A 113594-nucleotide genomic window follows, 5' to 3' on the forward strand; every position below is an offset into this window, starting at 1 on the left:
CAGCAGCGCGAGAGCGATCGCGACAAGTCCACTGGCAATGCGGATCCAGAGCATGGTGGTGAGGGGCGGTGATAAGGGGTTACATTGAGCCGCGCGTTGAGTATTTGCGTAGCGCGTCCAAAGAACGATCGCCGCTACAATAAAAAGTTTAATCTAAATTCACCAACGTTAAGGAAACATTAACAGACTCGCAGCCAAAACAGGATGCATGGCAATGTCCTTGGCAAGCTATAACGGATCAGGGAACATCATGGGGGCAAGGGCGTCATGAAAAGCGATTGGTCTGAGGTCGATTGTATCCATGACATCCAGTCTTCCCCTTGCTTGGACGCGTGTTGAGGAGACCAGTGCTCGGGTGACGCTGCCGCTGACAAAACTTACACCCCAAGAGTTGGTTGTCCGCTGTCAAGCCGGCAGAACCCCAGATCGTGCTGCCTTTACTGAATTGTTGCGGCGATACCAATCCCATGTGGAGCGAATTATCTATCACCTCGCGCCCGACTGGGACGATCGCGCCGACCTTGTGCAAGAAGTCTGGATTCGGGTCTATCGCAACATTCACAAACTCCAAGACGCCAGCAAATTTCGGGGTTGGCTCAGCCGCATTGCCACCAACTTGTTTTACGATGAGTTGCGCAAACGCAAACGCCATCAACCGCCCCTGTCGCTGGATGCACCCCTGAAAACCCAAGAGGGTGAAATGAGCTGGGAACTTGCCGCCAGTGATGCCAGTCCCGATGACCGGTTGCGTACGGATGAATTTTATGATCAATTACGGCGGGCGATCGCCAACCTACCGGCAACCTTTCGGACAACGATTGTTCTGCGGGAAATTGAAGGCCTCTCCTACGAAGAAATTGCCCAAATCACTGGGGTTTCCCTCGGAACCGTGAAATCGCGAATCGCCCGTGCCCGACAGCGACTCCAACTAGAACTCCAACCCCACCTCGATCTCCCTTCAACCTGATGCGAATCACCCCTACCCTTTTCCTGCAAGGACAGACCCCTATGATGGACGAACTGGATCACTGCAAACGCGATACCTTTGAACTCCTGAGCGCCTACCTCGATGGTGAAGTGACGGCTGCAGAACGGCAACAGGTGGAAGCATGGCTGGCCACTGACCCCGAAGGCCAACGCCTCTATCAGCGACTCCTGACCCTCAAGCAACAGATGCAAGAACTGCCCGTACCCTTGACCCCCTGTCCAGCGGATCGTTTGGCCGCTGAAGTGATTGCTAAGGCCCATCGCCCCCGTCGTATTTGGGTCTTAGGGAGTGCAGGAGCAACCCTAGCGGCATCCTTCGTGGCAATGCTGACGGGTCTAATTCCCAATCCCTTCTCCAGTCTGCCTGTGGCTATCACCAGTCCTGCCGGCATTGAGCCAGCGGTATCTCCTCTATCGATTGAGCCAACGGCAGTTGGTTTGATGCTCAGTCTTGACCGTCCCCCTGTGGCCATTCCCGTCAGTGAAACGGCTCCTGCGGCGCTGCCGGCACCCAGGGCAAGTTCACAGCCAAGGACTGAAGCTACTGACCAAGAATAATCTCCGGCTTGAAGGGACGTTCCAAAAGACAGTTGAGAGCCGCTTGGGGAGTGAGGTCGCCCCTCAGAACGGCATTCACCATCGCCGTAATCGGCATCTCTAACTGGTGCTGCTGGGCATAGGTGCAGAGCACGCGAGCAGTGTTCACCCCTTCAGCCGTCCCCTTGGTCAGCGCTAGGGCTTGGGAGAGGGATTGACCCTGGGCAAGATGCCACCCCACTTGATAGTTGCGACTCAGGGCGCTGGTACAGGTGGCGAGGAGATCCCCTAACCCTGAAAGGCCGTAGAAAGTTTCCACTTGTCCGCCCCAGTGGGTACCCACCCGCACCATTTCCACCAGTCCTCGGGTAATCAGGGCAGAGCGGGCATTGACGCCAAGACCCAGACCATCATTGACGCCACAGGCGATCGCAATCACATTTTTGAAGATGCCCCCCATTTCCACACCCCGCCGATCCTCATTGCTATAGAGGCGAAAGGTGGTACTGCCCAAACAGTCTTGCACTGGCTTGGTGGCTGCTGGCTTTCCCCCCACCACTGCCGCTGCCGGTAGTCCCTGTTGAATTTCACCGGCCAAGTTGGGGCCAGAAAGAACGACGAGATCGTGATGCGGGCAGTAGGTTTGCCAAATATCCGCTGCTGTGGCAAAGGTTTCTGCTTCTAAACCCTTGGTGGCACTGACAAGGATGGTGTCTAGGGGGGGCTTGAGGGCGGCCACTTGGGCAGCGACTTCCCGCACAGCTTTGATGGGGAGAGCCGAAACCAATAAGTGAATCTCTTGGAAAAGAGCAGCCGAGAGTGCCCCCTGCGATCGCCCCCAGCAGGAGACCCTGCAGCCCTGTTGCTCAAATAGGTATGCCAGTGTTTGTCCCCAATGACCTAAGCCCAAAATCAATACCCTTGGGGACATACCATCCCCGTCCTAGGGCGTAACCGTTAGATTTTGAAATTGTTGCTGCTGTCGTTTGCGAAAGGCCTCTGCTTGAGCATTGAGATTTTCCATTTGATCCGCCACTACTTCGTTGGGATCGCGACCATCCATCAAACGCAGGCGATTCATCAGTCCGGGCACGGAAAAGTTGCCATTCTGGGGATTAAGAATGCTTCCCAAATCATTGGTATTGCCGTTTTGTTGCCAGCCTTCCATTGGGTTATTCGTGTTTGCAGTCTGGGCAAGCGCCATACCCCCGAGATTGAGAGTGAGTGCAGCAAGGGCAAGACTGGTGAGATAGCGAGGTGTCATGGGTCACTCCTCAAAACATGCGCTAGGAATGCAGACGATAGGATGGCTTAATCGGTGCCGAGGGCTGTACAAGGGATTATACCAAGTCTTTGTCCTTGCCTAGGGGTTGCAGAAGTAGCATTGACTGGGATCGGCAACGGCTTCAGGAACTGGCACTGTGAGTTGGTGCAAACAGCGTTGACAGCGGTAACGGCTGGCTTTGATGGCGCTGGTGGGTGCGCCACACCGTTCACAGGGTAGCCCCGGCAGTTTCTCACGAGCCACAAACCCCGGCCAACCACACTGAGGACAGCCCTGAGCCATTGCTTGAACGAGGTCAGCAGCCGCTTGAGCAATCACCTGCATGCGCGTCGGGTTCATGTGGGCCCGCATATCGGTTTCAAGGTGAATGGTGGGGCGATCGGTTTCCAAGGTGGCGATCGCCCTTTGCAACTGTTCCTCGCTTTGAATCCCTTTGAAAATTGGCGTATTGGGTAGAGGATCCGCCTGCGCCATTGCAATCAAACCATGGGATGGAAAGCCCACCCGTGCGCCAAAGGCCAAGGCCTCTTCAAGATGACTCACGGTGGCATGGTTAAAGTTGGTTTCTAGGGAGAGCACCTCCCCCCGCAAGACAAGGTCATGGCGGCGATCCACAAGCAGGATGAGTTCGCGATCGCTCGGAAGCATCGGAAATTGCGGATGAGGGCCAAAGCTCCCCTCACTGGCAACCACTAAGTCTGCCTCCGTTTGTGTCAGCACCGCTTCTGCCTTGGCGAGAGCTGCCTCCTCTTGGGTGCCACAGCGGGGAATTTCACGGCTAAACGTCCCAAAGCGATCGCTATCAAAATCCGAGGCCACAACCACCGTTACCCCTAGACGCGCCAGCACCGGGGCGATCGCCTGCTCTTTGCCATGCTTGGTGGCAAGAATGGCTGTTCGTCCTTGGAAATAGGAATCCGTCGCCTTAAACATCACCGCCGAGGTATGCCTCAATCACCTTGGGATCATTTTTAACCGTCAGGGGATCCCCTAAAGCAATGAGTTGACCAAAGTCCAATACTGCCAAGCGATCGCACAAACTCATCACCAAGGGCACATGGTGCTCAATGAGAATCACCGTCAGGTCAAAGGTCTCCTTGAGGCGGCGAATTAACTCACAGAGGTCTTGCTTTTCCTTGGGGTTCATACCCGCAGCCGGTTCATCTAACAAGAGCAGGCGGGGTTGCAGTGCCAAGGCACGCGCCAGTTCAAGGCGGCGTTGTTCACCATAGGGTAAGTTGCCTGCCCGCTCGTGGCGCCGCTCATAGAGATTCACCCAGTAGAGGAGTTCCTTGGCGCGGTTTTCCAAGCGCTCCTGAACATACCGTACGGGCGCTGCTCCCCAGAGGTTTGCCCAAAAACCGGCAGAGGCATGGAGATGCTGTCCCATGCGCACATTCTCCCAAACACTCATCTCTGGAAAGAGGCGAATATTTTGAAAGGTGCGAGCAATGCCCAACCCAGCAATCTGGTGGGGCTTAAGCAGGTGCAGGGGCTGCTGCTGAAACTGAATTTCTCCTGAGGTGAGAGGAATTAACCCCGTCAGCAGGTTAAAAAGGGTGGTTTTACCAGCGCCATTGGGGCCAATAATGCCAAAAATCTCCCCCGTTGCCACGCTAAAGGACACGCAATCAACCGCCTTGAGGCCGCCAAAGTAGCGGCACACATTCTCTAAGGTCAGGAGTGGCTGCGACATCTAGGGCTGAGAAGGGGGAAGTTTCTCGAAGGCTTGGTAGGCCATGCGCGAGACTTGGCGAATGAGTTCACTACCTCGGGGATCATTGTAGGGGCGTTTCACCATCATTGCTGCCACATAGCGTTGGCCATTGGGCATATCCACCATGCCCGCATCTCCCACCAAAATACCAATATCGCCAGTTTTGTGGGCAATCGTAGCCCCTTTGCCAAGGCCAGCGGGCAAGAGGGTATTAGTGACCGTGCGCCGCATAATGTCCAGCAGGCGATCGCGACTACGGGGGGAGACAATTTCCCCCTGACCAATTTTCAGCATCAGCGTTGCCAAGTCGCGGGGGCTAGTGGTGTTGGTGCCCTTCATATCCGGTAGCAGATTGTTGATCACTGTATTTTCTAAGCCCCATTCCTGAAACTGTTGGTTGAGCACGGCTGCGCCCCCAAGGCGATCAATAATCATATTCGTTGCCGTGTTGTCGCTAATGGTAATCATTAAATCGGCCACCTCAAGGGCAGGATACTGGGAATTGGGCTTTTGATACTGCAGCGTACCGGCCTCAGGGGCAATCAGATCCGGACGCATGGTGAGGCGTTCATGGAGCGTGACTCGTCCCTCATCCACCGCCTTGAAAAAGGCAACAAGGATGGGAAATTTAATCGTAGAGGCCGCTGGAAAGACCGCATCGCCGCCTACATTCAGAGATGCCCCGGAGTCGAGGTTAAAAAAGTACAGCCCCGCCGTCAGATTGGGTTGACGGCTCACCAGTTGTTGAATTTGCTGTTGCAGAGTGGGGAGGGGACGTTCTGGGGGCAAGTTGGGGGTTGGTGTTTCAGGAGCGATCGCCTGACTGGCCGTGGTCTCTAGGGACAGTTTTTCAGGCTGCAACACCGACAGCAGTGTGCCGACTATGGTGGCAAGGGCAACCACACTGACGCCAAAGCGAAAAGTCATTAAGAACAAATTGGGACGGGGAGGCGTTGGGCTAGGAAGCGGTGACGGATGAGACAGTGAGGAAAGCGTAGAGGACGAAACCATTGAACGCGACTGAGCAACCATGCCATTTACTGTAGAGGGAAGGTGTCCGAAGCAATCGTGGCTGCGTGCTGAATCGCCCACTCCACCTGACGAACCATGCCCCGCAACAGCGCCACTTCGGCATCCGTGGGGTAGGCACGCCCGAGGAGCGATCGCACCTTGGCCATACGACTAGCAGCGGTATGGGGATACAAAAAACCAATCTGGAGCAGCACCTGCTCTAAATGGTCATAAAACCCCTGCAACCGCTCAAAGGGGACGGCAGACCCTTGGGGAAAAGTTCCCGCACTGTCGCAGGCCGTCAACCACAACTCATAGCAGCATACGGCAACAGCTTGCGCCAGATTCAAAGATGGATAAGCATTAGCCGTAGGAATCTGCACCAAACCATGGGCACACTCCAATTCTGCATTCGTGAGTCCCCGATCCTCGCGACCAAAGACCAGTGCTGCCTGCGGGACAGCCAACAGTTGCGGTGCCGCCTGACGCGGTGTCCACAGAGGTAACGCCAAATCCGCCACCTCTCGCCCCACCGTGGCAAAGACCCGCTGACAATCCGCCAGTGCCGTTGCGAGGGAGTCCGTCATTCTGGCTTGCTGGAGCACATCCTCTGCGTGAACCGCCCAGCGACGGGCTAGCTCTCCCTTGGGAGCACAACGGGGACTGACAATCCACAACTGCTGTAACCCCATATTTTTCATCACACGGGCAATGCTGCCGACATTGATCTCCCCTTGGGGTTCCACGAGCACAATGCGTACCGGAGGCAGGGTATCCACGCTTGCTGGCTGAGCCAAAATAAAAAAATAATTAACCTTTTCTAGATGATTTTAGAAGACTTCTTTAATCTTTCTCAAGTCCTTACAAATTCAGGACTTTGCTGCATATTTCATAAAATTTAATAACTGTAACACGCTGAGTACGGTTCTTAGCGCAATCAGTAAAATTGGAAATAACTTTTTAGGTGTGACCCCTACTCGCAAACCGCGTTCCCTTGCTTAGGAAGTTCTCCAGAGATTTCCTAGGTACAGTCCTGTTCTAAAACATGGGGGACACAAAGGGGGCTTCTCTCCTATAGAGACTTTCACCGTTTTAACTGTGTTCCATCCCTGTGAAGAGGGCTGGGTTTTGGGCTGGCAGCAGGGGTCTTGACTTATGTGGTGTGGTTCTGTCAATGAGGAGTTAACTCATGTGGCGTTTTATGAGCTTGCATTGGCCAAAACTCAGTGCCGTCGGCATCCTGTACTGTAGTCTAGCCGCTGGCTTAGGTTATCTTACGAACCTACAACTGGATGCAATGCACAATCAAGCAAAAAATCAGGTAATCACCGTGCAATTGTCCCATAGCCTGAATGACCTCAATCCCTGAGTCAAGAGGCTTTAGCTTCGAGGGGGAGATCCTCCGTCAGACCAATTTCCCGTTTCAGCAGCTCAACCGACTGTGGATCAATGTAGCTTTCGCAGCAAATGAGACGGGGGATGCGAATCAACTCATGACGGGCCGCCGCAATGGCTGCCTTGACCCGTTCCCCACTGGCGCGATCGCTAATGATCGTGTGGGCACGGTGCACCAAGGCATTGAGCTTATAGCTATCGTTGGCTTGAGCCGTCACCAAGAGTAGCTCATCCCCTCGCAAACTGTGGATCATCACCTCGGCCACACCGAGGGTACCGGAACTCAGGCTCACCAACCCCAAGCAGGAGCCTTTTGGCAATTGTCGCACCACTTCCAGTTCCCGCTGGTAGTTGTAGATGTCGATGAAAAATACTCGCACGTCCTTATCGCGGGTAATCGCTTCCGTCATGCTGGCAAAATAGCGCACGGTAACGACAGTTGCAGAGGTATCGCCATCAAGGACGGTTTCTAAGTCTTCAAGAAAAATCAGCTCGACGGGAATTGGCAGCAGTTGTTGCAGTTCCTGAACAATCAGTTCGCCAGCCCCTTGATCGTGGCGGGGCACCGTCACCAAAACCCTCACTCCAGCTTTCTGGCGGGCATCAATCTCGGCAAGGAATAACTCGCGAATTTGACTCAGGGAATAGCCCATTTCGAGGAGGGTATCGACACTTTCTTGAACAATGCGGTGTACAGGCACAACAGCGGGTCGGCGTTGGCGAGGACGGGTTTCCTCTTGGCCGAGGGCACGCACATAGATGCCCGACCCCACTTGGGGCACGACTAAACCAGCAGCTTCAAGGCGTTCGTAAACTTTGCTGATCGTGTTGCGGTGCAATCCAGTTTGCATGGCGAGCTGCCGCGTACTGGGCAAGCGATACCCCGGCGGAAATTGCCGTGCAGCGATCGCAAAACTAATTTGGTTAAAGAGCTGAGTTGAAGCAGGAATTTCGCTATCTGGTTGGATGTGGAATTGAACCATACGTGTCCTTTCGCCCATCAGGTACTGTCCTAGAGGGATACGCCCTCCTTGGTGTGACTATGCCAGATGCAAAACCTACCCCCAATCGCTGCATAAACCGTCACAGTTAGTGAGTAATTTTACCGCACTTGCTACCGATCGTTCTTTTTGGGGCGATAAAGCACGGTTACAGGGTCACCACCAAGTTGTCGCGGTGGACAATCGTATCGGCAGCGGCATAGCCGAGGATCTTGGCTAGTTCGCTGGACTGTTGCCCCTGCACACGCCGGATTTCTTCACTGTTGTAGTTGACAAGGCCACGGGCAATTTCAGTGCCTGCGGGGTCACAGAGCTTAACAGCATCTTGGGCTTGAAACTCCCCTGCAACACGGGTGATGCCTGCTGCTAAGAGGGACTTGCCACCCACAGTAATGGCCTTAACGGCACCCTCATCGAGCCACAACTCGCCTTTGGGAATGAGGGCACGGGCAATCCAGCGTTTGCGGGCATTGATGGTTTTGGGACGGGGTTCAAAGTGGGTGCCCAAGGGCTCACCCGCAAGAATTTTTAGCAGGTTGGTGGGCGATCGCCCATCGGTAATGACAGTGCGTACGCCGGCTTCGGTGGCAATCTCGGCAGCCTGAATTTTGGTGGCCATGCCCCCGGTGCCCCAAGGGGAGCCAGCAGCACCAATTTGAATCGTTTGGGCTAACTCGGCTAAGGAGACCACCCGCTCAATGGGAACGGCTGTTTTATCAATGCGCGGGTCTGCTGAGTAGAGGCGATCGACATCCGTGAGCAAAAATAACCAATCCGCTTCCACAAGGCTCGCCACAAGGGCTGAGAGGGTATCATTGTCGCCAAACTTGAGTTCATCCACCGCCACCGTATCGTTTTCATTGACAATGGGGATGACGCCCAGTTCAAACAGCGCTTGGAACGTGTTGTAGATATTCAGGTAGCTCTGGCGATCGACAAAATTTTGCCGCGTCACGAGGATTTGGGCAATCGGCTGGCGCAGGACTGAAAAAAGATCATCGTACATGCGCATTAGGTGTCCCTGCCCCACTGCTGCCACTGCTTGTTTTTGGGCTAATTGTTGGGGACGCTCTGTTAAGCCCAAGCGCACAGCACCCACGCCCACCGCCCCAGAGGAGACGAGTACCACGCGATCGCCCCGCCGTTGACAGTGACACAAGACCTCCACCAGTTGGGCAATGGTGGCCAAGGCCAGATTTCCTTCTTTACCCCCCGTTAAGCTCGATGTGCCAATTTTGACGACCAGTGTTTGTGCCATGGGGAGTCGGGACGGATATTGACCAGTGGGTATAGGATCAGACGTGCTCATTGTATCGCGGTGGGAGACAGCCAATGAACTCAGGGTTTTGGTCTGAGGTGCTGCAAACCTGTCAACAGATTCAACAGGTGGTTGCCCCCCGTTTGCTGGAGTGGGCAGGGCAATCCCCCAGCGATCGCAAAGCCGATGGCAGCCTTGTTACCCGTGCTGACCTTTGGGCCGATCAAAAAATCACCGCGATGCTGCAAGAGCGCTTTCCCCACCATGGCTGCCTGAGTGAAGAGGGCAACCATACCTACGGTGGTGAACAGTGGTGTTGGATCATTGATCCCATTGATGGCACGACTAACTATAGTCATGGTCTGCCCATTTGGTGTATTGCCCTCAGTCTGCTCTACCAAGGCACACCCGTATTTGGCTATGTGCACGTTCCCGGCTTGCAGCAGACGTTTTATGGCTTCTATCAAGCCCCTGACCATGCCAACGGTGCCTATTTGAATGAGAAACCCATTCGCGTCAAGGTCAGTGAGCCAACGTTGCAGACGTTTTTTAGTCTTTGTGCCCGCAGTACTGATGTGCTCAAGCGCTCCTTCCCCTGCAAAATTCGCATGTTGGGATCCGCCAGTTACAACTTGCTGACCGTTGCTGCGGGTTATACGCTTGGTGCTGTGGAGCGCACACCTCGCATTTGGGATGTTGCCCCCGCTTGGCCAATTGTCCATGCCGCTGGTGCCCACTGGCAATGGTTAGACCCGCCAGAACCGTGGCAGAGAATGTTTCCCATTCAGCCGGGGCAGGAAGCCGGGAGTCGTATCTTTCATACACTGGTGAGTGCCAGTCCTAGCTTGGGGCAATTTTTTGCAGCGTACATTATCTAAAATGCAGCTTGAGGGGATCTGCTCATCAAAAATCATGCAAAGCAATCTTTATGAAAGCGACTTTTATGCTTGGACCCTAGAGCAGGCGAAGCTACTCAAGACAGGCGACTTTAGCCATCTTGATATTGCCCACCTAGTAGAGGAAATCGAAGCCTTGGCACGGCAGCAGCGGCAAGAACTAAAAAACTGCCTCGGTGTTTTGATTGGGCATTTGCTGAAGTGGGAGTACCAGCCAGAAAGACGCAGTAAAAGTTGGCGAGTCACGATTCAGATGCAACGACGCGAGATTAAGGATTTATTGGAGGAAAATCCTAGCCTTCAGTCTTATCTAACGAAGGCGATCGCCAAAGCCTATTTGGCAGGACTAGACTTAGTGTGCTTGGAAACGCCCCTAGACTATCCAGATTTACCCCCAACCTGTCCCTATACCCTAGAACAATTGCTCGACCCAGACTTCCCGCGAGATTTGTATCCCACGGAATAGTTCACCATCAAAGGCCATGACCTCTCCTCTGTATGACACGGACTTTTATGCTTGGACCCTAGAGCAGGCGAAGTTGCTCAAGGCAGGCGACTTTGGCCACCTTGATATTGCCCACCTAGTAGAGGAAATCGAAGCCTTGGGACGGCAGGAGCGTCGGGAGCTAGAAAATCGCCTCGGAATTCTTATTGGACATCTCCTGAAGTGGGACTATCAGCCGCAAAAACGCAGTAAAAGCTGGCGAGCAACCATTCGCGAACAACGGCGAGCTGTGGAGAAGCTGATCAGTCAAAACCCCAGCCTGCAACCCTACTTACCCCAGGCGATCGCTGAGGCCTATGAATCTGGCAAAGATTTAGTGGTGCGTGAAACCCCCTTGGATTACTCAGATCTCCCTGAAACCTGTCCCTACACCTTGGAGAAAGTCTTAGGTAACCAATTGCTTGGCCAATAGAGACAAACGTCAGCTTTACAAAGCATGAGGCTATACTGGCAGTGACTGGCAGTGACGACGTGGAGTCGCAGTATGGATACAGCCCAAATTAAAGCTTTAGTGGAAAAAGCCCTAGAAGATAAAATTCTGACCCTGGAGGAACATGGCCAAATTATTGACGCAGTGCTTGCCGATGGCGAAATTTCCGAAGAAGAGGAAAAAATTTTACAGGAACTCCTCGAACGGGTCGCCTCTGGGGAAATTGATTCCCAGTATTAGGGTGTTTTCATCTGCACTCGCCCTTGGCGCAGGACGTGCCATTCCCCCGATTGCCATTGCACGACGGTTGAAGGTTCTGGGGGAGTAGGGGGTAACTGCCACGGGTGGAGCGTCAGCACTTGGGGAAACTCACGGGCGATCGCCCCCCATTCAATGAGTGGCGGCTGACCTGAACGGTTAATACTAGTGGTGGCCAATGGTCCTGTTTGCTCGAGGAGGGCTTGGGCAGGCGGCCAATCGGGAACCCGTAAGCCAATTGTGCCTGTACCTAGGGGGTTCAAACCTGCAGGAAGTTCAGCAGCGGGCAACACCAAGGTCACGGCCCCCGGCCAATAACGCGCCGCCATGGCAGACCACTGCTCCCATTCAGCAGCACTACCGCGCACAAAGGGCCAGAGTTGCTCAGGATGGGCACCCATGAGGATCAAGGGTTTAGCCGGTTGGCGCTCCTTGGCAGCATAGATCAATTCCCCGCGATCGCACCGACTGGCCAAGGCGGGCACCGTATCGGTGGGAAAACTAATCAACCAATTGCCCGCTCGCACTGCGGCGACTAAGGCGGCCATACTCACCTGTGCCATATTTCTCCTCTACCAACCCATGGCAGCACCTTCCCCCCGCGGATCGGCTGCCCCTTCCAATTGTCCCTGATCCAAAACGCGAATTAAGCTGGCATTTCCCCAAGGGCGGCTTTGTTCTACCCGATAGCCCCACTGTTGCCACGCTTGAATCCAAGAACTTGGAATCGTTGGCTCGACAAAGAGGGTATCCGGTGCCCACTGCTGATGAATGCGGGGACGGGCAACGGCGGTGGCGGCATCCTGCCCTAAATCAACGACGTTCAGAAACAGTTGCAGCACAGTGGTAATAATGCGACTGCCGCCGGGGGAGCCTAAAACCATATTGGGGCGATTATCCTTGAGGACAATTGTTGGACTCATGCTCGAAAGGGGACGCTTGGCGGGTTCGATGCCATTGGCAAGGGGGGCATTTTCTGATTGAATACCAACCACACCAAAGAGGTTGGGTTGATTGGGGGCAATGGCAAAATCATCCATTTCATTGTTGAGGAGAATCCCCGTTTGCGGCACCACCACACCCGCCCCAAAGGGACCATTAATCGTAAAGGTTAGGCTAACGGCATTTCTTTGGGCATCGACAACATTCAGGTGACTGGTGTTGTCTGACTCTGCAAGTTGAATTGGGGTTGCGGCACTCACAGCACGTTGGGGACGGGCACGACGGGGAAGAATTTCAGTGACCCGCTGTTGGGCATAGCGAGGATGGGTGAGGGCCGTGACCGGCACCGGCACAAAGTCACTATCCCCGAGGTAACGGGCGCGATCGGCGTAGGCAATTTGCATGATGCTGGCTAGGTAGTGACCGCGATCGCTGGGGGTAGAAGCAGGGGGCAACAGTTGCCAGAGGTTGAGCATTTGCACAAGGGCCACACCACCAGCAGAGGGGGGTGGCATCGAACAGACCTGAAACGCACGATAGGTGCCACAAATTGGCTCTCGCCAAACGGGGGTATAGGTTCGTAAATCCTCTAGGGTGATCTTGCCCCCTTGCTGCGCCATAAACTCGGCAATCGCTCTGGCAATCCAACCCTCATAAAAGCTGCGGGGATCACGGGCGATCGCCCCCAAGGTTTTTGCTAGCTCCGGCTGTTGAATCACCGTGCCCAAGGGGGGGACTTGGCCATCCCTGAGGAAAATGCGCGCGGCGGTAGCATCGTGCTGCAGAACGGCTTGGCGCATCGTTGCCCACTGCTGATAACGTGGGGTAACCGCAAACCCCTGTTGGGCAGCCTGAATGGCGGGTGCCACCACCTGCGACCAAGGCAGTTGACCATAGTGCTGGTGCAAAGCGGCTAAGCCAGCAACGGTGCCGGGGGTGCCTGCGGCCAAGACCCCATCCAAACTGGCGCGGGGAATCACCTCTCCCTTCGCGTTGAGATACATCGTTGGTGTCGCTTGCAGGGGGGCACGCTCCCGAAAATCAAGGGCACGCAGGGTTTGAGATTGGGCGTGATACACAAGGACAAAGCCACCGCCACCAATCCCAGCGGCATAGGGTTCAACGACGGCGATCATGAATGCGGTTGCCACGGCTGCATCCACGGCATTGCCCCCTGCCTTGAGGATATCTCTTCCTACGTTTGCTGCTGCGAGTTGAGCTGCTGTCACCATTCCCCGCTGGCTAATCGTTTGAGCTGGGGCGGGTGGGGCGGCAAAAAATGTTACCGCTAGGACAATAGCGAGGAAGGGCGATCGCCCCCATTGCTCAACCTTCCCTAGAGTGAATCCTTGCCCCATGATTGATTTGGCTCAAAACTGCTGCGGAACCCCAGCCTGTAAAATACACGAAGAGAGCAGTATTGCAAACGTCCTCAACCGCCAAGGTTCATTTTTGCCATGCCAAATTCACTGTTAGAAACCAGTTGGTGGGTACCCTGTTATGGCTTAGTGGGTGCAGCCCTGACGTTGCCTTGGGCCACCGGTGTTGTGCGGCGCACCGGGCCTCGACCCGCAGCCTATTTCAATCTGCTGATGACGATTGTTGCTTTTGTGCATGGCTTTTTCCTATTGCAACAAACTCGCAGTGGCGCCACCGCAACGATTGTTTGGCATTGGCTACAGGCACCGGGACTCGATCTCTCGTTTTCATTGCTCATCAACAGTGTCACCACGGGGGCTATGGAGTTGGTGACGGGTCTGAGTATCCTCGCCCAGATTTTTGCCCTAGGTTATCTCGAAAAGGACTGGGGCATGGCCCGCTTCTTTGCCTTGATGGGCTTTTTTGAGGCGGCCCTCAGTGGCATTGCGATCAGTAACTCGTTGCTCCTCAGCTATGGTCTGTTGGAGATGCTGACCCTCTCGACCTATTTGCTGATTGGCTTCTGGTATGCTCAGCCCCTTGTGGTCAAAGCAGCACGGGATGCCTTTCTCACCAAACGGGTGGGGGATATCTTACTCCTCATGGGGGTAGTCGCTGTCGGCAGCCTTGCGGGGAGTTATGATTTTCCCGATCTCTACCAATGGGCAGAAGACGCGAATTTACCAGACGGTTGGGGCTTTTTACTGGGCTTAGCCTTGATTGCAGGTCCCACGGGTAAATGTGCTCAAGTGCCTTTGCACCTGTGGCTCGATGAAGCGATGGAAGGGCCCAACCCCGCTTCGATTATGCGCAACTCAGTGGTGGTGGCGGCGGGTGCCTATATTCTCATTAAGCTACAGCCGATTCTGGTGGCCTGCCCGGGGGCAAACATTGCGCTGATCCTGATTGGGGCGGTGACTGCCATCAGTGAATCCCTTGTTTCCATTGCCCAGATTGACATTAAACGGGCACTGTCCCACTCGACGAGCGCCTATCTGGGGTTGGTGTTTATTGGGGTCGGCACCAACTGGACAGATTTTGCCCTGTTTGTCTTGCTCACCCACGCGATCGCCAAGGCACTGCTGTTTATGAGTATTGGCAGTGTGATTATGACCACTAACTGTCAGGATTTGACGGAATTGGGGGGCTTAGGCGGACGGATGCCAGCCACAAGTTCAGCCTTTGTGATCGGCGGTCTATCCCTAATTGGCTGTCTGCCCTTGGGTGCCTTTTGGTCGTTTTATCGCGGCATTGACTATTACTGGCAAACCCAGCTTGGCTTGGTGGGGCTGATTTTGCTGGTTAATACCCTAACGGCTGTCAACCTCACCCGTGTCTTTCGCTTGGTCTTCTTGGGGTCTGCCCAACCCAAAACCCGCCGCGCCCCCGAAGTGCCTTGGCCGCTAGCAGTGCCAATGGTCACCCTGAGTATTTTGAACTTGCTGGTGCCCTTCATTTTGCAGCGAGTGCAGTTGTTACCGACAACGATTGATTGGTGGATTGTGGTTCTGCTTGTGGTGTCGGGATTCACTGGAATTCTCCTTGGCGGCTTTGTCACCCTCAAACGCCAGTGGACACGTCCGATCAAGGTGCCCTTGCGCTTTGTGCAGGATCTGTTAGCCTACGATCTTTACATTGAGGAACTCTATCGCTATACCGTGGTCTGGGCAGTGCGATCGCTCTCGCAGTTGAGCGCTTGGGTGGATCGCCACATTGTCGATCGCATTGTGAATACAACGGGTGTGGCATCCCTTGTGGGGGGTGAGTTGCTCAAGTACAGTGCCAGTGGTCAATCCCAAGCCTATTTGCTGCTGGTGTTCATTGGTGTGGCGATTCTTGGGGGGGCGATCGCATGGCTACTACTGTAATGCCGCTGTTAAGTTTCCTTCTCTGGGTGCCCTTACTCGGTGCCCTTGCCCTCAGCCTGTTACCCGCTGAAAGTCTGGGACGCACCTACCGCAGTTTAGCCGCTGTCGTGATGGCGATCGCCCTTGTCGTCAGTCTCGCGATCGCCCGTCTATTTGACCCCGCCAATGCAGCACCGCAATTAACCGAGGTGATTCCTTGGTTGGAGCCACTGGGCTTGAGCTATCGCCTGAGCGTGGATGGCCTGTCGCTGCCGCTATTGGTCTTAAATAACTTCCTGACGCTGATTGCCCTCTTGGCCACTTCTGTCAATCTGCCCCGTCCGCGGTTGTATTACCCGCTGGTACTGCTGTTGAATGCGGGTGTCAGTGGCGCTTTTTTGGCCGATAATTTGCTGCTCTTTTTCCTCTTCTATGAATTGGAGTTGATTCCCCTCTACCTTCTGATTGCGATTTGGGGTGGGGCACGGCGCAGTTATGCCGCCACCAAGTTTTTAATTTACACAGCCATTTCTGGGGTGCTGCTCTTGGCTGGCTTTCTGGGACTGGTGTGGTTAGCCCATGCCCCCTCCTTTGACTTTGACCCCCAGTTATCCACCCTCTTACCCCTGAGTTCACAGCTGATTCTGTTGGGGCTGATTTTGGTGGGCTTTGGCATCAAGATTCCCCTCGTGCCCTTCCATACGTGGCTACCTGATGCCCACGTTGAAGCCTCCACGCCGATTTCTGTGCTGCTGGCGGGGGTACTCCTGAAATTGGGTACCTATGGGCTAGTGCGCTTTGGCGTGCAGTTATTTCCGCAGGCATGGCAAGTTTTGGCGCCGGGGTTGGCCACTTGGGCGGTAGTCAGTGTCCTCTACGGTTCCCTAATGGCGATCGCCCAAACGGATATGAAAAAAATGGTGGCCTACAGTTCCATTGGGCACATGGGGTTTGTTCTCTTGGCCACTGCCACTGCCACTCCCTTGAGTATTTTGGCGGCTATTGCCCAAATGATGAGCCACGGGTTAATTTCCGCCCTCCTCTTTTTACTGGTGGGGGTTGTCTATGAAAAAACCGGCAGCCGCAACATTGAGGTACTGCGGGGATTGCTGAACCCTGAGCGGGGGTTGCCCCTGATTGGTAGCCTGATGATTGTCGGTGTCATGGCCAGTGGCGGTATCCCCGGCATGGTGGGCTTTGTGGCGGAGTTCCTGATCTTCCGCAGTAGTTTCCTCACCTTCCCAGTGCAAACACTCCTGTGTATGGTGGGGACGGGCTTAACAGCAGTGTATTTTCTCTTGCTGGTGAACCGCGTCTTTTTTGGTCGTTTGCCCAATGAATTGACGGATTTGCCGCCCGTGGCGTGGGGCGATCGCCTGCCGAGCCTCCTATTAGCCACGCTAATCTTGATCTTAGGGATTGTTCCCAACTGGCTGATCCATTGGAGTGAAACCACCGTTAGCCTTCTCACCACTGCTGTTGCTACGCTGCCCGTACCATGACCCTGATTACTGCTGCTCCAACCTCCCTGCATCAAGAACTGCGTACCGCCATCCTAGAGCGGTTGCTGAATGGTCAAGCCCTGTTACCGGATACGCCAACCCATGTGATGGAAGTGGTGGGCATCCTCAAAAGCTATGGGGTGGTGCTCAAGGCCTACGCGGAAAATCTCTGCGACATTAGTGAGCGGCAGTTTCTGGTGCTCTTTCCCTTTTTCAAATACTTCAACGGTGAGATTACCATTCCCAAGCTGCTGCGCCACTGGTGGCACGACCGCATTAACTACGAATACGCCGAATACTGTATGCGTGCCATGATGTGGCATGGGGGCGGCGGTCTTGATGCCTTCCTTGATTCGGCAGAATTTCGGCAATTGGCGGCCAAGGCGATCGCCGCTAAACTGCGGGGCAATCCCCTGATGCAATTCGTGAACCAGCTTTTTCCAGAGTTTTTGCTGGAAACGGTGCGGATGCTCTGCTACTACAGTGGCTTGGGGCAGTTTTGGACGGTGATGTATCCCATCTTTCTCACCTTGAGCGATCGCTACGATGCGGGTGAGATTCGCAGCATTCCCGATGTCGTAGATCATATTCGCGCGGGACTGATTGCGGCTGCCGATCGCCCCATTACCTACAGCGTTACCATTCACGGCCAAACTTACGATATTCTGCCGGCTAGCGCTGGTCTTACCTTTTTAGCCGACACCGCCATTCCCTATGTCGAAGCGGTGTTCCTGCGGGGTACCCCCTTCTTTGGCCTCATTTCCTTCAATGCCCAAGCGCAACAAATTTCCCGCGATCAAAGCGAGTTTGGTTATGGTGCCCTGTTTGCGGATCCCATTCCCACGGGTGCGGCTGGTATTCCTCCCACACTGCTCATGCAGGATATGCGCCACTATCTCCCTCCCTATCTTTTAGAGTTCTATCGTCGCCAAGGCCGAGGGGAAGACGATCTGCGCGTGAAAATTTGCCAAACCTTCCAAAAATCAATGTTTTGCGTCACCACAGCGGCAATCACTGCCCTTGCCCCCTATCCTTGGACGACCACTGACCCCCAAGAGCAAGCCGCCAATCGGGCATTCTACGAAACGTGGCTGGATCGCCTCGAAACCTCCCGCCTCTGGAACGTGCAACTGAGCAACTAACCAAGGCTCAGGCAGCGATCCGCGATAAGATAGTAAGGCAGTTCATCTCCCTCCATTGACAATAAAATGACCCATATTGATTGGCTTGCGCAAACGGATCCCTTGGTCGCTGAAATGGTACAGCGGGAAGTCCAGCGGCAGCAGCAACACCTTGAACTGATTGCCAGCGAAAACTTTACTTCTCCTGCGGTGATGGCCGCTCAAGGCACAGTTCTCACCAACAAATATGCCGAGGGATTGCCCGGTAAACGCTACTACGGTGGCTGCGAATTTGTGGATGAAGTAGAGCAACTGGCCATCGATCGCGCCAAGGAACTCTTTGCCGCCGCCCACGCCAATGTGCAACCCCACTCCGGTGCCCAAGCCAATTTTGCCGTCTTTTTGGCACTGCTCAATCCCGGCGACACGATTATGGGGATGGATTTGTCCCACGGTGGCCATCTCACCCACGGTTCCCCCGTCAACGTTTCTGGTAAATGGTTTAACGTCGTTCACTACGGTGTCCATCCTGAAACAGAACGCCTCGATATGGATCAAGTGCGGGATTTGGCGCGGCAGCACCGTCCTAAGCTGATCATCTGCGGCTATTCCGCCTATCCGCGCGTCATTCCCTTTGCCGAGTTTCGCCAAATTGCCGATGAAGTGGGGGCCTACCTCATGGCCGATATTGCCCACATTGCCGGTTTGGTTGCCACAGGTCACCATCCCAATCCTGTGCCCCTTTGCGATGTGGTCACCACCACCACCCATAAAACCCTGCGCGGCCCTCGCGGCGGCCTGATTCTTACCCGTGATGAAGAGTTGGGCAAAAAGTTCGATAAAGCCGTCTTTCCCGGTACCCAAGGGGGGCCGTTGGAGCACGTTATTGCCGCTAAGGCGGTGGCCTTTGGTGAAGCCCTTAAGCCCGAGTTCAAAGCCTATTCTGGCCAAGTGATCCGCAATGCCCAAGCCCTCGCTGCGGGGCTGCAAGCGCGACAACTGCGCCTTGTCTCTGGGGGCACCGATAACCACTTGATGCTGATTGACCTGCGATCGGTAAATCTAACGGGCAAAGAGGCCGATCGCCTGATGGGGGAAATCAATATCACCACCAATAAAAATACGATTCCCTTTGACCCTGCCTCCCCCTTTGTCACCAGTGGTCTGCGGTTAGGAACCCCAGCGTTGACAACCCGTGGCTTCACTGAGGCTGAGTTTACGGAAATCGCCGAAATTATTAGCGATCGCCTGCATGCCCCCGAGGATGAGGTGATTAAAAACCGCTGCCGCGAGCGGGTGGCTGCCCTCTGTACTCAATTTCCCCTCTATCCCCACTTGCAATTGCCGCAACCAGTGCTAGCCTGAGAGGGAATCCTGCTGCCAATGCCCTGAACAGATGCTGTACCACCTGATTGCCTTCCTTGCTGCCATTGCCGTTGTTCTGTTGGTCACCCCCATTGTCAATGACTTTGGCCAGAAGGCAGGGTTTGTCGATCGCCCCAATGCCCGTAAGATTCACACTCGTCCCATGGTGCGTTTAGGGGGGGTATCGATCTTTTTAGGCAATCTGGTGGCGCTGCTGATTGTTTGGAATGCGGGAGGATTTGGCGTCCTACCTCAGCCAGCAGAATATGAGATTTGGGGGGTCACCCTTGGCGGGGTGGCCTTTTTCCTGATTGGCCTAGCGGATGATCTGCTGACTTTACCAGCGCTTCTACGCCTTGTCCTGCAATTTCTGGTGGCGGGCATTGTCTGGGCCGTGGGTGTCAAAATTCGCATTATCACGGTGCCCTTTGTCGGCATTGTTGACTTGGGGTGGTTGAGCTTACCCCTGACGACAGTGTGGCTGGTCGGCATTGCCAATGCCATTAACTTCATTGATGGTGTGGATGGCCTAGCAGCCGGGGTGTCGGGTATTGCTGCCTCAGCGATGCTGTTTGTCTGTATGCTGATGGGGGAGCCGGAGGCAGGACTATTGGCAGCTGCCTTGGCAGGAGGTGCCTTGGGGTTTCTACGCTATAACTTCAATCCGGCACAAATTTTCATGGGCGATGGCGGCGCCTACTTCATGGGTTTTACCCTTGCCGGCCTAGGGGTCATTGGCCTTGTGAAAGCCTACACAGCGGTGGCAATTTTGCTGCCCCTATTGATTCTGGCTGTGCCTATTGTGGACACCTCAACCGTTGTTTTTAACCGCCTTCTGAAAGGGCAGTCTCCCTTTGCCCCCGATAAGGGACATCTACACCATCGCCTTCTCAACGCCGGTCTTTCCCAGCGGATGACGGTGCTGTTTATCTATTGCCTAACGCTATGGGTGGGGAGTCTGGCCTTGGCCTTGGCCGGTTTGCCGGGGGGATGGGGCTATGCCGTGGCCGCCTCCCTTTTGATGGGCTTTGCCGCTTGGTATGTATGGGAACGGGTGCGCAACAACGAAGATGACTGAAACAATGAGCGCAGAGATTATTTGCGTGGGCACAGAATTGCTGCTGGGGGAAATTCTCAACAGCAATGCCCAGTTTTTGGCCCAGCAACTGGCAAGCTTGGGGATTCCCCACTACTATCAAACCGTGGTGGGCGACAATCCCACTCGCATCAAAAAAGTCCTCGCTATTGCCTGCGATCGCGCCCGCCTATTGATTTTCACGGGTGGCCTTGGCCCCACGCCCGATGACCTGACAACGGAAACCATCGCCGATTTCTTTCAAGCGCCCCTCGAAGAACGTCCTGAAATTATTGCCGATCTAGAACGCAAGTATGCCCATCGCGGCGGCTTTAGTCCCAGTAACCGTAAACAGGCGCTCCTGCCTGCGGGCGCCCAGATTTTGCCCAACCCGATTGGCAGTGCCCCCGGTATGATTTGGCAGCCGCGCACGGGTCTGACAATTCTCACCTTTCCCGGTGTTCCCGCCGAAATGAAGCAGATGTGGCAAGAAACTGCGGTGCCCTTTTTGCGCTCCCAGGGCTGGGGAAAAGAGGTGATTTACAGCCGTGTGCTGCGTTTCTGGGGCATCCCTGAATCGGTACTTGCGGAAAAAGTGGCTGCCCAAATTGCCCGTGAGCATCCCACGGTGGCGCCCTATGCCAGCAATGGGGAAACCCGCCTCCGCATTACCGTCCGTGCCAAGGACGAAGCAGAAGCCCAGCAATTGATTCAACCCGTTGAAGCAGAAATCCGCCAAATTGTCGGCCTAGATTGCTACGGTGCGGATGAGGATACCCTTGCCAGTGCGGTAGCGCGGCTGCTTCAGGAACGACAGCAAACAGTGGCAGTGGCAGAGTCCTGCACCGGCGGTGGCCTTGGGGAGATGCTAACCCGTTTGCCGGGGAGTTCCCTCTCGTTTAAGGGGGGCGTAATTGCCTACGCCAATGATGTCAAGGTAACTCTACTGGGGGTCAATCCTGAGGACTTAGAGCAAGAAGGCGCCGTGAGTGCCGTGGTGGCTGCCCAGATGGCTTTAGGCGTGAAAACGCGTTTAGGCAGTGACTGGGGCGTCAGTATTACCGGGATTGCTGGCCCCGGCGGCGCGACGCTCAGTAAGCCAGTGGGACTGGTGTATATTGGCGTGGCACTGCCCAATGGCGAGGTCATGACTCGTGAATTTCGCTTTAGTGGTCAACGGGGACGGGATTGGGTGCGGCATCTCAGTGCGATGAATGCCCTCGATGTATTGCGGCGGCAGTTATTGGTGAATCGATGAGTCACGGTCTGCTCTGGTTACCCCTATTGGCTATTTTTATCGTGCTCGCACGGTTGGGCTGGGTCGAGTACCGGAAGGTGGAACACTATCGCCAGTGGGCAAAAAATTTTGAAACCAGTAAATATGACATTGCCGCTGTCCTTGGTCAACAGGGCGATCGCTTGACGTGGGGACACCCTACCCAACAGGGCATTATTCATTTGCAAACTTGCGAATTATCGACTATTCAAAACATTTGGATTGAGTGTAACGGTCAACGAATTGACACACAAACTACTCATTCTAAAGGAGCAATTCAACTGGTGCTAGAAACCTTTACAGGAGACTGTTATCGCATTCCTTTTACAGAATTCACCCTTGCCTTGGCATGGCGCGATCGCCTGCAACGGGCGATCGGGAACTGATAAGGTTGATTAAAAACGAAAAAAAATCTAAATTGTGCTTGACTAAGCTTGACAATTAAGCGAAGTCTGACTAGAGTTACTTAAATAGTGAGCTAACGGGGGATACCAAAAAGGCAGGGTTTTCCTTCGCTTTTTTAGCGACTGTAGGACTTGTGTCTTTTTGGGTTTAAGGAAAGAGTAGCCAATAGGAAAGTGCAAAATTCTACAAAGCACTTGACTTTTGTATTTACACCTTAACCTTGGGAGGCCTATCCTCATGTGCAAAAGACTACACCCCGTTTTGGCTTGTGTTGTTAGCACAACAGTGCACATTATTCTGGTCACCACACCTGCATTGTCTCAAACTCGAGACTGTGGGAATCCTATTCCTCCTTTTTTTCCTTTTTTCAATTCTACCGGTGGTGGAGGGAACGAAAACCTAATTTGTGGCGCAAATAACAATTTACTCCCTGCCTTGCAACGGTCTATTGCTGTTGGTATTAGCAACACAGTAAATGGTGGCACTGTCGCCAATCATGCGATCGGTAATAATAACCGAATTGACCAAGTTAATGCTCAGAATCATGCCTTTGGCTCTAACAACACAATCGGCGTTGGAGCGCTTACTGTAGATAACGACAAAGGCAACAATAACACTGCCCTAGGAGCAGAAAATCAAGTCAGCACAGTTGGAACACCCAGTGGATCAGGTCTTTTTCCCAATGCAGCTCGCAATAACAATACCGCAGTCGGTTATCAAAACGTTGCTGATGGCACTACGAATACAACTGGCAGTAACAACACCGCCATTGGCATGCAGAACCGAGCCGAGGGTGATAACAACACTGCTGTGGGGATGCAGAACCGAGCCACCCAAGCAAACGCCACCGCCGTGGGGATGCAGAATTCAGCGAATGCAGTAAATGCCACCGCTGTGGGGATGCAGAATAATTATGATGGCACCAGCAACACCTACCTGACCCCTGGCACCAACAGTACCGCTGTGGGGATGCAGAACCGAGCCCAAGGAGCTAATAGCACCGCAATGGGGTTTGTGAACCAAGCCAATGCAGACAACACTACAGCTGTGGGGTTTGTGAACCAAGCTCTAGGAAATGACAGCAGTGCGGTTGGCTTTGCAAACACCGCCCAAGGGTCTGACAGCACCGCAATGGGGTTTGCGAACCGAGCTCTGGGAAATGACAGCAGCGCAGTTGGCTTTGCAAACACTGCACAAGGATTTCAGAGCAGTGCGGTTGGCTTTGAAAACACCGCACAAGGAGATAGAAGCACCGCAATGGGGTATGTGAACCAAGCCCAAGGAGGTAGAAGCACGGCAATGGGGTATGTGAACCAAGCCCAAGGAGGTAGAAGCACGGCAATGGGGTATGTGAACCAAGCCCAAGGAGATAGAAGCACCGCAATGGGGTATGAGAACCAAGCCCAAGGAGATAGAAGCACCGCAATGGGGTATGATAACGACGCCTTGGGAGATGCCAGCAGCGCAGTTGGCTTTGAAAACACCGCACAAGGAGTTCAGAGCAGCGCGGTTGGCTTTGCAAACACTGCCCAAGGAGTTCAGAGCAGCGCGGTTGGCTTTGCAAACACCGCCCAAGGAGTTCAGAGCAGCGCGGTTGGCTTTGCAAACACTGCCCAAGGAGTTCAGAGCAGCGCGGTTGGCTTTGCAAACACTGCCCAAGGAGTTCAGAGCAGCGCGGTTGGCTTTGCAAACACCGCCCAAGGAGTTCAGAGCAGCGCGGTTGGCTTTGCAAACACCGCCCAAGGAGTTCAGAGCAGCGCGGTTGGCTTTGCAAACACTGCCCAAGGAGATAGAAGCACCGCAATGGGTTCGGGCAACCAAGCCACCCAAACAAACGCCACCGCTGTGGGGATGCAGAATTCAGCGAATGCAGCAAACGCCACCGCTGTGGGGATGAGGAATAATTATGATGGCACCACCAACACCTACCTGAACCCTGGCGACAACAGTACCGCCGTAGGCTCTGGTAACCGAGCCCAAGGGCTTGACAGCACCGCAATGGGTTCAGGCAACCAAGCGCTGGGGGCTCGTAGTATTGCCATTGGCCACCAAAGTACTGCAAATCCGGCTGATAGTATTGCAATTGGTCAGACTGCCCAAGTCGTGGGTGGTGCTACTGATGGTGTGGCCATTGGTAGAGGTGCCACAGTTCAACATGCCAACAGTGTGGCCATTGGGGCAAACTCTGTAACAACACAGGCCAATGTTGTGTCTGTTGGTGCCCCCGGTGCTGAACGCAAGGTTGTCAATGTTGCGCCTGGCCTCATTGCACCAACGAGTACGGATGCAATTAATGGCAGTCAGCTCTCTGCCCTCATCAACCAACTGTTTGCTACAGGAATTTGTTCAATCACTAACGCAACAGTAACGTGCGGTAACATTGCTTTGGGAAATGCTGCTAACCCTGGGGGTGCCAATAGTATTGCCATTGGCAACAATTCGACGACGGGTGCCAATAATGCCATTGCCTTTGGCCCATCGGCACAGGCCATCCATCCCAACAGTGTGGCCATTGGCGCTGGCTCTGTAACAACAGCTCCCAACACGGTTTCTGTGGGCGCCCCAGGAGCAGAACGCCGAATTACCAATGTGGCCACCCCCATCAATCCGACGGATGCTGTCAATAAAGCCTATGTTGACGGCATAGGAGCAGTGGCCTTGGGAGCAGCGAATGCTTACACCGATGCTCAAATCAATCAATTACGGGGAGAGGCCTTTGCGGGCATTGCCTCGGCAGCAGCACTCATGCCGATTGTGCCGGCACGTTCTGGTCAAACCACATTTAATGTGGGATTTGCAACCTACGGTGGATACAGTGCAGCTGGGATGGCCATAGCCCACCAAATCGGACCGGTGATTATTGATGCCGGGGCAAGTTTTTCTAGTGCAGGCTATCCCTTAGCACGCATTGGTATCGGCGCCCGTTTTTAGAACAATAGGGAACTAGGGGGCTTTGATGTCCACATTTGGGAAAAGACGCTAGCCTTTAAAATTGCAGCTAAGCCTCCTCAATACTGCCCAAGGAAACCTAGCCCTATGGATGTGTCTGTGGTCAACCAGAATCCACCATTTATGCTGAATCAGCCAGCAACGGCTCAGTCTTGGATCAAGCCCTGCCAAGTGGTCTCCTTCTGGAAAGGCAGTGGCTTTTGTGGGGCTTTGGATTCAAGGCTTTTTGCTGTTGGAGGTCGCTGATGAAAAATATTGTTGCGCTGGTGCCAGGGGGTATTGGGGATCAAATTTTGTTTTTTCCTACCCTCGAGGACCTCAAAACCCACTTTCCGAATAGTCAAATTGATGTGGTTGTTGAACCCCGCGCGGTTGCTGCCTACCAACTGAGTCCTACAGTCCACCAAGTGATTCCCTTTGACTTCAAAGACCGCAATGCCTTGGCTGAGTGGGTAAATCTGATTGGTATGCTGCGGGATGGGGAGTACGATGCCATTCTCTCCTTGGGGCGCAGTAAGGCGGTGCGCTTTTTGCTGTGGCTGACGGGGATTCCCAAGCGCGTGGGCTTTGCGAAGCTCAATCCCTTGGGGTTTCTCACCGATGCGGTACCTGTCAACCTTGATCAATACAGCGCCGCCACCTACCACGACTTACTGCAAGCCTTTGGTATCACTACCCCCTGTCCCCTGCCCAAGGCCGTGATTGCTGAGGCGGATCAACAGTGGGCAACGGCAGAGCAGCAACGCCTAGGAATTACTGGGCGGTATCGCCTCTTGCACGGTGGCTCAAGTCAGATGGCACTTACCAAGGGAATTAACAAAATTTACCCCCCCGCTGCTTGGGTTGAGGTCGTCCAGACGCTGCAACAGCAGGAGCCGCACCTGCCCTTTATCGTGGTCTGCGGGCCTGAAGATCACGCATGGGTGAGTGCGCTAACGCAGGCGCTACCGGAAATTAAGATTAGCCGTCCTCCAGACTTGCGCAAACTGGCAGCTCTAATGCAACAAGCACAACAGATTCTCTGTACCGACAGTGGCCCGATGCACATTGGCGTGGCGGTGGGGACTCCCCTTGTGGCGCTTTTTGGCCCTACGGATCCTGCCAAACTCCTGCCCAACGATCCGCGCTTTCGAGCCGTCAAATCCCCTACTGGCAACATGGCCGATATTCCCGTGTCAGCCGTGATTGAGGCGGCTCGCCATGGCTAGACCGGCTGTCTTTCTCGATCGCGATGGCGTGCTGAACCAAGAGGTGGGCTATATTCACCGCCTTGAGGACTTACAGCTCATCCCCGGTGTGGCTCAGGCAGTGCGACGGCTCAATGATGCGGGGTGGTTTTGCTGCTTAGCCTCCAATCAATCAGGTCCTGCGCGAGATTATTACAGCATCGATCATGTTCATGCCCTACACCACAGACTTCAGGAGTTGCTAGCCGCCAGTGCCGGTGCGGTGTTGGATGCGGTTTATTTCTGTCCTGATCTCAGCCGTCCTGAAGGGGGAGTGGTTGCCGACTATGCGGGCTGGACAACATGGCGCAAACCCAATACAGGAATGCTCGTAGCGGCCGCTTGGGATCATGATTTAGATCTCAGCCGCAGTGTCATGGTGGGGGACAAAGCGACCGATATTGATCTGGCGCGGAATGCCGGCTGCTATGGGATTTTAGTACAAACCGGCTTTGGCGATCGCGTTCTTGAGGGGAGTTACCAGCACGCCAGTCGACCCGATTACATTGCATCAGATTTAGCCGCTGCCGTAGAGTGGATTTGTACGCACCTTGCACCCCGTTAGCGATGAGCGCATCGCCAGACTATACCAAGTTTCCCCTTGCTCTACTGTTGCTGGTGGTTCTGGGCTACGTCCTCGTGGGCTGGTATTTGTCCGCCTATCCTTGGCTGTGGTCAGCCTATGCCTCTTTTTTGGCAGCAATTCTGATAGTGTTTGTTGTGGGGGGCACCTCTAGCCTGTTGCGATCGCGCCAGAGCAACCCTAGAAATATCTTTAGTAGCTTAATTATGCGCGTGGGCACCCCCAGTCTCTTGACCGTACTGGTGCTGAGTACCGCTGTCACCCTTGCCATTATTGCCTTTCACGTCTTTAGTGTGATCGCCATTCTCATTGGCACCGAAATTCTCGTGCGCATTGAAATGAAAGCTGCTGGCTACCAGAACTGGCAAATTATGCTAGTGCTGATTCAAATGGCAATTTTAGGGGTGTTCATTGGCTGGAGCATTGGGCATTACTTGCTGCCATCCTCTTCAGGGCAATCATTATTGTTCTTAGTCCTAAAGGAGTAAACTTTCTAGGGCACGTAGATTCGTAATACACAGGCTCTCTGGGTTGCGGCGAATAATCCCCCTGCGCTCCAGCTTCCCAAGCACCCGTGTTACCGTCTCCCGTGCCATGCCACTTAAGCTACTCAGTTCGCGGTGGGGCAGATTCGGAATTTCTAGGCCATCCGCTCCCTGTCGCCCTTGACCATCCGCCAAAAACAGCAAAATATCCGCCACCCGTGACATACTATCCGATTCCCGCAGCCGCAGTCGCCGGTTCAGTTGCCGGAGCCGTCGTGCCATCAACTTGGCGAGGCGTATGCCCGCTTGAGGTTCCGTATTGACAAGATTGACAAAATCCGTTGCGGGCATGTTGGCCACAACTGTCGGTGTTAGGGTAATCACATCCGTTGAGCGGGGCACTTCCTCTAGGGGAGCCATTTCGCCAAAGAGTTCGCCGGGACCGAGGATATTCAGGGTGACTTCTTTGCCATCAATGTTGTAGGTGCGAATTTTGACCCAGCCACTGAGGATAAAGTAAACCGATGTGCCCCAATCATTCTCCAGCAAGATCACGCGGTTGGCGGGATGCTGACGTGTCACTACATGGGCTAGGGCTTTCTCCACCACTGCCTGGGGTAAGTCGCGAAAAAAGGGCGTATTTTGTAAAGATAATTCAGGTGCAGGAGAACTACGCCGTTCTTGCATAAAGGTCAAGGCCGAGAGGGCGAAAGCAGAGGCTGAGCAGACAGGTCATCAGGCGCTGCAGGGAAATCAACACCTGTGATCTTACCATTGCTATCCATCATCACAATCAATGTATCTGTAACGTTAGAAAAGGCTACCTTGATACTGACAATATTGTCGTTGATCTGACTCCCAAGACGCTCTTTGTACACGCCTACCCGCCTCAGAAAATTGGCTTGGCGTTGCTTCAATTTTTTCGGTGAAAACTCCCGTTGCAGTTGCGGATGTAAATAGCTCAACGCTAAATCAACGTGATTGCCAAAGAGGGCATCGAGAAATTGTTCAGCACTGTGTACTTGGTCTTGGGGATTGACATTGATGGATTCTTGGGACTCGCCGCGGGCGATCGCTGGCCACAGAGAGGAAGATACCCCCCGTAGGAATGCCAAGGCCAAAACTGTTAATGGTGAAAAAGACTGCCCCATATTTTTTTAAGTTTTTTTATGGTTTTCTGAGAGTTTAAGGCGAAACGAATTTCTGAATATCATACCGCCTTTTGCAGAGGGATTGAGTGAGGTCGCGATCGCCCTGAGGCCGCCGTCCCGTCCAAGAAAAGCAATTCACATATCTCTTATCAATTCTCGACGCAGACTTGGCTCTATAGATGACTGATTCTTCAGGTCTTCAGGCAGCCGGGGGAAACTGCTGCGGAGTGTAAAGTTTATTAAAGCCCTTGACTCCTTTGGTTAGCCTTCGTCACAATGAGTTCCATAGGTTAGGACTTGAATTTTATCCTCGTGAGCGGTTTGTCATAACTGCGAGGGAGTAGGTTGTGCCAATGCTAGAAACCCTTGAATTCGTGATTTATCCCGATGGCCGTGTCGTTGAAACGGTGACGGGAATTTCTGGGGCATCCTGTGCTGAGGTGACTGCTGCCATTGAAGCGCAGCTGGGGTGTGTCATTAGCCAACAGCCCACCGCAGAATACTACGCTCCCAAAGAGGAAGAAAATCAGTTAGCTGTTCAATCTGTCCCCTCCCAGTGGTAATCGTTGAGGATTGGTGATCCATGTCGCACTTCAGCCAAATCAAAACCCAAATTCGCAGTTTACCCGCCCTCCAGGCTGCCCTAACGGACTTGGGCTTACCATGGCAATCTGGCTGCCAAGAAGTGCGCGGCTTTCGCGGTCAAACCCAAACGGCTCAAGTCGTTGTTCCCCAAGACAACGGCTATGACATTGGCTTTCGCTGGAATGGCACCGAGTATGAGCTAGTGGCGGATTTGGAGTTTTGGCAGCAGGCATGGTCAGTGGATCGCTTCTTGAATAAAGTCACTCAGCGCTATGCCTACCATGCGGTGTTGCAATCCGCTACTGAGCAGGGCTTCCAAGTGCAGGCCACAGAACAGCAGGCCGATGGGAGTGTCAAGCTCGTATTGCAACGCTGGCGTTCCTAGCCGTTGAAGATCATTCAAAACAATGGAGAGGCACGGGGCAGAGGGGCAACCCCTTGGTTTAGAGCCAGAACTTGGCGGCCAACTTCGCCAAAGTGAACCTCGCAGCGGCTACGAACCTGAACTCGGGGGCACTCACCGTCAGCGCGGTGTCTATGTCGATGAAATTACCTGTATTGGCTGCAAACACTGTGCCCATGTGGCGCGAAATACGTTTTACATCGAGCCGAACTACGGGCGATCGCGGGTGGTACGCCAAGATGGTGACCCCCTTGAACTGATTCAAGAAGCCATTGATACCTGTCCCGTTGACTGTATCCACTGGGTAGATTACACGGAATTAAAACGGCTTGAGAAAGAACGCCTTGAGCAGGTGGTTCCCCTTGCCGGTTTCCCCATTGATCCAGCCACCACGCACCGCAAGAAACGGCGATCGCCGCCTAGGACTGAATAGCATCCTCGGGCATCACAATCAGCGTCGTTCCCTGACGGCCAATGATAATCACCCGCTGATGTTCGGGAATGGCCAAGCGGGGATCACCACAGCGAGCTTGCCAAGAAATCCCTTCGTACAGCACTCGCCCCGTCTCGCCAGCGGGGATTTTCGTAAGTGTTTCCGCCTCGGCGGCTTCCTTGAGGACGGGGGGAACTCGCTTTGGTTGATACCGCCGCAGGAGAAAGGCCACCACAACAGAGAGCAGCATCCAGAGGAGAATCTGTATTGAAAAGCTGGGAATCAGAAACGAGAGAAAGGCAACAATCAGGGCGCTGAGGCCGAGAGTGGCTTCCATAAAAGCCGTCGGCAAAACAAGCTCCATCACAAAAAGAATGATGGCAACAATTAACCAAATCCAAAAGGGAGACAGGGGCATTGCTCTTATCACCCAAGGCAGCCACTTCAACGATAGCTCAAACTCTGCGGCTACAGCGAGCAGGCTTAACCGTTTTGAGTGTATTCAATTCTTGCGAAAGGTTGCACTGGAACTTACAAGAGTCCCACTGCGTCAAGAGAGCCAGCACTCAAGAGAGATTCATTCGATTCTGTACAATAATGACTTCAATGAGGCGAACAACGATGACGGATCTATTCATTCCCCTCTTGGTGGGACTTCTCACCCTTGGACTGTTGACCAGTTGGCTATGGCGACCGACAGCAACGCCAGTTTCCCGTACTGAACAGGTCAATACCCCTGATTTTGTTGCCGATGCGCCGCCGCCGGATGATGAAGGAACACCGCCCCGCCGTGGATAGGCTAGGATTTTCCTAGGGGCTTCTAGAAGAATGATTGAGTGATCAAGCAGCTTTGGGCAGCAGGACGGCGGTTTCAGGCGGGTTTCTTTGCCTTTGGTCGTGGTCTTTTTTTTATCGCCCGTTATCGTCTTTGGGGCTATTTGCTGTTACCTGCCTGCTTGAGCCTCGTTCTGGGGGTAACGCTTATCATTGCTGCTTTCTGGGCTGTTCAAGTCATTGGTGATTATTGGTTTGTGGGTGGGGAATGGCAGTGGCTCTACCAAGGGTTCATTGATATTTTGGCAACCCTCATTGCTGTCTTTTTGGCCCTAATTGGCTATCAAACGCTGATTCCCCTTGTGGTGATTCCTTTCCTTGGTCCGCTGCTCAACCGTGTTGAAAAAATTACCACGGGACAAACGATTGAGGTGGGGTGGCGGCGCGATCTATTGAACGCTATTATCGGTGGTTGGTTTGCGCTGCGGGATGCAGTGTTGCAGGTGATCTTCCTGCTGCTTTCATTTCTAACAGGGCCGCTGCAACCTATCGTGATGGCGATCGTTAACAGTTTCTTTCTAGGGCGAAGCAGCTTTGATTACCTCCTTGAAAAACACAGCACCTCTTTGAGAGAGCGCAAGCTCTTGACCCGTGCCTATACGCCACAAATCTATGGTCTTGGTCTAGCGCAGTTTTTGGCACTCTTCATTCCCTTCGTGGGGTTAGTGCTGGTACCGCCAGTGGGAGTTGTGGCTGCTGCTTTGCTGATTCAAGATCATCCACCGCAACAACAGTTGATGGCAGTGAATGCGGTTTCTCGGCGTTGATCTGGCTTGGAAAGGAGGGGCATCAGGGTACTGCTGTTTGCAGTGGCAGGGACAAGATTTGGCGGTGGTCGCTTGCGATCGCTCCCGTGATACGGATGAACTTTTGGCATGGATTGATCGCGATGCACCCTCTGCGCAAGCAGCCATGGTGGCGGTGGATGCCCCCCTCATTATTCCCAATTTGCGGGGAATGCGTACCTGCGATCGCCAAGCTCACCAACTGCTTGGGCGCTATCACGCCGGCTGCTATCCGGCCAATCAGCAATCCCCCTTTGCGCAGCACACCACGGGTTTTAGTCAAGCCCTTAGCCAACGGGGGTTTCGCCATGCGCCTACAATCGACCCCCAAGCACACGGGCGATTTCAAATTGAAGTCTTCCCCCATGCCACGGCGATCGCCCTCTTTCAGCTTGACCAAATCATTAAATACAAAAAAGGCCGCCTTGCAGAACGAGCCAAAGGGTTAGCCAAGCTTAGGGATTTAATGGCCACCCAGCTTCCCCACTGTGAGCCACCCTTAGCACTAGAACTCACTATCGAAATCCCCAGCAACGGGCGAGACCTCAAGGCTCTTGAAGATCAACTCGATGCCGTTCTCTGTGCCTACACGGCAGCCTATTGGTGGTATTGGGGGCGCGATCGCCACTGGGTTTTGGGTGGTGAGTCTTTTTCCCCAAAGCCAGCATCAACCGATGCCTACTTAAAAACTGGCTATATTGTTGTTCCGCGTGCCTAGCTTTCGCGATTGCGGTAGCGTTGCAGTTCCGTGCGTAGAGCAGCAATTTCCGCCCGCAAATCATCAATCAAAGCTTGCCAATCCACTTGTTGGCTACGCCGAGGCACCACCATTTCTGCTTCTTGACGGGCACGAGCTTGCACCTCTTCCATGAATTGATGGAGCCGCTGCTGCTGCTCGGCATCAAATCGCCCCAGTTGACTTAGGAATTCCACAAATAGATGCTGCGCCTGATCACGCAGGAGCGTTGCGGTTGCTCGACCAAGGAAAAAGGCATCCAGCGGCGATTGACTCATAGGAGTGTCATGACCTCGTAAGTTGCTGCTCTCAATCCCTGAGTGTAACAAAGTTTTACAGTGAGCAAGCCTCGCTCTCTGCCGATTCTCCCCTTTTTGCCTATAGGACAGATAAGAAATTCTTTGATGTTTTCCCTAGACCGATTGTCTCCCCTAAAGCATAGAATTATATCAATTAAATATTTTCTTACCATAGCTACAAGTTATGAGGATACTCCCATAGGGAGTGCTCTTAACAGCGATTTCGCTATGACACCCTCTCTAGATTCGCCAAAAGGGGCAGAAATGCTAACAAATTTAGTTAATCGAGTTCACTTTCGCTATTGGCGCGGCGATCTCTTTGGTGGGCTGACTGCCGCCATTGTCGCCTTGCCGATGGCCTTGGCCTTTGGGGTCACCTCTGGGGCTGGTGCAACGGCGGGACTCTACTGCGTCGTCTTTCTTGGCTTTTTTGCGGCTCTCTTTGGGGGCACGCCAACACTCATTTCCAATCCGACAGGGCCGATGACGGTGGTGATGACGGCAGTGATCACCCGCCTGACCAGTGAATATCCCGAACAGGGGTTATACATGGCTTTTACGGTGGTAATGCTGGCGGGCGGTTTTCAAATCCTCTTTGGTCTGTTGCGGTTGGGTAAATACATCACCCTCATGCCCTACACCGTGATTTCTGGCTTTATGTCGGGAATTGGCCTAATCATGATCCTGCTGCAAATTGGTCCCCTGTTGGGGCACAGCAGTAAAGGGGGGGTCTTGGGGGCAGTGCAAAACTTGCCAGAGTGGATTCAAACCCTGAACTCGGCTGCCCTTACCTTGGGCTTGTTCACCCTCGGACTCATTTATTTCACGCCCCAGAAAATTCGGCGAATTGTGCCGCCACAGCTTCTCGCCTTGGTTTTAGGCACGATTTTGTCAATGGTGTTTTTTGCGGATGCCGGTTTGACCCGCATTGGCACGATTCCCACGGGGCTGCCAGCGTTTGTGCCGCCGACGTTTACACTGCCTGCGCTGAAAACGATGATTGTGGACGGGGCAATGCTGGGGATGCTCGGCTGTATTGATTCGCTCCTGACCTCGGTGATTGCCGATAGCATTACCCGCACCCAGCACGATTCCGATAAGGAACTGATTGGCCAAGGTATTGGTAACCTACTGTCCGGCTTATTTGGTGGTCTGCCCGGTGCCGGTGCCACGATGGGCACAGTGGTAAATATTCAAGCGGGGGGACGCACCTGCTTATCGGGCATGATCCACGCTGTCATTCTACTGATGGTGGTGCTGTGGGCTGCGCCTTTGACGGAACCGATTCCCAATGCCGTGTTGGCGGGGATTCTGATCAAGGTGGGGATTGACATCATTGACTGGAATTTTCTCAAGCGTGCCCACCTCTTGTCCCTGCGGGCGGCCTTCATTATGTATGGCGTGATGCTGCTGACGGTCTTTGTGGATTTGATTGTGGCGGTGGGTGTGGGTGTCTTTATTGCCAATATGCTGACGATCAAGCGCTTGGCGGATCTGCAATCGGAGGATGTGAAGGCGATTACCCACGCCGATGATCAAACGCCCCTCACCCCCGAGGAAAAAGAACTCTTCCGCGAAGCCAAGGGTCAACTGTTGCTCCTCCACCTTGGTGGCCCGATGAGTTTTGGCTCCGCTTGGGCAATTTCCCAGCGGCAGGCGATCATGTCGGACTATAAGGTGCTGATTCTGGATGTCAGCAGTGTGCCCCTGTTGGGGGTAACGGCAACGTTGGCCATTGAGTCACTCATCCAAGAGGCACAAAAGCATCGTTTAGCAATTTTTCTCGTGAATGGTTCGGCGGATAAGGTGCAACAGCGGCTGCAACGCTTCCGTATTTTGGATCGGTTGCCGGCAGACCATGTGGTGAGCGATCGCCGACAAGCCCTCGAAAAGGCGATCCAGTTTCTTCACCAACCGGAGGAATTGCTGGAGGTGACAACGGGCAGCTACGAATAACGCGAGACCGCCGGGTTGCCCTGCACATACCACCGCCACGGAATCTCCTGACCTTGGGAAATACCAATGCGAGTGGTTTGTACCACAGGGGCTGTTAGGGGTTGGGGTGGCTTTTCTAACCAGAGGCCGCTCTCTTTCCCTAGCATCAAGCCCGAAAGCTGGCGATCGATCCCCAAGACTTGGCACAGTTTCCCCGGACCAGCAGCACTGCGGGGGGGCAAGGGCGGACTAAGCATCTCAAGGGCACGAATGAGAACAGCACTGGCAAAATTGGGGCGATCGCTGGCGATATTCAGGCAGTGGTGAATGCCATAGATTTGATAGACATAGATTGTCCCTGGTGCCGCAAACATCGGGGCGTTGCGAGCCGTTTGGCGACGGTAGCCATGACACGCGGGGTCGCCGGCCATATAGGCTTCAGTTTCAACAATACGGCCGCGGTAGAGTTGACCATTGGCCTGCTGTCGCACGAGAAGACACCCCAGTAATTCTTGGGCAACCACTGGGGCAGGGCGAGCCAACCACTCAAGGGGCAGACACTGATCTTGCTCAGTGGGAACCCTTTTCAAGCAACAAATCCTCCATCAAGGCATGGCGCACGGGGGCATTCAAGCCAGAGACGGTGTAGAGCATGGCTTCGCGATAGAGACGCTGCACTGTGTGACTGAGCATCAAGGCACTGCCACCCGTTGTCATCAGGGCAGCCTGAGCCGCTTGGACGGCAAGGTGAATGGCGGCGGCGCGCAGTTTTGCATGGTGGGGGGGATTCAGGTTCTCTAGCTCTTCTTGAATCTGGTCGTAAAGGCGGTGCCAGCGATCGCGAAAGTGGTGATAGAGGTCTTTGGCGTCGGCACTCTCAGCGAGAATCTGCAAACTGGCACGGGCACAGCCCATGGGGGCGGCACTGCCCCGCAGCAATTGCTGGCGATCGCGGACGGCCAGCCAATCCACCTCACTGATACCCACTACATCTTCCCGCGGGACTAACCAATCCACCACTTCTGCTTGCACCGTTTGAGTTGAGGGCACAGCCGCTAGAGGCAAGGGCAATGAGAGGTGCAAAATGCCACCGCCAGCCTGTTGGGCATTGATAAAGGGCATGAGGGCAAAGAGAAGACGCCGATCGGGTAAAGGCGCTGCGGCCACAAACATGGTCATGTGCTGAAAGCCACTGAGCCAAGGCAGTGTTCCCCGCAAGAGGTAGCCCTCGCTGGTCGGTTGAGCTTGTAGATCCACTGGGTTGTGGCGTAAGTGGGAAAAGCTGACACCAATCAACATCTGCCCCTTCATTAAGTCCGCCAAGTAGGTTTGGGCAACGTTCCCTTCAGGATGTTCAAGAATCATCCCCAAGGCGGATTGATGTTGTGCCACCAAAAAGGCAAGGGCACCGGAGGTTTGCGCTAGTTGTAAGCTCAAATGCCAGAGCGTGCGGCGATCGCACCCCAATCCCCCCCTTGCCTTGGGTACCGCCAAACGAAAAATGCCCAAATTCCCTAGGGCTTGCAGACTTTCCGATAAAAGGGACTTTTGCTGATCAATGCGGTTGGCAATTGGCGCAACAACGGTACTGAGGTAGGTCTGAATGTCCTCTAGGAGAGGCTGCGCTGCGGGGTCAGCAAAGACCAAGGCATCCATAGTTTAGGAGTACGCCAGATGGGCACGGGGGTTGTAGGACTCAATGGCCTGAAGTTGCCGGTAGAGATCGCGTTCAGCATCACTCAGTTGGGGCGGCAGTGTAATGACAATTTCCACCAGTTGGTCACCGCGATCGCCATCGGGGCGAGGATAGCCCTTACCCGCCAGTCGCAAACGTTGGCCTGTGCGCACCCCTGCTGGCACCATCATTTTCACCCAACCATCGAGGGTCGGGGCTTCAATTTGGCCGCCGAGGGCAGCCTCACTGGGGGTCACGGGGAGTTCACAGACGATGTCGTAGTCCTCAAGGCGAAAGAGGGGATGGGGCGTCACTTGAATTTTCAGATAGAGATCACCTCCACCCGTACCTTGACCCCGCAGCCGAATCCGCTGACCCGTAACCATCCCCGGTGGCAGCGTCACTTCTAAGGAGCGCCCATCCCCAAGGCGAATCCGCTCCCGTCCCCCTTCGTAGGCCTTCTCGAGAGGGATTTCTAGGGTGGCTTCAGCGTCGCGACGACTCACAGCGGTATAGGCGGTTTTGACGGTGCCGGGGCGAAAGTAGTCTGTGTCTATCGTAGGCGAGCGACGGGGGGGATCCGCAGCAACCGTAGAGGTGCGGGGCGATCGCCGACCCAACAGTTGATCCAAAAACTCTTGAAAATTATCTTCACTGAGGTCGGGTTCTTCCCTGACACTGGTGCCATTGCGCCGAGCCATAGTGGTACGTTGGGAAGGGCGAGTGCGAAAGCCGGGCTGTGACCAATATTCACCGTAGCGATCGTATTGCTCACGGCGAGCCGGATCACTTAGGACTTGGTAGGCTTCACTAATATTTTTGAACTTCTCTTCAGCAGCGCGATCGCCCGGATTCATATCGGGATGATACCGCCGCGCCAGCCGCCGATAGGCACGTTTAATTTCCTCAGTGCTCGCACCTCGATCCACGCCCAAAAGCTGGTAGTAATCTCGAAAATTACGCATCGACAGTCCTATCTACACTCACAGTTGCGGCAAACAATGCAAACAAGTTCTACCAGTCGTCGTCATCCCAATCCTCCCATGCGGCTGAATCACTGCGCTGGGAATACCCCCGAGAACGCCGCGTCCGGGGTGGCTCATCCCACTCATCCTCATAATCGTCACGCCGCCGCTCTCGACCCCGCACCGCATCAAGGCCTTTATTGACTGCTTCCTTGAGGTTGGGCAGCTTAAAGACATCCTCATCGTCTTCCAATGCTTCTTCGCTGAGGCGCAGTTGGCGGACAAAGTCGTAGAGCCGCTCTTCAAGAGCCGCATAGGTGAGGTCAATCTGGCGATCGTCCTCATTGCGAATGGCCTCCTGCAATTGCCGCACCAGGGCCTCAATACTCCGGCGCTGATCAGCGGCAAATTGATAGCCAAATTCCTGAGCCGCTTCCCGCAATTGACGTTCAGCGCGGTGAATCAAATCTTGGGCACGGTTGCGCTTCTCAATGCGTGCCCGCCGCTGGCGATCGCTGGCAGCGTTGGTCTCGGCATCCAAGAGCATCTGCTGAATTTCCTCTTCACTGAGGGTTGATGCCCCCTGAATCACCACACTTTGCTCGCGCCCGCTAAAGCGATCCAAGGCCACCACTTGGAGCAGGCCATTGGCATCCAAGTCAAAGGATACTTGAATTTGGGGCACCCCCCGAGGGGCTGGCGGAATTCCCGTTAACTTAAAGCGTCCCAAGGACTTATTGTGTTCTGCTAGTTCCCGCTCCCCTTGAACGACGTGGATTTCCACTTGGCTTTGGTTATTTTCTGAGGTTGAGAAAATATCGGAGCGGCGCACCGGAATCGTTGTATTGCGGGGAATCAGCACCTTCGTGACGCCGCCAATGGTTTCCACCCCTAAGGAAAGGGGGGTTACATCCAGCAGCAGGATATCCTTCATATCCCCGGCGAGAATGCCTGCTTGAATGGCGGCACCAACAGCCACCACCTCATCGGGGTTGACATTTTGGTTGGGTTCACGGCCAATCATCTGCCGCACCAGATCCTGCACCATGGGCATCCGCGTCGCACCACCCACCAGCACCACGGCATCAATTTGAGCGGGGGTTAAATGGGCATCCATCAGTGCCTGTTCGACCGGATAGCGCAGCCGTTGCAGCAGGTCTTGGCTCAGGTCTTCAAATTGGCGACGACTGAGGGTGGTTTCAATGTGTTTTGGCCCATCCGCTGTGGCGGTGACAAAGGGCAGATCGATATTGGTTTCCAGTAAGCCTGAAAGTTCAATTTTGGCTTTTTCGGCAGCATCGGTGAGCCGTTGTAGCGACTGGCGATCGCGCCGTAAATCAATGCCCTCTTTGGCGAGGAAGTCTTCGGCTAGCCAGTCCACAATCAACTTATCAAAATCATTGCCCCCCAGTTGGGTATCGCCGCTGGTGGCCTTCACCTCAAACACGCCATCGCCAACATCGAGAATGGAGACATCAAAGGTGCCACCGCCAAGGTCAAAAACGAGAATCGTCTGCTCCTTCTGGCGATCGAGGCCATAGGCAAGGGCTGCTGCCGTCGGTTCATTAATAATCCGCCGCACATTCAGACCCGCAATCCGCCCAGCATCACGGGTGGCTTGCCGCTGCGAATCATTAAAGTAGGCGGGGACAGTAATCACCGCATCGGTGACGGGTTCCCCTAGATAGCGGCTGGCATCCTCCACCAGCTTGCGCAAGACCATGGCTGAAATTTCTTCGGGGGCAAATTCCCGTTGCAAGCGTGGGCACTTGATGCGCACTTTACCCGATTCATCGCGGCGAATGGTATAGGGTACCCGCTTGGATTCAGCCGTCAGTTCACTGTATTCGCGGCCAATAAACCGCTTCACGGCATAGAAGGTGTTTTGGGGATTGAGCACCGCCTGTCGCCGCGCCAACTGACCCACAAGGCGCTCGCCATCTTTGCCAAAGGCCACCACAGAGGGGGTGGTGCGGGAGCCTTCTGCATTGGCAATCACAACGGGTTTTCCCCCTTCCAACACAGCAATGACGGAATTGGTTGTCCCCAAATCAATGCCAACAATTTTGCCCATGCCGTTTGAACGACTCCGCACTGGTTAGAATAAATGAATAGCGTTATAGTAACGGATTATTTACCCTTTGTTACGCTTATTCGATTGTACGAGATCTGCCTCAGACCGTCAGAGAATCACTCTTTCCCCTGTGCTGCGCGATCGCTACAACGATATGAACAACCTCAGTCCCCACACCTCCCATTCACCGCTGCTCATCTTTTGAAGTCTAGCGGTAAGATGACAGGCAAGAGGTTGCAGCACAGCTTATCAACTGTTGCTACGCCCAATTCCGAGAAGGAGACCGTTCTATGCTACACCGCAAGCTTTATCAACTCTATACCGACGGCCAAGAAGTCTGGATTTACTTGCGGGATCAACAACGCCTGATTGACCGGGCACGCATTGTGGACATCGAAGGGAATGTTGTTACCATCCGCTACGAAACGGAGGAAGACGACGAAGTGTGTGCTTGGGAAGAGATCGTCAATATCGAAAGCATTGGCTCGATTTCACGGCGGCTCGCAGCAGTTCCGCGGGGTTATGCGGAGTTACCCATTGCGGATGAGTGTCCAGAGGCGGAGCAACTGCCGAAGCATTCCTCGGAAACCGAACACGAGCGTTGATTCTTACCCATGCGCTCAGCCCCCGTTGTGGAGGAGATAGCCACGATTGATGCCCAGTACATGGGGCGCTGCCTTGAGTTAGCCGCTCGTGCCAAAGGCTGTACGGCTCCAAATCCCCTCGTGGGCTGTGTGATTGTGGCGGAGGGACGGGTGATTGGGGAGGGGTTTCATCCCAAGGCAGGGGAACCCCATGCCGAGGTGTTTGCCCTGCGCAGCGTCAGCGAGAGCGATCGCCCCCTCCTCAGCAAGGCCACCCTCTACGTCAATCTTGAACCCTGCAATCACTATGGCCGCACGCCCCCCTGTACCGAGGCGATTATAGCGGCGGGTATTCCCAGGGTGGTGGTGGGCATGATTGATCCGAATCCCCAAGTAGCGGGGGCGGGGGTAGAACGGCTGCGCTCAGCAGGCATAGAAGTCACCGTCGGCGTGCGGGAAGCAGAGTGTCAACGCCTGAACGAAGCGTTTGTGCATCGGGTGCGCTATCAGCGTCCCTTTGGCATTTTCAAATACGCCATGACCCTCGATGGCAAAATTGCCTCCAGTGCCGGCCACAGTCTCTGGGTGAGTGGTGAAGCCGCACGCGCCATGGTGCATCAACTGCGCTCTGAATGCGATGCCGTGATTGTGGGGGGCAATACCGTGCGTCTGGATAATCCCCTTTTGACCTCGCGCCATGAGCGCAACCCCCTACGGGTGGTGATGAGTCGTACCCTTGATCTACCGCCGAATGCCTCTTTGTGGGAAACGACCACGGCTCCAACATTGGTGGTTACCGCTGCTTCACCCCAACATCCCCTCATTCCCCAATTGCAGGCACGGGGCGTGGAGGTGGTGCACCGAGAGCCGCTAACACCGACCACCGTTATGGCAGAGCTGCATCAACGGGGCATTATGACGGTGCTTTGGGAGTGCGGCGGTTCCCTTGCAGCGGCAGCGATCGCCGAAGGCATGGTACAGAAAGTGTGGGCATTTATTGCGCCAAAAATTATTGGTGGCTCCGATGCCCCCGCCCCAGTGGCCGATCTCGGCTTAACCAAGATGAATGAGGCCTTGTGCCTCGAGGACGTGACTTGGCAAACCGTGGGCGAGGACATTCTCGTGGTGGGCTACCTACCGCCTAGGCCTCGGGTTCCGTCAATTCAATAATGGTACAGCCCGTTTCTGTGGGGGGCGTATCCGCCTGCTCATAGAGCAAATCAATCCACAGTGACTCCGGGTAGGGCTTGCGACTAGAGACATAAAAAAGCCAATGCTGGCTGACATTGAGGGACTCGCGCCGCAGCTTGGCCATTGCCGGGGTTGTAATCAGGCGCAGAGCAGCGTTGGCATTGCGCCACTGCTCAATAATCCCAGCCGCCACCCGCAGGGTTTCCCCCTCGCTATTTTCTAATTCCAAAATGCCGTCAATGTGGATACTCTCCCACCAGTGCTGTGGATCCCGCAGATCCAATCCTTGGCCATCCATATAGTCAATGAGGTTGGGAAGATATTCGCGAATAAAGTTTTGGACAACACTAAAGGGAGGAAAAGGACGCAAGACTTTGAGGCGGCTTGCTGTTTGTTGAAACCACAGCTTGTGGTAAGTCATGGGGACAACGCTCCATCAAAAAGGCGATCGCCAAAAATCGTTACAAACTGGTTTATTTTACCAAGCAAGCTTGCTCTAATTGTTCCTAAGAGCGAAGATGAATATGTGCCACTTTTAGCGCAATTTGGCACAAGGGTTATAGGACAATTTTGGTTTAACGATCAACGCTGAGAAGGATGTCAACTGACTTACATTATTAAAAAAAACTATACACACTGATTAGCTAACTTTACTCTACTTATTTATTTATTGGAAATAATGATTTTTCTTTCATGGGTAGTAATTAAGCCCAAGTCGTGATGAATTCAGGTTTTTTTGATTATTGACCAGTAGGTAGAAAATTCGTATTTTTATTTTGCAGCAAGTAATTCACCCCCCCAGAGAGGGCAGGACGAGGCAAGGGGGTGGCTTGTCATTTGGTTGTGGATTGGGTAAAGTCACCTAGAAGTTTCGTCGTGGTGCCAAAACACCCTTTGCATAAACAACAGATTGGGACAGTTTTAGGCATAGATGCGGCGAGTGGCCTCTGGCTACCTTGGACGATTGCTCATGATGTGTGTTCTCGGTTCACCGCTTTGTCGAATCACTGTCAATTTTGTGTGCGAGGAGGATTACCTTGAGCAACGATAGTCGTACCCCTACCGCCTCTCAGGATGCACCTCTTGCGCCTGCTGCTATGCTTGGTCGTTCGCTGCGCTCCCTTTGTTCCTGTCTGCCCCTGCTGGGTACCTTTGTTCTGATTCAGCCTACGCAAGCCCTTGATTTGACCACTCTTGCAGGCGATCGCGATCTGGGTTCAAAGGACATTCGCCCCGAATCTCTCAACCTCCCCTCCCTCTTCAGCACTGAAACCCAAGACCCGCTTGCGGAATTTGAAAATCTTTTATCCGCCGACAAAACCGACCTACTCTTGGGCGTCACCCAAACGGCATGGCAACGCACCATCCAGCCCCAAGTCAGTTTTGCCCCCCTCACCCTCAGAAGACCGGCGCTGACCCTCTCTGCCTTTGCTTCCTTTGACCGTCTCAGCCGTCCTTCTGAGCCGACCTTCAAAGTGGTGGATCGGCGGGTTCGCACCGATAGCTTGGCGGATCTAGTGACACAAGCCACCACCACTGCCATGGCCACTTTGGCCATTGATACCCCCTTTGCGATGGGTGGCTCTTTGGAGCAAACTACGACGGCAGTTGAACCACAGTCCGCCGCGGGGGAAACGACTCAACTCTCGCAGCGGGTGGCAGTTGTGCACTCTCCAGCCGCATCGACCTCAACTGCAACCCTAGAGCCTGTTCCCTTTGGGCGGGCTGCTGAGCGGCGGCGGCGTACCACCCCTGCCCTAGTTTCAGTCCAACAACCGCCTGCTCGCCCAGCGCTACCCCAGCCCACTGTTGCAAATCGCCCGCAAACAACAACAGTAGCAGCACCGACACCTGCCGCTGTACAGCCCATTGCCCCCCCTGTGCCCGTCAAAGTGGCACGCTCAATTGTGGCTCCCCCTTTACCCAGTAATCTCGACCTACCCCCTCTGCCCAACTCCGATCGCTTTCTACCTAGCCTAACCACCAACTTTATTTGGCCGGCGCGTGGTGTGTTGACCTCTGGCTTTGGTCCGCGCTGGGGACGGATGCACCGCGGGATTGATATTGCTGCTCCCATTGGCACGCCCATCTATGCTGCTGCCGCCGGTGTCGTTACCTACTCCCAATGGAATTCTGGTGGTTTCGGCAACCTAGTGGAAATTCGCCACGCCGATGGCACCCTGACGCTCTATGCCCATAACCATCGCAACTTGGTGCGCGTGGGCCAATACGTTGAGCAGGGTCAGCAGATAGCCGAAATGGGCAGCACCGGTCGCAGCACAGGGCCCCACGTTCACTTTGAGATACATCCCCCAGGGCGGGGTGCGGTCAACCCAATGATCTTCCTGCAACGTACCCAAGGCTAGTCATTGGCGGTTTATTTTGTGGGTGCGGGGTTAGGTACCCCTCGCTCTCTCACGCTCGAAGCATGGATTTGCCTGCAGCAGGCGCAGGTGGTACTTTACGATGCCCTGCTCTCCCCTCGCCTCCTCGAACTCACGCCCCCCGATTGTTTGCGAGTCGCGGTGGGCAAACGGGCAGGGGCTGAGGCAGTTCCCCAATCAGAAATCAACCGCCTTTTAGTGGCCTATGGCCAGCAGTACCAGCGGGTTGTCCGCCTCAAAAGTGGCGATCCGGGGCTGTTTGGCCGTTTGCATCAGGAACTGGATGCTGTCCTAGGGGCAGGTCTAGAGGCGGTGGTGATTCCGGGTCTATCGTCAGCGCTGGCGGCACCACTGCTGGCGGGATTGTGTCTGACGGCAAAGGATGTGAGCCAGTCCGTAGCGATTCTGTCGGGACATGCGCCAGAAACCCTTCCTTGGGCAGCGATCGCCCAAATGGAGACGCTGATTTTTTTGATGGCCACCCGTTCCCTGCGATATATTGCCGAGCAATTGTTGAGGCAGGGGCGATCGCCCGCTGAGGGACTGGCAATTTTGCAATGGGCCGGCCAGCCGCAGCAACAGTTTTGGTTCGGCACGTTGGAGAGCTATCTAAATACGCCTCACGTTCCAGACAGGGCACCAGCCGTCGTGGTTGTGGGGGCGATCGCCCAAAAACGCTACCCTTTGGCTAGTCTAGATCTGGTCTTCCCTGAATTTTTGAAGATTTCCCCATCAGCCATGTCTCCGCTCCACGGCAAAACCATTCTCGTCACCCGGGCAGCAGCGCAAGCGAGTGACTTTACGCAGCAACTGACAGCCGCCGGTGCCACCGTTTTAGAAATGCCGACACTGGAAATCGTTCCCCCCAGTTCTTGGCAGCCCCTCGATCAGGCTTTGGCGCAACTCAATACCTTTGACTGGCTCATTCTCACGTCCCACAATGCCGTTAGCTTTTTTATGGAACGGTTGCAGCATCATGGCAAGGATAGTCGTACCCTCGCGGGTCTCAAGATTGCTGTTGTTGGCGAAAAAACCGCCCAAACCCTCAGCAGTTACGGCTTAGTGGCTGACTTCACCCCCAGTGAATTTGTCGCCGATGCCCTAGTGGCAGAATTCCCAGAACCTGTAGCGGGGTTGCGTTTTCTCTTCCCACGGGTTGAAAAGGGTGGGCGACCCGTGCTAGTAGAGACCTTTACAGCGGCCGGGGCTGAGGTTGTTGAGGTGCCCGCCTACGATTCCCGCTGTCCCCAAACTGTTGATGCCCAAGTCTTAGGGGCGCTGCAAGGGGGTCAAGTGGATATGATCACGTTTACCAGTTCTAAGACGGTGAAACACTTTTGCCAATTGGTGGGTGCGCAGGCGGCAGAGTTACTTCAGACTGTGCAGATTGCCAGTATTGGCCCGCAAACCTCGCAAACTTGTCGCGAACTCTTGGGACGGGTGGATACTGAAGCCACAGAGCATACCCTTGAGGGACTCCTTCAGGCATTATTACGGATCACTTAGTGCTTTGGGTGCACCAATCCGCTAGTGTGAAAAAAGGACTGTTGTAAGGCAATTGTGGAGCATGACACACGCAACCGATGTGCTGACCCTTGGCCGTTGGATGGCGGCGGATTTTAGTAACCAAGCCCAAGCCTTTGAGAATCCCCCCTTCTATGCCCATATTCGGGTGTGTATGCGCCCCCTGCCCAGTGGTCTTTTGGAGGGCATTGCCCTTTATGTGGAACAGGCCTACGACTATTTGCTAGGGGTGCCCTACCGCACACGGGTTTTAGAACTGGTGCCCGCCAATGATCACATTGTGATTAAAAATTACGTACTCAAGGATGAAAAACGCTTCTTTGGCGCAGCTCGCGATCGCCAGCGGCTTCAGGCGATGACAGCCGATGATTTGGAACTCCTCTGTGGCTGCAATATGCTCACCTACTGGACAGGGCACAGCTTTCGCGGTGAAGTGGAGCCGGGCAAAGCCTGTAAAGTCGTGCGTAAAGGACGGGAAACCTATCTTGATAGCACGTTTGAAATTGATGGCGATCGCTTCATTAGCCACGATCGCGGACGGGATCCCGAAACCGATGAGCACGTTTGGGGCTCCGTGGCAGGTCCCTTTCACTTTGTGCGCTGGCAGAGCTTTGCTGATGAAATTATTGCCTAGGCGGTTTGCCAATCGGGTAACGGTTTGCCTTGGTAATAAAGGCGAAAGAGTCCCCAAGCCCCTAGGGCGATCGCAACCAAGCTAACCACTTGGGCAATTCGCAGCGGCCCCAACATCAGGCTGTCCATGCGCAGTCCTTCAATCCAGAAGCGACCCAAGCTGTAGGCAATGGCATAAACCATCAGGAGCGTTCCCGGTTTTTGATAGCGAGGTTGACGAAAGAGCCACAGCAGGAGAACAAAGACTCCTAGGTTCCAAAGGGACTCATAGAGAAACGTGGGGTGGTAATAGGCTTCGTTGATTAGCGCCGGGGGACGCTGCGGCGCAGGGATATAGAGTTTCCACGGCAAATCCGTAGGGGCACCAAAGGCCTCAGAGTTAAAGAAATTGCCCCAGCGTCCAATGGCCTGTCCCAAAATTAGTGAAGGGGCAATGACATCCGCCACTTGCCAAAAGGAAAGCCGCTGCACATAGGTAAAGATCGCCATCGCTAGCATACCGCCGAGGATGGCACCGTGAATGGCAATGCCGCCTTTCCAAATTTGCACCACTTGATCTAAGTGCTTTTGGTAAAAGCCCCAGTGAAAGGCGACGTAATAGAGCCGGGCAGCGGGAATAGCGGCAACCACAAGCCAAATCGACAGATCCGCAATCAGATCAGGATCAATCTGCCGCTGGCGTGCCAAGCGTTGACTCAGCCAAATGCCAATAAAGACGGCGGCGGCAATGAGTAGCCCGTACCACCGTAGGGTGATGAACCCTAGCTCAAGGGTGGCACCGGGCGATTGGAAAGTGGCGATCATGCCTAGAATAGGTTCTAAACAGCGCGAGCAGTCTGAATGACGGTGGCAAAGGCGTCGGTATCCAACACGGCCAATTGAGCCAGCATCTTGCGATTGAGTTGAATATCGGCTTTTTTGAGGGCGCCCATGAGTTGACTGTAGCTCATGCCATGTTGACGCGCAGCAGCGTTAATCCGCGCAATCCAGAGCCGCCGAAAGTCCCGTTTGCGCCGCCGGCGATCGCGATAGGCATTGCACAGTGCCTTCATGACCACCTGATTGGCGGTGCGGAAGAGCTTGGAGTGCCCCGCACGATAGCCCTTGGCGAGCTTGAGAATTTTTTTACGCCGTTTGCGGGCAACGTTACCCCGTTTGACCCTTGCCATAGTTCAATTTCACCCTTGATCAAAAACTGAAAATTTATCAATTAAGCGTAGGGCAGCATCAGCGATACTCGCTCAAAATCCCGTGGATCGACGAGGGCTTTGTGGGAAAGACGATTCTTGCGATCGCTCCCCTTATGTTCGAGTAAGTGATTTTTGTTGGCCTTACGGCGGACAAACTTACCACTGCCCGTCGTCCGAAATCGTTTGGCAGCAGCACGACGTGTTTTTAGCTTTGGCATAGCCTTGCCCTATTTTAGACACAGCTTACTAGTGTACTATTTTGAAGAGAGTCTTGGCAAGCTGCATGGAACTGGAGTTCATTCCTGTCGAAGAGTTTTATTTTGCCCTTACCTTGGCCATGCGCACCCTAGAAGATTTAGGCGATGCGGCATTTGTGGAGCGGGTGCGATCGCGCTTGCAGGAGCGGTTTGGTCAAGCCTCAACGGTTGCTGCCGGCAAGCAAAACACCTTTAACTATGTCTTTCGCGTCAAGGGGGTGGACAATAGCCCCGCCCCGCAGTTAATGCTTTCGATCGCTGACTGGCAGGGAAAAATCCGCCTCAGCAGTGACTATGGCTGGACATTGGATGCGCAGCGCAAAACAATCCGCACCGAGAAATTTGGCGATCGCTCCCAATTTTGCCAACAGGTGAAAGCCCACTTAGCCCAGTGGCTGGAATTACCCGAATTTCTTGAGGCCTAAATGTTTGACCTAGGGACCGCCCTTGAGAGAGCCATTAAAACTTGGTCGGTGGTGCATACCCTCTTTTTGCCGCCAGATCAGGTAGTGCAGGCACTCCGCACCCTTGAGCAACGAGCCGATGTTCATGGTCTCGCCTGGGGGGGGTACCCGCAAGCGGAACGCTGTCGGCTGGCGATCGCCCCCACTGAACTCAGTCTTGAGGAGCAACAGCCGCCCCTTGCTTTGGTGCGAATCACAGGCAACTTTCTCTTTGATCCCGCCACCTACAGTGATTTTGAGCGAGCGATCGCCAATGCCGGTCTTGATGACGGCGATTATGGGGATGTGATTCTCCTTGGGGAACGGGGGGCACAGGTCATTCTCATCCCTGAAAAAGTCCCTACTTTACAAGAACACTTAAAACAAGTGCGGACTGTAGCGGTGACCGTCGATCTCTGTGACTGGTCAGAACTGGCCGTAGCGCCCCCCCAACGGAAATCCCTCAGTACGGTCGAAGCATCATTGCGCTTAGATGCAGTGGCCTCAGCCGGATTTGGCGTCTCCCGCAGTAAAATGAGCGAGTGGATTAGCCAAGGGCTAGTGCGGGTCAACTGGCAAGTGGTGCAACAACCGCGCTATCTGCTCAAGGTGAATGACCTCATTGCCATTCGCGGCAAAGGGCGATTGCGGATTCAAGAGATTCAAGTGACAAAGAAAGAACGCTACCGCATCCAGATGGAGCGCATTCGCTAACACTATGGCTCTGCTGCTGTCGAAATTACTGCCGCCACTGCTGTATCCATTGTCCTTGGCCTGTTGGGCATTGGTTTTTGCCATTGTTCGCTTTTGGCGTGCTCCCCAACAGGCAGCGATCGCCCTTGTGATTGCCCTGAGTATTTTACTCCTGAGCGGCAATGACTATGTGGCAACAGCGCTTATTGCTTCCCTAGAGCGGCAGTATTTACCCCCTGATCCCATGCCCAAAGCTGCCGCGATCGTGGTTCTCGGTGGGGCGGTTGTCCCGCAAACGGCGCCGAGGCCGTGGGTAGAAGTCACGGAAGGGGGCGATCGCATCCTCTACGGTGCCCACCTCTTTCGCCAAGGCTATGCCCCCTATCTCATCCTCAGTGGAGGGCGTATTGACTGGCTGGGCGAAGCCTTTCAGCGGGGCGAAGCAGCAGACATGGCGGAAATTGCTGCCACCTGCGGTGTGCCGACAGACAAGATGCTGCTAGACACCACCTCACTGAACACCTATGAAAATGCCGTGAATGTCAAAGCGCTTCTGGAGCAGCATCAAATTCAGGGGGATCTGCTGCTGGTGACCTCTGCTTACCACATGCCCCGCTCCGTGGCTATTTTTCGCCGTTTGGGAATGAAGGTGATCCCGGCACCCACGGACTATCGGTACCTGTCGATCGCGCGATCGCCCACTTGGCAAAACCTACTGCTCAGCCTGATCCCCAATCCCTACAACGTGGACATCACCACGATCGCCCTACGGGAATACCAAGGTCTGCTCGTTTACAAACTCAGAGGTTGGCTTTAGAGACCCTGAGCACGCAGAAACCCTTGACACGCCTCCACAAAAGCAGGGGCTGACTCATAGGGCAAGACATTGCGCCCCGCAATCACCACTCCCTCAGCATTGGGAAATGTCTTGGTATAAAACTGCAACCGTTCTTCAGGCAATTCAGCCCCACCCTCCCGACTGATACTCGAGGCTTGGTCTCCCATCACCACAAGCACTGGCTGCTGAGTCTGCCGCATTTTCTGACGATAGTCTCGCCGCCAAAAACCCGACAGGAATGAATACACCCCATGGCGACTCTCAAGGTCAGCACAACCAGCGGCCAGCATCTTTAGCCACTCATCATCCACATCCTCAGGCTTGGCAAAAAGCTGCTTGATTGAAAACTGCCGCAGGAAACGTTCTTGGCGGGCATAGAGATAAAAGCCCCAACCCAAGGGGGAGTCAAAGAGATTCCAGCGCACCTTTTGCCACCTAGGATCAGTGTTTTCAGAAACGAGAGAAGCCGCTGGAGGGCCACTGAGGATCATTGCCCTGACTACTTGGGGATCAAGGTGCACTAGCTCCATCGCTACGGGAAACAATGCCCCTTGGACAACAAGAATCACCGCTTGGCGAATCTCAGAGGCGATAAAGACCTGTAACTGAGCCGCCCAATCTTCGGGGTAATAGGCAATGTGGGGTAGGGCGCTCTGGCCACAGCCGAGCAAGTCAGGGATATAAAATGAGTAACCTTCCCCTTGGAACTGCCAATGGCTCACACAGCGATCCCAGAACCGCCCAGAGAGGCCAACCCCCACTGGATGGATAAAAAGAATCGGTGTTTGCCCTTCTTCCGAACTCAAGCGATAGGCGCAGGAAAGACCCTGCCACTGATAAGTTCTAGAGGCCAATGATGGCATTCCTAACGCTCCTGCAAATTGCCTGAAAAAACTCTATGTAACGCGATCAACGGTAAAGTTGTTACTCCTCCCAACAATATGACTGAACCCTAACATTCAGTAGAAATTTTAACCAAATTTTTCCCTTGCCTTAACCTAATCCCTTGAATCTGTTGCTTATTCTGACGAAAGGGTAGTTTGATCGGTTCGCCTTTTTGAAATGTGTGGGCAACTGTCACCCCGAAGGTACTTTACTTGCAAAACGTTGTTTACTCCGCTAGGAAACATCACCATGTTTACATCTGCAAAAAGCTATGCCCGCCTAGGGGTAGTTGCAGCCATCGCGGCTCTGTCGGGTAGCCTGATTCCCGCTGCTTTTTCCCAAGGGACACCTACGATTCGCATTGATGGCTCCAGCACTGTTTTCCCCATTACCGAAGCTGTTGCTGAAGCCTTCCAAAAAGCCCAAGGGGGCAAAGTCCGCGTTACGGTAGGTGTGTCCGGTTCAGGCGGTGGCTTCAAGAAGTTCTGCCGCGGTGAAACGGATATTTCCAACGCCTCACGCCCCATTCTGGCCAAGGAAATTGCTGACTGTCGCGCTGCTGGTATCAACTTTATTGAACTGCCAGTGGCCTACGATGCCATCACCGTGGTGGTTCATCCTCAAAATACTTGGGCAACAAGCTTAACGGTTGCTGAATTGAAGCGGATGTGGGAACCCGATTCTAAAATCAATAACTGGAGCCAAGTGCGCCAAGGCTTCCCCAATGTTCCTTTGAAACTCTTTGGGCCAGGTGCTGACTCTGGAACCTTTGACTATTTCACTGAGGCCATCAATGGTAAATCAAAAGTCAGTCGCAAGGATTTCACCGCCAGCGAGGATGATAATGTGTTAGTCCAAGGTATCGCTCGCGATCGCGGTGCGCTTGGATACTTTGGTTTTGCCTACTATGCGGAAAACCGCAATCGGCTCAAAGCGGTTGCCATTGACAGCGGCAAAGGCCCTGTTCCACCTTCCGAGCAAAACGTGCTGAATGGGACATACCAGCCCCTCTCCCGTCCCATCTTTATCTACGTCAACGCTAAGTCAGCGCAGCGGCCTGAAGTACGGCAGTTTGTCACCTACTACCTAAATAATGCCCCGGCCATGGTGAAAAAGGTGAAGTATGTGCCTCTGCCGGCTAGTGCCTACCGCACGATTCTGGCTAACTTCAACCGCAACCGTGTGGGTACGATCTTTGGGGGCAAAGAGGCTATTGGCTTGACAATCAACCAACTGCTGAGGATGCAACCCCAATAGATTAATATTTTGATTTAATGAAGGGTGTGAGGTATCAGCCCTCCACCCTTTTTTCCCATTTTGTCAACCTCAGTCGTTGATTCTCTGAAAAGATAAATTCCAACTAAAAGATTTTTGCTTGCTGGAATAATACCCATGGTAGAACAGCCCCTACCCTACTCAACGAAGCTCCCCGTCGCCTTGCCATCCCGTACTGTGAGGATTTGGCGCGAACGGATCATTGCTAGCATTCTTTTTTTGGCAGCGATCTCATCGGTCGTAACAACACTGGTCATCATCTATATCCTTTTTGCCGAGACAGTCATCTTTTTTGAAAAGGTGATGGAAGTGCACCAAGAATCTCTCTTTGAGGCTCTGCTGGAGTTCTTTACGAGCACGGACTGGTCACCTCTAATTGAGCCGGTGGGAATTGGTATCTTACCCTTGCTCTCCGGAACCTTCACGACCTGCTTTGTGGCCAGTTGTGTGGCTATTCCCCTTGGCACGATTGCGGCCATCTATCTGAGTGAGTTTGCACCTGCCAAAACGCGGGAGATCCTCAAGCCTATCCTTGAAATCTTGGCGGGTATTCCCACTGTGGTTTACGGCTACTTTGCCCTTTTGGTGGTCACTCCCTTTCTCCAGAAAATCATTCTTGGCGTTCAGCAATTCTTTAATCCTGGTAAAGAACCTTGGGAATACTTTGAGCTGCCTGGTTTTAATATGTTGGGGGCAGGTATTGTGGTGGGGCTAATGGTGCTGCCCTATATTGCCAGCTTGACAGAAGATGCCCTCCAAGCTGTTCCTTTGCAACTGCGGGAGGGATCCTATGCAATGGGGGCAACGCGTTTGCAAACAGCAATCAAGGTTCTCATGCCGGCTGCTATCTCTGGCATTATGGCCGCCTATATTTTGGGGCTGGCACGGGCAATTGGCGAAACAATGATTGTGGCCGTGGCCGCGGGGTTACAGCCGAAGTTTACGTTTAATCCTCTAGAGGGGGCTTCAACCACAACTGCTTTCATTGTGTCAGTGAGTTTGGGGGACTTGCCCCACGGATCACTAGAGTATCAGTCGATTTTTGCCGCAGGGATCATGCTGTTTTTTGCAACCTTGATCTTAAACGTGCTGGGCTACTTCTTGAGTCGCCGTTATCGTGAGGTGTACTAGCCATGCGTAGCCAACGAACGATTCTCAATAACCTCCGCAATTCGATCGCGATCGCGGCCTCGATTCGGGAGCGCAAGCGCTGGGAACAGTTTTTTATCGTTTTAGGTTGGTTCTCCCTGCTAGTCGCCTTACTCACCCTTGTTTTTCTTGTGGGTGACCTCTTCCTGCGCGGCTTACCCATGCTGAACTGGAAGTTTTTTACTTCACCGCCGAGTAGTGACCCCGAAGAGGCAGGTATCCTCACGGCATGGGTGGGTAGTTTATTGGTCATTCTTGTAACGGCGTTTGTGGCTATTCCTTTGGGCATTGCGGCGGGCATTTACCTCGAAGAATATGCTCCCAAAAACTGGCTGTTGGATTTCATTGAGGTGAACATTACCAATCTGGCGGGTGTGCCCTCAATTATTTATGGCCTACTGGCTCTCGGTTTCTTTGTCTATATCCTCAACTGGGGCGAAAGCATTCTGACTGCCGGGTTTACACTGGCATTGTTGATTTTACCCGTGGTGATTGTGACCACCCGTGAATCCTTGCGCGCCATTCCCCAGGGGATTCGGGAAGCCGCCTATGCGGTTGGTTCGAGTCGCTGGCAGGTGATTGCTGATCATGTGCTGCCCTACTCGATGGGGGGGATTCTCACGGGGATTATTGTGGGTATCTCCCGCGCGATTGGCGAGACGGCGCCCCTGATCACCATTGGTGCTTTGACGTTTATCACGTTCTTGCCAGATCCACCGATTCAAAGCGAGTTTCCCTACATTTCGTTTAAGTGGATTTGGTCTCCCTTTACGGTGCTGCCGATTCAAATGTTTAACTGGGTTTCCCGTCCGCAAGAGGCCTTTCAAGTGAATGCTGCAGCGGCTGGGATTGTCCTGCTGGTGTTGACGCTGGCGGTGAATGCAACAGCTATTTATCTACGCTATCGTTTTAGGAAGAGTATCAAATGGTAAAACCTACAGATCGGGTCGTGACTACCGAGAACGAGCCACTGAAAAAGCTGGCAGAAGTTCGGGACTTGAACTTTTACTACGGTGGCAAGCAGGCTCTGAAAAACATCAACTTGCCGGTCTATGAAAAGAAAGTTACGGCACTGATTGGGCCTTCAGGTTGTGGCAAGACCACGTTGCTGCGTTGCTTTAACCGCATGCATGATCTGTATCCCGGCAATCGCTACGAGGGGGAAATTTGGTTGGGGGATGAGCAACCGCGTAACCTCCTGCAAATGGATCCAATCGAAGTGCGGATGCAGATTGGCATGGTCTTCCAAAAGCCCAATCCTTTCCCCAAGTCGATTTACGAAAACGTTGCCTATGGATTGCGGGTGCGCGGCATCAATAACCGTGCGATCCTCGATGAGGTGGTGGAGCGATCGCTCCGTCGTGCTGCCCTGTGGGATGAAGTCAAAGATCGTCAGAAGGAACCGGGCACGTCTCTGTCGGGCGGTCAGCAGCAGCGGCTCTGTATTGCCCGTGCCCTAGCCACTGATCCAGAGATTATTCTCTTTGACGAGCCAACATCGGCATTGGATCCGATTGCCACGGTCAGTATTGAGAACCTGATTAGCGAACTCAAGGAGCAAGTGACGATTCTGATTGTGACCCATAACATGCAGCAGGCGATTCGTATTTCCCAGTTCACCGCCTTTATGTATTTGGGCGAAATCGTTGAGTACAACGAAACCATGTCCATCTTCACGAAGCCAGTGGAACAGAAGACTGCCGATTACGTGAGTGGTCGCTTTGGTTGATCGCTGCGTCAAGTCCGCTTGAGAATGTGGTCTAAGAGGTAAGGTGTGGTTGTGAATCGATCGCTACCCTAGGGCTAGTAGTTATTTGTTCTCGCTCTAGGAGCGCAGTTATGGTGGCATCGCTGGAGTCAACGGTCAGGGAGATTTCACCTCAGGCGATCGCCCGTGAATTAGCGCTCCGCCTTGCGCCGCAGGCCACCTATGTGCGTGTCGCTCACTCCGCCGAAGGCTGGAAAATTCTCCTAGAGGCAGAGCAAATTCCCAATCAACGCACCTGCCTTGATGTCTTGGTTGCTTTTTTAAGTCCTGTCCTCCCCCAATCCATTGATGTCTATGGGCGACAGTTGGGGGGGCAGCGCCCTGCATGGGGAGTACGTCTGCGGCCTCGGCCGGTTGCAACCCCCACACCCACAACAGTTCGCGATCGCCAGCTTGAACCCTTAGCCTTAGCGGCCAGTGTCTTAGGGATTTTTGGTTTAGGAGCCGTCGGCCAATGGCAGTCTCCCAGTGTTTGGTTGGCAGCAGCACCAGAACCCAGCGTTGAACAAGTGCGATCGGTCATTCTCAATGCTGCGCCCACTCTGGCTCCCGCCCGCCCACCCCTGTGGTACCACTACTCACCCCCTGAGGCCTTCCGTGGCCGTGTGTTTAATCAGGTTACCTTACCCCCTGAGCAAAAGTTGGTGGCACTGACCTTTGATGATGGCCCTGATCCGACCTACACGCCCCAAGTTCTCGACATTCTTGCCCAAGAAAAGGTCAAAGGGACATTTTTTGCTATTGCCAGAGCCGTTGCAGCGCGCCCAAAATTAGCGCAGCGCATTGTTAGGGAAGGTCATGTCTTGGCCAACCACTCTTGGAGCCACGGCTACCATTACTTTAATCCTGCCGCTGCCCAGCACGAGGTGGATCAAAGTCAACAATTGATTGAAGACATCAGCGGGGCAAATATCAAGCTCTTTCGACCACCGGGGGGAAATCTCCATAATGGTCTGGTGAGTCGCGCCAGCCAACAGGGTTACGGTGTGGTGATGTGGTCAGTGGATCCACAGGATTGGTTACCTCGCCAAACGAGCGATCGCATTGTCAACACAGTTGTTCAGCAGGCGCATGCCGGTGCCATTGTCCTGCTCCATGATGGGGGTGGCTCGCGGCGAGCCACGGTTGCGGCCTTGCCCAGCATCATTGCCGAACTGCGGGCTAAAGGCTATCAATTTGTCACTGTCCCTGAGTTGATTGCGGCTCAAGAGCCAACAAGTCTACCAGAACCCCCTTCTTGGCTAACGATTCAAGAAACGGCGCAGCTTCAGCAGTTGGTTCTGCAACTGGAGACCCGCATTCAAGCTTTAGAAAAAGATTTAAGGACCACACCCCCATGGGCGATCGCCGAACGGGAATACCTAGCAGCCACCCTACGGGAGCAACAGGCAGCCCTGTCTTGGGTGCAACAACGGCTGGCCTTTGAACAAGCTGCTGCAGGTCAATATCAAGCGGCTCTCAAACTGGCGGAGCAGGCGACGCTTGCCACTAAGGCACAACAATCATCAGTGGCCAAAATCTTGTGGCAGCGGGCGATCGCCACCCTAGACACCATTCCCAACACGGCCTTTGTTGCCCCCCTTGCCCGGATCAAGCAACGACAATATAGCCGCAGAATGCACCAACTAAAATAAAGGCAGCACGCGAATCCCCAACAGCCTGCCATGACAATTGAACACCCAGTGCAACTGCCGCCCCTTGAAAGTGGCGATCGCCTGACGCGGGACGAATTTGAGCGCCGCTACGCCGCCATGCCTCAGCTGAAAAAAGCAGAACTGATTGAGGGAATTGTTTACGTGGCTTCTCCCCTACGCTACCGCAGTCACGGTCAACCTCACCTATTCCTAATCACTTGGCTCGGCACCTACTGTGCAGCCACACCGGGGGTCGAAGCGGCAGATGCCCCGACTATTCGCCTAGATGCCGATAATGAACCGCAACCCGATGCAATTTTACGCCTCAGCCACGGGGGGCGATCGCGAATTACTGCCGATGACTATATTGAGGGCGCGCCGGAACTCGTAGTTGAAATTGCCGCCAGCAGTGCTGCCTACGACCTGCACGATAAGCTCAGGGTGTACCGCCGCAATGGCGTTCAGGAATATCTTGTCTGGTGTACCTACGATCGCCAAATCCACTGGTTCTCCCTTGAAGCGGGGGAATACCAACCACTTGTTGCCGATACTGAGGGGATGATTTGCAGTCGTCAATTTCCCGGACTCTGGCTTGCCCCTGAGGCATTACTGACCCATGATCTGGGTACGGTTTTGCAGGTACTCCAACAGGGAATTGCCACCCCCGAACATCAAGCGTTTGTGGCTCGCCAGCAGCGATAGAGAGGTTCTGAGGAGAGAGAGCCATGACACTAAAGTATTCTCTGCCGCCCCTTGAAAATGGCGATCGCCTGACGCGGGACGAATTTGAGCGGCGCTACGCGGCCATGCCCCACCTGAAGAAAGCAGAACTGATTGAAGGAGTTGTATTCATGGGGTCTCCCGTGAGTATCGATCATAGTCGCTCCCATGGCTCAATTATGGGATGGTTATGGTTCTACAGTGCTGCAACACCGGGGCTAGGTTGCTATGACAATCCGACGGTTCGCTTGGATGGCGATAATGAACCACAGCCCGATGCTGTGCTCCGCCTTGAAAGCGGGGGCAACTCTCGCATTAGTGAGGATGGTTATATCGAGGGCGCGCCGGAACTCGTAGTTGAAATTGCCGCCAGCAGTGCTGCCTACGACCTGCACGATAAGCTCAGGGTGTACCGCCGCAATGGCGTTCAGGAATATCTTGTCTGGTGTACCTACGATCGCCAAATCCACTGGTTCTCCCTTGAAGCAGGAGAATACCAACCACTCACTGCCGATACTGAGGCGATGATTCGCAGTCGTCAATTTCCCGGACTCTGGCTTGCCCCTGAGGCATTACTGACCCATGATCTGGGTACGGTTTTGCAGGTACTCCAACAGGGAATTGCCACCCCCGAACATCAAGCGTTTGTGGCTCGCCAGCAGCGATAGAGAGGTTCTGAGGAGAGAGAGCCATGACACTAAAGTATTCTCTGCCGCCCCTTGAAAATGGCGATCGCCTGACGCGGGACGAATTTGAGCGGCGCTACGCGGCCATGCCCCACCTGAAGAAAGCAGAACTGATTGAGGGAATTGTTTACGTGGCTTCTCCCGTTCGTGTCAGTCACAGTCAGCCCCATGCCGAGATCATGGCTTGGCTGGGTTTTTACAAAGCAGTTACGCCGGGCGTTCTTGTCTATGACAATCCGACCGTTCGCCTAGATGGCGATAATGAACCGCAGCCCGATGCTGTGCTCCGCCTTGAAAGCGGGGGCAACTCCCGCATTAGTGAGGATGGTTATATCGAGGGGGCACCGGAACTCGTGGTTGAAATTGCCGCCAGCAGTGCTGCCTACGACCTGCACGATAAGCTCAGGGTGTATCGCCGCAATGGCATTCAGGAATACCTCGTCTGGTGTACCTACGATCGCCAGATCCACTGGTTCTCCCTTGAAGCGGGGGAATACCAACCACTTGTTGCCGATACTGAGGCGATGATTCGCAGTCGTCAATTTCCCGGACTCTGGCTTGCCCCTGAGGCATTACTGACCCATGATCTGGGTACGGTTTTGCAGGTACTCCAACAGGGAATTGCCACCCCCGAACATCAAGCGTTTGTGCAAATCTTGACCGAAACTTAAAAAATTTCCCTAATCTGGCATTATGCTGTATAGAATCCCCGTGTCAATAGGGGGGTATTGGCATCGCCCTTGCCAAATGCATTGATTCTGTCTGCCGATTGACCGTTTCATTCACCGTAGCCCTATGTTGCAATTAGACCCCATTTCCAAAACGACCAATCAACATTCTGGTCACAAAGGCTTAGTGATGGCGATCGGGGGAGCGGAAGACAAAGTACGTGGGCGACAAATTCTCACCACCTTCTGCCAACGCGCTGGCGGCCTAGATGCCATCATTGGCGTCATTCCCTCTGCTTCCCGTGAACCCGATGCCATGGGGCGGCTCTACCACGATATTTTCCGCGAAATTGGTGTGCGCGAAGTGGACGTTCTATTGGTGGGCGATCGCGCTGATGCCGAACAGGAAGAGATGCTAGCTCGCTTGAGTCGCTGTACTGGCATTTTTATGTCCGGGGGCGATCAACTGCGTTTGTCGGCGCTGCTGGATGAAACCCCCCTCCTCTACCAATTGCGCCATCAAGTCTGGGAAGGCAAATCAATTCTTGGGGGCACGAGTGCCGGTGCCGCTGTCATGGGTGAGTGCATGATTGCTAGTGGGGGCAGCAATGAAGCTCCAAACCGCTCCTTAGTCGATTTGGCCACAGGCTTGGGTATTCTTCCCGATGTTTTAGTGGATCAGCATTTCCACAATCGCAATCGCCTCGCGCGCCTGATCAGCGCCATTTCTGCTCACCCCGACAAGCTGGGAGTCGGCATTGATGAAGATACCTGTGCCATGTTTGAAGCTGATGGTATGCTGCGGGTTCTTGGTCGTGGCTCTGTCACCATTGTTGATCCTCGGGATGTCAGCTACACGAGCTATGCCCATGTGGATGTTAACGAACCCTTGAGTATCTACAACTTGCGCCTGCACATCCTCAGTGATGGTGACTGCTACAATCTCCGCACCCATCAAGTGCAGCACAAATGTATTTTGCCTCCCCTAAATTAAGTTTTCAGGAAAGTGTTGCTTAAGATACAGTCTATTGCGTCACTCGCCTCAAAACTAAAAATGGTAAGCTGTCCTTAAAAAAGCCACTCTTCTATGAAGATTCTCAAATTACAAACGCTGCGGGGTCCCAATTATTGGAGCATTCGGCGTCATAAGCTGATTGTCATGCGTTTAGATCTAGAAGAGGTGGCCAACACCCCCTCCAATCAGATTCCCGGCTTTGTGGATGGGTTGGTGCGGGTTTTACCCAGTCTCTACAATCATTTTTGTTCCCTTGGCCATGAGGGGGGCTTTCTCACCCGCCTAAGGGAAGGCACCTACCTCGGTCATGTGGTTGAGCATGTCGCCCTCGAACTCCAAGAACTAGCAGGGATGACCGTTGGTTTTGGCCGCACGCGGGAGACCTCAACGCCGGGGGTGTATCAAGTCGTCTATGAATACCAAGTGGAAGAAGCGGGTCGCTATGCCGGCCGCGCAGCGGTACGACTTTGTCAAAGCATTATTGATACGGGCACCTATCCCCAGCGCGAACTGGATCAGGATCTCGCCGATCTCCGCGAGTTAAAAGCCAAAGCCTCCCTAGGCCCAAGCACGGAAGCGATTGTCCGCGAGGCGGAAGCCCGTAATATTCCTTGGTTTGAGTTGAGCAGTCGCTCGATTATTCAATTGGGTTATGGTGCCCGCAGTCATCGCATGCAGGCCACCTTGAGCGATCGCAGTGGCATCTTGGCCGTGGAACTCGCAGGGGACAAAGAAGGGGCAAAGCGACTGCTTCAGGATGCCGGAATTCCTGTGCCCAAGGGAACCGTCGTCCGCTACATTGAAGACCTCCCTGAAGCCATTGAGGACATCGGCGGCTACCCGATTGTCATTAAGCCCCTCAACGGCAACCACGGTCGGGGGATTACGATTGACATCAACAGCCTAGAAGAGGCCGAAGAAGCCTTTGAAATTGCCAGCAGTGTCTCCAAATCAGTGATTGTGGAACGCTATCATGCGGGTCGCGACTTTCGGGTTCTAGTGGTCAATGGCAAAGTAGTCGCCGTTGCTGAACGGGTGCCAGCCCATGTTATTGGCGATGGCCGCTCCACTATCGAAGAACTCATTGAGAAAACCAACCAAGACCCGCAGCGGGGAGACGGTCACGATAATATCCTCACTCGCATTGAGGTGAATCACGACACATGGACACTCTTGGAAAAGCAGGGCTATACCCTAAATACAGTCTTGCAACCGGGGGAAATTTGTTATCTACGCGCCACGGCAAACCTGAGTACCGGTGGCATTGCCGTCGATCGCACCGATGAAATTCACCCGGAAAATGTTTGGATTTGCCAGCGGGCGGCTCGGATCATTGGCCTCGATATTGCGGGGATTGATGTTGTCAGCCCCGATATTAGTCAGCCCCTGCCTAAAGTTGGCGGTGTGATTGTCGAGGTCAATGCTGCTCCCGGCTTTCGCATGCACACGAACCCCAGCCAAGGGATTGCCCGCAATGTCGCCGAACCGGTGTTGAATATGCTCTTTCCACCGGGAACGCCCTGCCGCATCCCGATCTTTGCGATTACGGGCACCAACGGTAAAACCACCACCACCCGTCTCATTGCCCATATCTGCAAACAAACGGGGCAAACCGTTGGCTACACCACCACAGACGGCATCTATATTGGCGATTATCTGGTGGAAAAAGGGGACACCACGGGGCCTCAAAGTGCCCAACTGATCCTGCAAGACCCCACGGTTGAGATTGCTGTCCTAGAAACAGCGCGCGGTGGTATTCTCCGCTCCGGCTTGGGCTTTGACCACTGTGATGTCGGGGTGGTGCTGAATGTGCAGGCTGACCATCTTGGCCTTGGTGATATTGACACCGTTGAACAGTTGGCGGACTTAAAGGCCGTGGTGGTGGAATCCGCTTGGCCGAATGGCTATGCTGTCTTGAACGCCGATGATCCCCTCGTGGCGGGAATGGCACGCCAAGTCAAAGCCCAAGTGGCCTATTTCTCGATGAATCCCCACAATCCGATTATTCGGCAGCACATTCAGCAGGGGGGCCTCGCCGCTGTTTATGAAAATGGCTACCTCTCAATTTTGAAAGGGGACTGGACGCTACGGATTGAGCAGGCAGAAAATGTGCCCATTACCCTTGGCGGTCGAGCCGGTTTTATGATTGCCAATGCCCTCGCTGCCAGTCTAGCCGCCTTTGCCCAAGGCATCAGTATTGAGCATATTCGCGCTGCCTTGACCACCTTCCGAACTTCAGTGGAGCAAACCCCCGGGCGGATGAACCTCTTTGATTTGGGGCAATTTAGTGTCTTGGTGGACTATGCCCACAATCCAGCAGGGTATGAGGCCATTGGTGAATTTGTCCAAAAATGGCCAGGGCAGCGCATTGGTGTCGTTGGCGGACCGGGCGATCGCCGTGATCAAGACTTAGAACAACTGGGTGAACTTTCAGCGAAAATCTTTGATTGGATCATCATTAAAGAAGATGACGATACCCGTGGCCGACCGCGTGGCGATGCTGCCTATTGGATTGAACGGGGAGTACATCACCACAGTGTCCAACGCCAATACGACATCATCCATGACGAGGTGGCAGCGATTCAATTTGCCCTCGATCGCGCCCCCCAAGGCTCCCTAGTGGTGATCTTTCCAGCGGAAGTCAGCCGCACCATTCAACTGATTCACCAGCATCATCAACGACTCCAAGGGGAAACGACCAATGGCTTTCATAGTGAGGGAATTCTCACCAGTGGTGATCTCAATCCCTCCATCTCCCATTAGGCAGTTTTTCGACCACTAGCAACGCTGATCTGATCAAGTCACTCTGATCAACAGCGAGAAGCACAGTATAGGCCTTTTCAAAAAGGTTGGAGGATCTCACCGCTTTTACGTACTCCCTTTATATTAGAAAAAGAATGCTGTATTATCCGAGTGAAGTTCTCTCAGTGCCGAGGATGTTGTCTTTTTATTACAACCCTTTTTGCTTTAAATTCATAAATAATCAATTATGAATGAGATTCATTGCATCCACGGCATTAACAATAAGCCAGTTGATTCTAAAGCACTTGAACATGCACTTCAAGCAATCTCAAACATCCACAGAGAGTGTTTTCTGGGATATCTTCTACCGACACCAGAAGGACTTTCAGCCATTGAGAATCTCTCCTCTTTACGGAAAAAGTCTCAGCAACGCCAAATTAATAGACCGAATTCTCGTGGAGCAAAGCTTAAGCAACTAGAAGATTCAATTGCTACCCTCGACCATCAGCAACATCGGGCGGTGATTGAAACCATTGATAGCGTCCAACGGATTCGTGGCTTAGCAGGCTCCGGTAAAACTATTATCCTTGCTCTAAAGGCTGCTTATTTACATAGTCAACACCCTGATTGGTACATTGCAGTAACCTTCCAGACGAGAGCCTTAAAAGGACAATTCAAGCGCCTAATTAATCAGTTCTGTATATCGCAAACCAATGAGGAACCAGACTGGACAAAAGTGCGGATAGTTAACGCATGGGGAGCTAAGGGGGATGAAGAACGGGATGGACTTTATTATGAATTTTGTAGAGTTACGGGTAGTGAGTTTCTTGATTTTTCAACAGCTAGGAGTCGTTTTGATAGTGGTGAAAAAGCTTTTGACAGTGCTTGCCAGCTAGCACTTGATACAGTCACAAAAGTACCAGAAATTTATGATGTTATTTGGTACTGGTATAATTAATGATCAAAACTTTCCTAAGATAGTTAGGCACCCCAAATCCATATGGGATGTCAAATTTGATCACTGTGAAAACATTGCATTAGTAATAAGTGAAACGGATTATTCAGTAATTCACCAAATACTTAAAAATAATAGATACTATAGTGTAAAAATGATTGATGGTGGATTGCTTCAACTTATTTATCGGTTCCAAAGAAATACTCTCATTCAGCATCGCCTTGCTTATTATCTATCTTCTCAATTACTGCCATTTCAAGAAGATCCAGCATCTTATTTTGAAGACACGCACTTCCTTTAGATTATTAATAGACGTACTATTGCTTTTCCTTTACGGTTTGACTTTGATCAGCAAGCGGCTATCAATAAGACACACCCAGCTTGTCATCTAACTTTGGGCGATGCAAAAAATTGATGAAAGTGGTATGGTTCACGTTGTCATTCCTGATATAGAGTGATCATGAACAATGCGGTTGCAATGAAAGCCAAATGGCAATTTTGGATCGATCGCGGGGGCACGTTTACGGATATTGTCGCCCGCCGTCCCGATGGTCAAATGGTGGTGCACAAGCTGCTCTCAGAGAATCCAGAGCAGTATCGCGATGCAGCAGTAGCGGGAATTCGTACTCTCATGGGGTTGGCGCCGGATGCCCCCATTCCCAGTGAAGCCATTGAAATTGTGAAACTGGGGACAACGGTAGCCACCAATGCCCTTTTAGAACGCAAAGGCGAGCCAACGGTGCTCCTAATTACCCAAGGCTTTGGGGATGCTCTAGCCATTGGCTACCAAAACCGCCCGGATCTGTTTGGCTTAGCGATTCAGCAACCGCCGCCCCTCTACAGCCATGTCATTGAAGTCAAAGAACGGGTGAGTGCCCAAGGGGAAATTCTCGTCCCCCTTGACTTAGAAGCCCTGAAGCCCCAATTGGCAGCGGTCTATGACCAAGGCATCCGCAGTTGCGCCATTGTGCTCGTGCATGGCTACCGCTACCCTGACCATGAACAACAGGTGGCAGCCTTGGCAAGGGAGATGGGGTTTAGCCAAGTGTCGGTGTCCCACGAGGTAAGTGGCCTGATCAAGCTGGTCAGCCGGGGCGATACGACTGTTGTGGATGCTTATTTGTCGCCGGTGCTGCATCGCTATCTACAGGGGGTGCAGGGGGAGCTGGGGGAGATTCCCCTCTACTGTATGCAGTCCAATGGCGGTGTGGTGGCGGCGGCCTGCTTGCGCGGTAAGGATAGTCTGCTTTCAGGCCCTGCTGGGGGGATGGTGGGGGTGGTGCGCACCGCTTTAGCCGCAGGGATTGAGCGGCTGATTGGTTTAGATATGGGGGGCACCTCGACAGATGTCTGCCACTATCGTCACAATCCGGATGCCCCTTGGCCAGAGTATGAGCGGTGGCAGGAAACGACCATTGCGGGTGTGCGGCTGCGATCGCCCCTCCTAGCCGTGCATACCGTCGCTGCCGGCGGTGGCTCGATTTTGCGATTTGATAAGGGGTGCTACCAAGTGGGGCCAGACTCTGCCGGTGCCAATCCCGGACCTGCTGCCTATCGTCGCGGCGGACCTCTCACGGTGACCGATGCCAATCTCCTCTTGGGGAAAATTCAGCCCGCCTATTTCCCCGCTGTCTTTGGCGCCGATGGTCAACAGCCCTTGGATCGCGAGACGGTGGAACAGCAATTTGCTCAACTGCGCCAAGAGATCTACGAGAGCACCGGAGATGCCCGCAGTGTTGCCGATGTGGCGGCTGGTTTTATTGAAGTGGCCGTGAATACCATGGCACAGGCAATTAAGAAAATTTCCCTAGAGCAGGGGCACGATGTGCGCGACTATACCCTCTGCTGTTTTGGCGGTGCCGGCGGCCAACACGCCTGTTTGATTGCCGAGGTGTTGGGAATGCCGCAGGTGTATCTCCATCCCTATGCGGGGGTGCTCTCGGCCTACGGCATTGGTCAGGCGGAGCTGCGGGTACTCAAGGAGCAAACGATTGAACAACCCCTCACCGCCGCTGTTCTGGGGGAGCTGCAAGGCCAAATTGAGCAGCTAAAAGGGCAAGCAATAGATGAACTTGTTGCCCAAGGGGTCGATCGCCCGCAGATTCAAAGTCAAGTGCGCATCGGCTTAGGTTATGTGGGGACAGATACAATCCTCTGGGTGCCCTGGGCAGATTTGGAAAGGATGGCAGCCGCATTTGCCCAAGCCCATCGCGATCGCTATGGGTTTACTATACGGGGGCGATCGCTCCGCATCGGTCAAGTCGCAGTTGAAGCCGTTGCTGTTCAAGCAGTTCCAGCGGTCACGATGCCCCATGCCGCCACAGAACTCACGCCCCTTGCCCATGTGTCGGTTTACAGCAAAGGCCAATGGCACAAAGCACCCGTCTATGAGCGCGATCGCCTCCCTGCCCATCAGATCATTGCAGGGGTGGCCTTGATCTTAGATGCTACGGGTACCAATGTGGTTGAGGCAGGCTGGCAGGCCGAAGTGGATGATCAAGGGGGGCTGTGGCTGCGTCCCCTGCAAGAATCCCCGGCACCGTCAAAGCAGATTGCCGCCACCGTTGCGGATCCAGTGCAGCTTGCAATTTTTCAACAGTTATTTCGCGCCATTGCTGAGCAGATGGGGGTAACACTCCAGCAAACCAGTGCCTCGGTCAATATTAAGGAACGGTTGGATTTTTCCTGTGCTCTGTTTGATGCTGCCGGCAACCTTGTGGCCAATGCCCCTCATATCCCTGTCCATTTGGGGTCAATGAGCGAAAGTGTTAAGGCACTGCTGGCTGAGAAAGGCAACACCCTCCGGGCGGGTCAAGTGTTTGCCACAAATAATCCCTATCGCGGTGGCACCCATCTGCCGGATATTACCGTGATTACACCGGTGTTTCTCAAGGGGGAAGCGCAACCTGCCTTCTTTGTTGCCTCACGGGGGCACCATGCTGACATTGGGGGCATCAGTCCTGGATCCATGCCGGCCAATAGTACCGATGTCCGTCAAGAGGGCATTCTCTTTGATAATGTGCTGCTGGTGGAGGGCGGGGAGTTTCAAGAGGCCGCCATTTATCAACTGTTGAGCCAAGCCCCTTGGCCGGCTCGCTATCCTGAGCAGAATCTGGCGGATCTGCAAGCTCAAATAGCCGCCAATCAGCGGGGGGTACAAGAACTGATTACCCTGTGCGATCGCTATAGTCGCGAGGTTGTGGCTGCCTACATGGAATTTAGCCAAGCCAATGCCGCTGAGTGTGTGCGCCAATGCCTGCGATCGCTCCAAGGGGGTCGCTTTTGCGTGGCGATGGACAACGGCAGCCAAATTCAGGTGCAAATTACCATTGATAGCACCGAAGGCACCGCTTGCCTCGACTTTGAGGGCACCTCCCCGCAAACCAATGACAATTTCAATGCTCCCCTTGCCATTACCAAGGCAGCTGTGCTGTATGTCTTCCGAACCCTCGTACAAGAGGACATTCCCCTGAATGCGGGCTGTTTGCGTCCCATTGAACTGCGGGTGCCGCAAGGCTCACTATTGAACCCCCAGTTTCCGGCGGCGGTGGTTGCTGGCAATGTCGAAACCTCGCAAACCCTTACCAATGCCCTCTACGGTGCCCTCGGCATTATGGCAGCGGCTCAGGGAACGATGAACAACCTCAGCTTTGGCAGCGATCGCTATCAATACTACGAAACCATCTGTGGCGGCGCTGGGGCAGGAGCCACCTTTGCCGGAGCCAGTACCGTGCAAACCCACATGACCAACTCTCGACTCACCGATGTCGAAGTGTTAGAAAACCGCTACCCCGTGATTGTTTGGGAGTTTTGCCGTCGCCGGGGCAGTGGGGGCAAAGGGCAGCAACCGGGAGGAGATGGGGCAATTCGTGTCCTTGAGTTTCGTGAACCCATGACCGTCAGCCTCCTCAGCCAGTCGCGCAAAATTCCCCCCTTCGGGCTTTTTGAAGGTGAATGCGGTGCGGTAGGTGAAAATCAATGGCTGAAACTCGGACAGACTCCCCATCTTTTACTAGGAACCGCCACAATCAATGTCCAAGCGGGCGATCGCCTGCGCATTTGTACCCCAGGTGGTGGTGGCTTTGGGGTACCTCAACTCTCAGATTAGATATATCAAATTAATCTTCATCGTCGGTGGGTTGACCGTTGCTGCTCACTTGTCTAAGGTGAATGTGCTTACGGCCAAGGGTAATTTCAAATTCATCCCCCGGCTTGAGATTCATTTGCTTGGTATAAGCTGAACCAATGAGCAAATTACCATTGGCTTGTACCGTGATTCGATAACTAGCACTGCGACCGCCTCGGCTACCACCACGTCCTGACTTCGTATCAAGATTCATCCCCAAGGCTTCAAGAAGCGCCTTATTAAACTTCATTTTGCTGATGCGCTCCTTACCACTTTGGGTGATCGTATAGTAGCCACAGGCCTTTGCTTTTTCCTCGTGGCTGAGATGTTCCAATTGTTTGTACTTCTCTAATAAAGCAGCACCTGTCAAGGGTTCTACTTGTTTGCGTCCCATTTTAACCTACCTTTTCAATGATCCAATACTGTCTATTCATTGGCGATTCAATCAAAGAGTGCCAAAGTCTGACAGCGGACTCGTAATGAATGAGTGTCTACTTTTAGCAAACCATAATTTTTTTCAGAATTCAAGTTGCGATCGCCCTTGAGTCAGGGTTTTACATTTCCTTTAGACGAGTTACATTGACACTCTTTTCACAGAGACGCAAGAGGCTCAAAAAAGGTGAGGGCTAGTGTAGAAAGTACGCCACCTCTTTTACAGCCCTTTTCACAGGTGTCCACAGACTCAACACTACAAGAGTCACGACGGAAGAGATTTCTATCAGCGTTTATGTGTCCCCTATTTAAGATAAGGGCGGTAGATGCTCTATCCTTCAAAACAATGACGCTAATCAAACTTACGGCACTTTTTGCAAGAATTGAATACGCTCACAACAGTCGCTTCAGTGTGAGGTGGAAAAGCCCAAGAGTGTCCAACCCGAGTTGGCCTGCTGATCATTGTGAACTATTTGGGAAAATAGAAGCAAGCTCAAGCACTTGTTCGGGGAACTGCGGCAATTGCACAACGCCACTGGTCGGAATAATTCTCTTGCTGAGGTAGCCAAACTGCCGTGGTGTAATTTCAGCAGGTTCGCTATAGACTTCCAGTGTGCGATCGCTGACATTGAACAGCCAATAATAGGGAATCTTGGCTTCGGCATAAAGCGATAGTTTCACTGTGCGATCGTACTCTAGGGATGAATCCGCCACTTCTATCACAAGGAGCGTGTCCGCAGGTGTGGGATGGGCTGAGGCATAGTCATCTTCTTGGTTTTTAACGATCGCCACATCGGGTTCTGGCTCACCATCAAAGGCAATCGTAATCGGCGACTGGCACTGAAGCGTGGCGCGATCGCCCACAATCTTCGGTAAAATTCGCAATAATCGCCGCAGACAGCTTTCGTGCGCTGTTCCCTTTGCCGCCATGCGCACCAGTTCCCCCCGAATTAGCTCAATGTGGTCATCTTCCCTCAGAAACCCAAGTTCCAGTAAACGGTGGTAGTCCTGCACCGTAAATCGCACTGGTTGGGGGGTTGGAGTGGGTTGGCAAGTAGTAGTGATCATGATCTTAATTTTAGGCAGAGTCTCAGAAGTGACGCATTCCTCGCTAGAGAATGCCCTAAACTGTGGAAACATCAAGGGTGTGGTGCCCTATGATTCCACGTCAACTGGTATTGCGCAATTTCCTCAGCTATCGCCAAGCCACTCTTCCCTTTGCGGGGTTACATCTGGCCTGTATTTGTGGTGCTAATGGGGCGGGCAAGTCCTCGCTTCTTGAGGCGATCGCCTGGGCACTGTGGGGGCAAAGCCGCGCTAGCCGTGAGGATGATGTGATCTACTACGGCGAAATGGAAGCCCAAGTGACGTTTGAGTTTAGCGTTCAGGGGCAGACCTATCGGGTGGTACGGTTGCGGCGCCGCGAGCAACATACGGTTTTAGAGTTGCAGATTCAAACAGTAGCGGGCTATACCTCGCTAACGGGGCGATCGCTACGAGCAACACAGGAAAAAATCATTCAAATTCTGCACCTTGACTACGCCACGTTCGTCAACAGTGCCTATCTGCGCCAAGGCCGTGCCGATGAATTTATGGCCAAACGCCCCAGTGAGCGCAAGCAACTCTTGGCCACCCTTTTAGGCTTGGATCAATACGAGACCCTAGCGGAGGCGGCTCGCGATCGCGCCCGTGACTACAAAGCCCAAATCAGCGTTCTGGAACAACGCCTCCAGAGCCTAGGGGAGCAACTCGCCCAAGAACCGCAGTTACGCGCCCAACAGGCAGCGGTGAGCCAGCAGATTCAACAGCAACGGCAGCAAGTCGAGCAGTGTCAACAACGGCTCCAAGAGCAACAGGCCGCCTACCACGTCTATCAACTGCAACAGCGGGACTATGAACACCTGCAACAGCAGCGAGACACCTTGGCAACCACCATTGCCCATCTAGAACAGCAATGCCAGACGCTCCGCCAAGAACAGGCCGCGATTGCGGATCTAGAAGCCCGTGCCCCCCTCTTGGAAGCCGCCGTTAGCCAATGGCAGCGCCTGAAAACCGCTGAAGTGCAATTGCAGCAGTGTTTTGCTGACTATCAACGGCTGCGCCAACAGCGCGATCGCTACCAGCAGAACCTCGACCAGCAGCGCCAAGACCTTCTACGCACCCTGCATGGGTTGGAAAGCCAGCAGCAATTTCTTCTGGAACAATGCCAGCAGTTGGAAAAGCTCCTCAAGCAAGAAAATCAGATTGTCGCTGCCTTTGAACAGTTACAGCGATCGCGCGCTCAGCTCCAAGCCCAGGAAGAGCTTCAACAAAAAGTCTTTCCCCTTCTGCAAGCCAAACAGCGCCTTGAACTGGAACGGCAACAGCAGGAACAACGCCTCCGCAGCCGGCGCGATGAATTGCAACAGTTGTGGCGGCATCTCCATCAACAGGTGGAACGACAACCCGCTCTCCAAGAGGCAGTGACATTGATTACTGCCCAGATTGAAACCCTTGAAAAACAGCGCATCTATCAAGACCATGTGCGGGAAAAGGGACTAGAGCGCCGCCGCTTCCTAGAGCAACTGCAAGCCCGCCAGCGGGAATATGAGCGGCAAATTAATCAACTGGAGCAGCGCTTAGAACTGCTGAATCAGCCGGGAGCGATTTGCCCCCTGTGTCAACGTCCCCTCGATGCCGAGCACCACGAAGCTGTCCTGCGCCGCAATGCCGCCGAAAAAGAGGATCTGCTGAATCAGTTGTGGGTGATTCGTGAGCAATTGGCGGTCACCGAGCGGGAAATTCAAGTCCTACGGCGGGAATATATTACCGTGGGCTATGAGATCTCGCAACTGACGCAACTGTTTGAGCAACGGGGGCAACTCCAGCAGCAACTCCAGAGCACACAGGATTTAGAACCGCAATTGGATCGCTTGGCCGCAGAAATTCAGCAGATTGAGCGGCAGCTGAGGAACGGCCATCAGGAAACCCTTGGGGAACTGCAAGCCATTGAGGCGGAACTGAAACGCCTGAACTATGATGAGAAAAATTTGGCTATCGCCCGCGGGCAAGTGGAAAAATGGCGTTGGGCCGAAGCCAAGGAACAGGAACTCCGCCAAGCGCAGCGGCAATACCGCCAAATTCAGCAACAACTGCCGGCCCTAGTGGCACAACAGGAAGAACTGCAACGCCAACTCAATGCCCTTGAAACCCTCTCCCCCTTGTCACAAACCTTGGCCACCATTGATCAGCAGTTGGCGGCCTTAGCCTACGATCCTGAGCAGCATGCCCAAATTCAGGCACAACTGGCGGCATTAGAACCGGACTATGAGGCCTATCAGACCCTGCAACGGGGGCGATCGCGCCAACCCCAACTCCGCCAAGACCTCCAGCACCTAGAGGAAACGCTGCACCAACAACGGGAACAACTGCAACGCATTACTGACAAACTTGCTACCCTTGAGGACACTGCACGCGCCGCCAGCCGCCTTGCCGCCGAGCTGAACCAACGTCAACAGGAACTCCTGAAGCAGCAGCAGACCCTCGAAGCTAACCTTGCCCAGCAGGGCAAACTCACCGCTGAATTAGAGCAACTCCATCGCCTAGCCCAGGAATACGAACAGGGACAGCAAACCCTTGCCCACCTCCGCCATCAATACCGCCTCTACTGCGAACTAGCCCAAGCCCTAGGCAAAAATGGCATTCCTGCCATGCTCATTGAAACCGTCTTGCCCCATCTGGAGGCAGAAACCAACCATATCCTAGGCCGCCTGAGTAACCATCAACTCCATGTCCAATTCATTACCCAACGCAGTCGGCGGCGCAGTGGCGCTGATACTAAGCCCATTGAGACCCTCGATATTCTCATTGCCGATTGCCAAGGGACTCGACCTTACGAAAGTTATTCGGGGGGTGAAGCCTTTCGCATCAATTTTGCGTTGCGTTTAGCCTTGGCCCGACTGTTGGCACAGCGATCCGGCAGTGATGTTCAGTTTCTCATTATTGATGAGGGGTTTGGTACTCAAGATGCCCAGGGCTGTGAACGGCTGATTGCCGCCCTGAACGCGATCGCCCCTGAATTTCACTGCATCCTCGCCATTACCCATGTGCCTGCCCTCAAAGAAGCTTTTCAAACCCGCATCGAAGTCACCAAAATAGGGGGAGCCTCCCAACTCAGCATCATTACCTAGGACAGGGGTAGCAGCTTGCGGCACAATATCGGCAAAATGGTAGAGTAGGGTCAGCAACAGCACACTTTGCCAATGACGGTTGAACTTATTGCCAAACTCAGCGATCCCATTGTCAGTGCCGGACAGGGGGCACAGCGCCAACTGGAACTAACGTTAGCGGCACAGCGACAACAACAGCAGCGCGCTCCTCTCAATCTCTGCCTGATTTTGGATCACAGTGGCTCAATGGCATGGCAACCTTTGGCAATGGTCAAGCGAGCCGCGCAGTCCTTGGTGGATCGGTTACTGCCGACGGATCGCCTGAGTATCGTGGCCTTTGATCACAAAGCTCAGGTGTTAGTGCCCAATCAATTTGTGCAGGATAAAGCCGCAATCAAGGAGCAAATTGCAACCCTTGAGCCAAGTGGTGGCACTGCCATTGATCTGGGGATGAAACTGGCTCTGACAGAGTTGGCCAAAGCCAAACAGGGAACCATCTCCCAAGCCTTTTTGCTCACCGATGGCGAAAATGAGCACGGCGATAACCAACGCTGCCTTGAACTGGCCAAGCTGGCAGCAGAGTACAACATTACGTTTAATACCTTGGGGTTCGGCGTTCACTGGAATCAGGATGTCCTTGAGCAGATTGCTGATGCGGCAGCAGGGCGTTTAGTCTTTATTGAATATGCGGAGCAGGCGATCGCCTGTTTTCAAGCGCTCTTTAGCCACATTAGCAGCGTGGACTACACCAATGCCCATGTCCTATTGACCCTGAGCGAGGCGGCACAACTAGGGAACTTCAAACCAGTCAACCAAGTGGCTCCCGATACGATTGAACTCACCTACGACAGCCCCACCCCCCACGAGTATGTGATTCGGGTTGGCGATGTTTCCGCTACCGTCAAACGCACACTCCTGATCACCCTGAGTACCCAACCCTTGCCCCCAGGCTCTCACCTCATTGGTTTTGTCCAAGTCCGCTACGATGACCCCGTGCAGCAAGCCACGGGCCTTTTCTCCGAGAGGATTCCCCTGACGCTCACGGCAGAACCCGATCACATCGCCCAAGTGGATCCAGAAGTACAGCAGAGTATACTCACCCTCGAAAAATACCGCAAAACCCAGTTGGCAGAAACAAAGCTGCAAGCGGGAGATACCGCGGGCGCTGCCACCTTTTTGCAAAGTGCTGCCAAAACGGCTCTGCAAATGGGAGATACGGAAGCAGCAAAAGTCCTTGAAGCCTCGGCTCAAGAGCTACAGCAACAATCTACCCTCAGTGAAGCCGCCCTCAAGCGCACCCGCATTGCTTCAAAAACCGTCCTGAGCAATCCCCCCTCAAACTAGCCACAGGGCATCGCCATTCTGGCAGCCTAAGAGCGACTGGGCATTGCCCCTATTAACGGCTAGCTCAATAAACCCATGACTGCCTACTAATGCCATCAGATGTTGAGGTGGAACATCACCATAGGTGTGGACGAGGGGAATCTGCTGCCCCTGAATCTGAATGTGGTGGTAGCCCTTGGCTAAAAGCGCCGCAGGGAGTGTGGTGATCACATTCCCAAAGTGATCAATGGCTTGAATCCAACCTTGGATGCCTTGGGGGGTGATCTCATAGGTGAGATGGGGCAAGCGCACCAAACTGTCTGGCTCAATGGCAGAGCCAAGGCGCGCCAAATCGGTTCCTGCAGCTAAATGGGCGGCTACGGGGGCAAAAATATCCCGCCCATGGAAGGTAGCACTGGGGTTGGGGGTGCGCCAAAATTGCGGCTGGGTGAGTTCAACTACTCGCCGCGGGGGATAGCGATCGCACACTTGACTAAAGACACCATTATCGGGTCCCACACAATACCCGATCCCCAGATCAAGGGCGATCGCCCGCCGACGGGTTCCCACTCCCGGATCCACCACCACGACATGCACCGTTTGCGGGGGAAAATAGGGTACCGCTTGCAGCAGTTGAAAACTGGCCGTGCGACAATCCTGCGGCGGAATTTCATGGCACAGGTCAATCACTTGGGCTTGGGGATAAAGACTTAAAATCACCCCCTTCATCACACCGACATAAACATCCTGATGGCCAAAGTCCGTCAGCAGGGTAATGCAGCAAGCCATGGGCGGTTTACAGAGACAGTCGCTTAAACAAGGGTTCAGGAACCCAACGAATGATCACCATGATCCAGCGCCAAATGGGTCGCACATAGATCACATCTTTCTTTTTTTCTATGGCTGTGTAGATAGCAGTGGCCACTTCCTGCGGCTGAGCAGTGAGTAGGGGGGGCAACTTCATGCCCTCGGTCATCCGTGTCCTCACATAGCCCGGCAAAACCGTTAAGACTCGAACTCCCGATTTGGCAAGGCGATGCCGCAACCCCGACAAAAAGGCTGTAAACCCCGCCTTGGCAGAGCCATAGCAGTAATTCTTTGCCCGCCCCCGTTCCCCCGCCACCGAGGAAATCCCCACTAACGTCCCAAACCCCCGCTGCTCAAACACATTAGCAAAGAGACTCAAAATAACGGCTGGCCCCTCATAATTGGTGCGCATCACTTCAAGGGTAAGGGATAAATCTTGCTCACATACCTTTTGGTCTGGCATGAAGCCAACAACGCAGATCACGATCGCTGGTTGCTCCGGGAGTTGCTGGATAAAACTTGCATGGGTCTCCACCGCTAAAACATCAAATTCATGGACACTGACGGGCACGCCGTAGCGTATTTCCAGATCTGCTTTATCTGGCTCTAGGCGACTCACCTGCCGTGCCGCCAATTGAATCGGATAGCCTTTAGCCGCAAAGCGGTGGGCGATCGCCCGCCCCATATCGGAAGTTGCCCCCAAAATCAGCACAGGCGCCCTCATAGATGTAACCTCTTCGACTGTTCCGACGCAAAGTTGACCTGCCACTGATGGGCATTCCTAACTTGAACAAACCTCTCTACCCGAGCATCGGACTGGCGCAAGCGCATCGGCGTTAAATGGCTATCCTTGGCAAGGTAAAAGCGACCCCCATAGTGTAGGGTGATCTCCTCCAGTTGATCCAAAACCTTGAGGGTGCGTTGCGACATCGGAAAGTCCAAGGCCAAGGTATAACCCGCCATGGGAAATGAAAAATAACCCTGTTGATCCCCCAACTTCTTCAAGACCGCCAGAAAGGATCCCGCTCCTGCAGCTGACGTGCAATGCAGTAAGGCCGATAAACCTTCACGGGCAGTGCTCAGGGGCAAGACACATTGGAACTGGACAAAACCACGCCGCCCATAGATGCGATTCCATCCCAATAAGCTATCAAGGGGATAGAAGAAGCAATCCCAATCCACAAAGGACTGACCCGCCTTGCGTTGACTGTTGAGGAAATACAGTTGATTAAAGGCACGCACGGTCAATGAATTCAAGGCACCATTGGGAAAATCCACGGGAATCGAGAGTTTGCGTCGTTGCGGAGTCCGCAGTGGCCTTTGGCGATATTTGGCTGGCAACTCCTCCCGTGTGGCGTGTTCGCCCAGCAGGAGCACAGACCGTCCTAACTGCGAACCAGTCGCCAGACAATCAATCCAAGCCACGGAGTAGGTCACGTCCTGAGCCGCCTCAAAGAGATCAATGACCTCGTCTAAATGCTTGGCGATGCGGGTGGTTTGGCGAATCCAAGCGGTTTCAATGGGGCGCAACCGAAAGGCTGCCCTGAGGATCACCCCCGTCAAGCCCATTCCCCCCACCGTCCAGTAAAACAAATCCTGATTTTCGGAAGGGGAGCAGCGATAAATTTGCCCCTCGCTGGTGAGGAGATCCAGCCAGTCCAAACTGTGAACAAAACTGCCCTCTTTGTGGTGATTCTTGCCATGAACATCAGCCGCAATCATGCCCCCCACGGTGACAAACTTTGTACCGGGGGTAATCAAGGGAAACCAACCGCGAGGCACAAAGATCTCTAAAATCTCCGCCAGCAGCACCCCCGCCTCAGCAATCAATTGACCCGTGTGCGGATTAAACCCCAATAGGTGATTGAAGTGGCGCATTTGCAGCGTTGCTTCGCTATTGAGGGCGCTATCGCCGTAGGCGCGGCCATTACCGCGGGCAATGAGCGACAAGCCACTATTGAGCAGCTGCAGAATTTCGGATTCTGAGCGCGGACAATACACATGACAGGTCTGCACAGGATAACGTCCCCAGCCGCAGAGCGGTTGTAGATAGCTCCTAGGGGTGATGGGAAAAGACATATCGTTTATCTAAGTGATACTTGACCACGTAGCCAATGGCTAGACCAATAATGGCGCCAATTTCGCGCATGAAATGGCTTTGCCAAATCAACCAAAAGACAGTTTCAAATCCCCAAAAGATGGCCGTTGTGAAAATCCCCATCGAAGCATACAGACTAAATTGACGGCTATAGTGATGCACACCCTTTTTATGATCAAAAAAAATCCAGCGCTTATCCAGATAGTATTTCACTACCAAACCCACGAGGGTACCCACCGCCACTGCGGTTATAAAATAAGGGAAACTATTATCAATGAGTAATATCACCCTTTGAAAAAATAAATTCATAAAGGTGGCAATAACCGCAAAAACTGTATAGCGAATAATCAGAGTTTGCAAACTCATAGAATCCCACCAAGAATAAAGAGAACTAGGCAGATCAAGAAACAAGTTTGACTTTGGCGATCTTTAATTGCATAAACAATTGGATCATCGTGCATCAAACCCCGATGGGTAATCATAATGGTTCTTGTAATCCAGTATAGAAGCACACAGCAAATGCCCCAGAGCACCTGTGGTCTTGTGTAAAGAAGCTGCACTTGGGGAGAGTTGATATAGAGCGCCAGCACCAAAATTGAGACATAACCCGCCCCAATGGCCATCATGCTAATAATCGGCAAATCGTCAATGTGGTAGCCCCGACCACTGGCCTTGAGTTGTTTGCGGTGACGATGATCCACCAGTTCTGCTTGCCGCTTGACTGTTGCTAGGCAAAAGAAGAAAAAGATGGAGAAGGCCAAAAGCCAGACACTGAGGGAAATTCCTGTGGCAACCGCACCCGCAAAGATGCGAATGGTGTAAAGACCAGCCAGCGTGCAAATGTCAATAATAATCCGTCGCTTTAGGTAAAAGGAGTAGGCAGTTGTGAGACCATAATAGGCCAGCAGAATGCCCAGAAATGGCCAACTAATGGTGGTGGCGATCGCCATTCCCAGTCCTAAAAGCACCAAAATCATCCAGATGCCATGACAGAGGGGAAGATCTCCAGCAGCAAAGGGACGATGACGCTTGCGGGGATGGGCGCGATCGACCTGCAAATCCAAAAGATCATTTAAGACATAGACACTGGACGCCGTCAGACTAAAAGCAGCCACTGCCACCAGCGAAATCCAAAAGGTTGGTAAATCAAATTGATGTGCCGCGAGCATTGGCACAAAGACCAAACTATTTTTCACCCATTGATGGGGGCGGATTTCTTTCAGGTAGGGTTGAATGCTTCGTTTTGCAGTACCTAGATGTTCAACATTAGAATTAACTTGCTCTACTTTCTTGCGCAGCCGAGGTGAGGCATTGACGGTAATTGCTTTGGCCGCAACTGCCCAAACGGGCAAATCAGCCTCAGAATCCCCCATATAGATAAAATTTTTCTCACCAAAACGCTCTACGATAAACCTTGCTTTATGCTCTCCCTTCAAATTAAGCTGGCCATCAGACCCATAAACCTCATCAAAAAGCCCTAAATAGGCAGCAATCTTATCAGCAATGAGTTGATCAGTGGCAGTGACGAGAGCAACCTTACCCCCCTTTGCTTTCCAAGCTTGGATATACTGAATAACCTCCGAGTTATAGGGCAGTGCTGTAACATCTATTTCAGAGAGTTTAGCTAATTTTCTTTTGATTTGGGCGCGATGAAAGCTTCTTATTTGAAAGAATATAACTAGAGACTGAGCCAAAGAAGAACAGATTAATTCCAGCAAAATATCCGTCCTCAGCAGTGTATTGTCTAGATCGATAAGAAGATAAACCATCTTTTACCGTTTAAGACTTGCGCTATGTTCTTGGTCAGCTTAAAGTAAGCTACCGCTTAACCCATTTTTTTCCATGAGCTGCATGATGGTATTAACCGAAATCCTTGCTCCATGGTGCCAGAATCAGCACTCCTAGGTCAGCTAAAGGCGAGTAACAGATTATGAATTAGTCGCTGCTGTAGCCCAACCTAGGCCGCCAGCTACTAGAGTAGTAGTGAACTGATTCGGGAACGGAAACTATGGGTGAACTCTTTGGCCTGCTGTTTCTACTGGGGTTTGGAGGCTGGGGTATCGCTAACTCTGTGCGCATTGTCAATCAGGGCAATATGGCCTTGGTGGAGCGGTTAGGCAGCTATAGCCGTCGCTTGGAACCGGGGCTAAATTTTACAGTGCCGTTCCTTGATCGCGTGGTCTTTGAGCAAACGATTCGGGAAAAGGTCTTAGATATTCCGCCGCAGCAGTGTATCACCCGTGACAATGTGACGATTACCGTGGATGCCGTTGTCTATTGGCGGATTATTGATATGGAGCGCGCCTACTACAAGGTGGAAAACCTGACGATGGCAATGGTGAATCTGGTGCAAACGCAGATTCGAGCAGAAATGGGGAAGCTAGAGCTGGATGAAACCTTTACCGCCCGCACTCAGGTGAACGAGAATCTCCTGCGGGATCTGGATATTGCTACCGATCCTTGGGGGGTGAAGGTGACCCGTGTGGAGCTGCGGGATATTGCCCCCTCGAAGGCGGTTCAAGAGTCGATGGAACTGCAAATGTCCGCTGAGCGCAAAAAACGCGCTGCGATTCTCACCTCTGAAGGGGAACGGGAAGCAGCGATCAACTCGGCTCGAGGTAAAGCGGAAGCTCAAGTGTTAGCCGCCGAGGCCGAACAAAAAGCCGCTATTCTGGCAGCGGAAGCAGAACAAAAAGTGGTGGTGTTGCGTGCCCAAGCGGAGCGCCAAGATCAGATTTTGCGTGCCCAAGGAACTGCAGAAGCAATGAAGATTATTGCCGCAGCACTGCGTGAAGATCCGAAGGCGAAGGAAGCGCTCCAGTTTCTCCTTGCTCAGGGCTATTTAGATATGGGACGCACCATTGGCCATAGTAATAGCAGTAAAGTACTATTTATGGATCCCAGCAATATCCCGGCCACAATTGAGGGTGTAAAATCCCTCATTGAACAGCCCTCCCGTGAGGTATAACCCATGACACAATTTCAGGCACAGGTTTTTGTGACCCTGCGACCATCGGTGTTAGATCCGGCAGGAGTGGCAGTACAGGCGGGAATTCATCATCTCGGCTATACAAATGTGCAATCGGTGCGCATTGGCAAACTGGTGGAACTCACCCTAGAGGCCAGCGATCGCGCCACTGCCGAGGCACAACTCACCCACATTGCCGATCAACTGTTGGCCAACCCCGTGATTGAAACCTTTCGCATTGAATTGCAGGAGCTGGCAACTGCCGCAGGATAGGCACGATGTTCAACTGGTGGGATGATCTATTAGCCAGTATCGAGGCGGGCATCAAGGCCGGGATTGAATCGGGATTACAGTCCTTGGCGGAGACCCTTGCCCCCTTGCTTCAGGTACCGGAACCTGCAGCCCCGTTCCAACGCATTGCCCTTTTTCGGGCGGGTGTCGATCAACCCATTGCTGGCTCTGGTCTCAGGGTTGAAGGCGCCGCTTGGTATCTGGAGTCCCACTGGCCGCAAACAATTCCCCTCTTTGAACTGCCGGAAGCCCACCTGTGGTTGGAAGTGCCTTCTGCCCAAGGGGGAGATCAGTTGCTCCTGTGTCGCGCCCTAGTGAAAACCGGGATGCTGCCTGAGGGAGGGCAACTGGTTCTCAGCCGCAGTCAACCCTTTGGTTGGACATTTTCGCGCACGGTTTCCCTCGTGGGCGATCGCGATTGGCATCTGTGTGAAGTGCCTTTTCACCTGAAACCAGAACCCCAGACCCCCGGCTTGATTAAAATTGGGGTGGAATTCATGGGACGCGGTGTGGTCTGGCTACGGGATATTGAGCTACTCCATGCCCCTGCCAAGTTAAAGCCGATTACTGACGTGATGGATGGATTGCTGTGAGTCATGCCCTAAACGTGGGGATTGTGGTTTTTCCCGGATCCAATTGCGATCGCGATGTGGCCTACGTCACGAGTGAGATTCTCGGCTGGCCCACTCAACTGCTGTGGCACGAAGAGACCCATCTGAGTGACTATGATTTGATTGTGCTACCGGGGGGCTTCAGTTTTGGTGATTATTTGCGCTGTGGGGCGATCGCCCACTTCTCACCAATTATGTCCGCCGTCAAAGACCATGCCGCCGCTGGCAAATGGGTGCTGGGCATTTGTAATGGGTTTCAAATCCTGACTGAGGCCAAACTGCTCCCCGGTGCTCTAGTGCGCAATCGGGACTTGCATTTTATTTGCGATCGCGTGTATTTGCGCTTAGAAGCCAAGGAACGCCCGTGGCTACAGGCCTATGGCGATAAAACGGTGATTCGCTTGCCCATTGCCCACGGTGAGGGCTGCTACTACGCCGATGCCGCCACCCTCGCTGAACTGGAAGCCAACCGCCAAGTCCTCTTTCGCTATGCCGATGCCCAAGGGAACGTCACCCCCGAAAGTAATCCCAATGGTTCGCTCAACAATATCGCGGGTATTTGCAATGCTGCTGGCAATGTGTTAGGAATGATGCCCCACCCTGAGCGCGCCGCTGACCCCGCCTTGAGCCACTCCCCCAGTGATCACACGTTGGATGGCCTGCAATTGTTCAAATCGCTTTTGATGGCTGCGGCTGAGGTTTAGAGGTGTTTTCGTCTTTGGAGGCGATGCAACTTCATCAACTGACGGCAACCGTCAACCTCTATGATGCCCCCACGGGCGATCGCTTGGCGACCCAAGGGGCAGCAGGACGCTTGCTCTGGGCACCTGCTTTGGGGGCTGAACGTACCTACGTGCAACTTGCTGAGGATGAATACTGGGGCTGGCTGGATCCACAGGATTACCGCCATCTCACACCCGCCACTCAGTCCTATCAACCCATTGCCCGCGATCGCGCCTACATCGAGGCTGTCCTTGAAGAGGTGATTGCCTTTTGCTGCGCGGCACAGCAGGTTCCCCATGAATATCTCTGGGGCGGAACCGTTGCCCCCAACTACGACTGTTCTGGCTTGATACAGGCCAGTTTTGCCAGTCAAGGCATTTGGCTGCCCCGTGATGCCTATCAGCAGGAGGCCTTTGCCACGCCCCTAGGGAGCAACTCCATTGAGGAAACCTTACCCCAGCTTCAGCGGGGTGATCTGGTGTTTTTCGGTACGCGTGAAAAGGCGACCCATGTGGGTCTCTATCTGGGGCAGGGACAGTATATCCATAGCTCTGGCAAAGAATATGGCCGCAATGGCATTGGCATTGATACCCTCTACCCCAGTGAAGATCCCGTCAGCATCGCCTATCAGCAGCAGTTTCGCGGCGGTGGCCGCATTGACTATAGCTATCTGCCCCTAGGCTAGCGCCCCATCCCCAGTTTTTGCGCTTTTTGATAGACCTTGCCTTCCGTGAGCAGGGAAGGAGCAATGACAATCTCCACCTGCTGCATTTCCCGCAGATCCTTGGCGCCAAGGGTGCCCATACTGGTTTGCAATGCCCCAAGAAAGTTGTGGGTACCATCATCCAACTGAGCCGGTCCCCGCAGAATCTGCTCAAGGGTGCCAGTGGTGCCGACATGAATGCGCGTCCCCCGAGGCAGCACCGGACTAGGCGTGGCCATCCCCCAGTGATAACCGCGACCGGGGGCTTCTTTGGCACGGGCAAAGGGGGATCCCATCATCACCGCATCTGCGCCGCAGGCAATACACTTGCAGACATCGCCACCCGTGACAAGGCCCCCATCGGCAATCACAGGCACATAGCGTTGCGTCTCTTCAAAATAGGCATCCCGTGCCGCTGCACAGTCAGCGATCGCCGTGACCTGAGGCACCCCCACCCCAAGCACGCCCCGGGAAGTACAGGCTGCCCCCGGCCCAATCCCCACCAGAATCGCTGCTGCACCACAGTGCATGAGACTGAGGGCCACCTCATAGGTGACGCAATTCCCCAAAATGACGGGCATTGGCATCCGTTCACAAAAAGCAGCAAGATCGAGTGGTTCTGTCCCCTCAGGGGCAAGGTGAGCCGGTGAGACGACCGTGGCTTGGACAAAGAGCAAATCGGCCCCCGCCGCTGCCACAACATCGCCAAAACGACTAGCCCCCGCTGGGGTTAAACTGACGGCAGCAATCCCCCCTTGGGATTTGATTTCTTGAATGCGTTTTTCAATGAGGTGGGGCTGAATCGGCTGGGCATACAACTGCTGCATCAGGGGCACAAATTCATCAACACTGACGCTGGCAATGCGTTCGAGAATCGGTGCTGGATCTTCGTAGCGGGTTTGAATCCCCTCAAGGTTGAGGACGCCCAGTGCCCCCATTTGGCTGAGTTTGACGGCCATCGTAACATCCACGACCCCATCCATGGCACTGGCAATAATCGGAATTTCCCGTTCAATGGAACCAATGCGCCAGCGGGTATCGGCCAGTTGGGGATCAAGAGTGCGGTTGCCGGGGACAAGGGCAATTTCATCAATACCGTAGGCGCGACGGGCGGTGCGATGTCCCCCTAGTTGAATCGTCATGGTGTTCCTCGCAGTAGGTGGGCTAAAGGATCAAGTACGGTGTCTAAGTTGTTGTTGACAGTGCAACAAATTTACAAAAATTTACAACACTTCGACAAGCCATGCCTTGGCGCTAGTTCAATGGGGGATTGGGCGATCGCCGAACCGGGCGAAAGGAGGTCGGACGCGGCGATGTGGGCGATGAACCGGGACGCTGAGGGCGCTGGGGACGGGCTGGCCGTGCCTTGGCTTTCTTGGGCTTCTTGATTTTGCGGGGGGGCAAAATACCCACCGTGGCTGCCTCCTGAACCACTAGACTTGTGCCCTGTCGCTGTACCTGAAAGTCCCAAAAGTATCCGGGTGACTTCATAGGCACGGTTCCTGTTAGTTTCAGTTTGAAAGCTTTGGGTTTCTCGCCCCGCCGACGCGGCAACTGTTGAATTTTAACGACGACAAAGTTCTTTTCTTGGGAGTTGAAGATCACTTCTCCGCGTACAGAAAAGTAGCCGTCATTAACGCCGGGATCCGCTGCTGCGGCATTGGCCTGTTGCAGGCGTTCCGGTTCCCATACACCCACAATTTGCAGGTGCAGCTTCACCGCTTCTTTGTCAACGTCGCGGGTGCGGGGATAGACCACCCAGAGGTGGGGTTCATTCAGGTCGAGATATTTTTTAATCAGGTTCATCACCTGCCCCAAGAGGACGGTTTCAATTTCCACGCCATCCTCGGTCATCATCACCCCGCGGTTGAACTCCTCCTCCGAAGCGGGTACATAGCGACCGCGTACAACCCCGATCGCCCGATATTGCATCCGTTCACTGGGGGGCGGGATCGGCTGGGGACGGGAAGGAAGATCTTCTTGCTCAGAAATCGCTTCTTCAGGAGCAGTATTGACCTTGGGCGGTGAGCTACCCGCTACCGCAACACCGAGAATTTCTGGGCGAGATTTGGTTTCTAACTCAGGGGAAGGCGTTGGCGGAGTCGCTGGGGTCTTCTTGGCGCGGGGGCGCTTGGCCGGGGGTTCAGCAGTCATGGCAATTCTCGCAAACAGTCTAAACACCAACTGAGCACCTGTTCAGATGAACAGGCCACGGCAATTCTCAATTGGGGTACTCTCAATTATGCGTTGCCGCTGTGAGCTAAGCAACACTTTTGTTCCTGCCAAAAGTTGTGAGAACTATGAGCTGGATGCAACGCTCTCGATTTGGACGATCGCCCCAAAATCGCCAATAATTGCCGCACAATTGCGCAATAGACCAAGGAGCGCTAAGCGATTGGCACGTACCGTTGCATCCTCTGCCATCACCAGTACACTTTCCTCGCCATCGAAGAAGCGACTGACAATCGGAGCCAAGGAGGCTAGGGCACGAACAATCTCGCCATAGGCGCGCTGCACTTGAGCTTGCTGGACGGTGGGCAAGATGTCCTTGAGGGCGGCATAGAATTCCTTTTCAATGGGGGCTGCGAGGTGCTTGGCCTTGACGGCACGGATATTCAGGCAGTCTGTCCCTAGGGTGCCTTGGCGTGCCAAGCGAGCAGCGCGGTTTACCGTGGGGTAAATCGTCATCAGTTCACCGGATTGGCGCAGTTTTTGGAGAAATTGGGCGCGATCGCGGGCATCCACCACATCCCTGAGGGCACGCGTCTGCAACTCCGGCTGATCCTCTGGAATGACGGCATTCACCAAGTCATACTCAATGCCGAGTTCTTCTTGCAGTAGGGTTCGCAGCCGTTGGCTAAAAAACTGCCGCAGTTGCTGCTCTAAGTCAGCGGCACTGAGCTTGGCGGCAAATTGGCGACAAAAGGCTTGGGCAGACTCCTGTAGCAGAGCGAGGAAATCCAAGTGATGTTCCCCCTGCCAGAGAATGGTGATCACGGCATTGGCAGCCCGCCGTAGGGCAAAGGGATCTGATGACCCCGTGGGACACAGGCCGATACCAAAAAGGCAGACAAGAGTATCCAAGCGATCGGCGAGTCCCACCACCTGACCCGTGAGACTTTGGGGCGGGCGATCGCCAGCAAAACGCGGCAGATAATGCTCAAAAATCCCCGTGGCCACCGCTGGCGCTTCCCCGGAGACCGTGGCATACACTTGCCCCATGTAGCCCTGGAGTTCCGGAAATTCCCCTACCATCTGCGTCACTAGATCCGCTTTGCACAGGCAGGCCGTGCGTTCAATGGCAGCAACGTCCGCAGCCGCACAATTTAAGGCGGTGGCAATTTGACGAGCCAGTGTGGTTAGCCGCTCCACTTTGTCGGCCATGGATCCCAATTCATCTTGGAAGGTAACCGTGGCTAGTTTGTCACGATAGTGCTCTAGGGGCTGTGCCGTATCCGCCTTGTAGAAGAACTCGGCATCCGCTAGGCGAGCACGAATCACCCGCTCATTCCCAGCACGAATCAAGGGGGTGGCCGCCGGGTCGCCATTGCTAATCGTGATGAATACAGGGAGCAGCGCTTGGCGAGTGGCATCGGTGTACACGGGAAAATACCGCTGATGGGACACCAATACGGTGGTAATCACCTCAAGGGGCAGGGCAAGAAACCGCGCTTCAAAACTTCCCAAAACCGCCGTTGGCCATTCCACGAGGTGGGTGGCTTCCTCCAAAAGGGGCACCTCTAAATCCACCCATCCCCCCGCTTCCGCAGCAAGGGCAGCAATTTGCTCGCGAATCCGTTGCTGGCGAACCTCTGGATCCACCAAGACTCCCGCCGTTTCAAGGGCAGCTTCATAGTCTTGGGCATGCTTGAGGACAATAGCCCCTTGAGAAAGGACGCGATGGCCATAGGTGGTGCGATCGCTGGCAATGCGCACGGAATGGCTCTCCAAGACCAAGGGCAGCACCTGATCCTCCCACAGCAGCACTAGCCACCGAATGGGACGCGAAAACCGCAAATCCCCATCCCCCCAGCGCATGAAGCGGGCACCCTCAAGGGCGGCAATCCACTGTGGTGCCAACTCGGTCAATCGTTGGGGCGTCGGTTGGCCGGGGCGAACTTGCTTGAGATAGACCACCTCCCCTTTTTCCGTGGGACGGATTTCAATTTCCTCAAGACGACCTTGGCGCGATCGCAAGAACCCCAATAGGGCAGGGGTAGGTTCCCCCTCGCGAAAGGCCACGCTGGCCGCTGGCCCTTTGATTTCAATTGCTTGATCGGGTTGCTGGGGCGGCAACCCCTCAATCAGTACCGCTAAGCGGCGCGGGGTTGCCCAGACTTTGACTTCCCCCTCCAGTCCCTGTTCCTTGAGGGTTTGGGGAATCAGGGTGTGCCACTGGCGCAGGGCACTACTGACAAAGCGGGCGGGGAGATCCTCGGTTCCCACCTCTAGGAGGAACGTATGCGGTGATGACTTGGGCATGGTGACCATGGGCTAGATAACGGAGCTACTGCGGGCGGCTTCGGCCTCGTCGGGATGAATACCAAGGCGGGTCAAGTTAATGCGACCTTTGCTGTCCACCTCACGGATTTTGACGACAATTTCATCGCCAATTTTCACTTCGTCCTCGACTTTGCCAACGCGATATTCCGCCAACTGGGAAATGTGGATCATCCCCTCCTTGCCGGGGAGAAACTCGACAAAAGCGCCAATGGGAATAATCCGCGTCACCTTGCCCAGATAGACATCACCGGCGTTGAGCTTTCGCGTCAGACCCTCAATGGCCGCCCGTGCTTGCTTGGCGTTGGTTTCATTGGGGGCAGTAATGGTGACCAGCCCTTCTTCACTAATATCCACCTTGACGTTGTATTGCTCGGAGATACCGCGCACGGTTTTACCACCGGGACCAATGACAAGGCCAATCATATCGGGGGGAATTTGCAACGTCAGCAGTCGTGGCGCACTGGGGGGCAGTTGTGGACGGGGTTTGTCCAGCACCGCCAGCATTTTCTCAAGGATATGGAGCCGTGCCGGACGTGCCTGTTCGATCGCCTGCTTGATCACGGCAACGGGCAAGCCAGTAATTTTCATATCCATTTGCAGGGCGGTAATACCGCTATCGGTGCCGGCTACCTTGAAGTCCATGTCGCCAAGGAAGTCTTCAATCCCCTGAATGTCGGTGAGGATGCGCACCTCATTGCCCTCCTTGATCAGCCCCATGGCCGCCCCACTGACGGGTTTACGGATCGGTACCCCGGCATCCATCAAGGAGAGGGTGGAACCACAAACGGATCCCATGGAGGTAGAACCATCGGAAGAGAGCACCTCCGACACGACGCGAATCACATAGGGAAACTCCTCTTTGGGAGGAATGACCGGTTCGAGGGCACGCTCGGCGAGGGCACCATGGCCAATTTCCCGCCGCCCGGGCGATCGCAGGGGTTTGACTTCACCCACAGAGTAGGGGGGAAAGTTGTAGTGGTGCAGATAACGTTTGCTGTCCTCCGGATGCAGATCATCGAGGGCTTGGGCATCGGCAGGAGAACCGAGGGTGGTCACAGACATCACCTGCGTCAAGCCGCGATTAAAGAGGGCACTACCATGAACCCGCTCTGGCAGAACCCCCACCTCACACCAAATGGGACGCACTTCATCGAGACGGCGGCCATCCACTCGCACCCCTTTTTCAATAATTTGCTGCCGCATGAGTTTCTTCGTCACGGCCTTAAAGAGGGTAGGCAGGGCTTTCGGGTTTTCCGCTGCCGCCACTGCGACCGGGTGATCCGCTGGCAGGGCAGCAATTTCTTGGGCGATCGCCCCTTGCACCTCATCGAGGGCAGCATCGCGAACATTTTTGTCCTTTTCAAAGCGTTTGAGAATGGCTTTGACCGGTTCAACAGCGCGATCGTAGATGAAGTTTTCCAAGGTGGGGTCGATCGCCGGCGGTTCCGCGTGGACAATGTCAATGCCCAATTCCTTGAGGAGATCCCGCTGCGCTTGAATCAGGTCTTGGATCACCTCATAGCCAAAGTCAATGGCTTCAATCATGTCGGCTTCGGGCAGCTCATTAGCACCGGCCTCCACCATCACCACGCCATCGGGAGAGCCGGCCACGACCAGATCTAAGCCACCGCGCTCAATTTCTTTGTAGGTGGGGTTGATAATAAACTCATCCCCCACAAGGCCCACCCGCACTGCTGCCATTGGACCATTAAAGGGAATTTGCGCCAAAAGAACAGCGATCGAGGCTCCCGTTACCGCCAATACATCGGGGGGAACATTTTCATCCAAGGAAACCGTCGTGGCTACTACTTGCAGATCATCGCGCAACCATTGGGGAAAGAGGGGGCGCAGCGGCCGGTCAATCAGGCGACCAATGAGAATCGCTTTTTCGGGGGGGCGACCCTCACGCCGTAAAAAACCGCCGGGAATCCGCCCAGCGGCATAGAGGCGCTCTTCGTAATCCACCACAAGGGGTAAAAAATCAATGCCTTCGCGAGCGGCGGCACGATTCGCCGTCACGAGTACAGCCGTTTCTCCCGAACTAATGAGAATGGAACCGGCAGCTTGGGGGGCAAATTTTTGCAATACCACCTTAATATCCCGCCCATCTAGGGGGATAATCTTTTCTAGACCCTTCATTGGCGTTCTATTTTTTCCTTCTTCCTATTTCTTTCTCTCTACTAGGATAGCCGCTTCTGCCACTCATCCGCTAAAGTTCAAGGATCAGCCGTGTGCCCCCAAGGACGGCAAGACTGGGGGTCGCTGTCCAGCTTTGGGTTAATAAAATTTGTATCAGTTCTGCCGATCGCCGGCTGCTGGGGCTATCCTGTAACCCCAAATAGAAACTGGCAGAGTGGTGGCTATCTTGACCGAGCACTTTCAACAGATCATCAGCGTAGTGAATGGCTTTTTCCATCTGGGTTTGCAAGTTAGTCCACAGATCGACATTGCGAAGATTGCTCAGGGTTTCGGCCACCACATCTTGACGGTGTTGAATTAGGATGGTTCGCGGCTGTAGCTCTGGCGGTAAATCCGCAAAGAAAATGGCCGGGCCATAGCCAATGAGATGAACCATCTCCATCCATTTCGTTTGTGGCAGCAGCAATTGGCGGACAATGTGGCAGGCAAGGGCAGTAATAATTAACCCTTGACTATGGGCGACAAGGTACAATTCGGCTCCCGCTTGTAACCCCTTGACGATTTCATAGGCCAACCGCAGGGTGGGACGCGGCGCGCCGGCTGGAAAGGCACCGTAGAGATACTGGACAAAATCCCCCCAGCCTAATTTTTGTAGGAACGAGAGGTCAAGGAGTTTCGTTAAGTCAGCGGTGCTATTGATATCGAGGGGGCGCTGTTGCAGTTGGCTCGGTTGGGCGATCGCTAGAATATCGGCATCATCGGTCAGATCTTGAGTCACCAGTTGGCTAAGGAGTTTGGCATACTCATAGCGGCGATCTTTGCTGGGGTCTGGGGCTGGGGTCTGGAGCCAAAAACGGTAGAGTTCTGCCTTACCGAGGAAACTTTCCAAGAGATCCGCTTGGAAGCCATGGGTCTGATTGTGAATGCCCCGAATTTCTAAAGGATAAGTCGCTGTGAGTTCGGCAAGGCGGTTCAAATCCCGCCGTTGCTTGGCAGCATCGCTCCCTATCCCATTCACATGGAGTAAACGCCGCCGTAGGGGGACGCTCAGGGGGTTGCCGGGCAAAATAATCGTACCGTCTAGGGGAGAGGTCATAGGGAATTTGGAAAGTCTAATGAGAGAATTTGGTGAAACGCAATAAAAGGCGGCTAAATTGTGATCATCGTCACAGTCATTCTATCGGGGGATGGGTCATACTAAATAGTGACTCAGTACTATCCGAGTCATCAACAGGGAACACACAACGAGCCGACAGACTGTAGGTAAGTTTGTCGGTTTTTTTTTAGAATTTCAGGCATGCCCCACAAAAAGATCACGGTTCGTTTAGATGCTGAACTCTATGGCCAACTCCAACGCTGGCAAGTCCAGCAGGGATGCGGTTCCCTTAGTGAGGCAATTCGTAAAATTTTGCAACAATCTCTTCAGCCGACGGAGATGGCCTGTCCCACAGTTTTGCAGCGACTGAGTGCCCTAGAACAGCAAGTGGCCGCCCTTGAACGCCGACTGTGTCCGCCTCAACCCACTATCGAAACGCTGACGATCGCGGAGCTAGAGCGGCTGACTCGCCCACAACTGGTGGCCTTAGCGCGGGACTTGGGCATCTATAGCTATAAGCTGAATAATCCAGCGTTGCGGCAGGCCATTTGGGCAGCGAAACAAGCGATCTATGGACAGGAGCGGCAATGATATGCTGACGAAGGTGACTCAAGTATGGGTGAGATGGCTAGTCCGTCAGAATCGATAGATCGCTCCCGTTTGTGGTGGGCGGCGATTAAACTGCCCATGTACAGTGTGGCAGTGATGCCCATTTGGTTGGGCACGGCGGTGGCGATCGCCGAAACGGGAAGGGTGCACTGGTGGCCTTTTGGGTTGTTTCTGACAGCGGCAGTGCTGATTTTGGTTTGGCTGAATCTCAGTAATGATGTGTTTGATGCCGAAACGGGGATCGATCGCCACAAGTACCATTCAGTCGTCAATCTCACGGGCAAAAAGCAACTCATCTTCTGGCTGAGCAACCTCTGCTTACTCTTGGGGCTACTGGGGATTGCGGCCATTAGTTGGTTGCAACAGGATGCAACGGTTTTAGGGTTGGTATTGCTCTGCTGTGCCCTAGGCTATAGCTACCAAGGCCCGCCCTTTCGTTTGGGCTATTTGGGCTTGGGGGAGCCGATTTGTTTTATCTGCTTTGGACCTTTGGCGATCGCTGCTGCCTACTATAGCCAAGTGCAAACCTTTAGCCCTAGTATTTGGCCAGTGGCTATCCTCAATGGTCTAACGACAACACTGATTCTTTTTTGCTCCCACTTTCACCAAGTGGCCGATGATCTAGCCGCTGGCAAACGTTCGCCGGTCGTGCGCTTAGGGACGGCTCGCAGTGCTCAACTGGTCTATGGTGCCTGTGGTCTTTTTTATGGGGTGTTGCTGGCCAGTGTCGCATGGGGAATCCTGCCATGGCCAACACTGCTGGCTTTGAGTTCACTGCCTTGGGCGATTTATTTGTGCCAGCGGATGGCGCAATTTCACAGTGTCCCTGAGCAGATCAAGAACTCGAAATTTATTGCGGTGCAACTGCATTTTTGGAGTAGCTTGCTCTTGGGATTGGGTTACTTGCTCTGAGCTGGGGGGCGATCGCGATTCAGCGACCATTGGTACTCCACACTGCCGCCTCTCAATTGCCATTCCTCCTCAAACTGCTTTTGCAGCCGCAGGGCTTTGCGCAGATGAATGACCGCACTATGGAGTTGCTGGTAACCACTGGAGTGGGGAGGGAGGGCGGGCAACGAGACCTGTTCCAAAATTTGCAGCGCTAACTCGTAATGGATGTGGGCAGGAACAGGAATCTCATCTGAGGGGGCAGAAGAAAGAGTCACCGGGGCAGACACCTCCAAGGAACGACTATCTAGATTTCCGCTTTCTAGCGGCGGCGGGGACGGCGATAGGTCAACCGCTCGGAGCGATCGCGCTCGTAGGCAATCAGCCGGCCATAGATTTCGTGCTTGGTTAAGTTTAACGAAAAAAAGACATGCCGCCGCGGATTGCCAAAGCCCTTACGCGTAAAGAACTTCACTGCGGGCGTGTTGGCCGGATCGGTATCCACCAGCATAAATCGCGCCCCCTCCTCAATCATGCGTTCAATGAGCTTATCTACGAGCTTGTCGGCAATCCCCCGCCGTTGATACTGCGGATGTACCCCCAGCCAGTTAATGTAGCCATAGACCCAAGGGGCTTTGCTAATAATTGTGCCTAAGATAAACCCTGCCACTTGCGAGTCGGCTTCGGCCACCAGACAGTATTCGGGATCGGTGTTGTAGAAACCAATAACCTCCCACTCATCCCAGATGCGATACAGCGAGGGATACAGATCACTGGTGAAGAGTTCCTCACCAAGGTGAAATACAGGGGCAATGTCGTCAATGCCCATCTCGCGAATAATAATGTTGGTGGGTTCAGAGCGCTCTTCTTCTTTGGCGGGAACGATTTCTAAATCAACTAAATTGTGGTCAATGGGATCATCGGTGTGCAAAGACATACAAACGTTTGTACCGAGCTATTTCTAGCTTAGCCCATGTCCAGCGGGGTCAATTCGTGAACCTTAGCGCACTTCCACAACTGCCTCTAGGGGATAGCGTACCTTGGGCAAAGTCGCATAGTTGTCATCGGCCGCTCGATAGCCCGCTGCACATAGAACGACGGCATGATAACCCTGGGCAGGTAGACCGAGAAGGCGATCATATTCTTGGGGCAAGAAACCCTCCATCGGGCAGGTGTCAATGCCCAGCAGCGCCGCCGTCAGCATAAACTGACCCAAAGCAATATAGACTTGGCGGGTTGACCATTCATCAACATTGAGGGGGTAGGGGGGTGACTGCAAAAAGCCCTTGACCAAGTCCCCATACTTTTGCAGATTTTCCACTGCGGTTTGGTGGACTTCCGCTTGCCGTGCAAGGTAGCGATCGACGTCCGTAGCATTGAGATTGGTTTTAATGGCAAATACCACTAAGTGGGAGGCATCCACCACCTGCCGTTGATTCCAAGTGTGGGGGAGCAGGGCTTGGCGTAGCGCAGGCGTCTCAATGACGTAAAACTTCCACGGTTGCAGGCCAAAGGAAGAAGGAGCCAGTACCAGACTTTGTAGAAGTGTTTGCCACAGATCCACAGGAATTTTGCGATTGGGGTCAAATTTCTTCGTGGCGTAGCGCCATTGCAGTTGTTGCAAAACCGTTGTTGGTGAAATCGGTGTTTCAGTCATTCTGTTCCCTAGAGAATTGATTAGAGCGATTACCCAAAGGGTACGCTACGCGATCGCGAGAACCACTCGCCGCTCATTTTGACAAACTATTAAAGGTGAGGTCAACTGCCCTGTAGATCAATTGCCCACTATTGCCACTGAATATCGGCATCGATCGCAGTCATGGCAGAGGTGAGTTTTTCAACCAGTTCCTTAACAGGGAAAGCGCCGACATCTCCCGCTGCACGGGTGCGGATACTCACGGTCTCGCTTTCGACTTCCTTGGCACCCACAATGCCCATCACAGGAATTTTCTAGGTTTCAGCATTGCGGATTTGTTGACCTAGCGATCGCCCGTACGATCCACACTCATGCGGATGTCCCATCAGCCGAGGTCAGGTGCCCCTACCAATCATGGAGCAGGTCTTTAGGCATGGGGCAGCCTGCTTACAAGCATTGCCCCGCTAATCGCAGGAATGGAAACGCAGTTTTGAGTGGTGGAAAAATCCTGCGATTTTAAGGGGGCAACGGTGCGCTGGCAGCGACAACAGATCCTCAGTTGGTAAGACGAGCCCCTCGCAATTGCTGGGCGGCGGCCACCATGTTTTTCAGTGAGGGAATCACTTCCTCCCAGCGACGGGTTTTCAGACCGCAGTCTGGGTTAACCCAAATCTGGTCACTGGGTAGATGGGCGATCGCAGTCTCCAGCTGCTGAACCATCTGCTCAACAGTGGGAACTGCCGGACTATGAACATCATAAACACCATTGCCCACCTGCTGTTGATAGCCGGCATCAGTAATTTCAAACAGCGTTTCATTGTTACTGCGGCTATTTTCAATGGACAACACATCTGCATCTAGGCGCTCGATATGTTGAATAATGTCGCCAAACTCCGAATAGCACATGTGGGTATGAATTTGGGTTTCTGGCTTAGCCACACCAGCCGCCAACCGAAACGCATCGACAGCCCAAGCCAAGTACTCCTGCCAACGTTCCGGCTTGAGGGGTAATCCTTCCCGTAAAGCGGGTTCATCAATCTGGATAATCTTTGCCCCAGCAGCTTCTAAATCGGCCACTTCATCCCGTAGAGCCAAGGCAATCTGCATCGCCTGTTCGCTACGCGGAATATCGGTGCGGGTAAAAGACCAGTTAATCATTGTTACCGGCCCCGTCAGCATACCCTTGACGATTTTTTGTGTCAACGATTGCGCCACCTTAAACTCTCGCACCGTCATTGGCTCGGTTCGCGCTACATCCCCATAAATAATGGGTGGACGCACACAGCGACTGCCATAGCTTTGCACCCAGCCGTGTTCAGTAAAGACAAAACCAGTGAGCTTCTGGCCAAAGAATTCCACCATGTCGGTGCGTTCAAACTCGCCATGCACCAATACATCTAGGCCAATTTCTTCCTGAAATCGAATGCATTTGGCAATTTCAGCATCAATTGCTGCTTGGTACTCAGCAAGGGTGATTTCTCCGCGCTTGAGCTTCACCCGCAATTGCCGCACTTCTGGGGTTTGCGGAAAAGAACCAATGGTAGTTGTCGGAAAGAGCGGTAAGGTGGGCTGCAGTTGGCGGCGTTGTTTATAGGGCATAGCCCGTTCCAGATCGTTGACGGTTAAATTGCGCAACCGCTGTTGTACTACTGGATTCACAGGCCTAAATTCCTTAAAGGCCTGCCACTGGGCTTCAATCTCTGCCAATTGGGGGTGCTGGGCAAGGGCTTTGGGACTCTCCTGCAGCGTCTGTGCCAATAGCACCACCTCATCCAACTTTTGTTCGGCAAAACTCAACACCCGCCGCAATGGCTCTGGTAACTTCACTTCTCGTGCTGCATCGTAGGGGACGAATTGTAAAGAGGCTGAGGGGTGCAACCGGATATTAGTTGTGATACCCTGAATCGCTGCTAAGGTTGACACGACAGGTTCTGGGCAAATTTTCCAAATGTTTCGGGCATCCACAATACCCACTCCCAGCTGTTTATCCCTTGGGAAACCATACTGCTGCAATAATGCCAAGTTCTGCCCACGGGTAAAATCTAGACTAATGCCGGCTACGGGCAACGTCACCACCCAAGGATAGGCAGCGCCGAGATCATCAAAGTAGGTCACTAGGTAAATCGGCAAGCCAACTTGACAGAGCGCATCAAATGTTGATTCATACAATTCCCTGAAGTTGTTGGTGTCCCCAAAAACCAAGGCAGGTTCGTGGATTTGTACCTCAACCACCCCTAGGTTCTTCAATTCAGCCAACAGGATAAGATAGCGCTCCACTAGGCAAGACAACGCTTCCTCTAGATTCATCTGCAGCCGACTCAGCCGTAGCAGGGTTAAAGGCCCTAGCACCATGGGAACGGCGCGATCGCCCAAGACCCTTTGGGCGCGACCAATGATCCCCAGAAAATCACTAAAGTCCGCTGCCTGAAGAGGCTGACTCATTTCGGGAACCAAGTAGTGATAGTTGGTGTCAAACCATTTGGTCATCTCAAGAGCTGGAATCCTCTCTTTGCCACGAGCCATTGCAAAGTATTGCTCCAGCCCTGTAAAGGCTTGATACCGCTGTGGGATGAGGCCGAGGCGGACACTCCAGTCAAGGACGGGATCGTAAAAACTGGTATCGCCAACGCCAATGCGATCAATGCCAGCCTGCAGTTGCGTTTGCCAATTTGCCAATTCAATCTCTTGAACTGTTTGTAGCAAATTTTCTTGATTGTATTTGCCATTCCAAAAGGCTTCCAATGCCTTTTTCAGCTCACGATTTTTACCAATGCGGGGGTAGCCTAGCGTTGCAGTTTGAATGGTCATTGTTGCAGTACCCTGAGTTTTGACAGTTCTCTCAATAGACAAAGAAAGATAGCTGTTTTCAGCCCAACAAGCAGTACACTTCCAGCATCATCAGCAGAACCTAACGTGGGTCACTGCAAGAGCAACCCCTTGTCTAAGTGCTTGTAGGTGCTTGAAAATCTCCAAAATCACTTGTGCTACAGCAACGGCAGCAACGTTGCCAGAAAAGGGCGGTAGGGGGGTTCTTTACCTAGGCAAATTAATGAAAATTGAAGCATGAAGAACATCATCTGTACCTCGCAGATGTTGGCATAACGACATTCACAACTCGGCGGGCATTCTGACTGAGAGAGTAGTGCCTCTCATCACAGCTGCGGGACAGCGGCAGATTTGCACTGCACTTTCCCCCTTGCGTCTGATGGCTGATCCCCACCAGAACCGAGTGAGTACATTCAAGGCTAACACAAGTTATGAGTTAAGGGTAAGAGCACGGCGGTCTATTGGTATGAAAAGCTGCCCCTAGGTTGACTGCTGCCGTTATTGTGCAACTGCTGAGGCTAAAATGAGAAATAGTTATCATTTTTCTCAGCAGCGTTCTTCTAGGTAAATATGCCCTCCGCCTGCCAGCCTTTACCGGCTTCCCTCGATCGCATTGTTCAGCGGTTCCAACAGATCTCAGATCCAAAGCGGCGCTATGAATACTTACTGAGCTTTGCAAAGCGCCTGCCGCCATTTCCTGAGGAGCAGAAGGTTGCCGCCAACCGCGTACCCGGCTGTGTCTCCCAAGTGTACGTGATGGCCTCTTTAGAGCAGGGCAAGGTGATTTTTCAGGGGGATTCTGACGCTCAAGTGACGAAGGGATTAGTGGGGCTATTGGTTGAAGGGTTGAGTGGGTTGACACCTGCAGAAATCCTCCAGTTAAAACCTGACTTTATTCAGCAAACCGGACTGAATGTCAGCTTAACCCCCTCGCGAGCCAATGGCTTTTACAACATTTTTCGAACGATGCAACAGCAAGCCCTAGCCTATCACTTGGCCGAGACTTCGTGTCACACTTAAAAATCTCAGCTGATGGGACTACAGCAGCAAAAGCTGGGCTGGGTGCTAGAGAACACCCTTACGAAGGAGGATAATCCTTTAGTTGTAGGATGACGCAACAATCCCCGCAACGGGGACACTAAGCTTCGTTTGCGGATTTAGCACTCGTGCTTGTACCCCATATTAGAGAAGGTATATACTTAGGAATAACAACTCGAATAAATAAAGCACAAATAAGAATTAATATTTGTAAAAGCAAATTTTCTCCGGTTTCTACCTGTAAACGGAAGACATCACATACAACTGATAATTTATCAGTTGATGAAATACCGCCAAGCATAAATTCTCCAGCAATAAAATCGCATCCGTGAAACTTACAGCCATTTTGGATAGCAGTTTTGATAAAGAAGTAGTCTGCGCCAACTGGAAATCTATAGGAATAGTATCCTAGTTGCCTATGAAGATCAGTTTTAATTAAAGTGCCAACAGCATGGGAAGATATGTAGGCTCCGGCTGAAAACAAATACGGTCTTCCCTTATTAGGACGCCTTAATCGTTTACCTACCCACACATGTGCTGATAGTATATCTGCTTTCGTAGAGCAAGCAGCTTTTCTAAACAACTCTATTGTATTCTGTTCTAGTACATCTCCAGCACCTAAAACAAGATAATAATCTCCACTTGCAATTTTAAGTGATTTATTGATCGCATGATATAAACTAAAATCTGGTTCTGAGATAATTTTTATATTTAAGCCCTTTGTAGACTGAATAATACTAATGGTACTATCAGTTGAAGCACCATCTCCAATAATCCATTCAAAGTTTTTATCCGTTTGATCTTGAAGGCTTTTAATGGTTCGAGTAATCGTATCTTCGACATTGAGAGTTGCCGTAATGATTGATATAAAAGGATAGGTCATAATGAGTTAACCTCTAGCTACTGCCACTGAATCTCGGCATCCATTGCATTCACTGCCGATGTCAGTTTCTCGATGAGTTGTTCAACAGACAAGGCGCCGACATCTCCCGCTGCACGGGTGCGGATACTCACGGTCTCGCTTTCGACTTCCTTGGCACCCACAATGCCCATCACAGGAATTTTCTGGGTTTCAGCATTGCGGATTTGTTTACCTAGGCGATCGCCACTGCGATCCACGCTCACGCGCACACCCTGCTCTCGCAGTTGAGCGGCCACACGTTCGGCATAGGGGCGTTGCTCATCCCCCACGGGCAACAGGCGCACTTGCTCTGGTGCCAGCCAGAAGGGGAAATCCCCTGCGTACTCCTCAATGAGAATGCCAATGAGCCGCTCCAGCGAGCCAAAGGGGGCACGGTGAATCATCACCGGTCGGCGGCGGGTATTGTCCTCAGCAACGTATTCCAAATCAAAGCGCTCAGGCAAATTGTAGTCCACCTGAACCGTTCCCAACTGCCACTCGCGACCGAGAGCATCCTCAAAGATAAAGTCGAGCTTGGGGCCATAGAAGGCGGCCTCCCCAATCCCCAAGAAATGCTCCATGCCCAACTGTTCTACCGCTCGCTGAATTGCTGACTCCGCCTTTGACCAAGCCTCATCGGAGCCAATGTACTTGTCGGATTTGGGATCGCGGAAGCTCAGCCGTGCCTTGAATTTATTTAAACGCAGACAGCGAAAGACCGAGAGAATGAGATCAACCACATTCAAAAACTCGGCATCCAACTGCTCTGGCGTGACAAAAAGGTGGGAGTCATCAACGGTAAAGCCCCGCACCCGCGTCAAGCCCCCCAATTCCCCGGACTGCTCATAGCGATAAACCGTACCAAACTCCGCCAACCGTAGGGGCAAGTCACGGTAGGAGCGCAACTCACTTTTATAGATTTGAATGTGGAAGGGGCAGTTCATTGGCTTGAGGACAAAGCCCTGCTCGTTGGCTGCCGCCTCAGCATCTTCGGCCATCAGGGGAAACATATCCTCTTTGTACTTTTGCCAGTGGCCAGAGGTCTTAAATAGATCCACACGGGCAATGTGCGGACTCACCACCGGTAGATATCCCCGCTTCATTTGCTCTTTTTTGAGAAACTCCTCGAGGGTTGAGCGCAGAATCGTTCCCTTAGGAGTCCACAGGGGTAGCCCTGGTCCTACAGGATCAGCGAAAATAAAGAGACCCAGCTCTTTGCCCAGTTTGCGGTGGTCACGGCGCAGGGCTTCTTCTTTGCGGCGTTTATATTCCGCCAGTTGTTCTGGGGTTTCCCAAGCAGTACCGTAGATGCGCTGCAGTTGGGCTTTGGTTTCATCGCCGCGCCAGTAGGCACCGGCAACACTTTCAAGGGCGATCGCCTTGGGGTTAATCTCGCCCGTATTTTCAACGTGAGGTCCCGCACAGAGATCCCACCACTCATCCCCCAAGTGGTAAATCGTAATTGGCTCCTCGAGGTCTTGGAGAATTTCCAGCTTGTAGGGTTCCCCTAGCTCCCGGATGCGGCGCTCGGCCTCCTCACGGGTCACTTCCTCGCAGATCACCGGCAACTTGCGCTTAATGATCTTGACCATCTCCTTTTCAATGAGCTTCAAGTCTTTTTCGCTGAAGGGTTCGGGGTGGTCAAAATCGTAATAAAATCCACTCTCAGTCCAAGGACCAATTGTGACCTGCGCCTTGGGAAACAGCTTCTGGACTGCCATTGCCAAAATATGGGACGTGGTGTGGCGAATACGCTTGATCCGCTCCGATTCACTGGTTTTGGGAAGGTGGATAGGGGCAGCAGCAAACTCTGGCATAGGGGCTGATCTATCTAACAAATCTTTCATCCGGCTGAGACTTCTATTGTGACATTCTCCTGCCCTCAAGGGTGGGTCTTTGACCCCAAATTTTTGGGTTCAGGGACGCTTTGCCGCAGTGTAAGGCGAGTGGCCAACTCCAAAAGATAGGGCTATGCTAAGGTTGAAATCACGTAGTGGTCATGCCACTGCCGCCCTCTATTCACAATCTCTTGCTATAGGAATCTTGTATAGAATGGAGTGTTTCCGTGACTAGCCGCAAAGTCCTTGTCATTGATGACAGTAAAGTAATCCGGATGCGCGTCCGCGAGATGTTGCCAGAGGGCGACTACGAAATCCTTGAGGCCAAGGATGGCCGTGAAGGTCTGCAACTCATTGAGCAGTCTGAGCCGACGTTGATCATGCTGGATTTTCTGCTGCCGAAGGTGAGCGGCTGGGAAGTCTATCAAGAATTGGAGAAAAATGATCTCCTTGGCGCTATCCCCCTCGTAATTATGTCAGGGCGCAAGGAAGAGGTCACCGAAAAGCTCCAAGAACCCTTTGAGTGGTTTGAGTTCATTGAGAAGCCCTTTGAAAAAGAACAACTCGAAGCAGCAATTCAAGAGGCCTTTCGCAAAGCCCGTAAGCCCAGACCCGTCAAAGCAGCAGCTCCTGCGGAAGTAGCGGCTCCCGTCGCTGTGGATCTCACCCCCGTCTATGCCAAACTGGCCGCCCTTGAAGGTGCCATTCAAGCTTTGCAGGCACAATCTGTCAAGGCAAATGACTTTGCTCAACTCCAAGCAACGGTTGCGCAACTGCAACAGCAACCAGCGGCAACAGGTAGTGGTGGGGATGACAATCGCCTCGCCGCTTTGGAAGCGGAAAACCAGCGGTTACACCACGAGGTCGAGCAACTGAAGCGAGCCATTCACCAAATTGTGACGGCATTGCGGCGATTGCAGGGGGGGCACTAAGCTACTGCCACTCAATTTCCCGGCGACCGGCAAGGGCACGGGCAAGGGTCATTTCATCGGCATAGTCGAGATCACCGCCCACCGGTAGGCCAAAGGCAATGCGAGTGACCTTCACAAAAGGCCGCAGCAGCTGCCCCACATAGAGAGTGGTTGTTTCCCCTTCAATACTGGGGTTGATGGCCAAGATCACCTCTTGCACCTGCGGTTGGCTGGCGCGCTGAATCAGAGGTTGAATGTGCAGGTGTTCGGGGGTGATGCCCTCTAGGGGCGAAATGAGTCCGCCCAAAACATGGTACTTGCCGTGGTATTCGCGGGTTTTTTCAATGGCAATGACATCGCGGGAATCAGCCACCACACAAAGGAGATGATTGTCTCGCTGGGGGGAGGCACAGATGTCGCACACGGGTTCGGCAGAGAGGTGGAAACAGATAGAACAAAGCCCCACCTGCTGTTTCGCTTCAAGGAGAGCTTGCGCCAAGGCTTGAATATCAGCCTCGGGACGTTTGATCAGGTGAAGGGCAAGACGTTGGGCGGTTTTGGGGCCAATGCCCGGCAGGCGTTGCAACTGCTCAATGAGACGAGCAAGGGGACGGGTATAGACACTACTCATGGGGCAGCTAGGCAGACACAGCAGCGGCAAGGGGGGCGATCGCGCTCAGGCGCAGTTTGGGATGATCTGCCATTGTCTGTTGCAGATTCCACTCATTCTTAAAGAGCAGCACCGGCCGTCCCCAACTGTCTTTGACGGTGACAGCATTAAAGATGCGGCCAATGGCTGCAAGGGCTTCCCAACCATCCAGTACCCAGCGCGCAACGGTATAGGGGAGAGGGTCGAGACGAGTTTCCACACCGTATTCGTTTAATAGGCGAAACTGCACCACTTCAAATTGCAATTGGCCAACTGCCGCCAGAATCGGTTCTCGTTTCGATTCATCGGTAGAGTACATGATTTGCACGGCACCCTCTTCCCGTAGCTCATTCACCCCTTTTTGGAAGGATTTGAACTTGGAGGGGTTGGGGTTGCGCAGATAGGCAAAGAGTTCTGGGGAAAAACAGGGAATGCCTTCATATTCCAATTTGGGGCCGACATAGAGGGTGTCGCCAATGGCAAACATGCCTGGATTATTCAGGCCAATCACATCGCCCGCATAGGCCGTTTCAAGGGATTCGCGACCTTGGGCAAAGAGTTTTTGGGGACGAGAAAGGCGGATGGTTTTGCCGGTGCGAGCATGGTTGACGGTCATGTCCTTTTCAAATTTGCCGCTACAGACCCGCACAAAGGCGACGCGATCGCGATGTTTCGGATCCATATTGGCCTGCAGCTTAAACACAAAGCCAGTGAAATGCTCCTGCGTCGGATCAATCGCCCCGCGATCGCTCTTGTAGGCCATGGGTGGCAACGCATAGGTCAAAAAGTGCTCCAGAAACAGGCGCACGCCAAAGTTGGTCATGGCACTGCCAAAGAAGACTGGAGTCATTTTTCCCTGATGCACCAAATTGAGGTCAAATTCAGCACCAACCCCATCTAGCAGTTCCAGTTCGTCCTTGAGTTGGTGATATTCCAAGCGATAGGGCTCAATGTAGGCGTCAATGGCCGGATCGCCAAGGGCAAGGATGGTTTCCGCCGCAGCACGGCTACCGTGGGTCGTGCGCTCAAAAAAGTGAAAGTTGCGGCGCACGCGATCATAGACGCCGCGAAAGCGATCGCCCATCCCCAGCGGCCAGTTCACAGGATAGGGAATCAGCCCCAGCTCCTGTTCAATTTCATCAATCAGTTCAAGGGGTTCCCGCCCCGGCCGATCCAGCTTGTTGATGAATGTAAAAATCGGCAGACCCCGCAGTTGGCACACCTCAAAGAGCTTACGGGTTTGGGGTTCTAAACCCTTGGCCGCATCCACCAGCATCACGGCATTATCAGCCGCCGCAAGGGTGCGATAGGTATCTTCACTAAAGTCTTGGTGGCCGGGGGTATCCAAGAGGTTAATCTGATAGCCTTGGTACTCAAACTGCAAGACCGTCGAGGTAATCGAAATCCCCCGTTGTTGCTCCATTTCCATCCAGTCAGAGGTGGCTTGCCGCTGTGCCCGTCGTGCTTTGACGGCTCCCGCCTCGTGAATAGCCCCACCGTAAAGCAGTAACTTTTCCGTCAGCGTCGTTTTCCCGGCATCCGGGTGAGAGATAATAGCGAAATTACGACGTCGTTTCACCTCTTGGGTGATTTCATGGTGTAAGTCACTGGTCATGGCAGAATTTGTAGCAGCTTTCCTAGTGTAACAGATGGACTTTAATGACAATTAATAATGGTAATAATTCGCCGCTGATTCTGGTCACCGGGGGCGCGGGCTATATTGGCAGCCATACCGTTTTGGCACTGCAGCAAGCCGGCTTTCAGGTTCTGATTTTAGATAGCCTTGAGCGAGGGCACCGCGATTTAGTCGAGTCTGTTCTTAAAACAGAACTCATTGTGGGTCATATTGGCGATCGCTCCCTCTTAGATTGGATTTTTCAAACCTATCCCGTGACGGCAGTAATGCACTTTGCTGCCTATATTGAAGTGGGCGAGTCTGTCCGCTCCCCCGATCGCTTTTATCAAAATAATGTTTATGGTGCCCTGACCCTCTTACAGGCGATGGTGGCCGCCGCGATTCCCTATTTTGTCTTTTCCTCCACAGCCGCCGTCTATGGCTTGCCCTCAGAGGTGCCGATTCGCGAAACCTGTCCCTGTGCTCCCATTAACCCCTACGGGCGCTCCAAGTGGATGGTGGAGCAAATTGCTGCCGATATGGGCAGGGCCTACGGCCTCAAGTCGGTAATTTTCCGCTATTTCAATGCCGCAGGCGCCGATCCCGACTCCCGCTTAGGGGAAGATCACCATCCAGAAACCCACTTGATTCCCCTAGTGTTGCAGGCGGCGATGGGGCGACGCCCCCACATCTGCATTTATGGCACAGATTACCCTACTCCCGATGGCACCTGCATTCGCGACTACATCCATGTCGTGGACCTAGCCCAAGCCCATGTGCTGGGATTAAAGTACCTCCTGAGTGGCGGCGACTCGCAAATTTTTAACTTGGGGAATGGCCAAGGCTTTTCGGTGCGGCAAATTATTGAAGCCGCTCAGAGGGTCACAGGTTGTTCGATTCCAGTCGTTGAGGGCGATCGCCGAGCAGGAGACGCCGCAATCCTCGTTGCCAATAGCGATCGCGCCCGTCAGATTTTAGGTTGGCAGCCGCAGTACCCTGACATCGAGCAAATCATTGATCACGCTTGGCGATGGCACCAATACCGCCACGGATCAGGCACGATTGTGGCAATATATAGCTATTCCAATCAAGAATGAGACATTATCCAGCACAATACTTGCGAATCACCTCATCCATAGAACGGTTTGACCCTGCATACCTCCGCGCTCGCTTCAGCCCACTCACTTCAGCCCACTAAAGTCATGCTCAACCACATTCAAATCAGGAGAGGATTTCGGTAAAAATAACACCGCGTGACCCGCCGCTTTTACCACTGCCTGCATCCCCCCTTGGGGATGAATCGGTGCATTATCCATAATCAACTAATCAACAGCGATGGTCTCTCTAACGCCGGCAAACAGTATTGACTCAGCCAGCTCACAAACCCTCACCCATTCAAATATCCTGAAAACAGCATTGGGGCGATAAAGTCTTTCTGGTGTCTATACCGTCTTGCCACTAAACGCTCTACTTTTCTGACACTTCCCAACTCTCCATCAATCCGTTAGCCTCGCGCTGACCACCCCTACTCACAGGACACCTGAGAGTCAAACGCTGTCTCATCATCCGACACAGCCTGAAATATAGGGGACGATTGCGGCAACATAGACAAGAGACCTTCTGTGAAAACCACTATGGGTTGTAGCATTCTCCTTTCCTTTGTGGGTCATCAAGATCCGTACTCTGAGAAAACCAACCAAGAAGGCTCCATTGTTTCACTGGCAAAGTTTTTAGCCCAACAGCAGCCGATCAAACGGGTTCTATTGCTCTACACAGAAGACTTTCAACAACGGGCGATCGACACCAAGGACTGGCTTCACAGTGAGCTGCAAATTGGCGAGGAGGCAATTCACCTAAAAGTGGTCAGCAGGGAACTCTCCGCAGACCCAATTAACCCTGTCATCGCCGTCCAAGAGGCCAGGCGCGCACTACACCTAGCCAAGTATTATCAAGGCTCCAACGACTGGCTAGAACTGAATGGTTCCTCTGGTACCCCCGCCATGAAAGCGGCTTGGGGCATTTTACAGGCGATCGAGACGCGACACCGACTCCGGCTATGGCAAGCCCGCAATCCCCAAGAAATTCGACCAGGTCAAGAGCGAATATTTGCGGTGGACTTAAATGTCTTTCGCCAAGCGTTAGATCGTCAAGGGATTCAACAGCAGTTGGATAGTTATGACTACCAAGGGGCTGAAATTTCCCTCAAGCATAGCTCTATTGAGGCTCCTCTGGCCTTAGCACTGATTCGCTATGGCAAATATCGCCTTGCCCGCAACTACCACCAAGCCTTTGATGCCATCAACCCCTACAAAACTGAGATTGAAAAGCTCTGGTTTCAGGAAATCGCCCAACTGCGGCAGAACAATCGCCATGCCCTCTTTCGGGACACTTACTTTCAAGTTGTTGGCCTATTTACGGTGGGGCGCTATGCAGAAGCCCTAATCTTGGCCATGAGTTTGTACGAAAACTTATTGCAATACTTTGTACAAGAGACGGTGAGCCTTGGCATTACAACTGATGGGGCAACGCGAGAACGCAGCTTGAACTTGCTGCAACACCACGATCAGGGTCGACTTTGGCAATACCTCAGAAGCTACCAGCGCAAAAATGGCGATCGCCTGTTCCTTGATGTCGTGACGCGGGAGCTTTTGCTAGCAGTTTTAGAGTATGACTCCCAAACAACGGATCTTGCTCCTCACTTCCAGCGGATCGAGGCCTACTATCAGCAACGCAATAACGTTGTCCATCAACTGGCAGGACTGGCCAAGGTTGAAGATATGCAGGAAAAGGTGCTGAATGCCCTGAGACAGATATTAAGCAAAGTGTTGCCCGAAAAGCAATTGTCTCGCGATCCTTTCAAGGCCTTAAACTGCGTGATTGTCACTCACCTATCCCGCTGAAGCGACTCCATTAGCCTGATAAGGATTTTGTGCCACGATTGTGATGACCTCAAATCCCCCGCGATCGCCCCTCAGGTGATTTTCAAAGCCACGCGGATTGGGTAATTGATTATTAGGATCGTAAACAAAACAAATCAATTTTCTAAAACTCATTTCACTATGGCGGTACGCTTCAAGGTCTATTGCTAATTCTTTAAATAACCGATTCCGCCCTCCCTGTGCTGAGACTACCTTGACCTCAATTGCAACCTTCTCATCAACAAGCATAAAGTCAATCAATCGACCATGGGAGTAGGGCTGAGGAATAGGGTACTCCCGTCTAATATCCGAGTTGGGAAACGTACTTCTCAAGAGCCTTTCAAGGACAACTTGCACATCTTTCTCTTGGAAATTACTGGGAAGCTGTGAATGCGCTCTACTGTAGAAATTGCGACATAGATCAAGAATTTGCTCTAGGGATTCTCGCTGGAAGTGATCTAAACTGACATCTGTTTGATCCCTTGGGGCGATCGCCCTTTGAGGTTGCTGACTGAGGAGAGCTTGCTGATTCTCGCGAATGGAAAACCAAGCCGCACTGAGACTAATTGAGACACCGCCGGTGGCTACAGCCATATTGCCATAGCCAATGCCCACGCCTGCACAACCCAAACCGAACAAAACTGCCAGATCAGCCCACAGGCATTTGGTCGAGTAGCCGAGGATGCGCAAAATTTTTTCTCGCAGCATAGGTTAAATAGACAATTCTTTGGTTAGTTTACATAGCTCTGTCCATAGAAGCAAGATGTAAACAATAATTTATGATTTACTAATTCCAATAAAGACTAATTCCAATAAAGACTACAAGCAAAAAGCCCACCCCGAGAGGCAGGCTGACCCATTCCATGAGTTATTTGTTCTTTCTAACCGCACAAGGGCTGCTGAAGAACGGATATGCCTAAGAGCGCAGCGACGACCTAGAGGCTATTCAAAAAGCCAATCAGACCGTGACCCGTAATCACTTCCAAGGCCAGCAGGGAGATAAAGCCAATCATGGCCAAGCGACCATTGAAGAGTTCTGCATAGGGAGTAAACCCAGCCTGCGGCTCACTCATCACGTACATTTTGGGTTCAATGGCAAAGTTGTTCATTTTGCCTTGTTCATCAATAATGCTGCCGCTTCTCATTTTTGTCCTCCGTTTGTTACAAAGTGTTTCATGTTCTTAATATAACTTAACACTTCTTGCGGGGAATGGCAAGGGGTAACGGATTTTCTTAAGATTTGCAGTCTCTTCGGCTGTTCTTTGCGGTAAAAACACGGTTTCAGCACGCCAGTGTGCTAAAGATTGGGGTGGGAATCGCCCACTGGTATTCATGAGCCGCTTCTCTTTCTTCGGTTTTCACCCCTTCAGACGCCAATTACCCCGAGATCGGTCGGGCGTGGCGAAGTTTTTGTTGCAACCGCCGCAATGGTTACGTCTGGCGCTGCGTTTGCGTGGCTCGGTCATTCCGGCCATTCTTTCGGAAGTGCTCTTTTGCGGTGGCTTTGGCGTCTTGGTGACGGTGATCGACCTTTATGTGATCAATGTCCACTGGCCAGTGCTAGGCAGTCTCATTCCCTCGATTGTGCTGGGGTTGCTCCTCGTCTTTCGCACCAACACTGCCTATGAGCGCTTTTGGGAAGGTCGCCGCCAGTGGGGCAACATTGTGAATAATTCCCGCAGCCTAACCCGCTTGATGTGGACTGCCATTGACGAAAATAGTCCGGAGGATCACCAAGCCAAAATTGATGCCGTTCATTTAGTGGGGGTGTTTGCGATCGCCACCAAGCAACACCTGCGAGGAGAATCCTTTGCCGAATTAGAACCCCTGCTCAAGCCCCATCAATACAAAGAGCTACAAACGGTGCAAAATGTCCCCTTGCGCATTGCCCTGTGGATTGAGGACTATCTGCACCACCAACACCGCTGTGGCTCCCTGTCCCTGTACCAACTCACTTACATGGATGAACTGCTGGTGCAATTGGTGGATGCCATGGGTGCCTGTGAGCGAATTTTGAAAACACCGATGCCCCTTGCCTATGCCATTCATCTCAAGCAGCTATTATTTCTCTATTGCTTGCTGCTACCCTTTCAACTGGTGGATAACCTCGTATGGTGGACAGGCCTAATGGTGGGACTCATTGCCTTTACCCTCTTTGGCGTTGAAGAAATTGGCATCGAAATCGAAAATCCCTTTGGCCGTGACCTCAATGATCTGCCCTTGGATGCAATTTGCCTAACCATGCAGCAGAATATCAATGACCTCATTAGTGCGCCGAACCATGGCCATCGCTCCGCCCAGCCCTTTTCTTAACCGATCCTTAGGGGTAATTGATCATGACTGCAACTGTGCTTTCCCCGCCGCCAGCAAGGGTTCATTACGAAGTGGTGCATCACTTACCGGGGCGAGTGCGGTTGCGGATTCCCCGCCTGCAATATGACGATCGCTATGGGCGGCAACTGCAAGCTCTCTTTGTTCAAGAAGACAGTGTGCAACAAATTCGCCTTAACTTGCCCGCCGCTAGCCTGATTGTTCAATACAGTCCCGAAGTTGACAATCCCCTTCACCGCTTTGGCCAATTGATTCAGGCCGCAGCAGATGAACGTTTACCCTTACCGGGGATGCTGCCCATTGATAAGTTGGTGTACTCCCCTTGGAACACCGCTTACTTTATCGAGAAAATGGCGCTACCCACCTTGGCGCTGGCGATCGTGGCGCTACTACCAGTACAAACCCCCTTCTACCCTGCCATTGTCGCCACTGTGATTGTGATTGTGGCACTGCCCACCTTCCAAGAAGCCCTAGAGAGCCTCGAACACCGCCATCTCAACGTCACCCAACTGGAATCCCTCTGGACGATTCTGCATACGCTGCAAGGGGAATACATGGCGCCGGTGTTAGCTGCCTTTATGGGTCAAGTGGGGGGGTCACTGCGGGATATGACCGCTCAAGTGGGGGAAAACCAAGTCTTTGACCCCCTCGATCAACAGCGCACCTATTGGGTAGAGCGGGGCGGCACTCGCCAAAATGTCTCTGTGCGCGAGCTACAGGTGGGCGATCGCGTGATTGTGGCCGCCGGATCCGCGGTGCCCGTGGATGGTACCGTGCTCTGGGGATCCGCCGTGATTCAGCGGCAGTTTCTCACGGGAGAGTCGGATCTATTGCCCTGTGAACCTGAAGAAACGGTGCTGGCCTCTTCCCTTGTGGTGCGGGGACAAATTTGCGTTGTTGCTGAAGCCGTTGGTGAAGAGACGCAGGTGGGCAAAGCGCTGCAACTGGCTCGCCAAGCGCCGCAACTGGATACTCGCATTGAAAACTACGCTGAGGAAATCTCGAACCAAGCCATTTTGCCCGCAATGGGCGTGGCTGCCATTGTTTATGGGGTCACCTTGGATGCCCATCGGGCGATCGCCCCTCTGCAATTGGACTTTGGCTCAGGGATTGGCATTACTATTCCCACTGCAATTTTGGCAGCCCTCACCCATGCGCCCCATGTCGGGGTGTATTTTCGCAATGGCCGCGCCCTCGAACTCCTCTCACGAGTCAATGTCATTGTTTTTGACAAAACCGGCACACTGACGGAAGTGAAGGGAACCATTGTGGGGGTCAATCTCCTCAAGCCCGGCCTGAGTGAACAAACGCTGCTCTATTGGCTGGCAACTGTGGAACAGTCAATCAATCACCCCTTTGCCCTTGCCATCCTTGAGTATGCGGCTGAACGCGGGATTGAGGGGGGAACCTATAGCAACTGGGTCTATGAACCGGGTAAGGGAGTTGCGGCAACCGTCGAGGGGCAAGAGATTTTGGTGGGCACACCCCAATGGATGGGCGATCGCCAAGTGCCCATTGATCTTGATGAACTGCGCACCCATGAAGGCGTGCTTTGGAACCGCTCCCTTGTCTGTGTTGCCTGTAATGGTGAACTGGTGGCACTGGTGTTCTATAGCAACCCCGTGCGTTCTGAAGCCGCTAGTGTGATTGCCGCTCTGCAACAGCGGGGTATTGAGTGCTATATGGTGACGGGAGATCACCACGAAGTCGCCAATGCGGTGGGCTATGCCACTGGCTTTCGTCTTGGTCAAATCTATACCAATAAAATGCCAGAGGACAAAGTTGAACTTCTAGAGAAGTTTAAAAATGGTGGCGAAAAAGTCGTGGCCTATGTGGGCGAAGGCTTCAATGATACAGCAGCAATGGCCTACGCTGATATTTCCATTACCCTTTCTGAAGGCAGTGATGCGGCGCGGCAAACCGCAGATCTTCTCTTGATGAATAATCGCCTTGAGGGACTGGTGCAGGCGATCGCCCTCAGCCAAGAAGTGATGAACATTATCAATCAAAATATCGCCCTTGTGGTCATTCCCAATGTCAGTGTGGTTTTAGCGGGGGTCTTTTTGAGCTTGCACCCCGTGATTGCCGTCTTGATTAGCAATGGCGCCACCCTCTTGGCCGAACTGAATAGCCTGCGCATCCTCACGGACTATCGCCCCGTCAAAGTTGAGCACAAGTCCAGTCGTAGCCGCTCCCAAGCGGGGGTTCTCGATATTCCTTGGAAAAAACGTCCTCGCCGCAGTTTTGGTCATTTCGGCAGCGAGTTGAGTTCTGAGTCCCTCAGCAATGGCCACGTCCCCTCAGAAACTTGACCAACAACTTCAGCAGGTCAATCAACGCCTCAAACTAGCGCAGTTGGGTCTGCAAATTGAACAACGCGGCCAACGTCTCAGCCTGAGGGGTACCCTGCCGCCACGACCGGGCAGCCATCGGCTCCGCCCCCACCAACAGCGTTTAAGTCTAGGGTTACCCGCCACCCCCAGCGGCCTCAAGGCGGCAGAGCGAGAAGCCAAAATTATTGCCGCCAAATTACTAGAAAACACCTTTCGCTGGCAGGACTATGAACGGGTCAAGGGCTTAGGGCGTCTGGGCGAGTTATCCCTAGGAGAGCAAATTGCCGCCTTTGAAACGGCCTTCCTGGCTCAAGATCGCAGCCGCACCACGTGGGAGATGGCCTATGCGCCCTATCTGCGTCAGTTGCTCAAAGCCGCCGCTGCCCATCCCGACCATTCATTACCAGAACTGATCTATGGCCTGTTGCAGCAAATCCCCGCTGATAAGCGACAACGGCAGGTGGCCTGTACCGCCTTTCAAGGGTTTTGTCGGTTCCTAGGGGTGGAGTTACCGATTCCCCTAGCTCAGTTTTGGGGCACCTATTCCCGGCGATCGCTCCAACCACGGGAGTTACCCAGTGATGAGGAGATTCTAGCCGCCTACCAGCAAATTCCCAATCCCCAGTGGCGCTATGTCTATGGCTTGATGGCGGCCTATGGCCTGCGCAATCATGAAGTGTTCTTCTGCGATTTAAGTGGGCTCGTCACAGGTGACCCGGCAGGGATGATCGAGGTGCAGGAAACCACCAAAACAGGTTGCCATCAGGTGTGGCCCTTTCCTCCCCAGTGGGTTGAGGTGTTTGGCTTGCGATCGCCCCAGTTGCCGAGGATCAATACGGATTTGACCCAAACAACCCTCCAACGCATTGGCCAGCGGGTAAATCAACAGTTCCGTCGCTACGGCTTGCCCTTTCGTCCCTATGACTTGCGCCATGCGTGGGCGGTGCGCACAATTCACTATGGCTTACCCGATACCGTTGCCGCACGGATGATGGGACACAGTGTGGCGATTCATACCCAAACCTACCACCGCTGGCTGACCCTACGGGATCAACGGCAGGCAGTGGCTCGTGTCCTTACTCAATTCGAATGCTCTTGAAGTCACTGGGGGGGGGTGGCGGCGGGCTGGGGGGCTGATAGTCGCCGTACTGCTTGAGCCAATCGCTGACTGGCTTTTGATCAAGGCTCAACCCCAACAATCCAGAGACAAAGCCGCCCATAAAGGCAACGGGTTTTTGGCTCAACTCTTTGACAAGGGGCGCTAATTCGCTCAAGAACATAGGCTATCTGGCAATATCAGCACAGGTTTCCTCACTGATTGTAGCTTAGGCACAGCGGAACGCACCTAAAACTTGGCACGGACAACAAATTCATAATCACCCCCCGGCTCTAATTGGTAGTCTTGGGCTTCGAGAAACCGCCCCAAGGGTTCTTTGATCAGAGCACGCCCAAAGGCTGGGGAGATTTGCAGCTTTTTCGCCCTGAATTGCCAGCAAAATTCCCACTGGTACTCGCTGGCGCAGACGTGGCCACGAATGTGACCCTCTTGCCAACTTTGGGCAATGATGCGGACATAGGCAGTAGTTTGGGGTAGCGAATGGGAAGCCACAATGCAATTCGGTCAACGCAATTGGGTGACGATTTGATTATTGATGAGACGCTCTTGGGTGAGCAAGTCATCAACGGTAACCCGCAGTTGGCGATCGCCATCCACTTGAAAGAGGACCCGAATGCGATCGCTCCCCGGATAGCCAGGGGGATCCAGCTTGGCGAGGGTTTTGCCTTGGGGGGTGTCATTGAGGGGCTGCACCGTGCGTTCACCGGCACTACGGGTAATCAGGCGATCGCCATCAAAAAAGATCTCCACACCCCCTTGCTCGTCCCCCAATTCACCAATCACCAGTTCAATACTGGGCTGTCCCTCCGTCGAGGCCCCTAAAATCAATTCCACGGGTTCGCCCATGGGGTAGGGTTGTCCCCGCTGGATAATGGGGTGCCAGCCATGACGGTTGAGCTTAGCATCCCAGAAGCGAATGCCGTAGCTGTGGTAGAGAAAATCCTTGACATCCAGCCCTTGGGTCACTGCTAGAGCACCCATGGCCACCGCTGTAAAAGGCTGTTGGGCGTTGATCTTTGTGGCCTCAAAATACTCAGCAACCCATTTTTGCACTGCGGGAATTTGCGTTGTCCCCCCCACTAGGAGCACCGCATCAATCGTGTTGGGGGTGATGCCTTGGCGGCGTGCCTGTTGGAGCACTTGGGTGAGAGCATCATCCAGACGTTGGAAAAATTGCTGCTGATGGAGTAGCTCCTCCAGTTCCGAGCGTTCGAGGCGGATCTCTAGGGTGTTAAATGTTTCGCTGTCAAAGTACACCTCTTGGGCATAGGGCTGCTGCGAGAGTTGAATTTTTAAGCGCTCGGCAAGGCGCAGCAGCAGGCTATTGGCGGTCATGCCGCGTTTTACCCACTCATCGACAATCCAGTGGTCAATATCCGTGCCCCCTAAATTCAAGCCTGCTTTGGCAATCACCCGCGCTGTGCGAGGCCGTTGGTTGTCGCTTGAGGCCCACTGGCGATCGCCCCACTTGAGAATAAATCCCAAGGGACGGCTTTGGCGTTGATCGCTCTTGAGTTCGACAAGGGAGAGATCGAGGGTGCCCCCGCCAAAATCAATCACCAAGATCAGCGGGCGATCGGCCACGCCATAACCTAAGGCCGCAGCCGTGGGTTCATCCAAGAGGCGAATTTGCTCAATGGCAAACCCCTCACACACCTGCAACAGCCAACTGCGATAGGTTTCAAAGCTATCCACCGGCACGGTGAAGATCAACCCCTGTTCGACATCGCCGCCGCTAGTGTGTTTCAGTTCCTTCAACAGGGCTTGCAAAAACCACGTACCAATGGTTTCAAAGCTCAAAGAACAGCCATCCAGCTCGGGTAAATAGCCCTGTACGGTGGCGCCAATCCCCCGCTTAAACCGCGAGAAAAAGCGACGATCGCCCACCCCATCCAAGCCGCGATCGCGCACCTGCTGCCCTACCACGAACAGAGGAACACTGGCATCCTCCACATAGGCCAAGCTAGGAATGAGCGCCGGTACCTCACCAAACCCCACCGAGAGTCCAGAGAGCGTTACCGCTTCGGCTGCTTGGGTGGCATAATTCCACCGCGCCACCAACGTATTACTGGTTCCAAAATCAATTGCGTAGGTCACCGTTTGCACACATCAACCGCATTCTCTCATCCCTACCTTAGCGAGATTTTCTCCCCCTGAGATCCTGAGAGTATGTCACAATAAGAAAGCGATCGCGAAAAGATTTAGGTGATTTTGGGCATGGCGAGCCAAACAGGTGTACTACTTCTCAATTTAGGGGGGCCCGATCGCCCCGAGGATGTGCGCCCCTTTTTGTACAACCTGTTCTCTGATCCCGAAATCATTCGCCTGCCCTTCCGTTGGCTACAAAAGCCCCTTGCATGGTTTATCTCCACCAGTCGTGCCCGGCGTTCTCAGGCCAACTATGCCCAAATTGGTGGCGGCTCCCCCCTACGGCGCATGACTGAACAGCAAGCCCGTGCCCTGAAAGACGCCCTAGAACGCATTGGCATTGAGGCCAATTTGTACATTGGTATGCGCTACTGGCACCCCTTTACCGAGGAGGCGATCGCCCAAATCAAAGCGGATCAAATTCGCGATCTAGTGATTTTACCCCTTTACCCACAGTTTTCCATTAGCACCAGTGGCTCTAGTTTTCGCCTCCTAGAGAGCTTGTGGAACCAAGACCCTGAATTGCAAAAGATTCGCTATACGCTGATCCCCTCTTGGTACAACCACCCCGGCTATGTGGCGGCTATGGCGGACTTGATTCGCCAAGAACTCGACCAATGCCCCAACCCTGACGAAGCCGTGATTTTCTTTAGTGCCCACGGCGTTCCCAAAAGCTATGTCACCGAAGCAGGGGATCCCTACCAAGAGGAAATCGAAGCCTGCGTGAAGCTCATCATGGCTGCCCTGAATCGCCCCAATACCCATGTGTTGGCCTACCAAAGTCGGGTGGGGCCTGTGGAATGGCTGCAACCCTACACCGAAGATGTGATTCCTGAGTTGGCCGCTCAAGGGGTGAAAACCCTTGTTGTTGTTCCGATTAGCTTTATTTCAGAGCACATTGAAACCCTTCAGGAAATTGACATCGAGTACCGCGAGATTGCCGAAGAGGCTGGCATTGAAGTCTTTCGGCGCGTGCCTGCTCTTAATGATCACAGTGGCTTTATTAGTGCCCTTGCCCAACTGGTGAAGGATGCTCTTGCAGCACCACCGCGTACCTTTGCTGAGGTGAATAAGTCCCGCAAGCGGGTGAAGCTCTACCCTCAGGAGCGCTGGGAATGGGGGATGACCTCTGCCGCCGAACGTTGGAATGGACGCTTGGCAATGTTGGGATTTTTAGCCCTGATCATTGAGTTAATCAGTGGTCAAGGGCCATTGCACATGCTTGGACTGCTTTGAGACTTTGCTCAACTCCTGCCATAGAACCCTAGAAATTGTCGCTAGAAT

Annotated in this window: 113 protein-coding genes, 2 pseudogenes and 1 riboswitch (1 of these 116 cut by a window edge); of the genes and pseudogenes, 64 read left to right on the top strand and 51 right to left on the bottom strand. The window is 53.4% G+C overall.

What is annotated here, in order from left to right:
• Window positions 1-54: the 5' end (the start) of a phosphatidate cytidylyltransferase gene (locus tag RHH27_RS08090; protein ID WP_149821646.1), read on the bottom strand. 804 nt of this gene lie to the left of the window's left edge; only the first 54 of its 858 coding nucleotides appear in the window; its start codon is at window positions 52-54; its stop codon lies beyond the left edge, outside the window.
• A 247-nt stretch (window positions 55-301) separates the two neighbouring features.
• On the opposite strand from RHH27_RS08090, the gene RHH27_RS08095 reads away from it, so the two are divergent.
• Complete coding sequence (locus RHH27_RS08095) at window positions 302-967, top strand: sigma-70 family RNA polymerase sigma factor (RefSeq protein ID WP_206199712.1); 666 nt, start codon at window positions 302-304, stop codon at window positions 965-967.
• Between the two features lie 41 nt (window positions 968-1008).
• Window positions 1009-1545 carry an anti-sigma factor gene (locus tag RHH27_RS08100; RefSeq protein WP_302676209.1) on the top strand — a complete coding sequence of 179 codons (537 nt, stop codon included), beginning with the start codon at window positions 1009-1011 and terminating at the stop codon, window positions 1543-1545.
• Here RHH27_RS08100 and RHH27_RS08105 read toward each other — a convergent pair.
• The 6 genes from RHH27_RS08105 to RHH27_RS08130 all read right to left on the bottom strand — a co-directional run bounded on the left by RHH27_RS08105 (window position 1529) and on the right by RHH27_RS08130 (window position 6316).
• Window positions 1529-2455: an NAD(P)H-dependent glycerol-3-phosphate dehydrogenase gene (locus RHH27_RS08105; RefSeq protein ID WP_302678002.1), complete on the bottom strand. Its 927-nt coding sequence runs from the start codon at window positions 2453-2455 to the stop codon at window positions 1529-1531. The two genes, RHH27_RS08100 and RHH27_RS08105, sit on opposite strands and share 17 nt — an antisense overlap.
• A gap of 12 nt (window positions 2456-2467) precedes the next feature.
• On the bottom strand, window positions 2468-2788 hold the full coding sequence (locus RHH27_RS08110; RefSeq protein ID WP_302678003.1) for a hypothetical protein: 321 nt from the start codon (window positions 2786-2788) through the stop codon (window positions 2468-2470).
• Window positions 2789-2887: 99 nt separating this feature from the next.
• Window positions 2888-3742, bottom strand: a complete 855-nt coding sequence (locus tag RHH27_RS08115) for a DUF6671 family protein (protein WP_302678004.1) — start codon at window positions 3740-3742, stop codon at window positions 2888-2890.
• Window positions 3735-4505: an ABC transporter ATP-binding protein gene (locus RHH27_RS08120; RefSeq protein WP_206199717.1), complete on the bottom strand. Its 771-nt coding sequence runs from the start codon at window positions 4503-4505 to the stop codon at window positions 3735-3737. Before RHH27_RS08120 ends, RHH27_RS08115 begins: the two co-directional genes overlap by 8 nt.
• On the bottom strand, window positions 4506-5453 hold the full coding sequence (locus RHH27_RS08125) for a serine hydrolase (RefSeq protein ID WP_310744998.1): 948 nt from the start codon (window positions 5451-5453) through the stop codon (window positions 4506-4508). It abuts the gene before it with no gap.
• A 110-nt stretch (window positions 5454-5563) separates the two neighbouring features.
• Window positions 5564-6316 carry an RNA methyltransferase gene (locus tag RHH27_RS08130; RefSeq protein ID WP_302678006.1) on the bottom strand — a complete coding sequence of 251 codons (753 nt, stop codon included), beginning with the start codon at window positions 6314-6316 and terminating at the stop codon, window positions 5564-5566.
• 410 nt (window positions 6317-6726) lie between these two features.
• On the opposite strand from RHH27_RS08130, the gene RHH27_RS08135 reads away from it, so the two are divergent.
• Window positions 6727-6906: a hypothetical protein gene (locus tag RHH27_RS08135; protein WP_302676203.1), complete on the top strand. Its 180-nt coding sequence runs from the start codon at window positions 6727-6729 to the stop codon at window positions 6904-6906.
• 1 nt (window position 6907) lies between these two features.
• Here RHH27_RS08135 and RHH27_RS08140 read toward each other — a convergent pair whose 3' ends face one another.
• Together RHH27_RS08140 and proB are read right to left on the bottom strand one after the other, a co-directional pair.
• Window positions 6908-7915 (bottom strand): GntR family transcriptional regulator, encoded by a 1008-nt coding sequence (locus RHH27_RS08140; protein WP_190278210.1) that lies wholly within the window; start codon window positions 7913-7915, stop codon window positions 6908-6910.
• A gap of 166 nt (window positions 7916-8081) precedes the next feature.
• Complete coding sequence (proB, locus tag RHH27_RS08145; RefSeq protein WP_302678007.1) at window positions 8082-9191, bottom strand: glutamate 5-kinase; 1110 nt, start codon at window positions 9189-9191, stop codon at window positions 8082-8084.
• 74 nt (window positions 9192-9265) lie between these two features.
• On the opposite strand from proB, the gene RHH27_RS08150 reads away from it, so the two are divergent.
• From RHH27_RS08150 to RHH27_RS08165, 4 genes are all read left to right on the top strand, one after another.
• Window positions 9266-10069 (top strand): inositol monophosphatase family protein, encoded by an 804-nt coding sequence (locus tag RHH27_RS08150; protein ID WP_206199722.1) that lies wholly within the window; start codon window positions 9266-9268, stop codon window positions 10067-10069.
• A gap of 34 nt (window positions 10070-10103) precedes the next feature.
• Window positions 10104-10553 (top strand): DUF29 domain-containing protein, encoded by a 450-nt coding sequence (locus tag RHH27_RS08155; RefSeq protein ID WP_302678008.1) that lies wholly within the window; start codon window positions 10104-10106, stop codon window positions 10551-10553.
• A 16-nt stretch (window positions 10554-10569) separates the two neighbouring features.
• A complete protein-coding gene (locus RHH27_RS08160) occupies window positions 10570-11004 on the top strand; it encodes a DUF29 domain-containing protein (RefSeq protein WP_302678009.1) in 435 nt (144 codons plus the stop codon).
• A 72-nt stretch (window positions 11005-11076) separates the two neighbouring features.
• Window positions 11077-11262 (top strand): hypothetical protein, encoded by a 186-nt coding sequence (locus RHH27_RS08165; protein ID WP_302676198.1) that lies wholly within the window; start codon window positions 11077-11079, stop codon window positions 11260-11262.
• Here the strand turns inward: RHH27_RS08165 and RHH27_RS08170 are convergent.
• Window positions 11259-11843: an L-threonylcarbamoyladenylate synthase gene (locus tag RHH27_RS08170; protein ID WP_302676197.1), complete on the bottom strand. Its 585-nt coding sequence runs from the start codon at window positions 11841-11843 to the stop codon at window positions 11259-11261. The two genes, RHH27_RS08165 and RHH27_RS08170, sit on opposite strands and share 4 nt — an antisense overlap.
• A gap of 9 nt (window positions 11844-11852) precedes the next feature.
• A complete protein-coding gene (gene ggt / locus RHH27_RS08175) occupies window positions 11853-13580 on the bottom strand; it encodes a gamma-glutamyltransferase (RefSeq protein WP_302676196.1) in 1728 nt (575 codons plus the stop codon).
• A 99-nt stretch (window positions 13581-13679) separates the two neighbouring features.
• On the opposite strand from ggt, the gene RHH27_RS08180 reads away from it, so the two are divergent.
• The 12 genes from RHH27_RS08180 to RHH27_RS08235 all read left to right on the top strand — a co-directional run bounded on the left by RHH27_RS08180 (window position 13680) and on the right by RHH27_RS08235 (window position 27478).
• Window positions 13680-15509, top strand: a complete 1830-nt coding sequence (locus RHH27_RS08180; RefSeq protein ID WP_302678010.1) for an NAD(P)H-quinone oxidoreductase subunit F — start codon at window positions 13680-13682, stop codon at window positions 15507-15509.
• Entirely contained in the window at window positions 15494-16990 is a 1497-nt protein-coding gene (locus RHH27_RS08185) for an NADH-quinone oxidoreductase subunit M (protein ID WP_302678011.1), read from the top strand. The genes RHH27_RS08180 and RHH27_RS08185 overlap by 16 nt, the downstream gene beginning before the upstream one ends.
• Window positions 16987-18132 carry a CO2 hydration protein gene (locus RHH27_RS08190; protein ID WP_302676194.1) on the top strand — a complete coding sequence of 382 codons (1146 nt, stop codon included), beginning with the start codon at window positions 16987-16989 and terminating at the stop codon, window positions 18130-18132. The genes RHH27_RS08185 and RHH27_RS08190 overlap by 4 nt, the downstream gene beginning before the upstream one ends.
• Before the next feature lie 66 nt (window positions 18133-18198).
• Window positions 18199-19476, top strand: coding sequence for a serine hydroxymethyltransferase (gene glyA / locus RHH27_RS08195; protein ID WP_302676193.1), 1278 nt, complete (start codon window positions 18199-18201; stop codon window positions 19474-19476).
• A 31-nt stretch (window positions 19477-19507) separates the two neighbouring features.
• Complete coding sequence (locus RHH27_RS08200; RefSeq protein WP_302676192.1) at window positions 19508-20554, top strand: glycosyltransferase family 4 protein; 1047 nt, start codon at window positions 19508-19510, stop codon at window positions 20552-20554.
• 4 nt (window positions 20555-20558) lie between these two features.
• On the top strand, window positions 20559-21809 hold the full coding sequence (locus RHH27_RS08205) for a competence/damage-inducible protein A (RefSeq protein WP_206199731.1): 1251 nt from the start codon (window positions 20559-20561) through the stop codon (window positions 21807-21809).
• Entirely contained in the window at window positions 21806-22213 is a 408-nt protein-coding gene (locus RHH27_RS08210) for a hypothetical protein (RefSeq protein WP_302678013.1), read from the top strand. Before RHH27_RS08205 ends, RHH27_RS08210 begins: the two co-directional genes overlap by 4 nt.
• Before the next feature lie 454 nt (window positions 22214-22667).
• Window positions 22668-25163 carry a YadA-like family protein gene (locus RHH27_RS08215; protein WP_302678014.1) on the top strand — a complete coding sequence of 832 codons (2496 nt, stop codon included), beginning with the start codon at window positions 22668-22670 and terminating at the stop codon, window positions 25161-25163.
• A gap of 105 nt (window positions 25164-25268) precedes the next feature.
• Window positions 25269-25427, top strand: a complete 159-nt coding sequence (locus tag RHH27_RS08220) for a hypothetical protein (protein WP_302678015.1) — start codon at window positions 25269-25271, stop codon at window positions 25425-25427.
• Window positions 25427-26389 carry a glycosyltransferase family 9 protein gene (locus RHH27_RS08225; RefSeq protein ID WP_302678016.1) on the top strand — a complete coding sequence of 321 codons (963 nt, stop codon included), beginning with the start codon at window positions 25427-25429 and terminating at the stop codon, window positions 26387-26389. Before RHH27_RS08220 ends, RHH27_RS08225 begins: the two co-directional genes overlap by 1 nt.
• A complete protein-coding gene (locus RHH27_RS08230; protein WP_302678017.1) occupies window positions 26382-26972 on the top strand; it encodes an HAD family hydrolase in 591 nt (196 codons plus the stop codon). Before RHH27_RS08225 ends, RHH27_RS08230 begins: the two co-directional genes overlap by 8 nt.
• Before the next feature lie 2 nt (window positions 26973-26974).
• The gene (locus tag RHH27_RS08235) at window positions 26975-27478 is read left to right on the top strand and encodes a hypothetical protein (protein WP_302678018.1); all 504 of its coding nucleotides are present in this window, start codon (window positions 26975-26977) and stop codon (window positions 27476-27478) included.
• Here RHH27_RS08235 and RHH27_RS08240 read toward each other — a convergent pair.
• Together RHH27_RS08240 and RHH27_RS08245 are read right to left on the bottom strand one after the other, a co-directional pair.
• Complete coding sequence (locus tag RHH27_RS08240; RefSeq protein WP_206199738.1) at window positions 27467-28162, bottom strand: Crp/Fnr family transcriptional regulator; 696 nt, start codon at window positions 28160-28162, stop codon at window positions 27467-27469. The genes RHH27_RS08235 and RHH27_RS08240 overlap by 12 nt on opposite strands.
• Before the next feature lie 5 nt (window positions 28163-28167).
• A complete protein-coding gene (locus RHH27_RS08245) occupies window positions 28168-28626 on the bottom strand; it encodes a hypothetical protein (protein ID WP_302678019.1) in 459 nt (152 codons plus the stop codon).
• Between the two features lie 353 nt (window positions 28627-28979).
• Here RHH27_RS08245 and RHH27_RS08250 point away from each other — a divergent pair, with 353 nt between their 5' ends.
• The 3 genes from RHH27_RS08250 to RHH27_RS08260 are packed head-to-tail and all read left to right on the top strand — an operon-like array spanning window position 28980 to window position 30047.
• Window positions 28980-29189 (top strand): DUF2997 domain-containing protein, encoded by a 210-nt coding sequence (locus tag RHH27_RS08250; RefSeq protein ID WP_302679157.1) that lies wholly within the window; start codon window positions 28980-28982, stop codon window positions 29187-29189.
• A 20-nt stretch (window positions 29190-29209) separates the two neighbouring features.
• Entirely contained in the window at window positions 29210-29596 is a 387-nt protein-coding gene (locus RHH27_RS08255; protein WP_149818434.1) for a DUF1257 domain-containing protein, read from the top strand.
• A gap of 22 nt (window positions 29597-29618) precedes the next feature.
• Window positions 29619-30047, top strand: coding sequence for a ferredoxin (locus RHH27_RS08260; RefSeq protein WP_206199741.1), 429 nt, complete (start codon window positions 29619-29621; stop codon window positions 30045-30047).
• Here the strand turns inward: RHH27_RS08260 and RHH27_RS08265 are convergent.
• Complete coding sequence (locus RHH27_RS08265; protein WP_206199742.1) at window positions 30034-30465, bottom strand: NfeD family protein; 432 nt, start codon at window positions 30463-30465, stop codon at window positions 30034-30036. The genes RHH27_RS08260 and RHH27_RS08265 overlap by 14 nt on opposite strands.
• Before the next feature lie 203 nt (window positions 30466-30668).
• On the opposite strand from RHH27_RS08265, the gene RHH27_RS08270 reads away from it, so the two are divergent.
• The 3 genes from RHH27_RS08270 to RHH27_RS08280 are packed head-to-tail and all read left to right on the top strand — an operon-like array spanning window position 30669 to window position 32384.
• The gene (locus RHH27_RS08270; protein WP_302678020.1) at window positions 30669-30845 is read left to right on the top strand and encodes a hypothetical protein; all 177 of its coding nucleotides are present in this window, start codon (window positions 30669-30671) and stop codon (window positions 30843-30845) included.
• 38 nt (window positions 30846-30883) lie between these two features.
• Window positions 30884-31648, top strand: a complete 765-nt coding sequence (locus RHH27_RS08275; RefSeq protein WP_206199743.1) for an EI24 domain-containing protein — start codon at window positions 30884-30886, stop codon at window positions 31646-31648.
• Entirely contained in the window at window positions 31629-32384 is a 756-nt protein-coding gene (locus tag RHH27_RS08280; RefSeq protein WP_302678021.1) for a DUF429 domain-containing protein, read from the top strand. Before RHH27_RS08275 ends, RHH27_RS08280 begins: the two co-directional genes overlap by 20 nt.
• On the opposite strand, the gene RHH27_RS08285 is transcribed toward RHH27_RS08280, so the two are convergent.
• Window positions 32381-32680, bottom strand: a complete 300-nt coding sequence (locus tag RHH27_RS08285) for a DUF6825 family protein (protein ID WP_206199745.1) — start codon at window positions 32678-32680, stop codon at window positions 32381-32383. The two genes, RHH27_RS08280 and RHH27_RS08285, sit on opposite strands and share 4 nt — an antisense overlap.
• A 285-nt stretch (window positions 32681-32965) precedes the next feature.
• On the opposite strand from RHH27_RS08285, the gene RHH27_RS08290 reads away from it, so the two are divergent.
• Window positions 32966-34657 (top strand): SulP family inorganic anion transporter, encoded by a 1692-nt coding sequence (locus RHH27_RS08290; RefSeq protein WP_302678022.1) that lies wholly within the window; start codon window positions 32966-32968, stop codon window positions 34655-34657.
• On the opposite strand, the gene RHH27_RS08295 is transcribed toward RHH27_RS08290, so the two are convergent.
• From RHH27_RS08295 to dnaK, 4 genes are read right to left on the bottom strand one after another with little or no spacing between them, the layout of a single operon-like run.
• Complete coding sequence (locus RHH27_RS08295; RefSeq protein ID WP_255451731.1) at window positions 34648-35160, bottom strand: DNA-3-methyladenine glycosylase; 513 nt, start codon at window positions 35158-35160, stop codon at window positions 34648-34650. The genes RHH27_RS08290 and RHH27_RS08295 overlap by 10 nt on opposite strands.
• Window positions 35161-35206: 46 nt before the next feature.
• Window positions 35207-36292 (bottom strand): acyl-CoA dehydrogenase family protein, encoded by a 1086-nt coding sequence (locus RHH27_RS08300; RefSeq protein ID WP_302678023.1) that lies wholly within the window; start codon window positions 36290-36292, stop codon window positions 35207-35209.
• Between the two features lie 3 nt (window positions 36293-36295).
• Window positions 36296-37276: a J domain-containing protein gene (locus RHH27_RS08305; RefSeq protein WP_302678024.1), complete on the bottom strand. Its 981-nt coding sequence runs from the start codon at window positions 37274-37276 to the stop codon at window positions 36296-36298.
• A gap of 49 nt (window positions 37277-37325) precedes the next feature.
• Complete coding sequence (gene dnaK, locus RHH27_RS08310) at window positions 37326-39350, bottom strand: molecular chaperone DnaK (protein WP_206199749.1); 2025 nt, start codon at window positions 39348-39350, stop codon at window positions 37326-37328.
• A 290-nt stretch (window positions 39351-39640) separates the two neighbouring features.
• Here dnaK and RHH27_RS08315 point away from each other — a divergent pair, with 290 nt between their 5' ends.
• Complete coding sequence (locus tag RHH27_RS08315) at window positions 39641-39955, top strand: DUF6679 family protein (protein ID WP_024125163.1); 315 nt, start codon at window positions 39641-39643, stop codon at window positions 39953-39955.
• Window positions 39956-39964: 9 nt separating this feature from the next.
• Window positions 39965-41104, top strand: coding sequence for a bifunctional diaminohydroxyphosphoribosylaminopyrimidine deaminase/5-amino-6-(5-phosphoribosylamino)uracil reductase RibD (ribD, locus tag RHH27_RS08320; protein WP_206199750.1), 1140 nt, complete (start codon window positions 39965-39967; stop codon window positions 41102-41104).
• Here the strand turns inward: ribD and RHH27_RS08325 are convergent.
• Window positions 41076-41546, bottom strand: a complete 471-nt coding sequence (locus tag RHH27_RS08325) for a hypothetical protein (RefSeq protein ID WP_206199751.1) — start codon at window positions 41544-41546, stop codon at window positions 41076-41078. The two genes, ribD and RHH27_RS08325, sit on opposite strands and share 29 nt — an antisense overlap.
• A gap of 616 nt (window positions 41547-42162) precedes the next feature.
• Between RHH27_RS08325 and RHH27_RS13385 the strand changes: the two genes are divergently transcribed.
• The 3 genes from RHH27_RS13385 to RHH27_RS08340 all read left to right on the top strand — a co-directional run bounded on the left by RHH27_RS13385 (window position 42163) and on the right by RHH27_RS08340 (window position 45667).
• Window positions 42163-43491, top strand: coding sequence for a M23 family metallopeptidase (locus RHH27_RS13385; RefSeq protein WP_302678025.1), 1329 nt, complete (start codon window positions 42163-42165; stop codon window positions 43489-43491).
• Between the two features lie 3 nt (window positions 43492-43494).
• Window positions 43495-45015, top strand: coding sequence for a uroporphyrinogen-III C-methyltransferase (gene cobA / locus RHH27_RS08335; RefSeq protein WP_302678026.1), 1521 nt, complete (start codon window positions 43495-43497; stop codon window positions 45013-45015).
• 61 nt (window positions 45016-45076) lie between these two features.
• Window positions 45077-45667, top strand: coding sequence for a chromophore lyase CpcT/CpeT (locus RHH27_RS08340; RefSeq protein ID WP_206199753.1), 591 nt, complete (start codon window positions 45077-45079; stop codon window positions 45665-45667).
• On the opposite strand, the gene lgt is transcribed toward RHH27_RS08340, so the two are convergent.
• Genes lgt through rpmI form a run of 3 tightly spaced genes read right to left on the bottom strand, consistent with a single transcriptional unit; the run spans window position 45664 to window position 47074 of the window.
• Entirely contained in the window at window positions 45664-46470 is an 807-nt protein-coding gene (gene lgt / locus RHH27_RS08345) for a prolipoprotein diacylglyceryl transferase (protein WP_206199754.1), read from the bottom strand. The two genes, RHH27_RS08340 and lgt, sit on opposite strands and share 4 nt — an antisense overlap.
• 14 nt (window positions 46471-46484) lie before the next feature.
• Entirely contained in the window at window positions 46485-46835 is a 351-nt protein-coding gene (rplT, locus tag RHH27_RS08350; RefSeq protein ID WP_149818464.1) for a 50S ribosomal protein L20, read from the bottom strand.
• Between the two features lie 41 nt (window positions 46836-46876).
• A complete protein-coding gene (rpmI, locus tag RHH27_RS08355) occupies window positions 46877-47074 on the bottom strand; it encodes a 50S ribosomal protein L35 (RefSeq protein WP_149818467.1) in 198 nt (65 codons plus the stop codon).
• Between the two features lie 65 nt (window positions 47075-47139).
• On the opposite strand from rpmI, the gene RHH27_RS08360 reads away from it, so the two are divergent.
• Genes RHH27_RS08360 through RHH27_RS08370 form a run of 3 tightly spaced genes read left to right on the top strand, consistent with a single transcriptional unit; the run spans window position 47140 to window position 49066 of the window.
• On the top strand, window positions 47140-47538 hold the full coding sequence (locus RHH27_RS08360; RefSeq protein WP_206201667.1) for a hypothetical protein: 399 nt from the start codon (window positions 47140-47142) through the stop codon (window positions 47536-47538).
• Window positions 47539-48270, top strand: a complete 732-nt coding sequence (locus RHH27_RS08365; protein ID WP_302678027.1) for a photosystem II S4 domain protein — start codon at window positions 47539-47541, stop codon at window positions 48268-48270.
• Window positions 48271-48274: 4 nt separating this feature from the next.
• Entirely contained in the window at window positions 48275-49066 is a 792-nt protein-coding gene (locus tag RHH27_RS08370) for a YdcF family protein (protein ID WP_206199757.1), read from the top strand.
• Here the strand turns inward: RHH27_RS08370 and RHH27_RS08375 are convergent.
• Complete coding sequence (locus RHH27_RS08375) at window positions 49063-49950, bottom strand: alpha/beta fold hydrolase (protein WP_302678028.1); 888 nt, start codon at window positions 49948-49950, stop codon at window positions 49063-49065. The genes RHH27_RS08370 and RHH27_RS08375 overlap by 4 nt on opposite strands.
• A 271-nt stretch (window positions 49951-50221) precedes the next feature.
• On the opposite strand from RHH27_RS08375, the gene RHH27_RS08380 reads away from it, so the two are divergent.
• From RHH27_RS08380 to RHH27_RS08435, 13 genes and pseudogenes are all read left to right on the top strand, one after another.
• Window positions 50222-51229, top strand: coding sequence for a PstS family phosphate ABC transporter substrate-binding protein (locus tag RHH27_RS08380; RefSeq protein ID WP_302678029.1), 1008 nt, complete (start codon window positions 50222-50224; stop codon window positions 51227-51229).
• 135 nt (window positions 51230-51364) lie between these two features.
• Window positions 51365-52378, top strand: coding sequence for a phosphate ABC transporter permease subunit PstC (gene pstC / locus RHH27_RS08385; RefSeq protein ID WP_206199760.1), 1014 nt, complete (start codon window positions 51365-51367; stop codon window positions 52376-52378).
• Window positions 52379-52380: 2 nt separating this feature from the next.
• A complete protein-coding gene (gene pstA, locus RHH27_RS08390) occupies window positions 52381-53328 on the top strand; it encodes a phosphate ABC transporter permease PstA (RefSeq protein WP_206199761.1) in 948 nt (315 codons plus the stop codon).
• Window positions 53322-54125, top strand: a complete 804-nt coding sequence (gene pstB / locus RHH27_RS08395; protein WP_225901538.1) for a phosphate ABC transporter ATP-binding protein PstB — start codon at window positions 53322-53324, stop codon at window positions 54123-54125. Before pstA ends, pstB begins: the two co-directional genes overlap by 7 nt.
• 110 nt (window positions 54126-54235) lie before the next feature.
• Window positions 54236-55798 carry a polysaccharide deacetylase family protein gene (locus tag RHH27_RS08400; protein ID WP_302678030.1) on the top strand — a complete coding sequence of 521 codons (1563 nt, stop codon included), beginning with the start codon at window positions 54236-54238 and terminating at the stop codon, window positions 55796-55798.
• A gap of 30 nt (window positions 55799-55828) precedes the next feature.
• On the top strand, window positions 55829-56500 hold the full coding sequence (locus RHH27_RS08405) for a Uma2 family endonuclease (RefSeq protein WP_302678031.1): 672 nt from the start codon (window positions 55829-55831) through the stop codon (window positions 56498-56500).
• A 23-nt stretch (window positions 56501-56523) separates the two neighbouring features.
• Window positions 56524-57186, top strand: a complete 663-nt coding sequence (locus tag RHH27_RS08410; protein ID WP_302678032.1) for a Uma2 family endonuclease — start codon at window positions 56524-56526, stop codon at window positions 57184-57186.
• A 23-nt stretch (window positions 57187-57209) separates the two neighbouring features.
• On the top strand, window positions 57210-57875 hold the full coding sequence (locus RHH27_RS08415) for a Uma2 family endonuclease (RefSeq protein WP_302678033.1): 666 nt from the start codon (window positions 57210-57212) through the stop codon (window positions 57873-57875).
• A gap of 124 nt (window positions 57876-57999) precedes the next feature.
• Complete coding sequence (locus tag RHH27_RS08420) at window positions 58000-58866, top strand: cyanophycinase (protein ID WP_302678034.1); 867 nt, start codon at window positions 58000-58002, stop codon at window positions 58864-58866.
• A gap of 93 nt (window positions 58867-58959) precedes the next feature.
• Window positions 58960-61650 (top strand): cyanophycin synthetase, encoded by a 2691-nt coding sequence (gene cphA, locus RHH27_RS08425; protein WP_302678035.1) that lies wholly within the window; start codon window positions 58960-58962, stop codon window positions 61648-61650.
• 226 nt (window positions 61651-61876) lie between these two features.
• Window positions 61877-62587 carry a hypothetical protein gene (locus tag RHH27_RS08430; RefSeq protein WP_302678036.1) on the top strand — a complete coding sequence of 237 codons (711 nt, stop codon included), beginning with the start codon at window positions 61877-61879 and terminating at the stop codon, window positions 62585-62587.
• A pseudogene (locus tag RHH27_RS13390) lies at window positions 62562-62999 on the top strand (DUF2290 domain-containing protein). The gene RHH27_RS08430 and the pseudogene RHH27_RS13390 overlap by 26 nt, the downstream one beginning before the upstream one ends.
• Window positions 63000-63044: 45 nt before the next feature.
• Window positions 63045-66692: a hydantoinase B/oxoprolinase family protein gene (locus tag RHH27_RS08435; protein ID WP_302678037.1), complete on the top strand. Its 3648-nt coding sequence runs from the start codon at window positions 63045-63047 to the stop codon at window positions 66690-66692.
• Between the two features lie 10 nt (window positions 66693-66702).
• Here RHH27_RS08435 and RHH27_RS08440 read toward each other — a convergent pair whose 3' ends face one another.
• The gene (locus RHH27_RS08440) at window positions 66703-67104 is read right to left on the bottom strand and encodes an AbrB family transcriptional regulator (protein WP_206199770.1); all 402 of its coding nucleotides are present in this window, start codon (window positions 67102-67104) and stop codon (window positions 66703-66705) included.
• A gap of 497 nt (window positions 67105-67601) precedes the next feature.
• On the bottom strand, window positions 67602-68210 hold the full coding sequence (locus RHH27_RS08445) for a Uma2 family endonuclease (protein ID WP_302676165.1): 609 nt from the start codon (window positions 68208-68210) through the stop codon (window positions 67602-67604).
• Window positions 68211-68299: 89 nt separating this feature from the next.
• Between RHH27_RS08445 and RHH27_RS08450 the strand changes: the two genes are divergently transcribed.
• The gene (locus RHH27_RS08450) at window positions 68300-71311 is read left to right on the top strand and encodes an SMC family ATPase (protein WP_302678038.1); all 3012 of its coding nucleotides are present in this window, start codon (window positions 68300-68302) and stop codon (window positions 71309-71311) included.
• 72 nt (window positions 71312-71383) lie between these two features.
• Complete coding sequence (locus tag RHH27_RS08455; protein WP_302678039.1) at window positions 71384-72634, top strand: VWA domain-containing protein; 1251 nt, start codon at window positions 71384-71386, stop codon at window positions 72632-72634.
• On the opposite strand, the gene RHH27_RS08460 is transcribed toward RHH27_RS08455, so the two are convergent.
• Genes RHH27_RS08460 through RHH27_RS08480 form a run of 5 tightly spaced genes read right to left on the bottom strand, consistent with a single transcriptional unit; the run spans window position 72626 to window position 77287 of the window.
• Window positions 72626-73402, bottom strand: coding sequence for an S-adenosyl-l-methionine hydroxide adenosyltransferase family protein (locus RHH27_RS08460; RefSeq protein ID WP_302678040.1), 777 nt, complete (start codon window positions 73400-73402; stop codon window positions 72626-72628). The genes RHH27_RS08455 and RHH27_RS08460 overlap by 9 nt on opposite strands.
• 7 nt (window positions 73403-73409) lie before the next feature.
• Window positions 73410-74144 (bottom strand): SDR family oxidoreductase, encoded by a 735-nt coding sequence (locus RHH27_RS08465; protein ID WP_302678041.1) that lies wholly within the window; start codon window positions 74142-74144, stop codon window positions 73410-73412.
• Window positions 74141-75499, bottom strand: coding sequence for an FAD-binding oxidoreductase (locus RHH27_RS08470; RefSeq protein WP_302678042.1), 1359 nt, complete (start codon window positions 75497-75499; stop codon window positions 74141-74143). The genes RHH27_RS08465 and RHH27_RS08470 overlap by 4 nt, the downstream gene beginning before the upstream one ends.
• Complete coding sequence (locus tag RHH27_RS08475; protein WP_206199777.1) at window positions 75477-75884, bottom strand: GtrA family protein; 408 nt, start codon at window positions 75882-75884, stop codon at window positions 75477-75479. The genes RHH27_RS08470 and RHH27_RS08475 overlap by 23 nt, the downstream gene beginning before the upstream one ends.
• Window positions 75881-77287, bottom strand: coding sequence for a UbiA family prenyltransferase (locus tag RHH27_RS08480; RefSeq protein ID WP_302678043.1), 1407 nt, complete (start codon window positions 77285-77287; stop codon window positions 75881-75883). Before RHH27_RS08480 ends, RHH27_RS08475 begins: the two co-directional genes overlap by 4 nt.
• Window positions 77288-77526: 239 nt before the next feature.
• Between RHH27_RS08480 and RHH27_RS08485 the strand changes: the two genes are divergently transcribed.
• Genes RHH27_RS08485 through RHH27_RS08505 form a run of 5 tightly spaced genes read left to right on the top strand, consistent with a single transcriptional unit; the run spans window position 77527 to window position 80796 of the window.
• Window positions 77527-78486, top strand: coding sequence for an SPFH domain-containing protein (locus RHH27_RS08485; RefSeq protein ID WP_302678044.1), 960 nt, complete (start codon window positions 77527-77529; stop codon window positions 78484-78486).
• Window positions 78487-78489: 3 nt separating this feature from the next.
• The gene (purS, locus tag RHH27_RS08490; protein ID WP_297047835.1) at window positions 78490-78759 is read left to right on the top strand and encodes a phosphoribosylformylglycinamidine synthase subunit PurS; all 270 of its coding nucleotides are present in this window, start codon (window positions 78490-78492) and stop codon (window positions 78757-78759) included.
• Window positions 78760-78764: 5 nt separating this feature from the next.
• Window positions 78765-79370, top strand: coding sequence for a hypothetical protein (locus RHH27_RS08495; protein ID WP_302676104.1), 606 nt, complete (start codon window positions 78765-78767; stop codon window positions 79368-79370).
• Window positions 79367-80092, top strand: a complete 726-nt coding sequence (gene purQ, locus RHH27_RS08500; protein WP_302678045.1) for a phosphoribosylformylglycinamidine synthase subunit PurQ — start codon at window positions 79367-79369, stop codon at window positions 80090-80092. The genes RHH27_RS08495 and purQ overlap by 4 nt, the downstream gene beginning before the upstream one ends.
• A gap of 23 nt (window positions 80093-80115) precedes the next feature.
• On the top strand, window positions 80116-80796 hold the full coding sequence (locus tag RHH27_RS08505) for a C40 family peptidase (protein WP_315862929.1): 681 nt from the start codon (window positions 80116-80118) through the stop codon (window positions 80794-80796).
• Here the strand turns inward: RHH27_RS08505 and RHH27_RS08510 are convergent.
• The 5 genes from RHH27_RS08510 to RHH27_RS08530 all read right to left on the bottom strand — a co-directional run bounded on the left by RHH27_RS08510 (window position 80793) and on the right by RHH27_RS08530 (window position 88552).
• Entirely contained in the window at window positions 80793-81956 is a 1164-nt protein-coding gene (locus RHH27_RS08510) for a GuaB3 family IMP dehydrogenase-related protein (RefSeq protein WP_302678047.1), read from the bottom strand. The two genes, RHH27_RS08505 and RHH27_RS08510, sit on opposite strands and share 4 nt — an antisense overlap.
• A gap of 112 nt (window positions 81957-82068) precedes the next feature.
• Window positions 82069-82968: a hypothetical protein gene (locus tag RHH27_RS08515; protein WP_302676106.1), complete on the bottom strand. Its 900-nt coding sequence runs from the start codon at window positions 82966-82968 to the stop codon at window positions 82069-82071.
• A gap of 144 nt (window positions 82969-83112) precedes the next feature.
• Entirely contained in the window at window positions 83113-85296 is a 2184-nt protein-coding gene (gene glyS, locus RHH27_RS08520; RefSeq protein ID WP_302678048.1) for a glycine--tRNA ligase subunit beta, read from the bottom strand.
• 12 nt (window positions 85297-85308) lie between these two features.
• The gene (locus RHH27_RS08525) at window positions 85309-87456 is read right to left on the bottom strand and encodes a polyribonucleotide nucleotidyltransferase (RefSeq protein WP_302678049.1); all 2148 of its coding nucleotides are present in this window, start codon (window positions 87454-87456) and stop codon (window positions 85309-85311) included.
• Between the two features lie 70 nt (window positions 87457-87526).
• The gene (locus RHH27_RS08530) at window positions 87527-88552 is read right to left on the bottom strand and encodes a hypothetical protein (RefSeq protein WP_302678050.1); all 1026 of its coding nucleotides are present in this window, start codon (window positions 88550-88552) and stop codon (window positions 87527-87529) included.
• A gap of 201 nt (window positions 88553-88753) precedes the next feature.
• Between RHH27_RS08530 and RHH27_RS08535 the strand changes: the two genes are divergently transcribed.
• The gene (locus tag RHH27_RS08535; RefSeq protein ID WP_302678051.1) at window positions 88754-89143 is read left to right on the top strand and encodes a hypothetical protein; all 390 of its coding nucleotides are present in this window, start codon (window positions 88754-88756) and stop codon (window positions 89141-89143) included.
• 33 nt (window positions 89144-89176) lie between these two features.
• The gene (gene menA, locus RHH27_RS08540) at window positions 89177-90073 is read left to right on the top strand and encodes a 2-carboxy-1,4-naphthoquinone phytyltransferase (RefSeq protein WP_206199788.1); all 897 of its coding nucleotides are present in this window, start codon (window positions 89177-89179) and stop codon (window positions 90071-90073) included.
• Here the strand turns inward: menA and RHH27_RS08545 are convergent.
• The 5 genes from RHH27_RS08545 to metE form a co-directional block, all read right to left on the bottom strand.
• The gene (locus RHH27_RS08545) at window positions 90061-90327 is read right to left on the bottom strand and encodes a DUF5340 domain-containing protein (RefSeq protein ID WP_206199789.1); all 267 of its coding nucleotides are present in this window, start codon (window positions 90325-90327) and stop codon (window positions 90061-90063) included. The two genes, menA and RHH27_RS08545, sit on opposite strands and share 13 nt — an antisense overlap.
• A 44-nt stretch (window positions 90328-90371) precedes the next feature.
• Window positions 90372-90878 (bottom strand): GNAT family N-acetyltransferase, encoded by a 507-nt coding sequence (locus tag RHH27_RS08550; RefSeq protein ID WP_225901709.1) that lies wholly within the window; start codon window positions 90876-90878, stop codon window positions 90372-90374.
• Window positions 90879-91049: 171 nt separating this feature from the next.
• On the bottom strand, window positions 91050-91706 hold the full coding sequence (locus RHH27_RS08555) for an NAD(P)H-dependent oxidoreductase (protein ID WP_302678052.1): 657 nt from the start codon (window positions 91704-91706) through the stop codon (window positions 91050-91052).
• Window positions 91707-91834: 128 nt separating this feature from the next.
• The gene (locus tag RHH27_RS08560; protein ID WP_255521535.1) at window positions 91835-91987 is read right to left on the bottom strand and encodes a His/Gly/Thr/Pro-type tRNA ligase C-terminal domain-containing protein; all 153 of its coding nucleotides are present in this window, start codon (window positions 91985-91987) and stop codon (window positions 91835-91837) included.
• A 253-nt stretch (window positions 91988-92240) separates the two neighbouring features.
• Window positions 92241-94493 carry a 5-methyltetrahydropteroyltriglutamate--homocysteine S-methyltransferase gene (metE, locus tag RHH27_RS08565; protein ID WP_302678053.1) on the bottom strand — a complete coding sequence of 751 codons (2253 nt, stop codon included), beginning with the start codon at window positions 94491-94493 and terminating at the stop codon, window positions 92241-92243.
• 291 nt (window positions 94494-94784) lie between these two features.
• Window positions 94785-94930: riboswitch (cobalamin riboswitch) on the bottom strand.
• 151 nt (window positions 94931-95081) lie between these two features.
• On the opposite strand from metE, the gene RHH27_RS08570 reads away from it, so the two are divergent.
• Window positions 95082-95531: a SufE family protein gene (locus tag RHH27_RS08570; RefSeq protein WP_302676115.1), complete on the top strand. Its 450-nt coding sequence runs from the start codon at window positions 95082-95084 to the stop codon at window positions 95529-95531.
• Between the two features lie 118 nt (window positions 95532-95649).
• Here RHH27_RS08570 and RHH27_RS08575 read toward each other — a convergent pair whose 3' ends face one another.
• Window positions 95650-96432, bottom strand: coding sequence for a glycosyltransferase (locus RHH27_RS08575; protein WP_302678054.1), 783 nt, complete (start codon window positions 96430-96432; stop codon window positions 95650-95652).
• 17 nt (window positions 96433-96449) lie between these two features.
• Window positions 96450-98267: a threonine--tRNA ligase gene (gene thrS / locus RHH27_RS08580; RefSeq protein ID WP_302678055.1), complete on the bottom strand. Its 1818-nt coding sequence runs from the start codon at window positions 98265-98267 to the stop codon at window positions 96450-96452.
• A 248-nt stretch (window positions 98268-98515) separates the two neighbouring features.
• Between thrS and RHH27_RS08585 the strand changes: the two genes are divergently transcribed.
• On the top strand, window positions 98516-99220 hold the full coding sequence (locus RHH27_RS08585) for a response regulator (protein ID WP_302678056.1): 705 nt from the start codon (window positions 98516-98518) through the stop codon (window positions 99218-99220).
• Between the two features lies 1 nt (window position 99221).
• On the opposite strand, the gene recR is transcribed toward RHH27_RS08585, so the two are convergent.
• Window positions 99222-99830, bottom strand: a complete 609-nt coding sequence (recR, locus tag RHH27_RS08590; protein ID WP_302678057.1) for a recombination mediator RecR — start codon at window positions 99828-99830, stop codon at window positions 99222-99224.
• A 7-nt stretch (window positions 99831-99837) separates the two neighbouring features.
• Complete coding sequence (gene prfC, locus RHH27_RS08595; RefSeq protein ID WP_302678058.1) at window positions 99838-101463, bottom strand: peptide chain release factor 3; 1626 nt, start codon at window positions 101461-101463, stop codon at window positions 99838-99840.
• Between the two features lie 44 nt (window positions 101464-101507).
• On the opposite strand from prfC, the gene galE reads away from it, so the two are divergent.
• Window positions 101508-102560 (top strand): UDP-glucose 4-epimerase GalE, encoded by a 1053-nt coding sequence (gene galE / locus RHH27_RS08600; RefSeq protein WP_206199799.1) that lies wholly within the window; start codon window positions 101508-101510, stop codon window positions 102558-102560.
• Window positions 102561-102564: 4 nt separating this feature from the next.
• Here the strand turns inward: galE and RHH27_RS13395 are convergent.
• A pseudogene (locus tag RHH27_RS13395) lies at window positions 102565-102931 on the bottom strand (transposase); the annotation flags it as partial.
• A gap of 154 nt (window positions 102932-103085) precedes the next feature.
• Here RHH27_RS13395 and RHH27_RS08610 point away from each other — a divergent pair.
• The gene (locus RHH27_RS08610; protein ID WP_302678059.1) at window positions 103086-104363 is read left to right on the top strand and encodes a hypothetical protein; all 1278 of its coding nucleotides are present in this window, start codon (window positions 103086-103088) and stop codon (window positions 104361-104363) included.
• On the opposite strand, the gene RHH27_RS08615 is transcribed toward RHH27_RS08610, so the two are convergent.
• Together RHH27_RS08615 and RHH27_RS08620 are read right to left on the bottom strand one after the other, a co-directional pair.
• Window positions 104352-105089 carry a hypothetical protein gene (locus tag RHH27_RS08615; RefSeq protein ID WP_206199802.1) on the bottom strand — a complete coding sequence of 246 codons (738 nt, stop codon included), beginning with the start codon at window positions 105087-105089 and terminating at the stop codon, window positions 104352-104354. The genes RHH27_RS08610 and RHH27_RS08615 overlap by 12 nt on opposite strands.
• A 227-nt stretch (window positions 105090-105316) precedes the next feature.
• Complete coding sequence (locus RHH27_RS08620) at window positions 105317-105526, bottom strand: chlorophyll a/b-binding protein (RefSeq protein ID WP_302676119.1); 210 nt, start codon at window positions 105524-105526, stop codon at window positions 105317-105319.
• A 187-nt stretch (window positions 105527-105713) separates the two neighbouring features.
• Here RHH27_RS08620 and RHH27_RS08625 point away from each other — a divergent pair, with 187 nt between their 5' ends.
• The 3 genes from RHH27_RS08625 to RHH27_RS08635 are packed head-to-tail and all read left to right on the top strand — an operon-like array spanning window position 105714 to window position 110144.
• The gene (locus tag RHH27_RS08625) at window positions 105714-106694 is read left to right on the top strand and encodes a bestrophin family protein (protein WP_302678060.1); all 981 of its coding nucleotides are present in this window, start codon (window positions 105714-105716) and stop codon (window positions 106692-106694) included.
• Window positions 106695-106717: 23 nt separating this feature from the next.
• Window positions 106718-109024, top strand: a complete 2307-nt coding sequence (locus RHH27_RS08630) for a heavy metal translocating P-type ATPase (RefSeq protein WP_302676121.1) — start codon at window positions 106718-106720, stop codon at window positions 109022-109024.
• On the top strand, window positions 108999-110144 hold the full coding sequence (locus tag RHH27_RS08635; protein WP_302678061.1) for a tyrosine-type recombinase/integrase: 1146 nt from the start codon (window positions 108999-109001) through the stop codon (window positions 110142-110144). The genes RHH27_RS08630 and RHH27_RS08635 overlap by 26 nt, the downstream gene beginning before the upstream one ends.
• Here RHH27_RS08635 and RHH27_RS08640 read toward each other — a convergent pair.
• The 3 genes from RHH27_RS08640 to RHH27_RS08650 form a co-directional block, all read right to left on the bottom strand.
• Window positions 110122-110325, bottom strand: coding sequence for a hypothetical protein (locus RHH27_RS08640; RefSeq protein ID WP_011058047.1), 204 nt, complete (start codon window positions 110323-110325; stop codon window positions 110122-110124). The genes RHH27_RS08635 and RHH27_RS08640 overlap by 23 nt on opposite strands.
• Window positions 110326-110390: 65 nt before the next feature.
• Window positions 110391-110654 (bottom strand): DUF3146 family protein, encoded by a 264-nt coding sequence (locus RHH27_RS08645; protein ID WP_302678062.1) that lies wholly within the window; start codon window positions 110652-110654, stop codon window positions 110391-110393.
• Window positions 110655-110666: 12 nt separating this feature from the next.
• Entirely contained in the window at window positions 110667-112259 is a 1593-nt protein-coding gene (locus tag RHH27_RS08650; protein ID WP_302678063.1) for an Hsp70 family protein, read from the bottom strand.
• A 120-nt stretch (window positions 112260-112379) separates the two neighbouring features.
• On the opposite strand from RHH27_RS08650, the gene hemH reads away from it, so the two are divergent.
• Entirely contained in the window at window positions 112380-113546 is a 1167-nt protein-coding gene (hemH, locus tag RHH27_RS08655; protein ID WP_302678064.1) for a ferrochelatase, read from the top strand.
• Window positions 113547-113594: the final 48 nt, after the last annotated feature.

The sequence above is a fragment of the Thermosynechococcus sp. PP555 genome, assembly GCF_031583225.1.
Lineage (GTDB): Bacteria > Cyanobacteriota > Cyanobacteriia > Thermosynechococcales > Thermosynechococcaceae > Thermosynechococcus.

Coding starts and splice junctions, on each gene's coding strand:
- RHH27_RS08095 (WP_206199712.1), top strand. CDS start 302: ATGACATCCAGTCTTCCCCTTGCTTGGACGCGTGTTGAGGAGACCAGT.
- RHH27_RS08100 (WP_302676209.1), top strand. CDS start 1,009: ATGATGGACGAACTGGATCACTGCAAACGCGATACCTTTGAACTCCTG.
- RHH27_RS08105 (WP_302678002.1), bottom strand. CDS start 2,455: ATGTCCCCAAGGGTATTGATTTTGGGCTTAGGTCATTGGGGACAAACA.
- RHH27_RS08110 (WP_302678003.1), bottom strand. CDS start 2,788: ATGACACCTCGCTATCTCACCAGTCTTGCCCTTGCTGCACTCACTCTC.
- RHH27_RS08115 (WP_302678004.1), bottom strand. CDS start 3,742: ATGTTTAAGGCGACGGATTCCTATTTCCAAGGACGAACAGCCATTCTT.
- RHH27_RS08120 (WP_206199717.1), bottom strand. CDS start 4,505: ATGTCGCAGCCACTCCTGACCTTAGAGAATGTGTGCCGCTACTTTGGC.
- RHH27_RS08125 (WP_310744998.1), bottom strand. CDS start 5,453: ATGACTTTTCGCTTTGGCGTCAGTGTGGTTGCCCTTGCCACCATAGTC.
- RHH27_RS08135 (WP_302676203.1), top strand. CDS start 6,727: ATGTGGCGTTTTATGAGCTTGCATTGGCCAAAACTCAGTGCCGTCGGC.
- RHH27_RS08140 (WP_190278210.1), bottom strand. CDS start 7,915: ATGGTTCAATTCCACATCCAACCAGATAGCGAAATTCCTGCTTCAACT.
- proB (WP_302678007.1), bottom strand. CDS start 9,191: ATGGCACAAACACTGGTCGTCAAAATTGGCACATCGAGCTTAACGGGG.
- RHH27_RS08150 (WP_206199722.1), top strand. CDS start 9,266: ATGAACTCAGGGTTTTGGTCTGAGGTGCTGCAAACCTGTCAACAGATT.
- RHH27_RS08155 (WP_302678008.1), top strand. CDS start 10,104: ATGCAAAGCAATCTTTATGAAAGCGACTTTTATGCTTGGACCCTAGAG.
- RHH27_RS08160 (WP_302678009.1), top strand. CDS start 10,570: ATGACCTCTCCTCTGTATGACACGGACTTTTATGCTTGGACCCTAGAG.
- RHH27_RS08165 (WP_302676198.1), top strand. CDS start 11,077: ATGGATACAGCCCAAATTAAAGCTTTAGTGGAAAAAGCCCTAGAAGAT.
- RHH27_RS08170 (WP_302676197.1), bottom strand. CDS start 11,843: ATGGCACAGGTGAGTATGGCCGCCTTAGTCGCCGCAGTGCGAGCGGGC.
- ggt (WP_302676196.1), bottom strand. CDS start 13,580: ATGGGGCAAGGATTCACTCTAGGGAAGGTTGAGCAATGGGGGCGATCG.
- RHH27_RS08180 (WP_302678010.1), top strand. CDS start 13,680: ATGCCAAATTCACTGTTAGAAACCAGTTGGTGGGTACCCTGTTATGGC.
- RHH27_RS08185 (WP_302678011.1), top strand. CDS start 15,494: ATGGCTACTACTGTAATGCCGCTGTTAAGTTTCCTTCTCTGGGTGCCC.
- RHH27_RS08190 (WP_302676194.1), top strand. CDS start 16,987: ATGACCCTGATTACTGCTGCTCCAACCTCCCTGCATCAAGAACTGCGT.
- glyA (WP_302676193.1), top strand. CDS start 18,199: ATGACCCATATTGATTGGCTTGCGCAAACGGATCCCTTGGTCGCTGAA.
- RHH27_RS08200 (WP_302676192.1), top strand. CDS start 19,508: ATGCTGTACCACCTGATTGCCTTCCTTGCTGCCATTGCCGTTGTTCTG.
- RHH27_RS08205 (WP_206199731.1), top strand. CDS start 20,559: ATGAGCGCAGAGATTATTTGCGTGGGCACAGAATTGCTGCTGGGGGAA.
- RHH27_RS08210 (WP_302678013.1), top strand. CDS start 21,806: ATGAGTCACGGTCTGCTCTGGTTACCCCTATTGGCTATTTTTATCGTG.
- RHH27_RS08220 (WP_302678015.1), top strand. CDS start 25,269: ATGGATGTGTCTGTGGTCAACCAGAATCCACCATTTATGCTGAATCAG.
- RHH27_RS08225 (WP_302678016.1), top strand. CDS start 25,427: ATGAAAAATATTGTTGCGCTGGTGCCAGGGGGTATTGGGGATCAAATT.
- RHH27_RS08230 (WP_302678017.1), top strand. CDS start 26,382: ATGGCTAGACCGGCTGTCTTTCTCGATCGCGATGGCGTGCTGAACCAA.
- RHH27_RS08235 (WP_302678018.1), top strand. CDS start 26,975: ATGAGCGCATCGCCAGACTATACCAAGTTTCCCCTTGCTCTACTGTTG.
- RHH27_RS08240 (WP_206199738.1), bottom strand. CDS start 28,162: ATGCAAGAACGGCGTAGTTCTCCTGCACCTGAATTATCTTTACAAAAT.
- RHH27_RS08245 (WP_302678019.1), bottom strand. CDS start 28,626: ATGGGGCAGTCTTTTTCACCATTAACAGTTTTGGCCTTGGCATTCCTA.
- RHH27_RS08250 (WP_302679157.1), top strand. CDS start 28,980: ATGCTAGAAACCCTTGAATTCGTGATTTATCCCGATGGCCGTGTCGTT.
- RHH27_RS08255 (WP_149818434.1), top strand. CDS start 29,210: ATGTCGCACTTCAGCCAAATCAAAACCCAAATTCGCAGTTTACCCGCC.
- RHH27_RS08260 (WP_206199741.1), top strand. CDS start 29,619: ATGGAGAGGCACGGGGCAGAGGGGCAACCCCTTGGTTTAGAGCCAGAA.
- RHH27_RS08265 (WP_206199742.1), bottom strand. CDS start 30,465: ATGCCCCTGTCTCCCTTTTGGATTTGGTTAATTGTTGCCATCATTCTT.
- RHH27_RS08270 (WP_302678020.1), top strand. CDS start 30,669: ATGACGGATCTATTCATTCCCCTCTTGGTGGGACTTCTCACCCTTGGA.
- RHH27_RS08280 (WP_302678021.1), top strand. CDS start 31,629: ATGCGGTTTCTCGGCGTTGATCTGGCTTGGAAAGGAGGGGCATCAGGG.
- RHH27_RS08285 (WP_206199745.1), bottom strand. CDS start 32,680: ATGAGTCAATCGCCGCTGGATGCCTTTTTCCTTGGTCGAGCAACCGCA.
- RHH27_RS08290 (WP_302678022.1), top strand. CDS start 32,966: ATGCTAACAAATTTAGTTAATCGAGTTCACTTTCGCTATTGGCGCGGC.
- RHH27_RS08300 (WP_302678023.1), bottom strand. CDS start 36,292: ATGGATGCCTTGGTCTTTGCTGACCCCGCAGCGCAGCCTCTCCTAGAG.
- RHH27_RS08305 (WP_302678024.1), bottom strand. CDS start 37,276: ATGCGTAATTTTCGAGATTACTACCAGCTTTTGGGCGTGGATCGAGGT.
- dnaK (WP_206199749.1), bottom strand. CDS start 39,350: ATGGGCAAAATTGTTGGCATTGATTTGGGGACAACCAATTCCGTCATT.
- RHH27_RS08315 (WP_024125163.1), top strand. CDS start 39,641: ATGCTACACCGCAAGCTTTATCAACTCTATACCGACGGCCAAGAAGTC.
- ribD (WP_206199750.1), top strand. CDS start 39,965: ATGCGCTCAGCCCCCGTTGTGGAGGAGATAGCCACGATTGATGCCCAG.
- RHH27_RS08325 (WP_206199751.1), bottom strand. CDS start 41,546: ATGACTTACCACAAGCTGTGGTTTCAACAAACAGCAAGCCGCCTCAAA.
- RHH27_RS08340 (WP_206199753.1), top strand. CDS start 45,077: ATGACACACGCAACCGATGTGCTGACCCTTGGCCGTTGGATGGCGGCG.
- lgt (WP_206199754.1), bottom strand. CDS start 46,470: ATGATCGCCACTTTCCAATCGCCCGGTGCCACCCTTGAGCTAGGGTTC.
- rplT (WP_149818464.1), bottom strand. CDS start 46,835: ATGGCAAGGGTCAAACGGGGTAACGTTGCCCGCAAACGGCGTAAAAAA.
- rpmI (WP_149818467.1), bottom strand. CDS start 47,074: ATGCCAAAGCTAAAAACACGTCGTGCTGCTGCCAAACGATTTCGGACG.
- RHH27_RS08360 (WP_206201667.1), top strand. CDS start 47,140: ATGGAACTGGAGTTCATTCCTGTCGAAGAGTTTTATTTTGCCCTTACC.
- RHH27_RS08365 (WP_302678027.1), top strand. CDS start 47,539: ATGTTTGACCTAGGGACCGCCCTTGAGAGAGCCATTAAAACTTGGTCG.
- RHH27_RS08370 (WP_206199757.1), top strand. CDS start 48,275: ATGGCTCTGCTGCTGTCGAAATTACTGCCGCCACTGCTGTATCCATTG.
- RHH27_RS08375 (WP_302678028.1), bottom strand. CDS start 49,950: ATGCCATCATTGGCCTCTAGAACTTATCAGTGGCAGGGTCTTTCCTGC.
- RHH27_RS08380 (WP_302678029.1), top strand. CDS start 50,222: ATGTTTACATCTGCAAAAAGCTATGCCCGCCTAGGGGTAGTTGCAGCC.
- pstC (WP_206199760.1), top strand. CDS start 51,365: ATGGTAGAACAGCCCCTACCCTACTCAACGAAGCTCCCCGTCGCCTTG.
- pstA (WP_206199761.1), top strand. CDS start 52,381: ATGCGTAGCCAACGAACGATTCTCAATAACCTCCGCAATTCGATCGCG.
- pstB (WP_225901538.1), top strand. CDS start 53,322: ATGGTAAAACCTACAGATCGGGTCGTGACTACCGAGAACGAGCCACTG.
- RHH27_RS08400 (WP_302678030.1), top strand. CDS start 54,236: ATGGTGGCATCGCTGGAGTCAACGGTCAGGGAGATTTCACCTCAGGCG.
- RHH27_RS08405 (WP_302678031.1), top strand. CDS start 55,829: ATGACAATTGAACACCCAGTGCAACTGCCGCCCCTTGAAAGTGGCGAT.
- RHH27_RS08410 (WP_302678032.1), top strand. CDS start 56,524: ATGACACTAAAGTATTCTCTGCCGCCCCTTGAAAATGGCGATCGCCTG.
- RHH27_RS08415 (WP_302678033.1), top strand. CDS start 57,210: ATGACACTAAAGTATTCTCTGCCGCCCCTTGAAAATGGCGATCGCCTG.
- RHH27_RS08420 (WP_302678034.1), top strand. CDS start 58,000: ATGTTGCAATTAGACCCCATTTCCAAAACGACCAATCAACATTCTGGT.
- cphA (WP_302678035.1), top strand. CDS start 58,960: ATGAAGATTCTCAAATTACAAACGCTGCGGGGTCCCAATTATTGGAGC.
- RHH27_RS08430 (WP_302678036.1), top strand. CDS start 61,877: ATGAATGAGATTCATTGCATCCACGGCATTAACAATAAGCCAGTTGAT.
- RHH27_RS08435 (WP_302678037.1), top strand. CDS start 63,045: ATGAACAATGCGGTTGCAATGAAAGCCAAATGGCAATTTTGGATCGAT.
- RHH27_RS08440 (WP_206199770.1), bottom strand. CDS start 67,104: ATGGGACGCAAACAAGTAGAACCCTTGACAGGTGCTGCTTTATTAGAG.
- RHH27_RS08445 (WP_302676165.1), bottom strand. CDS start 68,210: ATGATCACTACTACTTGCCAACCCACTCCAACCCCCCAACCAGTGCGA.
- RHH27_RS08450 (WP_302678038.1), top strand. CDS start 68,300: ATGATTCCACGTCAACTGGTATTGCGCAATTTCCTCAGCTATCGCCAA.
- RHH27_RS08455 (WP_302678039.1), top strand. CDS start 71,384: ATGACGGTTGAACTTATTGCCAAACTCAGCGATCCCATTGTCAGTGCC.
- RHH27_RS08460 (WP_302678040.1), bottom strand. CDS start 73,402: ATGGCTTGCTGCATTACCCTGCTGACGGACTTTGGCCATCAGGATGTT.
- RHH27_RS08465 (WP_302678041.1), bottom strand. CDS start 74,144: ATGAGGGCGCCTGTGCTGATTTTGGGGGCAACTTCCGATATGGGGCGG.
- RHH27_RS08470 (WP_302678042.1), bottom strand. CDS start 75,499: ATGTCTTTTCCCATCACCCCTAGGAGCTATCTACAACCGCTCTGCGGC.
- RHH27_RS08475 (WP_206199777.1), bottom strand. CDS start 75,884: ATGAGTTTGCAAACTCTGATTATTCGCTATACAGTTTTTGCGGTTATT.
- RHH27_RS08480 (WP_302678043.1), bottom strand. CDS start 77,287: ATGGTTTATCTTCTTATCGATCTAGACAATACACTGCTGAGGACGGAT.
- RHH27_RS08485 (WP_302678044.1), top strand. CDS start 77,527: ATGGGTGAACTCTTTGGCCTGCTGTTTCTACTGGGGTTTGGAGGCTGG.
- purS (WP_297047835.1), top strand. CDS start 78,490: ATGACACAATTTCAGGCACAGGTTTTTGTGACCCTGCGACCATCGGTG.
- RHH27_RS08495 (WP_302676104.1), top strand. CDS start 78,765: ATGTTCAACTGGTGGGATGATCTATTAGCCAGTATCGAGGCGGGCATC.
- RHH27_RS08505 (WP_315862929.1), top strand. CDS start 80,116: ATGCAACTTCATCAACTGACGGCAACCGTCAACCTCTATGATGCCCCC.
- RHH27_RS08510 (WP_302678047.1), bottom strand. CDS start 81,956: ATGACGATTCAACTAGGGGGACATCGCACCGCCCGTCGCGCCTACGGT.
- RHH27_RS08515 (WP_302676106.1), bottom strand. CDS start 82,968: ATGACTGCTGAACCCCCGGCCAAGCGCCCCCGCGCCAAGAAGACCCCA.
- glyS (WP_302678048.1), bottom strand. CDS start 85,296: ATGCCCAAGTCATCACCGCATACGTTCCTCCTAGAGGTGGGAACCGAG.
- RHH27_RS08525 (WP_302678049.1), bottom strand. CDS start 87,456: ATGAAGGGTCTAGAAAAGATTATCCCCCTAGATGGGCGGGATATTAAG.
- RHH27_RS08530 (WP_302678050.1), bottom strand. CDS start 88,552: ATGACCTCTCCCCTAGACGGTACGATTATTTTGCCCGGCAACCCCCTG.
- RHH27_RS08535 (WP_302678051.1), top strand. CDS start 88,754: ATGCCCCACAAAAAGATCACGGTTCGTTTAGATGCTGAACTCTATGGC.
- menA (WP_206199788.1), top strand. CDS start 89,177: ATGGCTAGTCCGTCAGAATCGATAGATCGCTCCCGTTTGTGGTGGGCG.
- RHH27_RS08550 (WP_225901709.1), bottom strand. CDS start 90,878: ATGGGCATTGACGACATTGCCCCTGTATTTCACCTTGGTGAGGAACTC.
- RHH27_RS08555 (WP_302678052.1), bottom strand. CDS start 91,706: ATGACTGAAACACCGATTTCACCAACAACGGTTTTGCAACAACTGCAA.
- RHH27_RS08560 (WP_255521535.1), bottom strand. CDS start 91,987: ATGGGCATTGTGGGTGCCAAGGAAGTCGAAAGCGAGACCGTGAGTATC.
- metE (WP_302678053.1), bottom strand. CDS start 94,493: ATGACCATTCAAACTGCAACGCTAGGCTACCCCCGCATTGGTAAAAAT.
- RHH27_RS08570 (WP_302676115.1), top strand. CDS start 95,082: ATGCCCTCCGCCTGCCAGCCTTTACCGGCTTCCCTCGATCGCATTGTT.
- RHH27_RS08575 (WP_302678054.1), bottom strand. CDS start 96,432: ATGACCTATCCTTTTATATCAATCATTACGGCAACTCTCAATGTCGAA.
- thrS (WP_302678055.1), bottom strand. CDS start 98,267: ATGCCAGAGTTTGCTGCTGCCCCTATCCACCTTCCCAAAACCAGTGAA.
- recR (WP_302678057.1), bottom strand. CDS start 99,830: ATGAGTAGTGTCTATACCCGTCCCCTTGCTCGTCTCATTGAGCAGTTG.
- prfC (WP_302678058.1), bottom strand. CDS start 101,463: ATGACCAGTGACTTACACCATGAAATCACCCAAGAGGTGAAACGACGT.
- galE (WP_206199799.1), top strand. CDS start 101,508: ATGACAATTAATAATGGTAATAATTCGCCGCTGATTCTGGTCACCGGG.
- RHH27_RS08615 (WP_206199802.1), bottom strand. CDS start 105,089: ATGCTGCGAGAAAAAATTTTGCGCATCCTCGGCTACTCGACCAAATGC.
- RHH27_RS08620 (WP_302676119.1), bottom strand. CDS start 105,526: ATGAGAAGCGGCAGCATTATTGATGAACAAGGCAAAATGAACAACTTT.
- RHH27_RS08625 (WP_302678060.1), top strand. CDS start 105,714: ATGAGCCGCTTCTCTTTCTTCGGTTTTCACCCCTTCAGACGCCAATTA.
- RHH27_RS08630 (WP_302676121.1), top strand. CDS start 106,718: ATGACTGCAACTGTGCTTTCCCCGCCGCCAGCAAGGGTTCATTACGAA.
- RHH27_RS08635 (WP_302678061.1), top strand. CDS start 108,999: ATGGCCACGTCCCCTCAGAAACTTGACCAACAACTTCAGCAGGTCAAT.
- RHH27_RS08640 (WP_011058047.1), bottom strand. CDS start 110,325: ATGTTCTTGAGCGAATTAGCGCCCCTTGTCAAAGAGTTGAGCCAAAAA.
- hemH (WP_302678064.1), top strand. CDS start 112,380: ATGGCGAGCCAAACAGGTGTACTACTTCTCAATTTAGGGGGGCCCGAT.